Raw genomic sequence first — 91,100 nt, forward strand, 5'->3', positions numbered from 1 at the left:
GCCGGCCCCGGACGGAGACGGCTCCCGAGCGGATCCGGTCGTACCCGGCGATGGCTCGGAGCAGTTCGGTCCGCCCGGTGCCGAGGAGCCCAGCGATGCCGAGCACTTCACCGGCGCGGCCCTCGAACGAGACGCCGTCGAGCTTCGGGGCGAGGACGACGTCGTCGACGCGGAGCAGGACCTCGCCGTCCGTCCGTGCCGTGCGGACGGTAACCGTCGACTCGAGCGCTTCCCCGAGCATCAGGTGGATGATCCGGTTGGTGTCCGCACCGCTGATCGAGACGGTCTCGATGACGCGCCCGTTCCGCATCACCGTCGCCGTGTCGGCGATCTGTCGGATCTCGTCCATCCGGTGGCTCACGTACAGCACGGCCACTCCCTCGGCGGAGAGACGCTGGACGGTGCCGAGGACGACGTCGACCTCGGCCGAGGCGAGTGCGGACGTCGGCTCGTCCAGGATCAGGAGCTTCGGCTCCTCCTGGACGGCGCGGGCGATCTCGACGATCTGCTGCTGGGCGAGGGTGAGCGTCCCGACGACCGCGTCCGGGTCGATGTCCGCTCCGAGGCGCTCGAGCGTCGCTCGGGCCGATGCGGTCATCCGTCGTCGATCGATCCCGAACCCGCCCATCGGCCACTTCCCGAGACTCAGGTTCTCGGCCACCGTGACCTCGCGGATGAGGCTCAGCTCCTGGTAACAGGTGGCGACGCCACGGCGACCGGCCTCGTTCACCCCGCCGTCCAGGGGCTCGCCGTCGATGCGCACCTCGCCGGTGTCCGGGCGTTCGACGCCGGAGAGCAGACGGATGAGCGTGGACTTGCCTGCACCGTTCTGCCCGAGCAGGGCTCGGACCTCGCCGGGCTGGATCGTGAAGTCGACGTCGTCGAGCGCGACGACCCCGGGGTACTGCTTCCTCGCTCCCCCGGACCTCCGCGATCGCGGGACGGGTGCTGCGTTCTGGTGCTGTCGTCATCGACGGACCTCTCTCGGTGTGGGTGGCGGCGGGCCGGAGGATGCCGGACCGCCGCCCTGGTCGGTCTGCGCTCAGGGCAGGCCGTCCTTGTGGGTCTCCAGCCACTTCGCAGCGTCGTCCGGCTGGTAGAGGTCGATCGGAGCGTCGACGACGTCGCCCTTCTTGCCCTTCCCGTCGATGGCCTTGGCGGCGGCGTCGGTACGCGAGCTTCCCCGCCTGGATCCCGGAGATGTCGACGACAGCCTTGAGCGTCGTGCCCTTCTGCAGCTCACTCGCGATGTCACTCGTCATGTCCGACCCGAAGACCGCGACCTTGCCCACCAGCCCGCGGTTCTCGACGGCCTTGTACGCACCGACGGTCGCACCGCCGGCTTCGCCGTACATGCCGTCCAGGTCGGGGTGCGCGCTGAGCATCTGCTCGGCAGTGGGGACGGCTTGGTCGACCTCCGCTCCCTCCTGGTTCGCGACGAACTGCGCGCCGGGGAGCGCCTTGGTGAGCGCGTCCTTGAAGCCGGCGAAGCGTTCCTTGCAGACCTCGTACTGCTCGCAGTTGATCACGCCCATCTTGGGAGCGTCGATGCCCTTGCCCCTGAAGTACTCGGCGGCCTTGTCGCCGAGCATGGACCCGAACTTCGCCGGGTCGCCGAGGACGTACGCGGAGACGTACTTCTGCACGGCGGCGTCGGAGACACAGGTGTTGTAGCAGACGACCGGGATGCCGGCCTTCGACGCCTGCTTCACGGCGGGCAGGCTGCCGTCGGTGGATACCGCCGACATGATGATGGCGTTCACGTTCGACGAGACCAACGTGTTCATGAAGGAGCTCTCCTTCGAGACGTCCCCGGCGGACGTCGACTCGAGGAACTTCACCTTCGTGTCCGACGCGTCCGCCGCGTCCTCGACGCCCTTCTTGACGCCGCCGTAGAAGCCCTGGGAGTCGAGGTACATGGCACCGATGCGGAGGTTGGACCCCTTGCCGGTGCCGGCGGAGGGGACGGAGCACGCGCTGAGGGCGAGTGCCACGGCGGCGACGCCCGCGGCGATGGCTGCGGCTCGTCGGAGGTGGGTTCGGGTCAGTGGTGGATCGTTCCTTTCTGGATCCGGCGACACTGCCGGTTCGGGCGAAGGGCCCGGAGTCAGTCGAGGACGGCGTCCGCGACGTGGAGCGTGCGGGACGCGGAGAGTTCCGCGTGCAGGGCCCGGAGCCGGGCGACGAGCGAGTCGCGCTGCTCCGCGGGGTCGGTGTGGAACAGGAGCATGGTCGGCAGCGAGGTCGCGAAGTAGTCGATGTCCGTCGGCGCCGCGGCGACTCGTCGATGAACGCAGCCAACTCGTCGAGCCGCTGTCGGGCTGCGGGTCGTCGGCCGAGTCGATCGAGCGCGGCGACGGACCAGACGCTCCGCTCGGTGAACGGCGCGGTCGCCATGTCGGAGAAGTCGCCGTGTGCGTCGGCTGCGGTCCGCCAGGGCCTCCTCCGCGCTCGCGGACCGGCCGAGCTCGGAGAGCGCGTCACCGAGCGCCAGGTGCAGGTCGGCGGTCGTGGCCAACGGGTGCCTGGCTTCTCCCAACGACGCCGGCGGGTGCAGTGCCGTCTGGACGGCGTCCGCCGCGGCCACCGCGTCCCCGGCTGCCAGCGCAGCACGACTGCGTGCCAATGCCGCCCGGTCCCGGGCCGCCAACACCCGGCCTTCCCCGCCCTCCCACGGTTGGAACGCCCGACCGGACAGGACGATCGCGGCGTCCTCGGGACGACCGAGCTCGAGCAGGAGGTCCACGCGGCTCAACGTGAGGTCGTCGCGCTCCGCCACCAGATCGGCTCGCTCGTCGAGCACCCGGAGTCGTTCCTCCGCGCTCGTCCCGGTACGGGCGGCGAGTTCGTCCGCCTCGTACAGCAGGCGGGCATCGTCCGGCAGCGCTCGCCGAGCCGCGGCGTGGTGTTCGCGAGGCCGCTGCGGGGGTCACCGTGTACGTTGACGGCCGCGACACCGAGGTTGCGGTGCAGCACGGCGGCGTCGAGGCCCGTCGCCCCGGCCGGCGACCCCGTAGCCAACTTGTCGCCCGCTTCCTCCACACGGCCTCGGTCGTAGAGCCACGAGCCGAGCATGGACCAGAGCACCGGAACCCCGGCATCGAAGGCGACGACCCGGCGCAGGTGCATCGACGTCGGTCGAGTCGTGACGGCAGCGCGTTCGTGTGGTCGGTCGCTGCCCGCGTAGACCACGGCGCGATGGGCGTCGTCGAGTCGACCGGCCTGGAGCGCGAGGTCGGCGACGTGCACGGCGACCAACGGCCGCACGTTCACCTGCCCGAGTGCCTGACGGCCGGCTCGGGCCTCGGCGAGGGCCAGCAGCTGCTGGGGACTCCGTGAACCCGTCGACCGAGCGGTACTCGAGTGCGACGTCGAGCAGGGTGGTGGCATCGTCGCTGACCAGGCGTCCGGCGAGGTGGCGTGCCCACTGGTCGAGCGGGTCGAGACGGAGCGTCTCGGCGAGGAGTGTCTCCGCTTCCCCGGTCCGTCCGAGTCGGCGGAGCACCACCACGGCGATGTCGCGCGCCTGGAGGTGCTCCCGATCGTGTCGCAGGACGGCCTCCACGTGCTCGAGCGCCGCGGACGGGTCTTCGCCGGCGATCGAACGTGCCAGCGCCAGGTGCGCCGGGGCCGCTTGCGCTGCGTTCCACGTCGCCTTCCCAGGGCGCGCCGACCGTCGTCGCGACGGCCGGACCGAGCAACGCCAGGCCGAGCCGGTAGTGCGCCTCGCCGTCGGACGGGTTCGGTGCCCAGGCGGTGAGACGGTCGACGGCGCTCTGCAGGTGCTCGACGGCGCCGGCGTAGTCCGCCGCGGCGTACCGGCGATTGCCCAGCGCGATGTGCGCGCGGACGTCCCCGGGGTCGCGGCGCAGCGCTTCTTCCCAGTACGGCTCCGGCGATCGGGTCGCATGCCGGTACTGCTCGAGGTAGCCGCCGATGGGCACGAGTTCCTCGACGGTGGCCACCGATGCCGGTGCTGGCGGTGCGATCGCTGCCGCCGGTGTGTCGACGGGTCCCTCCGGGATCGGTCGTCGGGAGAACCGCACGAGCTCCGCTCCCGGCGCACACCGCGACCCGCACGTCGAACGGGGCGACGTCGGCCGGAACGGTCCAGTCGACGATCACCGGTTCGCCCGGGGCGAGAGTCCGCTGCCAGCTCGTCGAGCACCCTGCCGGACCGATCTTCGATCCGCAGCACCGCGTCGTCCGCCACCACGCTCGACGAGACACCGATCCGCAGCGTCGCGACGCCGACCACGTCGACCCGGATCGCCGCGTCCGTGTCGCCCTGCATCGCCGGTCCGATTCCGCTGATCGGGTACCAGTACTGGGAGAAGCTCTTGGTCTCTCCGGGCTCCAGGTACGAGAAGTCCGGCTGGTTGTCGGTGTACACGCCGGCCATCAGCTCGACGTAGGGGCCGTCCGTGTCGGTGAGCATCGCGTCCCACGTGTGACCGAAGGGTGCGTTGCCCCACGTCCACTGCTTCTTCCCCGGCGAGATGGTCGGTCCGCCCAGTGCACGAACCCGGCCTCCCGCCCGTGGTCGTAGCCGCCGAAGAACGCGTCCTCGGTGTCGGTGACCATGTAGGACGTCGGTACGGGGATGTTCCGGTACCAGTCGAGTCGGTCGGCGTCGGGGTGGTCGGCATCGACCCGCGCCGGGTAGTCGACGCCGTAGTAGGTCGCGTCCAGGCGCTGGGGAACGTCGCCACCGCTCGTTTGGCGTGGTCGGCGACGTGGTGCACGTCCGTCGGGAAGAAGCTCTGGTAGTCGTCGTTCACCGCGGCTGCCACGTTCGCCCACCACAGGAACGTCTCGGTGCGTTCGCTTCGGTTGTAGAGGCGCACGCGAGCCTCGATCGCGGAGGAGTGCGGACGGAGCCGGATCCCGTGCATGCCCTTCATGCGGGCGAACGGGTCGTGGTCCGGAGCACCAGACGGTCACCGATCCGTCGGCCTCGCGTTCGATCGACACGTCGGTCGGCAGGTACGTCGCCGGCCGGTGGTGCTGCGCAGTTGAACTCGACGCCACCGGAGATCCACGGTCCGGCCAGCCCGACCAGCGCGGGCTTGATGACGTTGTTCCGGTAGAAGAAGTCGTGGTCGGTCGTCTTGTCGTACCCCACGTGGATGCGACCGCCGAGCTCCAGCCGGACGACGACGCGCACCCAGCGGTTCTCGAGATGCACGGCCTGCCACAGGTGCGGCTGCTTGTCCTGTGCGATGCGCTCGTGGAACGGCAGCGGGAACACCCGCCCCGGACGATCCTTGGTACACCCGACGGTCCAGGAACTGCGGGAACCGATCCGGGTCGAGTGGCTCGTACGTGTCGATGACGAGCGGTTCGGACCAGGCCGCGACGGGGAGACCCGCCTGGTCGGCGGGGATCGGAGGGAGATCGAGCCTCGACTCTTCGTTGAGCATGCAGCGATCGTACGGAGGCGTTCGGGTGCCACGGAACGGTCGATCCGACGGAATACCTGGACGATACGACGATCGTCGCGCACGATGGGAGCGTGCTGATCGAAGACGGCTTCCCGGACAACGCCTCCGCGTCCTACCCGCTCGACGAGTCCGCCAGGCGATGACCCAACCCGGGATCGCACACTTGGTGGTCACCGACGCCGGCTACTTCCCCCGGCACAGGCGCACGGCAAGGGCGCCCGGTCGGGACATCGCAGTGCGTCGTCCTGGTCTGCGTGCTCGGCGGCGGCCAGGTGCGCGTCAGCGGGGTCCGGCACGACGTCCGCCGTGGCCAGGTCGTCGTCCTGCCGCCCAACGTCGCGCGCCTCCTACGAGGCGGACGCCGACGACCCGTGGACGCTGTGGTGGGTGCACCTGACCGGCCGCGACCTCGAGGAGTTCCTGCACAGCAGCGGGATGACGGCGGCTCAGCCGGTACGGCACCTGCAGACGTCTACCGACCGGTGTCCCTCATCGAGGAGATCGTCGCCGCCATGGAGCGCGGTGACACCGACGCGAGCCTGCTCGCCGCGTCCGGCGCTGCGTGGCACCTGATGGCACAGCTGTGCGCCGAACAGGTCGCCGGCGCGTCCGCTCTCCCGGTGGTGGACGCTGCCCGCGACTACATCGTCGCCAACCCGGCGGAGCCGATCGGCGTGGCCGGACTCGCCGCCATGGCGCGGATGAGTCCGTCGCGCTCGCTTCGCAGTTCCGACAGCGGGTCGGCACGAGCCCGGTGCGGTTCCAGACGCAGGTGCGCATGGGTCGAGCGCGGGAGCTCCTGGACACGACGACGAGCAGCATCGAGTCCATCGCACGGGCGGTCGGCTACGGGGATCCGTTCTACTTCAGCCGTGTCTTCAAGTCCGTGCACGACGTCGCTCCGGCCGTGTACCGCTCAACGCCCCGAGGGTGAGAATCACTCGCCGGTGGGCTCCGACGATCCCGGCCGGACGGTCAGCCGCATGGCGGTCTTGCTCTTCCCGATGTGGCGCTCGAACGTGAAGCCCGCCCGCTCGAACATCGCTCGTGTGCCGTTGTGCAAGAAGGACGAGGACGTCCGCTTGCCCGGGGTGAAGCTCGTTCGGGAACGAGACGACCTCGCCGCCACCCGCCCGGGCGATGAGGTCGAGCGCCCCGCTGAGCGCCTCGTACGCCACCCCGGAACGCCGGTGGTCCCGGTCGACGAAGAAGCAGGTGATCCGCCACGGTGCCGGGCGGGACTCCCCCGCTTCGTACTGCTTGCGGTGGTAGATGTTCGGCAGTTCGACGGGGCTGCCGTACTGGCACCAGGCGATCGCGTCGTCGCCGTCGAACACGAGGGCGGCGTGCGCGACACCCTCGCCGATCAACCGCTCCTTGAACGTCGGGCCGTCGTGCTCGCGCTTCTCGGTGTCGGCGGTGTCGCCGTGGAAGTACGAACACCAGTAGCCGCCCCAGACGCCGTTGTGCTTCGCGGCGAGGGCCTTCCACGCGGGGAACGTCTCCGCTGTCAGGGGCTTGATCACGTGCGAGGTCACCATGCGCGGTCATCCTGCCACCGTGGCCGACCGGTGTCACCAGCAGGGACGTCGGCGGTCGCCGCGCGCGGCGTGTCTGGCCCGCGCGCACGACCAAAGTCCGTCCGAACCGCACGATCGCGTGGTGCGGACGGGCGTTCGTTGTGCAGTGTGCGGGACGCGGGAGCGCCGCGCAGTCCGGAGCCCCGCGACTCGGCGCCACCCCCGTGAACGACGAAAAGCCCCCGGCCGGACCTGGTGGTCCCGCCGGGGGCTTTCCTGTGGTGGGCGATACTGGGATCGAACCAGTGACCTCTTCCGTGTCAGGGAAGCGCGCTACCGCTGCGCCAATCGCCCAAGTCCCTGTCTGAACCGGAGTTCGTGCAGGGTCTTGGAGGGTGGAACTGGAGGTGGGGACGGGATTCGAACCCGCGTGGACGGCTTTGCAGGCCGCTGCCTAGCCCTCTCGGCCACCCCACCATCGAGGTTCACGTCTCCGTGAGTACCCGAACGGTGGGATACCCTCTGGTGAGTCGTAGGACTCCGAGAAGCCCCACACTCGAGCGGATGACGAGATTCGAACTCGCGACCCTCACCTTGGCAAGGTGATGCGCTACCACTGCGCCACATCCGCAAGACGTGACCAGAGCCACGTCCGTTCGTCGGCCCGCTCTCGCGGCGACGTCGTAAACTCTATACGAACCCGCGCCGTTCCACCAAAATCGTTCCCGTTCACCGGGCGTGTCCCCCGTGTTCATGCGGATCGAGCCACCGTGATGCGCGTCAGTCGGGGCGTCGGGCGGTCTCGCCACACCCGGGAGGCGCGCCGTGTTCGATCCACCTCCCGACATCCGCTACTATCGATCCGCACGCAAGTGCGAGGGGCGATTGGCGCAGTTGGTAGCGCGCTTCGTTCACACCGAAGAGGTCATCCAGTTCGAGTCTGGTATCGCCCACGTGCCCATCCAGGGCCTGAAGAACACCGAAAGAGCCCGGCGCAGTCGCGTCGGGCTCTTTTCATCGCAGAGCAGCCGACCCGACCGGACGAAGGGGCCCATGACCGACGTCGACCTCGAGTTCGCCCGGGTCCGAGCGGTCCTCGACCGTCCGACCCTGCGGCTGATGTCCCGCCCCACGAGCGCCACGGTCCTCGCGGTGTTCCGCACGGTGTTCGACCGCGACGTGCAGTACGTCCCCGCGGACCGGATGCACCTGCAGGTCGAGGAGCACGTCGCACGCCTGCAGGCCACCGGCGCCCGCGTGCCCGCGAGCGAGCAGGCACCGAACGAGCAGCAGGCGCAGCCCGGCGAACCGGACGCCCGCCCGAACGGCCGTGCGCTCTGCCGTGAGTGGGTCGCGGCGCAGTGGCTCGTCCGGTCCAACTCCCCCGACGGCGACGAGCAGTACTCCCTGACGAGCCACGCGCTCGAGGCGCTGTCCCTCGTCGACGCGTTGTCCTCCGACCGTGCGCTCATCAGCGAGAGCCGGCTCGCGATGATCGTCGACGCGGTGCACCGCTGGGCCGCCCGCGCCGAGCCGGACCCCGACGTGCAGATCCGTCGCATCGACGCGCAGATCGCCGAGCTGCAGGCCGAGCGCGAGCGGCTCGAGCGGGGCGACCTGGACACGGTGGACGACGCTCGGATGCGCGACGGCTACACGAACATCTCCGACCTCATCCGACAGCTCCCGAGCGACTTCAAGCGCGTCGAGGAAGCGGTGGCGACGATGCACCGCTCGATCGTCGAGGACTTCCGGCAAGAGGTCCGTCCGATCGGCGAGATCCTCGACGACTACCTCGCCCGCACCGACAACCTGATGGAGGCCACGCCGGAGGGCCGCGCCTTCGAAGGGGCCTTCGAGCTGCTGCGCGACGACGCCCTGCTCCTGCGGCTCCGTGAGGACATCGCCACGATCCTCGCCCACCCGTTCGCCGACTCCCTCGGGGCGGCGGAGCGCCGGGCCTTCCGGAACACGGTGAGCATCCTCCGCCAGGGCATCGAGGACGTCCTCGCGCAGCGCCGGCAGCTCACGGCGACGCTCCGCGACCAGATCGTGGCGCACGACGTCGTCCGCGACCGTGAGCTCGACGCCGTCATCCGGTCGATCAACCGCGGCCTGGCGACGTGGATGGACGAGGGGTCGGCCCGCGATCGGCTCCCGCTCGGGCTGCTCCCGGCGACCGCCGAGGTCGGCACCCTCCGCGAACGCTTCTACGACCCGGACGCCGAGTCGGTACCGCCGCCCATCGAGGAGCCGGACGACGACGTGTTCGAGGACCTCGACGTCGAGACGCTCCGCCGCCACGGCGGCCCGCTCCTCACCGAGCTCCGGGCAGCCCTGCGGTTCGCCGAGGCGGACACGAGCGTCGAGGCCTTCCACGGCCTGCCGCCCGAGCAGCGCCGACCGGTCGAGCTGTTCGGCCTGGCGCACCTGCTGACCGGGCACGAGGACTTCGAGGCCGCCGCGAGCGTCGCCCTGCACCACACGGTGCGGCCGGACGGCAGCGCGGTCGCCTTCCGGATGCCGGCCGCGGCGCTCGACGACGAACACCGAGCGGTCACCCCCGCCACGACCGACGACCAGAACGGACAGGAGGCACGGTGAGCGACACGACGCCGGCACCGGTGGACGAGACCGTCCCCTTCGAGGACCCCACGACCGTCCTGCAGGACGACGACCGTGACGAGACGAGCTTCGCCCTCTTCGAGGGCGCACGAGGGCCGGCTCGACGACCGGCAGCGCCGAGTGCGCTCGTCGCGCTCCTCCGCAACGCGTACGTGGAGCGCGCGAGCGCACGCCGACGAGTGGCGTGCGGTGCTCGACGCGGAGCATCAGCTGCGGTCGCGCCTCAACGACCTGTTCCTCGAACTGCACGTGGACCGTGACCGCGAGGTCGCGTGGCAAGCGCCAGGCGCGCTCGGAGAGCCAACGCCGCGGGTTCCCGACGCTGCTGCGCGACGTGCCGTACACCCGCGAGGAGACGCTCGTCCTCGTCTACCTGCGGATGCGCCTGCGGGCGGACGCACGACCGGGCCCGGACCAGGTCGTCGTCGACCGCTCCGAGATCCTCGGCCACGTCGCCGGCTTCCGTCCGGCGACCGCCACGGACCGCACGCGCGACGAGGGCCGGGTGGCCAAGGCGATCGAGCGCCTCGTCACCGCGCGCATCCTGGTGAAGACGACCGACCCGGACCGCTTCCGGGTGGCGAGCGTCGTCGAGGTGCTGCTCCCCCTCGAGCGGCTGCTCGACCTCGACACCTGGCTGCGGACGAACGCAGCGCGGCCAGATGCGACGACCACCGACGCGGCGTCCGCCGACGCGACCACCCCGGACGGTGAGCCGATCGACGGGGACGACCCGCGCCTCCAGGCCGACGACACCGACACCGACGACGAAGGCGAGACGGACGCATGACCGACACCGTGACCGACGCCTACGGCATGGCCGCGCTCTTCGACACCGTCGCGCAGTGGCGCGCCGAGTCGATGCAGGTCGTGAACTGGGGTGGTTTCCACGGCCACCGCCAGGTCGAGCTCTCCGGCACCGCCACCCTGATCTCGGGGGCGTCCGGTACCGGCAAGTCCACCCTGATGGACGCCTACCTGGCCGTGATGATGCCGTCCGACGTGCCGTTCAACGGCGCCTCGAACGACGCGACGACCGGGCGCGCGCGCAGTGCTGACCAGCGCAACCTGCTGACGTACCTGCGCGGCAAGGTGGACACGCGGCGCGACCCGGAGTCCGGCGCGCTGCGCGACGTGAACCTGCGCGGCGACGACCAGGACGACGTGGGGCGCGGCCGCGGTGACGTTCCGGAACGACGACGAGCGCCGCTTCACGGTGCTGCGGGCGTACATCGTGCCGAAGCGTGCGCGGGGCGTCGGCGACATCCAGATGACGATGGCGACAGTCGACGACACGTTCGACCTGCGGCGGCTCGAGGAGTTCGTGCCGTCCCGCTTCCACCACCTCGAGCTGACCGGTCGCGTGCCAGGGCTCGTCATCCGCGACACCTACCAGGAGCTCGCGTACACGCTGCAGACGCGGCTCGGCATCGGCGACTCCGGCGGCGGGAACCGGGCGATGCGCCTGCTCGCCCGGATCCAAGCCGGGCAGCACCTGCCCACCGTCGACGCGCTCTACAAGTCGCTCGTGCTCGAGACCCCCGGCACGTACGAGGCCGCCGACCGTGCCCTCGCGCACTTCTCCGCGCTCGACGAGGCGTACGAGGCGATGGACACCGAGGAGCGCAAGGTCCGCATCCTCTCCCCCATCGTCGAGCTGCACGAGGAGATCGCCCGCGCCACGGCGGCCGCCGAAGCCCTCGACGGCATCGCGACCGGCGCCGAGGTCTCCCCGTTCGCGCACTGGACCGCCTCGCGGAAGCGGGCCCTGCTCGACGCCGAGGTCGCGCGCAACGGACGCGAGCGCACGGCGTCGCGGGCCGAGGTGGCCGCGGCCGAGGCCCGGCACGCCGCCGTCGAGGTCGAGCTGCGGGACGTCGAGGCACGCCTCCGCGACCAGGGCGGCAACGCGCTCGGCCAGCTCGAGGACCGCATCGATCGGCTCACCCGGGAACGCGACGCGGTCGTCCGCACCCGGACCGTCTTCGAGGAGCGCACCGCGGTCCTCGGGTCGCCCGTGTCGTCGGAGCGGTCGTTCACCGCGATCCAACGCGCCGCGCACGAGTTCCTCGGGACGTACGCCGCCGCGCGTTCGGACCTGGACGACCGCCGCGACGCCCTGACGCGCGAGGAGTACCCGCTCCTCGACCGGGAGCGCTCCCTGCGCCAGGAACGGCAGTCGCTCGAACACCGGCAGGGCGCCATGCCGCTGCCGATGCACGAGGCCCGGCTGCAGATGGCCCGCGCGGCCGGCATCGACCCCTCGGAGCTGCCGTTCGTCGCGGAGCTCCTCGACGTGCTGCCCGGCGAGGAGCGCTGGCGCACCGCGATCGAGTCCGTGCTCGCGCCCGTCGCCCGCACACTGCTCGTCGACCAGGACCGCCTCGCTGCCTTCAGCGAGGCCATCGACGCGCTCCGGCTGCCGGTCCGCATCCAGTTCGAGGGCGTTCCGACCGGGCCGCACATCGACCTCGACGGCGACCCCTCGATGGTGTCCGGCAAGCTCGCGATCAAGTCGTCGCCGTTCAGCACCTGGGTGCGGGAGCGGATCGAGTCTGACCGCACCGACGCCCGCTGCGTCGCCGATGCGTCCGAGCTCGGCGGCGGCGGCCGTCGGGTCACCGAGTCCGGCCAGCTCCGCGACGGCCGACGAGGTGCGCACGGCGACCGTCGGCAGGCCAACGTCATCGGCTTCACGAACGAAGCGCGCGTCGCCTCGGTCGAGCAGGAGCTGGCGTCGATCGCGCAGGACCTCGCCACGCTCGAGGCCCGGCGCACCGACGTCGCGCAGGACCTCGCGGCGCTCGACACGATCCGCGCCGCGCACCAGCACGTCGTGGACGTCACGTGGCAGGCGATCGACGTCGACGGCCTCGAGTCCTCGCTCGCCCGCCTCGACCAGGAGCGGCACGCGCTGCTCGCCGCCGACGACGGCCTCCGCACGCTGCGCGAGTCCGTCGCCCGGCTCCGGAAGGCGCTCGACGAGGCAGCGGACCGCCGCTCGGCTGCGCGGCTCACCGTCGCGCGACTCGACGAACGGCACGCCGTCCTCGTCGACGGACAGGACGCCGCGGCCGAGATCCTGTCGCGCTTCGACGACACCCCGGAGTCGCTGCCGGACGCCGCGCAGTCGCGTCTCCTGGAGGAGACCTTCGAAGAGGTCGGCGCCCCGGACGGCATCGACGGCTTCGACGACGCCACACGGCGGCTCCGGCGACGCCTCGAGGAACGGCTGTCCCAGGCGCTCGACGGTGCCGCGTCGGCATCGACGGCCCTCACCCTGACGTTCCAGCGCTACCAGGATGCCTGGCCGGACCCGAACCTCGGCACCGGGGTGGCCTCGTACCCGGACTACCACGCGATCCTCGACCAGATCGTCGCGACCGGCCTGCACGCCCGACGCAGCGAGTGGCGCCGACGGCTGTCGCAGTGGAGCGGCGAGGACCTCGTCCCGCTCGCCGGCGCGTTCGACCGTGCCGTCGTCGAGATCGAGGAGCGCCTCGAGCCCGTCAACGAGATCCTCCGCGAACTGCCCTTCGGCGCGAACCGCGACCGGCTGAAGATCCAGATCCGCCGCGTCACGCGCGAGGACGTCACCCAGTTCCGCCGGGAGCCTCCGTGCGCTGTCCGCCTCGGTCGAGACCGAACTGACCGACGACGTGCTGGAGACCCGGTTCCGCCGGCTCCGGCGCTTCATGGCCGTGATCCGCCCCCGACACGGACGCACCCCGCGGTCGCACGACCCAGCGCGACGCGGTGCTCGACGTCCGTCGGCACATGGAGATCACCGCCGTCCGGTACGACACCGACGGCAACGACCTCGGCGTGTACTCGTCCCTCGGCGACAAGTCCGGTGGCGAGACGCAGGAGCTCGTGGCGTTCATCGTCGGGGCGGCACTCCGCTACCAGCTCGGTGACGAGACCCGTCCGCGGCCCCGGTTCGCGCCGGTGTTCCTCGACGAGGCGTTCATCAAGGCGGACTCGGAGTTCGCGGGGCGTGCGGTCACCGCGTGGCTCCGCCTCGGGTTCCAGCTCGTGGTGAGTGCGCCGCTCGACAAGGTCACCGCGCTCGAGCCGTCGATGGAACGCCTCCTGTCGATGCGAAAGCACCCGGACACCGGCCACTCGTCGATCACCGAGATCGCGCGGGTCTGACGCGCGCGGCTGGCGCCCGGCCTGCCTGCTGTGCCGAGATCGCACTTCGTGGCGGGGCGGCCGGGGCTGCCGCGCAAACGTGCGATCTCGTCGGCGCGTTGCGCCCGCTCGGTGTGCGCACCTGCGGGCCTGGAGGCGCAGTGCCAGCCCGCCCCGCGCCTCCAGGCCGACGACGTCACCGGCTCGACGCCCGCGCCCGAGCGGGCCGTGTTGCTCACGCTCGGTGCCCGGAGCGGCGCGTGCGCCCGCTCGCCCGCGGGCGCACGCCGCCCTACGGCCGCCGCACGGCTGCTGCACGGCTGCCGAAATCGCACTTGGTGACGGGGCGGCCGGGCAGTGCGCCGCGAAACCGCGATCTCGCGGGACACGAGCGCGGCGCGTTGCGCTCTGCTCGGCGCGGGGCGTCAGGGCGTGCACGCTACGGTGAAGACGTGTTCGGACGCCGCTCCCCCAGCCCCCGCCCCGACGACTCCGCCGGTCTCGGCATCGGCGCCCTCGTGCGCGTGGTCGGCATCGACCGTGGCGGCGAGCAGTGGGCCGACGAACCCATCGGCGTGATCGTCGCGGCCGCGGGCGCCCAGCTCGGCGGTACGCAGCGGGCGTGGAACGTCGCGTTCGACGAGCCCGCCTACACGACGGACGGCCGCGGCCCCTTCGAGCGCGCGACCGTCCTGAGTCGTCAGTTGGTGCCGGTCGAACCGGCAGCGGCCGAGTAGCGGCCTAGTACTCTTCCGAGCCGCTCTTCATCATGGCGGCGACGGCCATGCACGTGCCGACACCACCGAGCACACCGACGCCGATGATGATGCCTGCGATGAGTTCGAGCATTGGTGACTCCTTGGTTGCGGGGCCGGTCTGGCTGACCCCAGGTTAGCGGATGCCGCGCATGAGCTTCAGCACCGGCTTGACGAGGACGAGCAGCACGACGCCGACCGCCACGGCGACGAGACCGAGGATCGCGAAGTACGGTGCCTCGTTGGCGGGGTCGTAGTACCGCGACAGGACGCCGGTCACCGCGGTGCCGAGCGACACCGACAGGAAGAACAGCGCGACCATCTGCGTCTGGAACTTCGGCGGGGCGAGCTTCGTCGCGACGGACTGGCCGACGGGCGAGAGCAGGAGCTCTGCGATCGTGAAGACGAGCAGGATGCCGACGAGGGCGAGGAGCGGCGTGCCGTTCTCGCCGCTGTTCACGAACGGCAGGAACAGCAGGAAGGCGACGCCCATGATGCCGGTACCGAAGGCGAACTTGGTCGGCGTCGACGGCTGGCGCGGCCCGAGCTTGGTCCAGATCGCGGCGAACACCCCGGAGAGCACGATGATGAACACCGGGTTGATCGACTGCACCCACGAGACGGGCATGTCCCAGCCGAACAGCGACCGGTTGAGCCGCTCGTCGGAGTACACGGTGACGACGGTGAACTGCTGCTGGTAGAGCGACCAGAAGACGGCACTGCCGATGAACAGCGGGATGAAGGCGAGGACCCGCGAGCGTTCCTGCGGGGTGATGCCGCTCGTCAGGATCACGACGAAGTAGCCGATGGTCGCCAGGATCACGATCGAGACCACCACGGTCGGCAGGTTCCCGACGTTCAGCAGCCCGGTGAGGACGGCGACCAGGATCACCACGAGGGCCACGACGACGAGCACGCCGACGAGCGGGAGCCGGCGGCGGTCGACGGGGTTCGCGACGTGGCGCACCGACTCCGGGAGCTTCTTGCGGCGGATCGCGTACTGCACGAGGCCCGCCGCCATGCCGACCGCGGCCAGGCCGAAGCCGTAGTGGAAGCCGAGCGAGGTCTGCAGCAGCCCCGTGAGGAGCGGGCCGAAGAACGCGCCGAGGTTGACGCCGAGGTAGTAGAGCGAGAAGCCGGCGTCGCGGCGCGGGTCCTCGCGGCTGTAGAGGCCGCCGACGATCGTCGTCGCCGTGGCCTTGAGGCCGCCGGAGCCGAGCGCGATGAGCACCAGGCCGACGCCGACCCCGGCGACACCGGGGATGAGGGCGAGGGCGATGTGCCCGAGCATCACGACGATGGCGCTGCCGAACAGGGTGCGGTCGGCGCCGATCAGCCGGTCGGCGATCCACGCGCCGATGATCGTGAAGAGGTACACGGCGCCGCCGTAGGCCCCCATGATGCCGCTCGCGATGCCCTTGTCGATCCCCAGGCCGCCCTGCGAGACCGTGTAGTACATGTAGATCAGGACGATGCCCTGCATCCCGTAGAACGAGAACCGCTCCCAGAGCTCGACCGCGAACGGTGTGGACAGTTCGAACGGCTGCCCGAAGAAGGTTCGCGTGCGTTCCGGTGGTGCGGTGGTGCCTGACATGCCCGACAGTCTGCCCCTCGGCGGAGGGCCGTGCCCCCCCCCCCCCCCCCCCCCCCCCCCCAATCGTCGAAGCTGTCTCACGAATGGCGCACGCGCGTCTTTGGAGGGTTCCCACCACCCGGCAGCGTGCGAGACCACGGCGGGGTTGTGCGGGCCGACCGCGTTCGGGCGGCTCGCAGCGCCGTCGGTAGCGTGGCTTCTGCAACACCGGACACCGCAGTTCAGGAAGGCTCCGCCCATGGTCGACACCGCACCCGTCCACAGCACGAACACGCCGAAGGCCGACGCCGCCGGCGACCCCGCCGCCGGCACGCCGACGGGTGGCACGGACACCGACGTCCGGATCGACGTCGACCTGCTCGCCGAGCTGCTGCTCGGCCGCTGGGCCGAGGACCGCCGCACCTCGCGCCGACTCGCGCTCGACCCGGCGCTGCACAAGATCGAGGGCCAGCCGATCCCCGAGCACCGGGCCCGTGCCCTCGACCAGCTGCGGGTCCTCGTCGACGCCGGCGCGATCCAGCGCCCCTACCCGTCGGAGTTCGGCGGTCAGAGCAACCACGGCGGCAACCTCGCCGCCTTCGAGGAGCTCGTCACCGCGGACCCCTCGATGCAGATCAAGGCCGGGGTGCAGTGGGGTTTGTTCGGCCTCGGCCGTGCACCACCTCGGCACCGAGCGGAACCACCGCGAGTTCCTGCCCGGGATCGTCTCGTTCGACGTCCCCGGGTGCTTCGCGATGACGGAGACCGGGCACGGTTCGGACGTCCAGAGCATCGCCACCACCGCCACGTACGACCCGGCGACCGAGGAGTTCGTCGTGCACACGCCGTTCCGCGGTGCGTGGAAGGACTACATCGGCAACGCGGCGCTGCACGGCAAGGCCGCCGTCGTGTTCGCGAAGCTCGTCACCGACGGCGTCGACCACGGCGTGCACGCGTTCTACGTCCCCCTCCGCGACGACGAGGGCGCCTTCCTGCCCGGCGTCGGCGGCGAGGACGACGGCGTCAAGGGCGGCCTCAACGGCATCGACAACGGCCGGCTGTGGTTCGACCACGTCCGGGTCCCCCGCACGAACCTGCTGAACCGCTACGGCGACGTCGCCGCGGACGGCACCTACTCGTCCCCGATCGCCTCCCCCGGCCGCCGGTTCTTCACCATGCTCGGCACGCTCGTGCAGGGTCGTGTGTCCCTCGACGGCGCCGCGGTGGTGGCGCAGAAGATCGGGTTGCAGATCGCCCTCACCTACGCGGCGCAGCGCCGCCAGTTCCCCACCGGCGACGGGACCGAGGGCGTCCTGCTCGACTACGGGCGACACCAGCGCCGGCTGATCCCCCGACTGGCGACCGTGTTCGCGCAGTCGTTCGCCCACGAGAAGCTCCTCCGCACGTTCGACGACGTGTTCAGCGGCCGCGAGGACACCCCGCAGCGCCGCGAGGACCTCGAGACCCAGGCGGCGGCGTTCAAGTCGATGTCGACCTGGTCGGCGCTCGACACCCTGCAGGAAGCGCGCGAGGCCTGCGGCGGCGCGGGCTTCCTCGCCGAGAACCGCTTGACCGGGCTCCGTGCAGACCTCGACGTCTACGTGACCTTCGAGGGCGACAACACCGTGCTGCTGCAGCTGGTCGGCAAGCGGCTGCTCACCGACTTCCGCGCGAAGGCACCGAAGGACCCGGCGTCCACCGCGAAGTTCGTCGCGGCCCAGGCCGCCGCGAAGCTCGCCGACGCCACCGGGCTCCGCCGCATCGGGCAGACCGTCGCCGACCGCGGCTCGCTCGCCGCCTCGGTGACCGACCTGCAGGACGCCCGGACGCAGCGCGACCTGCTCGCCGGCCGCGTCGACACGACGGTGACCGAGATCGGGCTCCGGCTCGCCTCCGCCGGCAAGGACCGTGCGCGCGGAGCACTCCTGCTCAACCGTTCGCAGCACGAGCTCATCGAGGCCGCCAAGGCGCACGCCGAGCTCATGCAGTGGGACGCCTTCACCGAGGCGATCGACGAGGTCCCCGAGGGCGACACCCGACGCGTCCTGGTCTGGCTGCGCGACCTGTTCGCGCTCGGCCTGCTCGAGCAGCACCTCGACTGGTACCTGCTGCACGGCCGCCTCACCGCGCAGCGTGCCCGTGCGGTGTCGGCCTACATCGACCGGCTCGTCGCCCGCGTGCGCCCGGTCGTCCCGCAGCTGCTCGACTCGTTCGGCTACGAGCCCGGGCACGTCCGCGCGCCCATCGCCCTCGGTGCCGAGCAGGCTCGGCAGGACGAAGCGCGGGCGTGGTTCGCCGCCGAAGCCGCTGCCGGGCGGCTCCCCGAGCAGGAGAAGAAGCCCCGCCCCTAGTGGCGCGCGTCGATCGCACCCCCGCACGGACGTTGCACCCCGTCACACGGGGGCGCGACGTCCGTGCGGGGGTGCAACACCGCCCGCGCCCGGCACACGCACGCGCCCAGCAGACGCCCGCCCGGAACGGCAATCAGCCCCGCGGGTCCGCCCCGTCGGCCCCCGGCGAACCGAGGTCCCCGAGCGCCCGGCGCAGCCGCGCCTCGGCGTCGTCGTCGGCAGCCGTCGCGGACGCCGACGCGTTCGCCTCGGTGACGGCCCGCACGACCTCTTCGCGCTGGATCTTCACCCCGCGCGGTGCGTCGATGCCGATGCGGACGCCGTCCCCGCGGCTGTCGAGCACCGTGATGACGATGTCGTCACCGACGAGGATCCGCTCGCCGACCTTCCGCGTGAGTACCAGCACCCGTTCAGCCTAGCGACAGGACGGGCACCCCCAGCAGGTGGACCGACTCCGGCGTGGCGGTCTCGCCCGCGCCGATGGCCACGACCCCGGCCACGACGGCCCGTCCGGCCACCGCGGACAGCATGGCGGCGGAGTCCGACGGCTTCCGCCCGACGTCGACGACGACCCACACCTGGTCCGGTGCGAGACCGTCGACGGTCGCCGCGTCGTCCCACGCCGCGACGGCGAGGAGCGCAGCCCCGTCGCGCACGCCCTCGGCCCGGGCGAGGATGCCGCTCCGTCGGTCCGCGGCGTCCGTGGGGCGGAGCGCGTACCGCGTCGCGAAGATGCCCGCGGCCGCGTCGACGTCGTTGGGGCGGCCGACGAGCAGCACGAGGTCGCCGTCGGCGGACCGCACTGCGGGGCAGGAACAGCGGCCACGCGCGTGGCCGAACGGTCGTCGAGGGCGCGGTCCGCGCCTCCAGGCAGCAACACGTCCTGGAGGCGCGACACGGCATCGGCAGGCCGGCCCGGCTCGGCGACCGGTCCGGTCGGGCGCGGGGCGCTCCCCGTGATCCCGTCCGCCACGAAGCCGTCCAGCACCGACGCGAACGCGTCGGCCCGCGTGATCGCGGTGCCGTCGCCGCCGGCGATGCGCGCCTCGGCCTCCTCGGCGTCGGCGAGGAGCGCCGCGATGCCGACGCGCTTGACGACGCCGTCGGCGATGGCCACCCGCGCGGTCGGGACCTCGTCGGGTGCGGGGACCTCCACGGTCGCCTCGACGTGCGCCTTGCGGAACAGACCGCCGATGCCCGGCGTGGTGACGCGCTCGGCCGCGACGATGCGGGCACCCGCGCCGAACTCGGCCCGGACGGCGTCGCGGACCTCGTCGAGCGTGGCGCCGTTACGCTGCAATCGGGTCGGCGGCACGGACCACTCCCACGGTCTCGATGGTGGAGCCCGCGGCGGTGGCCTCCTGGTAGGAGAGCACCGGCAGGCCGTTCGACTGCGCGGACACCATGCGGTGCACGGCCGGGCGGAGCTGCGGGGCGCAGACCAGGACGGCGGAGATCCCCTGGTCCTCGACGGCACGGACGGCGTCGCGGAGGGAGCCGAGGACCTGCTCGATGCGGTGCGCGTCGAGCACGATCTGGGTGCCCTGCTCGGACGGCCGGAGGCCCTCGAGCATCGACTGCTCGAGCAGCGGGTCGATCATGATGACCCGGAGCGTGCCGCCGTCGAGGTACCGGGCGGGCAGTGCGGGGCCGAGCGAGGCGCGGGCGGCCTCGACGAGGCCCTCGGGGTCGGTCGACACCTTCGCGCGGAGCGTGAGCGCCTCGCAGATCCGACCGAGGTCGTTGATCGGGACGCGCTCGGCGAGGAGGCCCTGCAGCACACGCTGGAGCTCGGCGAGGGACAGCATGCCGGGGACGAGCTCCTCGACGGCGGCGGGGTTGACCTGCTTGACGCCCTCGGTGAGGACCTTGACGTCCTCGCGGGTGAGGAGCCGCGCCGCGTTGTCGCCGATGATCGCCTGCAGGTGCGTGACGAGCACGGAGACGCGGTCGATGACGGTGGCGCCGGTCATCTCGGCGGCGTGACGGAGCTCGGCGGGGACCCACTTGCCGGCGAGGCCGAACACCGGCTCGACGGTCGTCTCCCCCGGCAGGCCCTCGAGGTGGTCGCCGAGCGCGAGGACGCTCCGCGACGGGGCGGTGCCGCGGCCGGCCTCGACGCCGGCGATCCGGATGGCGTAGGTCGACGGCGGCAGCTCGATGCTGTCCCGTGTGCGGACCGGCGGGACGACGATGCCCATGTCGATCGCGATCTTGCGGCGGAGCGCACGCACGCGGCCGAGCAGGTCGTCGGATGAGCCGGACACCATGTCGACGAGGTCGGGTGCGAGGAGGATCTCGAGGGCGTGCACGCGCATCTGCTCGATGAGGTCCTCTGGGGTGTCCGCGGTCGGCGCGGCGGCGGCCAGCGCCTCCTGCTCGGCACTCGCGGCGGCGGCACGGCTGGCGTTCTGGCCGATGCGCCAGCCGGTGAACAGCAGCGTCGCGCCGACGAGCAGGAACGGCAGGATCGGCATGCCCGGGATGAAGCCCATCGCGATCGCGGCGACGCCGGCGATCACCAGCGCGTTCTTGGACTGCCCGAGCTGGTTCGCCGCCGACGAGCCCATCTCGGACTCGGCGCCCGAGCGGGTCACGATCATGCCGGTGGACACCGCCATCAGGAGCGCCGGGATCTGGGTGACCAGGCCGTCGCCGATCGTCAGGATGCCGTACTTCGACAAGGCGTCGGTGACGCTCAGCCCGTTCTGCAGCATGCCGATCGCGATGCCGCCGATCAGGTTGATCACGATGATCAGGATGCCGGCGATCGCGTCGCCCTTGACGAACTTCGACGCGCCGTCCATGGCACCGTAGAAGTCGGCCTCGGCGGACACGGACGCGCGGCGTTCCTTCGCCTGCTCGTCGGTGATGAGCCCGGCGTTCAGGTCGGCGTCGATGGCCATCTGCTTGCCGGGCATCGCGTCGAGGGTGAAGCGGGCCCCGACCTCGGCGACGCGCTCGGCGCCTTTCGTCACGACGACGAACTGGATGACGATGAGGATCAGGAAGATGACCGCGCCGATGATGATCGAGCCGGAGACCGCGACGTGCCCGAACGCCTGGATGACGTCGCCGGCGAAGCCCTCGCCGAGCACGAGGCGGGTCGACGCGACGTTGAGCCCGAGCCGGAACAGGGTCGCGACGAGGAGCAGCGACGGGAACACCGAGAAGTCGAGCGGCTTCTTCACGAACAGCGTCGTGAGGAGGATCACGAGCGCCAGCAGGATGTTGCAGATGATCAGGAAGTCGAGCAGGAACGACGGCACCGGCAGGATCAGCAGCAGGATGATGCCGACGATGAAGACCGGGACGGCGAGCTTCGGCAGGTCCTTGCGGTTCATGCGGGCACCCCTTCAGGAGACGTGGTCGGGCGGAGCTTGCGGGGTCGGAGGTCACCCGTGAGCGAGGCCGGGTCGATGACCGCGGCGACCTCGTCGGGCGTGGTCGGCCGGGGTGCGGCGTGCGTGCCGGCCGCGGCGCCCCGGGCCTTGAGCGCCATCACGAACGACAGCACCCGGGCGACGGGCGTGTAGAGGTCGACGGGGACCTCCTGCCCGAGCTCGCACGCGGCGTGCAGCGCACGGGTCAGGGGCACGTCGCGGACGATCGGCACGCGCTCCTGCTCGGCGTGGTCGCGGATCATGCTCGCCACCGGCCCGGCGCCCTTCGCGACGACCCGCGGCGCGGACTTGCCCGGCTCGTACTTGAGCGCGACGGCGTAGTGCGTCGGGTTCGTCATCACGACGTCGGCCGTGCCGATGGCCTGCACCATGCGGTTCCGGCTCATCGCGAGCTGGCGGGACCGGCGCTGGGACTTCACGAGCGGGTCGCCCTCGCTGTGCTTGTTCTCGTCCTTGACCTCGCGCTTGGTCATCATGGTGCGCTTCCGGTTCCGACGGATCACGACGAACACGTCGAGGGCGGCGAGCACGAGTCCGGCGGCGATCGCGGCACGCATCAGGGTGCCGGTGCCCGCGGCGGCCGCGTCGAGCACGGCGGAGAGCGGCAGCGACCCGCTCGTCATCAGGACGGGGACGAGCGCCTGCACCGCGAACCAGAGGACGAGGCCGACCACCACGGTCTTGAGCAGCGCCTTGACGCCGTTCCAGAGCGCCTGCGTGCCGAAGACGCGCTTCAGGCCGGCGACGGGATCGAAGTGGTCGGGCTGCGGCGCCATCTTCCGGAAGTGCACCCCGCCCTGCGCCACCGCCGCGGCGACGACCGCGACCAGGACGACGACGAGCATCGGGCCGAGCGTGGCACCGATCGAGCCGAGTGCGCCGTGGAAGACCTCGTTCATCGTGCCGATCGTGGGGTCGGCGATGACGCGCTGCACGGCCCGGAGCTGGTCGGACCCGGCCGCGGCGGCGTTGCCCACGGCGGCGGGCATCATCACGGCCGCGGCGGCGATGCCGATCCACGCGCCGAGGTCCTGCGACCGACCGATCTGGCCCTTCTGGTGGACCTCGCGCATCCGCTTCTGGGTGGCCTGTTCGGACCGTTCTCCGCTGTCCGACATCGGGTCACCCCCGTCCCGTGATCGCGGCCACCGCGTCGCCGGTCAGGGACGACACGACGGACGGCAGGGCCATGAAGAGTGCGCCGGCGAAGACGACGGTCAGGCCGATCTTGATCGGGAAGCCCATCTGGAAGGCGTTGAGGGCCGGTGCGACGCGGGTGAGCAGGCTCAGGCCGACGTCGGCGAGGAAGAGCACGACGACGAGGGGTCCGGCGATCTGCAGCGTGGCGAGGAACATCTGCGACAGCGCGGTGACGAGGAGCGACGCCATCCCGCCGAGCTCGAACGTGCCGGTGAGCGGCACGGCGTCGAACGACCGGACGAGTCCGCCGACGATGAGCTGGTAGCCGCCCGAGGCGAACAGGAGCGCGAGCGACGCCATCTGGAACAGCCGGGTGAACTGCGCGCCGTTCACCTGCGACTGCGGGTCGAACGCCTGCGCCAGGGTGAAGCCGCCGAACAGGTCGATGAGGGCGCCGGCGGACTGCACGGCCGCGAAGACCAGGAACACGAGGAACCCGAGGGCGAGCCCGACGACGAGCTGCGTGACGAGGGCGAGCAGGAACGGCCCCGTGTCGAGCGAGTGGTACCCCTCGGCGACCTTGGGGGCGACGCCGATCGCCAGGCCGATGCCGAGGATCACCTTCACGGTGCCGGGGAACGCACGGTACGAGAACGGCGGCGCGATGACGAAGAACGCGACGAGGCGGACGCCGGCGAGCATCGTCGCCTCGAGGCGGTCGCCGTTGATCACGAGGTCCATCAGCCGGACCCGAGGAGCTTGGGAATCATGTCGAAGGCGACGTGGGTGAACGCGACCATCTCCGAGATCATCCAGTTGCCGCAGACGACCAGGGCGATCGCGACGGCGACGGCCTTCGGGACGAACGAGAGCGTGACCTCCTGGATCTGCGTGACCGACTGGAAGAGCGAGATCGCGAAGCCCACGACGAGCGACGTCACGAGGACGGGGGCTGCGAGTTTCGCCGAGACGAGGAGCGCCTGCAGCACGAGGTCGATGACGGCCTGCTGGTTCATGCGAGTCCCCCTGACACGACGGCGCTAGACAACGTGGTAGCTCTCGATGAGCGACTTGATGATGAGGCCCCACCTCGTCCACGAGGACGAACAGCAGGATCTTGAACGGCAGCGAGATCATCACCGGCGGGAGCATCATCATGCCCATCGACATGAGCGCAGCGGAGACGACGAGGTCGATGACGAGGAACGGGATGAAGATGACGAACCCGATGATGAACGCGCTCCGCAGCTCGGAGATCACGAACGCCGGGATCACCGTCGTCATCGGCACGTCGGCCATCGTCTTCGGGTTGCCCTGTCCGGCGGCGCGGGTGATGAGGGCGACGTCCTCCTCGCGCGTCTGGTGCAGCATGAAGGTCCGCAGGGGCTTCAGTGCCGACCTCGACGGCCTTCGCGAAGTCGATGTGGCCGGCGAGGTAGGGTTGCAGGGCGTCGTCGTTGATGTGCCCGAGCACCGGTGCCATCACGAACAGCGACAGGAACAGCGCGAGACCGGCGATGACCTGGTTCGGCGGGATGGACTGCAGCCCGAGCGCGTTCCGGGTCATCGCGAGCACCACGAAGATCTTCGTGAACGACGTCATCATGAGCAGGAGCGCCGGCGCGACGCTGAGGAGCGTGATGCCGATGAGGGTCACGACCGCCGACGACGGCGTGCCGTCCGGGCCGTTCACGCTGACGCTGAAGTCACCGTTCGCGGGCGGCGTCGGCGATGCCGGCGCGGTCGGCCGGGATCGACGCCCGCCGCGTGGGCGCCGGTCGTGGTGAGCATGAGGAAGCCGGCGACGACCGTCACCCCCAGCAGGACGAGCGCGAGGACGCGTCCGGTGCGCGCCGCGGTCACCCGGCCCGCCGGTTCCGGAGCGCCGCTGCGGCCTGCCGCCAGGTCTCGGCCGACAGGATCGAGCCCTGCAGCTGCGCCGAGGTCGGCACGACGGTCCGCTGCGCGCGGCGGTTCCGCGGGCGCATGGGCAGCGGCTCCGCCGCGTCGGCCGGGAGGCGCGGCTCGGCTGCCGTCTGCTGTGCCAGTTCCTGACGGAACTGCTCGGCCGACGGTGTCGGACGCACCGGCAGCTGGACGGGGCCCGTCACGATGGTCAGTTCCGGCGCGGGCGCCTGCCCGCTGGTGAGCAGCGCCACGCCGTGCTCGGAGACGCCGAGCACGAGGCGCTCCCCCTCGACGTCGACCACGACGACGCTCGCCTTGCCGCCGATGCCCTGGCGGGCGACGACCTCGACCGAGGCCGAACGACGACCCCGGGCCTTGCCCGCGCCGAACTGGCCCTTCGCCATGCGTCGGTGCAGCACCCACATGAGGGCGAGCACGACGCCGAGCGAGAGCGCGACGCGGAGGGCGATGACGAGCGTGTCCACGGCCGGGCTCAGAGGGATTCGGCGACGTCGAGGATCTTCGTGATGCGCACCGCGTAGTCCTGGTCGACGACGACGACCTCGCCGTGCGCGATGAGCCGACCGTTGAGCAGCACGTCGGCGGGGGCACCGGCGCTGCGGTCCAGCTCGACGACCGCTCCTGGTTCCATGCCGAGGACGTCGCGGACGGACATACGGGTGCGCCCGATCTCGACCGTCAGGGTCATCTCGACGTTGTTGATGCGGCCGAGGTTGCCGGTCGGGATCGTGGTCGCCGCCGCGCTGGGCGCCGACACGGTGCCGTTCTCGCGGACGCGCAGGGCGAACCAGCCGCCGGGGACGCCGCCGGCCGTGAGCTCGAACACCACCGTGTCCGGGTCGGCCAGGAGCGCTGTCGCCGACTCGCGGCGGGCGTCACCGAGGACCCCGACGCCGAGCACGCCCGCGGCGGCCTCGAGCGACGGACGGAGGACGTCGGTCACGTCGACGATCCCGTGCTCGGTGCCGCCCGCGGCCGCGACGGCCTCGAGGTCGGTGAGCACGAGCACCAGGTCGGCCGACAGGCCGCCGACGAACGACGCGACCACCGCGTCACCGGCCGCTTCGAGGGCGACGGGAGCCGCGCCTCCAGGCTGGAGCACCGCACTCAACGGAGCCGCAGTCGGGAGCTGCGCGACGAGCGACTCGGCCGCCTGCGTGTGGAGGGTGGTGGTGACGGTCATGCGCTGGGCTCCGATGTGGTGGTGACGACGATGCCGGCGAGGCGCGAGCCGTTCGCGCCGACCGCGGCCGTGCCGACGGGTTCGCCGTCGACCGTGATGGTGAGGGGACGGTGCTGCGGGTGCGGCAGCGGCAGGAGGTCACCGACGGCGAGCCGGAGCACCTGCGAGGGCAGCACCGGCGCCGACGCGAAGCGGAGGCTGACGCCGACCGGCACCCCGGCGAGCTGCGCGTCGAGCAGGGCGCGGGCGTCGGCGGGCGACACGTGGGTGGCGGCCTCGCCGAGCTGCGGCAGCACGGCGTCGGCGGGCAGCGCGAGCGTCCCCGGCGAGACCCTGTCACCGACCCGGATCGTGAACGAGGCGACGATCATCAGGTCGCCCTTCTGGGCGGCCTGGGCGAACTGCGAGTTGAACTGGAACCCGCCGGCCGTGACGTCGTGCGCGAGCAGGCCGCCGAACGAGTAGCGGAGGTCGTCGAGGGCGTCCTCGACGATGCGCCGGACGAGCGCCTGCTCGATGGGCGTGAACGTGCGGTCGGGCGTCGGCAGCGGCTTCGAGGCGCCGAGCGCGTGCGACACCCAGGTCAGCGCGGCGTCGAGCGGGACCTTGCAGCACGCCCTTCGGGATCACGTCCGCGATCGGCAGCAGCACCATGCCGGTGAGCGCGGGCAGTGACGCGGCGTACTCGTCGTACGTCGTCATCTGCACCTGCTCGCAGGTGACCTGGCTCACCGCGCGGACCTTCGCGGTCAGCTGGGTGCCCCACTGGCGCGCGAAGGTCTCGAAGGCGAGTTCGAGCACCCGGGCGTGCTCGCGGGCGAGCGTCGACGGGCGCGCGAAGTCGTACACCTCGGGCGCTGGCAGGGTCTCGGTCACGGGTGCGTCTATCGGTCCGCCCTGCGGCACCCGTCAGTGCTGTGCCCCCTTCTGGGGCGGTGGGCCGGACGGCGGCGGGCTGGCGGCCGGCCCGCGGTGTCAGCCCTGGTTCGCTCCGTCCTGCGCCTTCGCCAGCGCCGGCATGAGCGCACTGACGTCCTGGTCCTGGTTCGACAGGACCACGATGTCGACGCGGCGGTTCAGGGTGAGGTCGGCGTCGGTGCCGCCCTTCGCGAGGGGACGACTCGACCCGAAGCCGACGCTCTGGATGTGCTCCGCCGGCATCCCGCCCCGCTCGACGAGGTCGCGCAGGACCCCCGTCGCCCGTGCGGAGCTGAGCTCCCAGTTCGTCGCGTACGGGGCGGTCGAGTTCCGCTGGTCGGCGTGGCCCTCCACGCTGACGTCGTGGCTGCTCGTCCTGAGGACCGGCGCGATCGCGTCCATGATCCGCTTCGCCTGGTCGGACAGGTCCGCGCTGTTCGTCGTGAAGTAGGTCTCGCTGCCGACCAGCCGCACCGTGAGGCCGCGGGCGTCGACCGTGAACTGCACGTTCGAGGTCTGTCCCGCCTTCGCCAGGTTGCCCTTGATGGCCGCCTCGATGGCCTGCAGGTCGTCGAGCTCCTTCTGGGCCGCGGCGACGTCCGCCTTCGTCGCGGTCGTCGGCACGACGGTCGACGCCGGGTCGACGTTCGTGTCCTTCGCGCCGGACGAGGCGGTGGAGTGGTCCGCCTGCGACTTGTCCTCGGAGTAGCCGGAGCCGTCCTTCACCTGGTCCTTCGTGACCACGGTGCCCGAGGCGGTGTCGATCTTCTGCGACTTCACCTCGCCGAAGCCCGTCGCGAGCGAGTTCTTCAGCTGGATGTACTTCTGCTGGTCGACCGTCGACATCGCGAAGAGCACGAGGAACATGCACATCAGCACGGTGATCATGTCCATGTAGGACGCCATCCACCGCTCGTCGGGGTGCTCGGCGTCGTCGTGGCCCTTCTTCGCGCGACCGCGACCGCGGCCCCGGGGGTTGGCGCTCATCGTCAGGCCGCCAGCTGCTGGTCGTCGACGCCGGCGTCGCCCTTGCCGGCCTTGGTCTTGCCGGCCTTGGCGTCACCGCGGGCGGACGGCGGCACCATCGCGGTGAGGCGCTCACCGAGGAGGCGCGGCTGGCTGCCGGCCTGCACGGCGAGGAGCCCCTCCATCAGGAGCGTCTGGCGGTCGGCCTCGAGCTGCGCGAGCTTCCGGAGCTTGCCACCGATCGGCAGCCACATGAAGTTCGCGGTGAGGAGGCCCCAGAGCGTCGCCACGAAGGCGCTGGCGATGAGCGGCCCGAGCTCGTCCGGCTTGCCGAGGTTCGCGAGCACGTGGGTCAGCGACACCACGGTGCCGATGATGCCGACGGTCGGGGCGAACCCGCCGAGGCCCATGAAGAACGCGCTCGCGCTCCGCACCGGTGCCGCGTTCGACTCGATCTCGTCCTCGAGCAGGATCCGCAGCTCGTCACCGTCGGTGCCGTCCGCGATGTTCTGCAGCGCCTTCTTCATGAACGGGTCGTCGTGCTTGTCGGCCTCCTGCTCGAGGGCGAGCAGCCCGTTCGCACGGGCCGTCTCGGCGAGCCCGACCACGTCGTCGATGACCGCCTGCGGCGGGGTGACCTTGCCGGTGAACGCCTTCGGCACGGCCTTGAAGCTGGCGATCGCGTCCTTCAGCGTGGTGCTCGCGATGCCGCAGCCGATGGTGGCACCGAACACGAGCAGCATCGGCGCGGGGAGGAACAGGCCGGCGAGCTCGACGTGCTCCATCTCGACCATGCCGAAGAGCGCACCGAACGCCAGCAGGATCCCGATGATCGTCGCGATGTCCATCTCAGCGACCCCGTCCTGCGTACGGAGCGGTGCGACCGCGGCGAGCGTCGGCTGGGGTCCGGTGGTGTTCCGCGTGTTCGGCAGCTCGGTGCCGTACGCCATGGTGACGATCCGGGCGCGGTACGCGGCGATCCGGTCGATGACCTCGGCCATGGACTCGCGCACGATGTACTTCGCGCCGTCGACCATGATGAGGGTCGTGTCCGGCGTCTCCTGGATGCGCTCCACGAGGTCCGGGTTGACAGCGAATCCGCTGCCGTTGAGTCGTGTGACGACGATCATGGCCCGTCCTGGTTCTCGATCGTCCCGCCGCCGTCCGTGGGGCGGGATGCGGCCCGTCCGTGGGCCTGCACGGAGGACTATCGGCGGCCGGGCGGGTGCCGTTAGCAGCCGCCCGTCGTGCCGCGCCCGGAATCCGTCGCGTCGGGGTGCATCCGATCGGGGTCACCGGCCGGTAGTGGGGGTACGACGTCGACGACGACGTCGTGGGAGAAGGAGACCAACCATGCGCAAGACCCTCGCCACCGGCCTGAGTGCCGGCGTCCTGCTGGCCGCGGCTGCGGCCGTGATGCCCGCGACCGCTGCGACCGCCGCCACCGGCGACGCGACGCTCTCCGTCCTGCACGCCGTGCCCGCCGTCACCGTCGACGTGTACCTCGACGGCAAGCGCGCCCTCGACGACTTCAAGCCCGGCTCGCTCGCCGGCCCGATGATGGTTCCGGCCGGTGCCCACCAGCTCGCGATCACGGCGTCCGACGCCGCGGACGCGTCGAAGCCGATCATCGGACCGGTCGACGTGACGCTCGACGGCGGGGCGAACTACACCGCCGTTGCCCACGACAAGACGGACGGCTCCCCGACCGCCACGCTGTTCACGAACGACACCTCGGCGGTCCCCGCCGGTCAGGGCCGCCTGATCGTCCGGCACGTCGCCGCCGCACCGGCCGTCGACGTCCTCGCCGGGGGCAAGGCCGTGGTCTCGAACCTCGCGAACCCGGACGAGCAGGCGCTCGAGCTGCCGGCGGGCACCGTCTCGGCCTCGGTCGCGGCGACCGGCACCACCGACCCGGTGATCGGCCCGGCGGACGTCGCGGTGACGGCCGGCACCGACACCGTCGTCTACGCGTGGGGCAGCCTCGACGACGGCAACCTCGCCCTCGCCACGCAGACGATCGAGGGACTGGGCGGCACCCCGAACGGCGTCCCGGCGGGCAACGCCGGACTCGTCGCGACGAACACCGCGCCGCTCGCGGGTGGTGCAGCCGGGATCGCCGCGGCCGCGATCGCCGCAGCGGTGGCCGTCGGCGCCGTCGGCTCCGCCGCCGCCACGTGACGGCGTCCGCCGAGCGTGCGGACTCGGGGCGCTGAACACGCCCCGGACGGTGCGGTCCGCCGCGACGACGCTCGTCGTCGCCGCGTTGGCCGTCGCCGTGCTGACCGGGTGCTCGCCGGCCGGGACCCCCACCCCCCGGCGGGCACCCCCTCGCTCACCCCGACGGCGACACCGACCCCGGCACCGTCGGCGTTCTCCACCGCGGTGCCCCGGGCCGCGGCGACGCTCCCGCCCGTCCGGCAGCGCCCTGCCCCGACACGGATCGACGTGGACTGGGCCGGGGTCACCGCCCCCGTCCGGCCCGAGGGTGTCGACGACGCGGGCGCGATGGCGTTGCCGCCGGACCCGGCCGTCGCCGGCTGGTACCGGCTCGGCGCTGCTCCGTCCGCCCCCGAGGGCACCGTCGTGATCGCCGCGCACGTCGACGCGGTCGGCTACGGCACCGGACCGTTCGCCCACCTGCAGGACGTCCCCGACGGCACGACCGTGACCCTCACCGACGCTGCGGGCGCCGCGACGCGGTGGCGGATCACCTCGGTCAGCATGCTCGAGAAGCAGGGGCTGCCCTGGGCCTCGGTCTTCCGCGACCACGGGCCGCGTCAGCTGGTGCTCGTGACCTGCGGCGGCGCGTTCGACACGACCACCCGCCACTACGAGAGCAACCTCGTGATCACCGCCGACCCGGCGTGAGGAGACCGGGACCATGGGCGACACGCCGGACCGAGCCGTACCGATCAGCGTGTGGTCGACGAGGACCACAGCAGCGACAGGACGACGTGACGACCACCCTCCCGGACGACGGCGAACTCTCCGACGCGTTCAGCGCCGGGAGCGAGCACGCGCTCCGCGCGGTGTACGACCGGTGGTCGTCGCTCGTGTACTCGCTCGCACTGCGGGCGCTGGCCGACCCGAGCGCCGCCGAGGACGTCACCCAGCAGGTGTTCGTGAAGGCCCGGCAGCGGAGCGCCAGCTACGACCCGTCGCGCGCCCCACTCGGCGCGTGGCTGGTCGGCATCACCCGGAACTGCATCGCCGATGCCCTGACCGAGCGCCGCCGACACGCCAGCGCGGCCGACCCGGACGTCGTCGAGGAGACGACGGCGGCGCCGGAACCGACGTTCGACCTCGCCGAGCGGGCGCTCGTCGCCGGGGAGCTCGACCGGCTCGGCGAGGTCCCGCGACGCGTCATGCGACTGGCGTTCTACGACGACCTCAGCCATCGTGAGATCGCCGAACGGCTCGACCTGCCACTCGGCACCGTCAAGAGTCACATCCACCGAAGTCTGGCTCGGCTCCGAACACGCTTGGAGGTGATCGAATGAAGCACGTCGACGACGAGACGCTGGCGATGCTCGCGGTCTCCGACGAGGTGGCGGACAACGACGTCGCCGAGCACCTGGCGTCCTGCCAGCTGTGCCGAGACGAGGTCGCGGCGCTGCAACGCGTCGCGGCGGTGACCCGGTCGTCGGCGGACGTCGGACTGACCGCGCCGCCGGAGCGGGTGTGGGACCGGATCGCGGCGGAGATCGCCGACGCCGAGCGCGCACCCGCGGACACCGTCGACACGCAGCGTCCGGCGGCGCGGACCGAGCCGCGCGCGGACACCGCGCCCCACCGCCGCCGCGCGCGCAACCGTCGTCGCGTGCTCGCCGTCGTGCTCTCCGGCGTCGGGGTCCTGGCGGTCCTCATCGGCATCGGCGTCGTCGCCGGCGTCGTGCCCGGACTTCCCCGCGGCGGCTCCGAGACCGTCCTGGCCAGCGCCGAACTCGACGCCCTGCCGTCCTGGAAGGGCTCCAGCGGGACCGCCGAACTCGAACGCGACCGCGACGGCCGGACCACCCTCGTCGTCGACCTGCGCGGTGCGCGCGACGAACAGGACGCCGGGGGTCTCCGCGAGGTCTGGATGATGCGCGCCGACCTCAAGGGCCTGGTGAGCGTCGGCTTCCTCGACGGCGACCGCGGCCGCTTCACGGTGCCCGCGGCGATGGACACCGCGGCCTTCCCGGTCGTCGACGTGTCGGCCGAGGCGGACGACGGCGACCCGACGCACTCCGGTGACTCGATCGTGCGCGGGACCCTGTCGCCGTCTTGACCCTGGCGGACCCATCGCGTCCCCCGAATTCTCAGATACGACGTATTCAACCTGGAAAAACGCGTGAACCGGGCGTTCCGCGCTGCTGCTTTATCTCACCAGCGTGTTAGCGTGACGCCATGTCCGACACCACCACCGTCGTCAGTCCCGCCGTCACCGCCACGACGGCACCCCTCCGCGAGGTCGGGGCCCTCATCCGTGGCGCCCGCAAGGGACGCAGCATGACCCAGGCGCAACTCGCCGAACGGGTCGGCACCAGCCAGAGCGCGATCAACCGCATCGAGCAGGGCGGGCAGAACCTGTCGCTCGAGATGCTCACCCGCATCAGCGACGCCCTCGACCAGCAGATCGTCTCGATCGGCGGCGCACCCCAGCGGGCGCACCTCCGCGTGCAGGGCGGCCGGAAGCTCAGCGGCTCCATCGCCGTGAACTCGAGCAAGAACGCCGCAGTGGCGCTCCTCTGCGCCTCGCTCCTCAACCGCGGCGTCACCCGTCTGCACCGCGTCGCGCGGATCGTCGAGGTCGACCGCATCATCGATGTGCTCCGCAGCCTCGGCGCGACCGTCACCTGGTCGGAGGACGGCGAGACCCTCGAGATCGTCGCCCCCGCCGATCTCCGCCTCGACGCCATCGACGCCGACGCCGCCCGACGCACCCGCAGCGTCCTCATGTTCCTCGGCCCGCTGAGCGGCCGGTACGAGTCCTTCCGCCTGCCCTACGCCGGCGGCTGCGACCTCGGCACGCGCACTGTCGAGCCGCACCTCATCGCCCTGCGCCCGTTCGGCGTCGACGTCGAGGCGACGTCCGGCTGGTACGAGGTCGGCGTGGCGAACACCGCCGTCCCGACGAAGTCCGTCGTCCTCACCGAGCGCGGCGACACCGTGACCGAGAACGCGATCCTCGCCGCGGCCGCCCGCGACGGCGAGACGATCATCCGGAACGCCAGCCCCAACTACATGGTGCAGGACCTCTGCTTCTTCCTCGAGCTGCTCGGGGTGCGCATCGAGGGCATCGGCACGACCACGCTCCGCATCACCGGCAAGAGCCGCATCGACGAGGTCGTGGACTACTGGCCGAGCGAGGACCCGGTCGAGGCGATGAGCCTGCTGACCGCGGGCATCGTCACCGCGTCGACGCTCACGGTCACGCGCGCGCCGATCGAGTTCCTCGAGATCGAGCTCGCGACCCTCGCCGAGATGGGCCTGCGCTTCGACGTGTCCGAGGAGTACCCCGCCGCCAACCGCCGCACCCGCCTGGTCGACATCACGGTGCACCCGTCCGAGCTGCACGCCCCGATCGACAAGATCCACGCAATGCCGTTCCCGGGCCTGAACATCGACAACCTGCCGTTCTTCGTCGTCATCGCCGCGATGGCCGAGGGCACCACGCTCGTGCACGACTGGGTCTACGAGGGCCGGGCGATCCACCTGCTCGACCTCACCCGACTCGGCGCGAGCGTCACGCTCCGCGACCCGCACCGCCTCGACGTGACCGGTCCGACGCACTTCTCCGGCGCCGAGGTCAGCTGCCCGCCGGCCCTCCGGCCCGCGGTCGTCATCCTGCTCGCGATGCTCGCGGCGAAGGGCGAGAGCGTCCTCCGCAACGTGGGCATCATCGCCCGCGGCTACGAGCAGCTGCAGGAGCGCCTCAACTCGCTCGGCGCCTCCATCGAGACCTTCCACGACTGAGGCTCGGCTCGTCCGTTCCGCGAAACGCAACCTCGGCGGTTGCTCGCAGTGCTACAGCGCTGCGAGCAACCGCCGTCGTTGCGTGTTGCGGGGGCGGGTGACCACCTGACGGCCGGGAGGCGCGGTGCCGGCCCGCCCCGCGCCTCCAGGCCGCCGTCGGTACCGTCTCTGGCCCCTGTCCGGTCCGCAGGACGCGGCCGGGTGCGCGCGCACAGCGCACGGCGCGTTGACTGGAGTGTCGGTCGAACGAGGAGTGCGTGTGCTGGGACCTGAACTGGTGGTCGTGCTCGGCCTCGCCATCGCGGTGACGGCGGGGATCGCCGACCGTATCCGGGTCGCGCCGCCCGTGCTGCTCCTGGTGTTCGGAGCCGGACTGGCGCTCGTGCCGCAGTTCACGCACGTGCAGCTGCCCGCCGACGCCGTCCTGCTGCTGTTCCTGCCGGCGCTGCTGTACTGGGAGAGCCTGACGACGTCGCTGCGGGAGATCCGCAAGAACCTGCGCGGCATCGTCCTGATGGGGACCCTGCTCGTCGTGGTCACCGCCGGTGCGGTCGCGGTGCTGCTCCACCTGCTCGGACTGCCGTGGGGGCCGGCCTGGGTGCTCGGTGCCGCGGTGGCCCCGACCGACGCGACCGCGGTCGGCGTGCTCACCAAGATGCTCCCGAGGCGGAACGTCACCGTGCTGCGTGCCGAGAGCCTGGTCAACGACGGCACCACGCTCGTCGTCTACGGGATCGCCGTCGCGGTGACCGTCGGCACGCAGGAACTCACCTTCTGGAACGTGTCCGGCATGCTCGTGCTGTCCTACCTCGGCGGGGTCGCGGCCGGGCTCGCGGCGGCGTGGCTCGGTACGCTCGTCCTCCGTCGGGTCGACACCGTGGTGCTCGAGAACATGGTGACCCTGCTCGTGCCCTTCGCCGCGTTCCTCGCCGCCGAGGCCATCGGCGCGTCCGGGGTGCTCGCGGTCGTCGCGGCCGGGATCGTGGTGAGCCAGGTCGCGCCGAAGCTCGACCGCGCTGAGACCCGGCAGCAGGTCCGGGCGTTCTGGTCCTTCCTGACGTTCCTGCTGAACGGGTCCCTGTTCGTCCTCGTCGGCATCGAGGCGATGGTCGCGGCGCGTGCCCTCGACACGTCCGAACTCGTGCGCGCCACCGGGATCATCGCCGCGGTGGCCGTCGCGCTCGTGCTCGTGCGGTTCGCGTTCCTGAACGCCGCCGGGGGCACGATCTGGGTCGTCACCCGGCGGACCGGTGGTGCCCCGCGAGAGGGCCACCGCGACCGGCTCGTGAGCGGCTTCGCCGGGTTCCGCGGAGCGGTCTCGCTCGCGATGGCGGTCGCCGTGCCGCGCACGCTGGAGTCCGGCGCCGCGTTCCCGGACCGCGACCTGATCGTCTTCGTCACCGCCGGCGTCGTCGTGGTGACGATCGTCGGCCAGGCACTCGTGCTGCCGGCCGTGCTGCGGTACGCCGCGCTGCCCGAGGACGAGTCCGTCGGTGAAGAACGTCGGTACGCCGAACGGACCGCGATCCAGGAGGCGCTCGACGCCCTCCCCCGGCTGGCGCGGTCGACCGGTGCCGACCAGGCCACCGTCGAGCGGGTGCGGAAGGACTACGAGGCACACCTCGACGTCATCCAGGCCCGCGAGGAGGACGACGACGACCACCCGGCGCTGCAGCGGCACGACAACGCGGTCGCCCTCGAACTCGCGCTCGTCCAGCACAAGGCCGCCACGCTGCTGCGGCTGCGGGACGCCGACGAGATCGACGACCTGGTGCTGCGGCAGGTGCGCGCGGGGTACGACGCGGAAGAGGCGCGCTTGGACGGGTCGACGCCGGTCTGAGCCGTGCCCGGCGCGTGACCGCTCCGTCGGCCGCGGGCGTGGCGCCGTTGCGCGTCTTCGGGTTGGCGTCCGCGGGGGCGGCGCCGTTGCGCGTCTTCGGGGTGGCGTCCGCGGGCGTGGCGCCGCTACGCGTCGTCGGGCGTGGCGTCCGCGGGGGCGGCGGCGTCGGAGGCGAGCGCCTTCCGCCGCTGCGACACCTGGACCGCGATCGCGACCGGGACCGCTGCCAGGGCGACGACCCGCAGCCACGGCCGGTCGAACACGTGCCGCGTGGCGTGGTCGAGGGACACCGGACCAGGGCCACCGAGCGCGAACATCGCAGCGGAGAACCCGAGGAAGGCCGGCAGCTCGAGGCCGCCGTCCGCGTTGAAGAACCCGTTCGGGGTGTGCACGCTCGAGGCGACCCCCATGGTCGTCGCCGCACCGGCCCCGGCGATCGGCGTGGCCAGGCCGAGGGCCAGCGCGGCGCCCGAGCCTGCCTCGCCGATACCCGCGAGGACGGCGTTCCGGCGAGCGGGACGGAAGCCCATCGCGTGCATGCCCTGTGCGGTGCCCTCGATGCCGCCGCCACCGAACGCGCCGAAGAGCTTCTGGGAGCCGTGCGAGACGAGCACGGCGCCCAGTGCGACGCGGAGCAGGGTCGTGGCGGTGACGGCTGCGGTGCTGGTGCTGGTGCTGGTGCTGGTGCGTGAGCGCATGTGCGTCCTCTCGATCGTCCGTGGCGCGACCACCCGTCGGTCGCGGTGAGCACGGTGTCGCCGACGCTACGCCGTGGCTCGTCGACGCGCGGCGCTCGTCACGTCACGGCTTCAGCGCTCGACCGGCCTGCAGCACCAGCCACCGTTCCGCGTCGTCCCAGGTCCAGTCCGAGTCGCGGAGGGTCCGCCAGGCGGCGACGCCGAAGAAGAACAGCAGGGTGGTGGTCACCTGGTCGAGCGGCCCGGCACCGGTGCCGTCGAGTTCTCGGACGCGGCGGGCGGCTCCTTCGAGGCGCTGTCGGAGCTCCTGCTGGGCGTCGGCGAGCCGGCGGGCGATGAGGGGATCGACCCCGGCGTTGTCGTCCATCTCGGTCAGCATCCACCGGTGACGCTCGGACACGAGCCGCGTGCCGTGGCCGATCGCCCGGACGACCTCCTCGGTCGTCGTCGCCCGAGCGACCGTCCGCATCGCTTCGTCGACGGCGGGGTCACCGGCCGCGTCGTCGAACAACGCGATGAACAGCTGCACCTTCCCGCCGATCGCCGAGTACACCGTGGCGACCGAGACCCCGGCGTCGGCCGCGATCCGCGGCACGGTGGCGCCGGCGTACCCGTGGGCCGAGAAGAGCGCGCGAGCACTCCGCAGGATGTCCGCCCGTGTCCGTGCTGCGCCCTCGGCGCGGCGCTGCGAGGTGTAGGCCCGGGTCGTCATCGCACCAGGATAGGTGAATCCACGGAGGTGTATTCATTACAGGCCCGTAGACTCGATTACCGGGGCGGACTTCCCGCCCCGCACAGGTCGTCGAGCAGCACCAGGAGCAGGACCGCCATGGAGACCAGATCCCCTTCGTCCGACACCGTCGTCGTGGTGGGTGCGGGCCCGACCGGGCTGTGGCTCGCCGCCGAGCTCACGACCGCCGGCGTCCGGACCGTCGTCCTCGAGAAGCGCTCGGAGCGATCGCCGCACGCACGCGCCCTCGGGATGATGCCCCGGACGCTCGAGGTCCTGGCGCTCCGTGACGCGGTGGCGCCGGTCCTGGCGGCCGGTCGGCCCGTGCCGGCGTGGCACTTCGGGCTGCTCCGCGAGAGCATCCGCTTCGATGGGTTGGACACGCCGTTCCCGTACATGCTGCTCGTGCCGCAGACCACGACCGAGCACCTCCTCGAGGAACGCGCACGGCGCCTCGGTGTCGAGATCGTCACCGGTGCGGCCGTCACGGGGATCGACCAGGACGACGCCGACGCACCGGTGGCCGTGACCTACTCGCGGGGCGGTGTCCAGCACACCGTGTCGGCGGCGCTCGTCGTCGGGTGCGACGGGGCACGCAGCACGGTCCGGCAGCTCGCGGCGATCCCCTTCGAGGGCGAGGCCAGCCGGGCATGGGGATTCGTCGGCGACGTGCTCCTCGACAGCCCGCCGGCACCGGGGACGCGGATCGTCCGTCCCGACGGCGCCCTCATCGTCGCGCCGCTGCCGGACGGGCGCTTCCGGTTGACCGGCTGGGACCCGGAGCACCAGACCACCGACGAGCAGCTCGACCTCGAGACGCTGCGCGACTTCGTCCGGCGCATGACCGGCACCGACCTCGGCGTGCACGATCCCTCGTGGCTGTCGCGGTTCGGCGACGAGAACCGTCTCGCCGCGACGTTCCGCGCCGGCCGCGTGCTCCTCGCCGGTGACGCAGCGCACATCCACTGGCCCACCGGCGGCCTCGGCCTCAACGCCGGCATCCAGGACGCGATGAGCCTCGGTTGGCGAGCGGCCGCCGTCGTCCGGGGCACCCTGGCGGACACCGCACTCGACGACTACGCAGCGGAACGGCACGCCTTCGGTGTGTCCCTCCGCACCTCGACCCTGACTCAGTCCGCCCTCATCACCGCGGCGGAGCCGGCGACCCTCGCGATCCGGGCGACCTTCGAGCGCCTGGTCGGCACAGCGGACGGCAACCGCGAGATCGGCACCTGGCTCGCGGGTCTGCGCCCCGAGAGCACGCTCCCGGACGTCCGGGTGGTGCGGGGCGCCGCGCACGAGCCGCCCGCCGCGCCCACGACACTCGGCTCGATGTTCAGCGACGGGAAGCCGGTGCTCCTGGTCGCCGACCCGTCGCTCCGCGCGGCCGTCGACAACGCGTTGGACGTCCTGTCCGACGAGATCGTCATCGCGTTCGTCGAGCAAACGGCGGACGACCGCGGCCCCGGGCTCCCCCGGCTCACGCTGTTCCGCCCGGACGGCGTCGCATCGTGGACGAGCGACGACGAGCAGCCCCTCGCAGAGCAGTTCGACGCGGCACTCCGGGCCGTCGGGGTCCCCGTCGGCGGACTGCGGCGCTCCGTGCCGGAGACCTCGCCTTCCCGGCGGGGGTCGGACGGGTGATGGACGTGCCGCTCCTCGTGCGAGGATCGACGGGTGCCTGCTCCTCGACGCCCCCTCGCCGTGGTCATCGCTGCCATGAGCGAAGAGGTCGCGGCGTTCGCTGATCGCTTCGGGGGCGTGCCGGTCCTCGACGGACCGGTCGGCGGACACGACCCGCACCACCTCCTCGACGTCGGCGGCGCGACGGTCGCCGTCCGCCGCAGCGGCATCGGCTTCACGAACGCCACCGCCGCCGTCGCGCACTGCTTCCACGACTTCGGCCCAGGGGTACCCGTCATCAACGTCGGGACGGCGGGCGGGCTCATGCACGGCATCGAGATCGGCGACGTCCTGGTCGGTGACCGGTACGTGAACCTCAACGCGGACGCGACGACGTTCGGCTATGCGCTCGGCCAGGTGCCGGGCATGCCGACGGGCTACGCGCCCGACGCGCGCCTGGTCGACCTCGCCCTCGGCTCCGACGCCGGGTACCGCCTGGCGATCCGCCACGATCGGGTCGAGTGAGGTCTTCGTGACCGAGGACCGCGCCCGGCTGCTCCGCACCGCGTTCCCCGCCGTGGCCGCGGTGGACATGGAGTCGGCGGCGATCGCGCAGTTCGCGCACGTGCACGACATGCCGTTCGTCTCGGTGCGTGCCATCAGCGACCTGTGCGCCCCGGACGGCGACGAGTTCCGCGAGCACCTGGACGGCGCCTCGGCCCGCGCGGCGAGGGTTGTCGGGGACGTGGTGCTCGGACTCGCTCGCTGACGGTCAGGCCTCGTCGTCGTCGTCGTCGAGCGGAACCGGACGGTCGTCGTCCGGCAGTAGTTCGTCGTCGCCGTCGTCCACCACCGGCAGGTCGTCCGGGTCGTGCACCACGGGCTCCGGTTCGTGGTCGGTGTCCTGCGCCTCGCGGAAGTCGGCGAGGTCGTCGTCGTCGCGTGGATCGGTCATGGCCGCGACGGTACCCAGCCCCACCGCGTGTCCGCAAGGGGGTTCTGGTGTGCCCCGTTTGCCGCACACCTCGCTCACCGGAGTGCCACGCGGTTCGATGACACCATGACCGTCCCCAAGACCTTCCTCATCACGGGTACCAGCCGCGGGATGGGCGTCGACTTCGCCCGCGCCGCTCTCGAAGCCGGCCACCACGTCGTCGCCACCGCCCGCAATCCCGACCGCGTGGTCGCGGCCGTCGGGTCACACGACTCGCTGCTGCCCGTCGCGCTCGACGTCACCGACGAGGGTGCCGCCCGGGCCGCGGTCGACGCGGCGGTCGAGCGTTTCGGCCGCATCGACGTGCTCGTCAACAACGCTGGCAGCTTCCAGGCCGGGTACTTCGAGGAGGTCTCAGCGGCGCGGTTCCGAACGCAGGTCGAGACGAACTTCTTCGGCGCGCTCGCCGTCACCCGAGCGGTCCTGCCCGTGATGCGGCGGCAGCGTTCCGGGCACGTCGTCACCATCAGCTCGACGGCCGGGATCGTCGCCGGGGCGGGCGGCAGTGCGTACGCGGCGTCGAAGTTCGCGCTCGAGGGATGGATGGAGGCGCTCCACGACGAGATCGCGCCGTTCGGCCTGCACGCCACGGTGGTCGAGCCCGGGTTCTTCCGCACCGACCTGCTGGCCGAGGGCGACTCGACCTTCTGGGGCGACGTCGAGGTACCCGACTACGCAGAGGCCTCGGCGCGGACCCGGGAGTTCTTCCGCGGCATGGAGGGGCGGCAGTCGGGCGACCCCGCGAAGCTCGCCCGGGCCCTCCTCGCCGTGACCGAGTTGGACGCGCCGCCGGTGCGGTTCGTCGCCGGCGCCGACAGCGTCGGGGGCGTGGTCCGCAAGGGTGAGCTGCTCGTGGAGCAGGCGCGGGCGTACCCGGAGCTGTCGGAGCACCTCGATCTCGACGGGCCGCAGGGCTGACGGGCTGACGGGCGTCACCGCAGCTCGGTGAGCTCGTGGGCGATGGCGCGCTCGTCGTCGGGTGTGAGCGTCGTCTGCACGACCGTGCCGCCGAACGCGTCGAGCGCCTGCCGGAAGTCCTCGTCCCGCACGGCCGTGGCGTACGCGACGACCGCCGAGCGCCCCGGTGCCAGGACCGCGGCGACCCGTTCGCGGAACCCGGCGTCGATCGTCGTGCGGTCGAGTCCGGCGAACAGCGCCCCGATCACCCCGCCCACCGCGAGCCCGAGGAACGGCATCAGGAACAGCGCACCGAGCACGGTGCCGAAGACCGCGCTCGACGCGGCGCGGACCCCGAGCTCGGCGGACCGGCCGGGGGTCTCGACGTGCAGGTGCCCGCGCTCGTCGACGCGGACCAGCGCGATCCCCCCGAGTTCCACGAACGTGCGGTCCTGCAGGAGCTGCACCTGCTCGTAGGCGGCGAGGGCAAGCGCTTCGTCGTCGAACGCGATGATGATGAGTTCGGACATGGCGCGATCGTCCCCCGTCGACGCCGAAGCCGGTTCACCCGCTCCGGGCGATGAACACCGGTCCGCGCCCGGCGACAGTGGGGCGATGAGCGACCAGGACCAGGACAGCGGTCGTCGCCGGGCGGGCGGCCGTGAGCTGCTCACGGTGATCCTCCTCTCGGTGACGGCTGTGCTCACCGCATGGTGCGGCTTCGAGTCGTCGAAGTGGGGCGGCGAGATGTCGATCGCGTTCAGTCAGGCGTCGAGCGCGAGAGTGCAGGCGGCGGACGCCTCGTCGGAGGCCCGTGACGCCCGACAGTGGGACCTGACGATCTGGGTGCAGTGGGTCCTCGCCGACGCGAAGGGCGACGATCAGCTCCGCTCCTACGTGCAGGATCGCTTCACCCCGGAACTCCGACAGGCCTTCGGCGCGTGGGAGGCCGACGGGCGCGCCGCCACAGGACCCTTCGCCGTCCCGTCCTACGAACCGGCGGGGACCGAGCGGGCCGAGGCCCTGTCGGAGCGCGCCGACGCACGGTTCGACTCCGCCCTCGAGGCGAACCAGCGCGGCGACGACTACTCGCTGTTGACGGTGCTGTTCGCGCTGGTCCTGTTCCTTGCGGCGCTCTCGCAACGGGAGCTCCGCGGATGGGCTCGGACGACGCTCTTCCTGACCGCGCTCGCCGGCGCCGTCACCGGGATCGTCCTGCTCGCGATGTTCCCGATCAAGATCTGAGGACGCCGGCGCAGTCACGCCTCGGGGAACACCCGGGCCCAGTCGTCCCGCACGCTCACGACGACGACGTCCCGTGCGGCCGCCTCGCCGAGGAGCCGCTCCGCACCCTTGTCGTAGGGCACGTCACCACGTCCGGTGTCGTCGTCGTGGTGGATCGTCAGTCGCAGACCGGACCGGCCGGGCCGTGCGTACTCGAGCATCTCGCGGTCGCCGTCCGAGTTCCCGACCGCGATCGCCGGCCGCTGACCGATGCGCGACCAGATCCGCACCGGCTTCTCGGGGCCGTCGTCGAAGAACGCCAGCGCGTTGCCGTACCGGACCTCGCCGTCCACGTACTCCAGGCCGAACGCGGTGCCGACGACGCGCTCGGGCGGGATGCCGAAGGCGTCGAAGATCGTCGAGCGCATGAAGTCCCGCTCCCCCGCGGACACGACGTAGCAGGCGAAGTCGTTCCGGTGCAGGAGGTCGACCAGTTCGACCATGGGCTGGTACACGGTCTCCGGGTAGGGCACGCCGAGCGACGGGTGGGTGTTCGACGCGTAGAACTCCGCCACCATCTCGGCGTAGCGCTCGACGCTGACGCCGGCGGTCACGCGGGTCACCGCGGCGAAGAGCAGACCGAGGTCGCTGTCGTCGCCGGCGGTGTGGCGGTCGATCGCTCCCCCGATCCAGGCGAGGTCGCCGGCCGCTGCCGCAGCGTAGGGCTGCGTCGTGGCGAGTGACGGATCGGTCCGAGCGGCCTCGGCCCACTGCGCGACGAGCCACTGCAGTTGTGTCGGGACCGGCTTCTCGGTCCACAGGGTGCCGTCGTTGTCGAACACGGCGACCCGCTCGGCCGGAGCGAGCGGGTCGGGGCCGCCGGTGACGTCGGCGACGTCGGCGACGTACTGCAGGATCGCGTCACGGGTCCGCCCGTCGCGCCAGGATGGGAGTTCTGTCATGTGGTGCAGCCTCCGTGCTCCGTCACTGCGCTGCCTCATCCGCATCGGACGAGATCTGCGGCGACGACGGCCGCCGGCCTCACCCGGCTGCGACGCGGAAGCCGATGTGGCTCATCCCGGTGTCGGTCTCCTGCCCACGGCGGGCGGCCGGACGGTAGCGCCGGCAGTAGCTGTCCGCGCAGAGGAACGACCCGCCCTTGACCACGCGCCGCTCCACCGCTGCACCGGAGTCGTCCTCCGGCGCGCAGCAGTCGTGCGCCGTCGCGCCGGCGTCCGTGTGCTCGACGTACCGGTCGGTGGTCCACTCCCAGACGTTCCCCGCGGTGTCGTGCAGGCCGTACCCGTTCGGCGGGAACGACCCGACCGGTGTCGTGCGCCCGTACCCCCGCTCCGCACGCCACGGGAACGCACCGTGCCAGTAGTTGGCGCGCGGTCCGCCTGGCCGTTCCGGATCGTCACCCCAGGTGAACTCCGCCTGGTCGAGTCCGCCGCGCGCCGCGTACTCCCACTCCGCCTCGGTCGGCAGCCGGGCCCCGGCCCACCGTGCGTAGGCGTCCGCGTCCTCGTACGCCACGTGCACCACCGGGTGGTCGGCACGGTCCGCGATGGTCGAACCGGGTCCGAACGGACGGCGCCAGTTCGCGCCCGGTGTCCATGCCCACCACTGGCTGAGATGCCGGAGGTCGACCGGACCGCTCGTCCCGGTGAACACCATCGAGCCGGCGTGCAGGTTCTCCGGCGGGGCGCCCGAGTACAGAACGGGATCGAGGGGTCGCTCCGCCACCGTGCGGTAGCCGGTCTCGCGGACGAACGCCGCGTACTCCCGGTTCGTCACCGGTTCCGGGGCGATCGCGAAGGCGTCGACCGTGACCTGGTGAGCAGGGGCCTCCTCCGGGTAGTGGGCGTCGGACCCCATGGTGAACGTGCCGGCGGCGATCCGCACCGTGGTGGTGCGGATCGCCGTCGAGGACCGTGCCCTGTCCGGCATGCTCAGTCCCCGCCCGCGAGGAAGGACTGCAACTTGTCGACGGCCTGGTCGATGCTGAACGTCGCCGCACGCTGCCGGGGTGGGAACTCCTCGAAGGTGTCGAGGAACTCGGTGACCAGGGTCGTCGCGGCGAGCAGCAGGTAGTCGTTCTCGAACAACCAGTCGAAGTAGGTGTTCGACGTGACGTCGGCGCGTTCGAACGGGTCGGTCCTCAGGTTGTAGAGCTTCGGCACCCGGAGCGTGACGAAGGGGTCGAACCAGACCTGCAGCGTCCCGTTGACGCGCTGCTCCATGAACACCGCCTTCCAGTTGTCGAACCGGAGGGCGAGGACGTCGCCGTCGTCGGAGAAGTAGACCAGGCCGGGTCGCGGCCCCTTCTCGACCTCGCCGGTGAGGTACGGCAGGAAGTCGTACCCGTCGATGTGCACCTTGTACGTGCGGTCGCCGATCGTCTTGCCCTTCTTGAGCTCGTCGACCGTCGTGGAGTCCCCGACCGCGCTGAGGAACGTGGGGAACCAGTCGTGGTGCTGGATGATCGCGTTCGAGATCGATCCCGCCTCGATGTGCCCGGGCCACCGGATCATCTGCGGGACACGGAACGCGCCCTCCCAGTTCGTGTTCTTCTCGCTGCGGAACGGAGTCATCCCGGCGTCCGGCCAGGTGTTCATGTGCGGCCCGTTGTCGGTCGAGTAGATCACGATGGTGTCGTCCGCGATCCCGAGCTCGTCGAGCTGGTCGAGGAGCGATCCGACCACGCGGTCGTGGTCGATCATCGTGTCGTGGTACGGCGACTGCCAGCGGCCCGCCTGCCCGATGCTCTCCGGCTTCGGGTGCGTCCGGAAGTGCATGTGCGTGGTGTTCATCCAGACGAAGAACGGGGTGTCGGACTCCGCCTGCCGTCCGATGAAGTCCATCGCGGCCTCGGCGAACTCCTCGTCGATGGTCTCCATGCGCTTCTTCGTCAGCGGCCCGGTGTCCTCGACGCGCTGCTTGCCCCGGCGACCGTAGCGGCCGTCGACCGTGTCGTCGTCCTCGTCGGTCGCCCACGAGTGGATCACCCCACGTGGACGAGCGCGGTCGTTGAACGCCGGGAACTCCTCGACGGACGGCCAGTTCGCCGACTCCGGCTCCTCCTCCGCGTTGAGGTGGTACAGGTTGCCGTAGAACTCGTCGAACCCGTGGGCCGTCGGCAGGAAGTCGTTCTTGTCGCCGAGGTGGTTCTTGCCGAACTGCCCCGTGGCGTAGCCGTGCGGTTGCAGCACCTCGGCGATCGTCGGGTCCTCGGCACGGAGCCCGAGGTCGGCCCCGGGCATCCCCACCTTGCTCAGCCCGGTGCGGAACACGCTCTGCCCCGTGATGAACGACGATCGGCCGGCGGTGCAGCTCTGCTCGCCGTAGGAGTCCGTGAACCGCATCCCCTCGTCCGCGATCCGGTCGATGTTCGGCGTCCGGTACCCCATCAGCCCGTCGCTGTAGGCGCTCAGGTTCGTGATCCCGATGTCGTCGCCCCAGATCACCAGGATGTTCGGCTTGTCCTTGGGCATCGCTGTCCTCCTCGGTCGCGGAGCCCGCACCCGGTGCGCGTGGCCCTGCGGCGATGCTGGGCGATCCCCCGGCGGCACGGGCCACCCCGAGCGGGTGAGATCGTGCGCAACCCCGGCGCCGGCCCCGACGCCCGCCCCGGCCCGGGGACGAACGAGGGAACAGGATTCGTCGGGTGGGAGTCCCCGACCCGACGATTCCTGTTCCCTCGACGCAGCCCGCGCGCACGACCCAACGCCGCCCCCGCACGATCGCGAGAGCGCCCCGGCCCCGCGCCAGACCTACCGCTTCAGGTTCGTCAGCTCCTGCAGCACCTCGTCCGAGGTCGTGATGATGCGCGCGTTCGCCTGGAACCCGCGCTGCGCCACGATGAGGTTGGTGAACTCCTGCGACAGGTCCACGTTCGACATCTCGAGCGTGCCCGAGGCGAGCTGGCCGACCCCGGGCGAGCCCGGTGCGCCGACGGAGGCGTTGCCCGAGTTCGCGGTCGCCCGGTAGCCGGAGGCGCCGGTCTTCTCGAGGCCCGCCGGGTTGGCGAAGGTGGCGAGGGCGACCCGGCCGATGGCGAGCGAGGCCCCGTTCGAGAAGGTGCCGACGACGGTGCCGTCCTTCGAGATCGAGTAGCCCTGCAGCGAGCCGGCCGAGCTGCCGTTCTGCGACGCGATCGACGCCGTGTTGAGCGTCGCGAACCCGGTGAGCTGGGTCATGTCGACGGCGATGTTCCCGACGGTCACGGTCCCGCCGGCCGTCAGCTTGCCGTCCGCGCCGAAGGTGAGGGACGACGTCGCCTTCGTGCCCTGCCCGTCGCTCGCCTCGACGTCCCAGCCGGCCGCGGTACGCGTGTAGGCGAGGGACATGGTGTGCTTCGCGCCGGACGAGTCGTACACGGTCGCGTCGCGGGTGATGACGGCACCCACGGCGGTCTCGGACGGCAGGTTGCCGGTGACGCCGGCGGTGGTGGTGCGCACGGCGGGTGCGGCGGCGTCGAGCGGGAGCACGATGTCGCCGAGCTGGCCGTTCTCGTTCACGACGCCGTTCGTGGCCGGGTAGCCCTGCACGATCTTGCCGTCGGCGGACACCAGGCGGCCGTCGGCGTCGAAGTCGAAGGCTCCGGCGCGGGAGTACACGGTGTCGTTGCCGAGGCGGGTGACGAAGAACCCGTCGCCGGAGATCATCAGGTCGGTCGCCTTGCCGGTGGCCTGGGCGGACCCCTGCGCGAAGTTCGTCGAGACACCGGCGACCTGCACGCCGAGGCCGATCTGCGCCGGGTTCGTGCCGCCGATGCCGGTCTGCGGTCCGCCGGCACCCTGGGTCATCTGCGACAGGGTGTCCTGGAAGACCGTCGACGACGCCTTGAAGCCGACGGTGTTGACGTTGGCGATGTTGTTGCCGGTGACGTCGAGCATCTGCTGGTGCGAGCGGAGCCCGGAGATCCCGGAGTAGAGCGAGCGGAGCATGGTGCGTCCTTTCGGAGAGGCAGGAAGAGCAGGAAGAAGAAGAAGGGGAAGCGGAAGGGGAAGGAGCGTGGTCAGGAGGCCGGAGCGGTGGTGGTGATGCCGGAGATCACGTCGAGGGCGACCTCCTTCCCGTTCACGGTGACCGTGGGCACGCTGTTCGCGTACGACACGGCCGAGGCGGTGCCGGTGACCGGCTTCCCGCTGACGGCGTCGGTGTAGCTGACCTGCTTGCCGACGAGGTTGGCGGCGGCGATCCGCATCTGCAGCGAGAAGTTCTCGTTCGCCGTCGTGGTCTGGTTCGTGATCTGCTCCATCATCGCGAGCTGCGTCTGCTGGCTGATCATCTGGTTGGTGTCCATCGGAGAGGACGGGTCCTGGTTCCGCAGCTGCGTCACGAGCAGCTTCATGAAGACCTCGGAGTCCATGGTCTGGGACTTCTGCGAGGTGCTGTTGGCGGCGAGGGCCGCGGCCTGTGCGGCCTGGTCCACGGAGCCGGTGATGCCGTCGATCGGCATGGTCGTTCCCTTCGGTTTCGCCAGTGCGAGGTGTCGTCGCTCAGGCGAGGACGTCGAGTCCGACGCTGCGGACGGTGGGCGTGTGGGCGGTGCCGGGCGTGCGCGAGGTGGGTCGCGCCTCCAGGCCGGGGTCGACGCGGGGAGCCGCCGGAACGGGCCGGTCGTCGTGACCGGAGCGGGTGTCCGGCTGGTTCTGCGAGGACAGGTCGAGGGTGGTCGACACGCCGGTGCCGGCTGCGTCGCGGCGCAGGTCGGGCAGTACCTGGCGGACCGCGTCGCGGCCCGCGTCCGAGGCCGCGAACAGCTCGACGTGCATCCCGTGCGCCGTGACGTGTGCCCGCACGGTGACGGGCCCGAGCGCGTCCGGCGTCAGCTGGACGGTGACGACGTGCTCCCCCGGGCCGGCCTGCGCGAGCGTGAACACGGGGCGGCTGAGCTGCTGGGCGAGGGGCGCCGGCGCGTTCGCGGCGACCGCTCCGGAGGCCGCGGGGGCCGCCGTCGCGGAGGTGTTCGGCACCGCGAAGGGCGTCTCGGCACCGCGCGGTGCGGTCACGGCCTGGAGGCCCGGATCGCCCTGCTCCGATCGGCCCCCGTCGTTCCCGTGGCCGGTCTGGGCTCCGCTCCCCGTGGTCGCGTCCGGCTGACCGGGCTCGGCCACGCCGGCTGCGGTCGCCGCGGTCGCGGAGGTGGTCGGGCTGGTGCTCGGAGTGGTGGGGACTGCGTCGGCAGGGTCGGCCGCCGTGGTGAGCACCACGGGGGTGCCGGTCGTGGTGGTGCCGGGCGTGGCGCTGAGGTCGGGCGTCGTCGCCGTCGTCGAGGCGGCCACGGGTGCCGCGATCGGCGTGGCGGCGGGTGCGGTCGTCGGGGGTGCCGTCGTCGTGGGCGCGGTAGCCGTGCTGACGCCTGCGGTCGGTGCCGCGGTGCCCGCACCGTTCGCCACCGGTACCGGGTTCGACGGGGTCGGGGTCGACGGGGTCGGCGCCGGCGTCGGCGTCGGCGTCGGCGTCACGGGCGGCGTGCTCGTCGCCGTGCTCGTCCTCGGGGCCGACGCGGTCGGCAGTGGTGCCGATGCCGTGGCTGCCCGGGTGTCGGCCGACGCGGGCACCGGTCCGACCGGCGTGGCTGCGGACAGGGTGTCCACCACGGAAGCCGTCGCTGCTGCCGCTGCCGTCGTCGCGGCGTCCGACGTGGCGCCGTTCGCCGCACCGATCCCGGTCGTGCCGGATGCCGTCGGGCTCGTCGTCGGGTCGATCGCCACGGGTCCGGACGCTCACGACGCCCGGAGCCGTCGCCGACGCCGCCGCCGACTCGCTCGCCAGGGCCGCGTCGGGCGCGTCGGCGCTCCCGGCCGCGTCCGTCGCCGAACCCCTCGGTGAGATCGCACTTCGGCGGCACGGTCGCGTCCGGAACCGTCCCCGACTGCGATCTCGCGGGCGTCCCGATCCCCGTCCCGACCGGCCTGGCGATCGGCGTCGCGGCGATCGGGTGCGTCGCGGGGGCCGTGCGGTGCGCGTCGGGCGCGGCGGCGGCCAGGGCAGCGCCGAACGAGTCGGCGCTGCCGCGCTGGGCCGGCCCGCCCGAGGGCTTCGACACCGCCGGAGCGACCGGCGTCGGAGTGGCGATCGTCACGCTCATGCGGCGCTCCCGGAGTTCATCAGCGACATCAGCGCGGCGGTCTGCAGGTCGGTGGAGCCGGGGGCGTGCACGGCCGTCGCGGCGGTGGGTGCTGCCTGCGCCGGGACGATGCGCCGGATCGTGGCGATGTCCGAGTCCTTGTACCAGTTGTCGACGATCCGGACGTCCTTGCCCGGTCGCGGCGCGTGCAGCACCTTGCCGTCGCCGACGTAGATGACGACGTGCCCCTCGCCCTTCGGGATGATGAGGTCGCCCGGCTGCGCGTCCTTCAAGGAGCCAACTTCGACGCCCATCTTCGCCTGGTCCGGCACGACCCGGGGCATCGTGACCCCGAGGTCCTTGAACACGGTCTGCACGAGGCCGGAGCAGTCCATGCCCGACGTGGTCGTGCCGCCGAAGACGTACGGCACGCCGAGGTACTTCTTGGCGTCCGCGACGACGTCCGAGCCGGTGGCACCGCTGCCCGTCGCGAGCGTCCCGGTACCGGCGTCGACCGAGGTGGCCGGGGCGGCCTTCGCCGGTGCGGTCCCGGCCGGCGAGCCGGTGGCCGTGGCCAGGGCGTCCGCGAACGCGCTGGACGTCGCGGTGCCGGCAGCGGACGACGCCGCCGACGACGACGACGACGAGGGTGCCGCGGCCGTCCCGGTGCGCAGGGCGTCGATCTGGGTCCGGATCTCGGAGATCCGCGAGAGCACGGCGTCCACGCTCATCGGGCACCACCTTCCGCGCGGCGTCGGGCCGCGATCTCGTCGAGGGCGTTCTGTTCGGTGCGGAGGTCCTCCGCGGTCTGCTGCTCCACGTGCTGCGCCTCGAGCTTCTCGAGCCCGAGGGCCGAGCGGCGGGCGCCGTTGTAGGAGTCCTGCGCCTGGTCGGCGTCGGAGCGGCGGGAGCGGACGACGGCGTCGAGCTCCTCGAGCATGCCGCGGGTGGCCGCACGTGCGGCGGCGACCGCGCTGAGGGTGGCGGCGTCCTGGATCGGTTGCGTCCCCTCGACGTCGGCGAGGCTGCGGCGGGCCGCGATCCGGGCGTCGGCGGCGTCGCGCACCCGCTCGTTCGCGGTGGCGAGGGCGGCGGCGGCACGGTCCTGTTCGGCGTGCCGCAGGCGGAGGAGTCCGGCGAGCGGGAAGCGGCGGGCCATCAGACGACCGCCAACTGCTGCACGAGCATGCCGAGGTGCTGCCAGGACGCAGCCGAGGTCGCACGCTCGTCCATGCCCTGCCGGAGGAACGCGTCGATCGCGTCCTGGTGGTCCACGGCGGCGTCGACGAGCGGGTTCGTGCCCCGCTGGTACGCGCCGACGTCGAGCAGGTCCTGCGCCGCCTTCCGCGCGGCCATCACCTTCCGGAGCGTCGTCGCGGCACCGCGCTGGCCCGGGGTCGTCACCTTCGAGGCGACGCGGGACACCGACCCGAGCGCGTCCACCGAGGGGAAGTGCCCGGTGATCGCGAGCTTCCGGTCGAGCACGACGTGACCGTCGAGGATGCTGCGGGCGGCGTCGGCGATCGGTTCGTTGTGGTCGTCACCGTCGACGAGCACGGTGTACAGGCCGGTGATGCTGCCGATCCGGTCGGTCCCGGCGCGTTCGAGCAGCCCGGCGAGCACCGAGAACGTCGACGGCGGGTAGCCCCGGGCGGCCGGCGGCTCGCCGACCGACAGCCCGATCTCCCGCTGCGCCATCGCGACGCGGGTGAGCGAGTCCATCATGAGCACGACGTCCTGGCCGGCGTCGCGGAACGACTCGGCGATGCGGGTGGCGACGAACGCGGCGCGCAGGCGCATCAGCGCGGGCTCGTCCGAGGTGGACACGACGACGATCGAGCGTGCGAGCCCCTCGGCGCCGAGGTCGTCCTCGAGGAACTCGCGCACCTCGCGGCCGCGCTCCCCCACCAGGGCGATCACGTTCACGGCGGCGTCGCTCCCCCGCGCGATCATCGACAGCAGCGAGGACTTGCCGACGCCGGAACCGGCGAACAGGCCCATGCGCTGCCCGCGGCCCACCGTCGTCAGGGTGTCGAGCACCCGGACCCCGAGCTGCATCGGCGTGTCGATGCGCGTGCGTGCCATGGCGTTCGGCGTCGCGTGGTCGAGCGGCACCCACTCGACGGGCTCGCCGCTGGCACCCACGAGCGGCCCGTGGTCGTCGATCGGCCGTCCGAGTCCGTCGAGCACACGGCCGAACAGCCCTGTGCCGGTCGGTACGAGGACGGGCCGTCCGGTGGGTCGAGCGGGCGTGCCGGCGGTGACCCCGGTAAGGCGTCCGAGCGGCATGCAGCGGACACCGGTGACGTCGGTCGCGACGACCTCGACGGCGGTCAGCGGGCCACCCTCGGCACCGACTGTGACGACCTCGCCGACGCGTGCGTCGAGCCCGGCGATGGTGAGCCCGAGCCCGCCGACGGCGCTCGTGACCACCCCGACGCGCCGCGGCGCCGCCTGGCGGAGCGCATCGTCGAGGCCACGGGGGCGGAGCAGCGTCGCGGTCACGAGGCGACCCCCAGCGCGGTGCGGGCGCGTCCGAGCGCGGTGGCGATGCGGGCGTCGAGCAGGCCGTCCGGCAGGTCGACGACGGCGTCGCCGTCGACGAGGGACGAGTCCGCGACCACCGGGACGGGCAGGTCCAGGTCGGCCACGCGGGCCGCGTCGCCGACGCTCAGCCGGATCGCGACGGCGACCGTCCGGTCGATGGAGGCGAGCGCCCGCATGACGGTCGCCTCCGCGCCGGACGCCCCCCGCGCCTCCAGGCCGTGGGCGTCCGCCGGTCCGGTGGGCGCTGCGTGCGGACGGCCTGGAGGCACGGATCGCGTACCCGACGACGGCTTCGGCCAGGTCGAGCGCGGCGGCCGCGACGGACTGCTCCGCGGCCTCCAGGACCGGCGTCACCTGGGAGAGCATCGCGGTCGTGGCCGCGTCGAGCACGGCGATGCGGCGCGCGGTGTCAGCGTGCATCGAGGCGACGCGGGCGGCGTGCTCGGCCTCGAGCCGGGCGCGGAGGGCGTCCGTCTCGGCCTGTGCAGCGCGGAGGCCCGCGGCGTACCCGGCGGCGTGTCCGCGCACGTCGCGCCGCGGCGCGGTCGCGGTCAGAGGTGCCGGTGATGACGGGGAACGTCATGCGCTGGACGGTGGTGTCAGTCAACGAGCTCGTCCTCCTCGGCGCGGTGGACCGTGATGACGCCCTGCGCCTCGAGCTCGCGGACGGACCGGACGACCTCGGCGCGCGCCTCCTCGACCTGCGAGACGCGGACCGGGCCCATCGCCTGCAGCTCGTCGTCGAGGAGCTCGCGGTTGCGCTCGGAGACGTTCGCGCGGATCGTCTCGACGACGGGAGCGGCGGCGCCCTTCATGGCGGTCGCGAGGAGCTTCGAGTCGATGCCGCGCAGGACCTGCTGGATGTCGCGGGACTCCGAGCTTGACGATGTCCTCGAAGGTGAGCATCCGGGACCGGATGTCCTCGGCGAGTTCCGGGTCGCGCGCCTCGAGGCCGTCGAGCACGGCCTTCTCGGTGGCGACGTCGGAGCGGTTGATGATCTCGACCAGGGGTGCGATCCCGCCGACGACCTCGACGCTCTCGCGCGGGGACACGACGGCCCCGGCGCGCTGTCGGAGCACGCCGGCGACGATCCCGACGGCCTCCGGGGTCGCGCTGCCCATGGTCGCGAACGCCTGGGCGACGTCGGTGCGGTCGCGCTCGTCGACGCCGGCGAGGACGGCGCTGGCCTGGGCCGGCTTGAGGTGTGCGAGCACGAGCGCGACGGTCTGCGGCAGCTCGCCCTCGAGCAGGCTGATGACCTGTCCGGGCTCGGCGTCGTCGAGGAAGTCGAACGACTGCCCGGCGAGGTTCGAGGCGAGACGGTCCATCACGCCCGCGGCCCGCTCGGCACCGAACGAGGCCTCGAGCAGCCCGAGCGCGGTCTCCTTGCCGCCGCGCTTCTGCAGCCGGCCGCTCAGGGTCATCCGGTGGAACTCGGTGAGGGTGCGGTCGACGACGGTGTCCTCGACGCGGCGCATCCGGACGATCTCGGCGGAGATCTCCTCGGCCTCGATCTCGGTGAACTGCTTCATCACCTCGGCGGCGCGCTCGGTCTCCATCTGCATGAGGATGAGCGCGACCTTCTGGGCGCCGCTGAGCGGACGGTCGGCGTTGCCGGCGGCGGAGGCCGGGGTCAGGGCGCTCACCACGCTCGCCCGGTCGTCGAGCAGGCCGCGGAGGAGCTCGGCGGTGCGCTTCGGGTCACGCTCGGCCAGGGCGGAGATGTCCTGGCGGCGGCGCTCGGCCGAGATCTCCTCGGTGGTGAGCACCTCGGTCGGGGCGTCGTCGTGCGGGATGCTCGGCAGCGCCACGGTGGGGGCGTCGCCGGCGCCGAGGGAGGCACGGTCGTCGGCCCCGTCGACTGCCAGGGGCAGCTGGAAGGTCTCGCCGCCGAACGCGTCGAGCTCGCCGAGGTCGACGGCTTCGCGCTCCTGCTTCCGGCTGCGGCGGACCAGGAACACCATGATCGCGATGAGCGCGAGCAGGCTGCCGAGCACGATGCCCGCGGTGCGGATCGCCGACCACAGGGACGCCTGCTCGTCGGCCTTCTGCTGGGCCTCGAGCGCCTTCGTCGCACGGTCGGCGGCGCTGGTGTCGAAGTCCATCATCGCGACGCGGACCTGGTCGCCCCGGGCGGTGTCGACGCCGGCGGCCGCGGCCACGAGGTCGTTGATGCTCTGCAGGTTCGCGTTCTGCACCGCGTCGGCCTTGGAGTTGAGCGCGACCGAGATCGTCTGCCGGTCGAGCCCGCCCGAGGGCAGCTGGGTGGTCTCGGTGGTGTGATCGACGGCGTTGTTCTTCGTCGCGGACTCGTTCGTGTAGCCGTCGTCGCCGGTGCCGGTGCTCGCCGTGCCGTTCGGCACCGCGATGTTGTCCGGGCCGAGGACCCCGGTGGCTCCCTTGCCGGCGCCGGACCCGGAGCCGTACTGCTCCGTCGACGACGACTCGTTGAGCGCCACCGGACCGGTCGTCGGCGTCGTGTAGGACTCGGACGTGCGGGTGCCGGAGTTCTGGTTCATCGTCGCGGAGACCACGACGCTCGCGTTGCCGACGCCGAGCGTGGTGTCGAGCAGGTCCTGCACCTTCTTGCTCGTCGAGGCGTCGTAGTCGGCGGCCTGGTCCGCGCCGCTGCCGGTCGCCCCGGTGCCGACGGCGGAGAGGGTCTGCCCCTTCGAGTCGACGACGGAGACGTCGGTGGGCTGCATCCCCTCGACCGCGGCGCTCGTCAGGTGCACGATCGCCTGGACCTGGTCGGTGCTGAGCTCCGCGCCGTTCTTCGTGGCGATGAACACCGACGCGGTCGGGTCCTTCTCCTCGGCCACGAACACGGTCTTCTCCGGGATCGCGAGCTGCACGGTGGCGGTCTGCACGCCGTCCATCGCACCGATGGTCTTGGCGAGTTCGCCCTCCATCGCACGCTTGTACGTGACGTCCTGCTGGAACTCGGAGCTCGTCACGCCCATCTTGTCGAGGAGCGAGTAGCCGCCCTCGTTCGACGACGGCAGGCCGTTCGACGCGGCCTTGAGGCGCTCCGAGTACACGGAGCCCTGCGGCACCAGGATCGTCGCGCCGCCGTCGGTGAGCTGGAAGGGCACCCCGTCGGTCTGGCAGCTGGTCCGTGACGCTCGCCGCGTCGGTGGCGGCCAGGCCGGTGAACAGCGGCGCGTAGGACGCCTTGCCGAGCCAGCTCGCGAGGGCGAAACCGCCGAGCACGAGCGCGGCGATGACGAGGATCGCGATGGTCCGCTGGGCGGCGCTGAAGCCCTTGACGTAGGCGGCGAGGCGACCGAAGAGGTCCTTGACGGCGACGGGCATCAGGCCTGCATCCTCATGATCTCGTTGAAGGCGTCGACGCCCTTGTTGCGGACGGCGGCGACGAGCTCGAGGGTGACCTGGGCACGCGTCGAGGCGATCGTCGCGTCGTGGATGTCGTCGAGGTTGCCGGTGACGGCCTTGAGCGCGAGCGTCTTCGAGTCGCTTCTGCAGCTGCTGCAACCCGTCGACGGCGTTGCCGAGGGACGCGGCGAAGCCGGCGCCGCTCGTGCCGGTGGCGCTCGTCGCGCTGGTCCCGACGTCGCTGGACGTGCCGGAGACCGAGGTCAGCGCGTTCGTCATCGCGTTGGTGGTCACACCGTTGACGGCGTCGATGGGCATCAGTTCTTCCCGATCTGGAGTGCCGCCTCGTAGGCGGTCTTGGCACGGTCGACCACGGCGGCGTTCGCCTGGTAGCCGCGCTGGGCCATGATGAGGTCCGCCATCTGCGTGCCGAGGTCGATGTCCGGCATGCGGACGTAGCCCTCCTCGTTCGCGAGCGGGTTGTCCGGGTCGTAGGTGACGCGGCCGGCGGCGCTGCCGAACGCGGCGCCCTTGACGTAGGCGCCGGAGACGCCGGCACCCTCCTGCACCTCGACGTAGCGCGCCTGGAAGGCGGTGTCGTCCATCGACTTCACTGTGTTCGCGTTGGCGATGTTGTCCGACACCGCGTCGAGCCACTTGCGGTGCACGGTCATGCCGGTGCTCGCGATGCCGATCGCGTCGAAGGTCGTCACGAGTTGGTCCGCATCGCCGCACGGACGCTCGTCAGCTCGGAGTTCATCGCCTGCGTCGCGAACTGGTAGCGGAGCACGGTGTCGACGTTCGAGAGCGTCTCCTCGTCGAGGTTGACGTTGTTCCCGTTCGTGTTCGTCGGCTCGAGGCTCCGCGCGACGGTCGGCGCGGTGCTGCCGCTGCCGTCGACGATCGACTTCGCGAGGGCGTCCTCGAACTGGACCTTCTCGGCGTGGTAGTTCGGCGTGTTGATGTTCGCGACGTTGTTCGCGATCACGCGCTGGCGCATGGAGAGTCCGTCGAGCGCGCTCTGCAGCGCTGCCGACGTCACGGAATCGAACACGGTGGACTGTCCCCTCGATCTGCGACATCCCCTGTCGATGTCGCCGATTGGCGGTGGCCGATCCGTGGCCGAACTGGTGAGCGATCCGTGCTCGTGGTGCGCTGTCGGCCGGGCCGTGGGGCGCGTTAGGCGTCGCCCCGAACGGGGGGCGGTGTCGCCCGCGGGGCGGGTGGGGCGCGCGGGGCGCGTGCGGGGCGCACGGCGTGGTCGCGTGCGCATGTTCCGACATCCCACGCGTCGATCACCAAGTGGATCGTCGGAACATGCACACGCATCACGTGCGTGCGCATCGAGCGACGAAACACCCGTCGATCACGAGGTGCTGTGTCGCCTCATGCGTGTGCATGTTGCGACCGGCACCCGCGGCAGCGCCCGCGCGTCAGGCCGACGCGTCGAGGTACACGGACCCGCGCGGCTCCGCGCGTCGCGTCCACCGCCCGGAGCGCCCCGAGGTGCTCCCCGCCGAACGCCGTCCCACCTCGAGCGACGTGATGCGGTCCCGCTGCGCGGCGAGCAGCCGGGAGGCATGCCCCACCAGTTCGCGCGGGATCGGTCCCAGCCCGGTCGGCTCCGACCACCCCGAACCGGTCACGGGACCGGCCGTCGGTGCGGCGTCGCGCTCCAGCTGGTCGAGTACGGCCTCCCAGCCGGTCCGGTCCGGGTCGTTCGACGCGGAGGTCTCAGGCGACACCGAGCGCACCGCCCGCCGGACGCTCGGCCGTGGTGACCGCCGGCAGCGACGCCGCAGCCTCGTGCCACGACTGCCGCAGCGGTTCGAGGATCCGGATGCAGTCGCGGGTGGCCTGCACGTCGCGGTGGACGTTCGCGGTGATGAGCGAGGTCGAGGCGTAGTTGTAGATGGCCAGCAGCCCCTCGCCGCCGTCCCACACGTCGATGCGCAGCGTGGGAGGACAGCTCGCCGACGATCGCCTGCGCGTGCAGGAGCTGTTCGCGCGCGGCTTCCCAGTCGGCCGAGGTCTGTGCGGCCTCGGCGCGGTGCAGGTCGAGCAGGAGCCGGTCGTAGAGCATCAGTGACGAGCTGCGCGGGCGTCGCCGAGAGCACGGCCTCGTTCGTGTACTGGGCGCGGCGCTGGTCGGTGACGGTGCGTGGCTGGGCGGCCTGCCGGAAGGCGGCGGCCTGGAGGTCGAAGGTGTTCACGGTGGTTCCGGTCAGCTCGAGGTCGACGCGAGCTGGCTGGCGAGCCAGCTCGACTGGGACTGGAGTTTGCTGAGGCTGGTCTCGAGCGACGCGTACAGCGTCTGCAGGACGCGCGTCGGGCGGTGAGCCGGTCGGTCCAGCTGTCGATCTGGGTGTTGAGGTCCTTCGCGACGGCCTGCTGCCCGGTGATGCTCGTGGTGATCGAGCCGTCGTACTTGTCCGAGGCGGCGGTGGCCGCGGCGCCGACGTTGCCCGCGATGCCGGAGAGCATCGCCTGCGTGCCCTCGGGGTCGGTGGCGAGGGCCTTCTGGAAGGCGTCGGCGTCGAAGGTGAAGTCGCCGTCCTTCGTGATCGAGATGCCGATCGACGACGGGGACTCTCCCACCCACGGGGGCGGACATCGTGCTCGTCAGGCGCTGCACGACGTCGCGGGTCGTGCCGTCACCCGACAGCACGCCGGCGGTGGTGCTCGTCGTCCCGGTGGTCGGGCTCGTGGTGCTCGTGACCGCGGTGTTCGAGCCGTAGTACGCGGTGACGGCGTTCATGGCGTCGACGAGCCCGGACGCGACGGCCTGCGCCTTGGTGGTGTCCTGTGTGACGCCGACCGTGACGGCCTCGGTCGTCGGCTTCGTCACCGTGACGGTGAGTCCGGGGACGAGGTCGGTGAAGGTGTTCGTCGCGCTCGTGACGACCTGCTCGGCGGCGGTGCCGGCCCAGAGCGTGACGCTGGCGTCCTTCGCCTGTGCGACGACGGCCGCGCCGACCTCGGTCAGGACGTTCGTGGCAGTGCCGGCGGCCACCTGGTCGGTGGTCCCCCGGTACACCTGGAACGCACCGGCCGACCCGGTCTTCGCCGACGTGAGCTGCAGGCGGTAGAGCTCGTGCCGTCGGCGTCGGCGCCCGCGGCGACCTTCGTCGCGGTGACGCCCGCCCCCGACTTGTTGATCGCGGAAACGGTGTCGTCGAGTGACCCGGACGCCGGTGTGACGGTGGTCTTCGTGCCGTCGGCTCCGACGAGCGTGAGCGGCTCAGCGGCGGCGGACCACGTGGACATCGCGGCGGTGACGCCCACCTGGGCCGACGCGGTCGCGCCGACCGAGAAGGTGACGGAGCCGGCGGTCGCGTTCGCGCCGGTCGTGGCGGTGACGGCCGTCGAGGAGCTCGTGGCGGCGAAGACGTCGAGCGACGTGGCCTTGGCGGCGTCCTTCGCCTTCGTGGCGAGCGTCTGCACCAGGCTGTTGATCGTCTGCAGTGACGAGATGAACGAGTTGGTGCTGGTGAGCTTGTTCTTGAGGAGCGTCTGCGGGACACCCTCGACGCTCATCAGCGAGTTGATGAGGTCGGTGGTCTTGAGGCCGCTGACGAGGCCGTCGATCGCGAGGCTGCTGGCCGATGACACGGACGACATCGAGGGCTCCCTGCCGTCGGAGGTGGTGGTGGGTGTGGGCGACCCGCCGCCCGGGAAACCTGAACGATCCCGGACGGCGGCGTCATCCGGTGCTAGCGGAGGAGCGAGAGCACACCCTGCGTGCTCTGGTTCGCCTGCGCGAGCATCGAGGTGCCGGCCTGGCTGAGGATGTTGTCGCGCGTGTACTTGACCATCTCCTGCGCCATGTCGACGTCGGTGATGCGCGAACCGGCAGCGGTGAGGTTCTCCTTGGCCACGTTCGTCACGTTGATGGCGTGGTCGAAGCGGTTCTGGATGGCACCGATGTTCGAACGAGCGGTCGAGACGGCCTTGATCTGCTTGTCGATCGCGGTGATCGCGGTCTGCGCGTTCGCAGCCGTGTCGAACGCGATCGTGCCGCCCGTGCCGTCACCAACGGTGAGAGCGGTCGCGACCGCTGCCACGTCGGCACCGGTCAGGTCGACCGTGATCTGGCTCGCCGGGCCTGCGTTGGCACCCACCTGGAAGGTGAGCGAGGCGCCGTTGTTGTTGCCGGCACCCTTCAGCAGGTCGATCCCGTTGAACTGCGTCGAGTCCGAGATGCGGGAGAGCTCCTTCTGGAGCTCCGTGACCTCGGTCGAGATCGCCGTCCGCGAGTCCGCGTTGTTCGAGTCGTTACCGGCCTGGACGGCCAGGTCGCGCATGCGCTGGAGGATCGAGTGGGCCTCGGTGAGGCCACCTTCAGCGGTCTGCACGACGGAGATGCCGTCCTGCGCGTTGCGGGCGGCGACCGTGAGGCCACCGACCTGGGACTTCAGCCCCTCGGAGATCGACAGACCGGCAGCGTCGTCGGCAGCACGGTTGATGCGGAGACCCGACGAGAGCTTCTCGAGGGACTTCGACAGGTCGTTCTGCGTCGCGTTGAGGTTCCGGTACGTGTTGAGTGCCGAGAGGTTGGTGTTGATGGACATACCCATGGTGGTTTCCTCCGTGAAATCTGGGTCTTGCGTCGGCCCGTCCGTGGGCTGACATGGATGACTCTCGACCGGTTGGCCGGAGTCGTTAGGGGTTCGACGAAAAACTCTTCGTCGAGGTCTCAGCTCGCCGCGACCGCGGGGGTGGCGACGTCGTGCACGGCGCGCGCGACGCCGGCCGCGGCGTTCGCGGCGACCCGCGCCAGGTAGGCGCTCCGGCGCGCGGCGGTGGTGCGCGAGGCGGGCTCGACGGCCACGCCCTCGTCGCCGTAGTGCGCCGCGAGGCCGTCTCGGAGCAGGCGCATCGCCTCGGAGCGCTGCTGCGACACGGCCGAGTGGGTGATGCCGAGTTCGGCGGCCACCTCGGTCACGGTCCGGTCACCGAAGTAGACGTTCTCGACGATGAAGCGCATCCGCTCGGGCAGCGCGTGCACGGCGGCGCGCAGGTAGCGGCGCTTCTCGGCCTCGAGCAGGTCCTCGCCGGGGAGTGGCAGGTCGGCCGCGAGCGTGTCGTGCACGGTCTCGTCGAGGGGGCTGACCGTCCGCGCGGCGTCGGTCATCGCGTCGGCGGCGGTCTGCCGGTCCACACCCATCGCGTCGGCGATCTCCTCGACGCGGACGCTGCGGCCGAGCCGGGCGGACAGTGCCTCCTGCGTGGCGAGGGTCTCGCGGATCCGCTTCCGGGTCCCGCGGGAGGCCCAGTCGGCGGAGCGCATGTCGTCGGCGATCGCGCCGGTGATGCGGGTGCGGGCGTAGGCGCCGAAGGGCACGCCGAGGTCGGGGTCGAAGGCGTCGGCCGCTGCGACGAGCGCGAGCGATCCGACGGCAGCGAGGTCGTCGCGGTCGAGGTGCGTGGCACGTGCACGGACGTCGGCGACGATGTAGCCCACGAGCGGCAGGTGCTCCACGATCATCGCGTTGCGTTCGGTGCGGTCCATGTTGTTCCCCTGGTCATCCCGGCATGACTGCCCCGTCCGTGGGCACGGCTGACGCCGGCCTCGGATGGCCGGTGTGTACGCCGAAGAACCACCCGGGTCCCTCCGGGTGGTGCGCTCCGCGCCCCTGAGACGCGGCCCCGGGGTGTCCCCGGGGTGCGCTTCGAATGTATCGGCTGGCAAAGCCCTGTACGCGTGCACATCCGTCCCCAGTGCGGGGGTGTGGGGGTGGTTTCCCGGTCGTCATTTTGGGGGACCCCGCGTCGGGAACGGTCGTTCTTGTCCCCCGTCTTGGGTCATTGCCTGGAGGCGCGGCCCGGCCCCCGCACGCCGTCTTGCGTGATCCCGCACCTTACGCCCGGCTAGCGCACGCCGATAGGTCTCGCTGTCCGCAGGATGACCGACACACACCCCCACGGGAGGAGCTGATGAGCGTGAACGAACTGTCCGCCGTGCTCTGGCGCGAACGCGAACTGCTCGAGCTGCTCACCTTCAAGCTCGAGGAGGAGCAGCTGCTGCTCGCCGCCGGCCGCTCCCGCTGGGTGTCCCACGCCAGCCGCGAGGTCGAGCAGGTCCTCGAGCGCCTCCGCAGCACCGGCCTCGAGCGCGCCGCGTCGAGTGCCGAGGTCGCCGAGGAGTGGGGCGTCCCCGCCGACGCTCCCCTGCGCGAGGTCGTCGCCGCCGCGCCGAACGGCCCCTGGGGCGAGATCCTCGCCGCACACCTCACCGCGATGATCGAGCTCACCACGCAGATCGGGGTGCTCCGCGACGAGAACGACCGCTTCCTCCGGACCGCCGCGCAGGCGACCGAGGAGACCCTCGCGGGGTCGGTCACCGGCGCTGCGACCTACGACGCCACCGGCACCTCGGGCTCCGGCTCGGACGGCGCCCGGCTCTTCGAGGGGACCCTGTAACCGTGGTCAGCACCTTCGGCTCCCTCGCCACCGCCTACTCCGGACTCGCCGCCGCACGCGCCGGCATCGACGTCACCGGCCAGAACATCGCCAACGCCGGCACCGCCGGGTACACGCGGCAGCGGGTCACGCAGTCGTCGATCCCGGCGGCGCAGACCGGCTTCATGCGCGGCACCGCAGCCCTCGCCGGGCAGGGCGTCTCGGTCGACGGCATCGCCCGCCTCGGCTCCCTCACCCTCGATGCCGGCGTCCGCGTCGCCGCCGGGTCCTCGGCGTACGCCGACGCCCGCGCGACCGCGCCTCGGCGCTCGAGGACGGCCTGAACGAACCCGGCAAGGACGGGCTGTCGGCGAAGCTCGACGCCTTCTGGTCCTCGTGGAGCGAACTCTCGACCCACCCCGACGACCCCGGTGCCGCCGGCGCCGTGATCGGAGCTGCGAAGACCGTCGCCAGCGTGCTCGCGACCGGCTCGAAGGCCGTCGACGCCCAGTGGTCCTCCGTGCACGGCACCGTGCAGGGCCAGGTGCAGCAGCTCAACGCGGCCGCCACCCAGGTCGCCGACCTGAACGGCCGGATCCGCACGACGCTCGCCTCGGGCGGCAACGCGAACGAGCTCCTCGACCAGCGCGACCAGCTCACGGAGCAGATCGCGACCCTCGCCGGTGGCACGGTCCGCGCGAACGGCGACGGCACCGTGGACGTCCTCATCGGCGGCAACGCCATCGTGCAGGGCTCCGACGCGCGTTCGGTCGTGCTCGGCGGCGGCGAACGCCTGGCCGACGGCGCTCCCGTCACGCTGACGTGGACCTCGGGCACCGCCGGCGCGGTGTCGATGTCCGGCGGCACGATCGGCGGCAACCTCTCCTCCTCGCACCCGCGACCGCGAACGGCACCGGTGGCGCCCTCGCCGAGGCGTCGGCCTCGTACGACCAGGTGGCGACGAAGCTCGCGACGGCGGTCAACGCCGTGCACGCCACCGGCACGACGCCCGCCGGCACCACCGGCACCGCGTTCTTCGCGGTGACGGCCGGCGTCCCCGCGGCGCAGGGGCTCACGGTCGTGCCGACGGACGGCAGCGGCCTGGGCGACGCGGAACGCGTCGGGGCAGCTGGACGACTCGTTCAGTGACGCACTCTCGCGACTCGGCGCGGCGTCCGACGGCGCGGACCGCACCTGGGCGACGTTCGTGGCGGGGGTGGGCACTGCCTCCCGGTCGGCCGCGTCGGAATCGACGCTGACCGGACTCGCGCTGACCAACGCGCGGTCCCAGCAGCAGTCCGGCGCCGGTGTCGACCTCGACGAGGAGAACGTGAACCTGCTGAGCTACCAGCACGCGTACCAGGGCGCGGCGCGCGTCCTGACCGCCGTCGACGAAATGCTCGACACCATCATCAACCGCGTCGGACTCGTCGGGAGGGGCTGACCGTGATCACCCGTGTGACCACCCAGATGTCGATGGCGGCCGCGTCCGCACGGCTGCAGGCCGGGGCGGCGAAGCTCGCCCAGCTCACCGAGCAGGCCACCACCCTGCAGACCATCCAGCGTCCCTCGGACGACCCGGTCGGCACCGTGTCGTCGATGCAGGTGCGCAAGGAGCAGGCCGCCGCGGCGCAGTACACGCGCAACGCGAACGACGCCGTCGGCTGGCTCGCCACGACCGACAGCACCCTGTCGAGCGTGTACTCGGTGCTCAACAGCGTGCGCGACCTCACCGTGCAGGCGGCGAACAGCGCCACCATGAGCGACACCGACCGCGACGCCTTCATCACGCAGTTCCGGTCGCTGAAGACGGACCTGGAGTCCCGCGCGAACACCACCTACGGCACCCGCTCGGTCTTCGCCGGGTCCTCCACCTCGGGCACCCCGTACGACCCGGCGACCGGCTGGGTCCCTCGGGCACCGACGTCACCCGGCGCATCGGCGACGACACCACCGTGCGGGTCGACACCCCCGGCACGGACGTCTTCGGCTCGGGGTCGTCGTCGGTGTTCAGCATGATCGACTCGATCGTCACCGACCTGCAGAACGGTGTGAACGTGAACGCCAAGATCGGCGAAGTCGACGCGGCGCTTCACCACCGTGCGCGGCGCCCAGGCCGGCGTCGGCGTCCGGCACGCTGCCGCCCTCGCCGCCCAGGACTCGCTGAAGACCGCGACCGTCTCGCTCGAGAACCGTCGCGCCGGCATCGAGGACAAGGACCTCGCGAAGGCCGTCCTCGACCTGCAGGTGCAGCAGACCAACTACCAGGCAGCCCTCGCGGGTCACCGCGAAGGTCCTGCAGCCGACCCTGATGGACTACCTCGATGAGCATCGACCTGACCTTCGCCGTCCCGCCGTTCGGCCTCTCCCCCGCACCCGTCTTCACGCTGACCCCGTCGCCGGCGCCGAGGGCCTGTTCACCCTCGTGGGCGAGGACGAGCGGCTCTTCGTGCTCGACGCCGCCGTGCACCTGCCGTCGTACGCCCCCGAGCTCACCGACGAGCAGGCCAGCGCGCTCGCCCTGACCGACCCGGCGGACGCGATGCTCCTCGTCGTCGCCAACCCGGGCGCGTCCGGCACGACGGTGAACCTGCTCGCGCCGATCGTCGTCAACGCCCGCACCGCCGCCGGCGCCCAGCTCATCCTGGAGGACCAGGACCTGCCGCTGCGCGCGGAGCTCGCCCGGCGCTGAGCGCGGCGCGCCGCGCCCCGGCGCGCCGGGGCGCGGCGCGGCGCGGCGCGCGGCGGCGCGGCCGGCGGCCCGGGCGCGGCGTCGCGTCTGGCCCCCGTCGAAAGTTGCACACGCATACTTCGACGTCCCACGAGTCGATCGACGCGTGCCTCGTCGCAACATGCACACGCACCCGTTTCACGCGCATGAATCGACTTTCCACGAGTCGATCGACGCGTGCTTCGTCGCAAGGTGCACACGCATCAAGCGACACCGCTCCTCCACACCGGCGCTAACGGCCCCGCTTGTCCACGGATCGCCGAACGTGCGGCACCCGCGCGAAGCGCTCCGCGACGCTGAGCACGTGACCAGAGCAGACGACATCCGACTCATCAGGGACGACCGGACTCCCGAGCGCCGAGCGACGCGCAGTCGAGCGAGCGGCCAAGCGCGGCGAACTGGAACGGATCCGACCGGGTGTGCTCGTCGAGCCAGGTTCGCTGGACGGCCTGTACCCGAACGAACGGCACGTCGTCCTCGTCCGGGCCTCGAGCAGCCGGCTCCGGACAACAGGACGTCCTGTCCCACGAATCGGCATGCGCCGTCCTCGGCCTGCCGTACATCGGTCAGTGGCCCGCGAAGGTGCACGTCTCCGACCCGACGACGACCCACACCAGGGTGACCGCCTGGTTCGTCCGTCACGGCGCCCGGAACCGACCGCCAACAGGGACACTGGACCGTCACGGCCTCCGTTCCACGACCGCTGCTCGGACCGTCGTCGACATCGCGGCGACCCGCCCGCTGCTCGGAGCACTCCCGGTGCTCGACCACGCACTGCGAACGGTCGCGTCGCAGCCCAGCGAGCTCCAGCGCGAGACCGAGCGACTCGAGAAGGGGCATGCGAAGGCGGCACTGGCGATCGCGATGGGGTCCGCGCCGTCGGAGTCGCCGGCGGAGTCGGTGTGCCGCGTCCGCTTGCGGCAGGTCGGCGCTCCCGAGCCCGAGCAGCAGCACGTCTTCGCCCTCGGCACGGCGAGCGGACCGCCGTGGTCGACTTCTGGTTCCCGCACAGGGCGTCGTCGTCGAGGTCGACGGCAGATCGAAGTACTCGGACGACCCCGGGCGATCGACCGCCGACGCCCACTGGCAGGAGAAGCGGCGCGAGGACTTCATCCGCTCCTTCCCCGAGGTCCGCTACGTCGTCCGCCTCAGCTGGGCGGACCTGATGGACCCTGATCGCGTGCGGACGGCGCTCGTGCGCGCGGGTGTGCCGTGTCGGTGAATCCGACCCGCCGGGGGACGCCATCCGGACGACGCTCCCATCCGCGCGGCGTACCGTCGTGGCCATGGCCCGAGAGCAGAAGGACCAGGCGATCGTGCCGTTGCCGGTCTCCGACGTCACGTCCCGATCCGACGATCCCAGCGCACGGGTTCCCGTGCCGGAGCAACCCACCGGCTGGGTGAAGATGCTCGACCGCGTGCTCAGCGTGCAGCGTCCGGTCGTGGTCGCGCACGTCCGGAGCCTCCGTCGACGGCACCCCGACGCCACACCGGCGGAGATCATCCAGATCCTCGAACGCCAGTACCTGACCGCCGTCACGGGTGGCGGGGCAGCAGTCGGTGCGAGTGCGGTGATCCTGGGCGTCGGCATGGCCGCGGCACTCGGCCTGAGCGGCGTCGAGACCCTGGGCTTCCTCGAGACCACGGCGCTCTTCGCACAGTCGGTGACCGAGGTGCACGGCATCGCGCTCGACGACCCGGAGCGCGCGCTGCCTGCTCGTCATGGCGATGATCCTCGGCACCCCGGGCACGCAGCTCATCAACCAGCTCGCCGGTCAGATCGCGGGCGGTCAGGTGCGGACGGCGTTCTGGGGCGAGATGGTGACCTCCTCGTTGCCGAAGCAGGTCGTCAACGGGATCGGCGGGCAGGTCCGCGACCAGTTCATCAAGCGGTTCGCAGCGCGTCAGGGCACGACGATCGTCGGCCGGGCGCTGCCGTTCGGCATCGGTGCCGCCGTGGGCGGTCTCGGCAACCACGCGCTCGGACGCAAGGTGATCCAGGCCTCGCGCACGGGCTTCCGGGATGCCGCAGGCAGAATTCCCGATCGTGCTCGAACCGAAGGACGCGAAGAACTCGAAGGACCCGAAGCAGCCGAAGGCCGTCAAGCCGGAGAAGGCGCCCAAGGAGCGCCGTGCGCTCACGCGCCGCAAGGGTCGCGAGGACCTCTGGGCCGACACCCCGGACCGCTCAGGCGAGCACAACTGACGGCCCGCCACCCTGTGACGGACTGGAGGCGCGGTGCCGAGCTGGCACCGCGCCTCCAGTCCGTCAGCGACTCGCGACCACCGCGTCAGCGACGCACCGGCGTCGTCACCACCTGCCCGGCGTGGGCGAACCCCCCGCCGAACCCGAACAGCAGCGCCGGCACGCCCCTCGGGCAGCGAGCCCCGCGACCACGCCTTGGACAACCCGAGGGGGACGCTCGCAGCCGAGGTGTTCCCCGACTCGACCACGTCCCGCACGACGAACTTCGACTCGCCGCCGAGCGCCGTGACGAGCGGCTCGATGATCCGCAGGTTCGCCTGGTGGAACGCGAACACCTCGATGTCGTCGAGCGTGAGCCCGGCGGCCTCCACGACGGCACGCGCGTGACCCTCCGCCTCGGTGATGGCCCAGCGGTAGATCGAGCGACCCTCCTGGTTGAAGTGGCCGGGATCGCCCTCGACCCGCACGGCATCGAGCAGGTGCGGCACGCTCCCCCACGACACCGGTCCGATCTCCGGCGTGTCCGAGACGCCGACGACCGCTGCGCCCGCGCCGTCCCCGACGAGGACGCAGGTCGAGCGGTCGGTCCAGTCGGCGATGCTCGACAGGACCTCCGACCCGATCACGAGGGCCGTGTCGGCGGACCCCATCCGGACGGACTGGTCGGCGAGTCCCAGGGCGTACTCGAAACCGGAGCACGCGGTGTTGATGTCGATCGGCGCTGCCTGGGCGGAGAGGCCGAGCGCCGCCGCGACCCGACCGGCGGTGTACGGCGCTCGGTCCTGGTGGGTGGTCGACGCGACGATGACGAGGCCGACCTCGGACGGGTCGACCCCCGCGTCGGCGAGGGCGTTGCGGCCCGCCTCGATCGCCATCGACGTCACGGTGTCGTCGGGTCCGGCGATGTGCCGGGTCTCGATGCCGGTACGGGTGCGGATCCACTCGTCGTTCGTGTCGACCATGGTCGACAGCTCGTCGTTGGTGAGGACCTTGGCGGGCTGGTGGTGCCCGAACCCGAGGATCCGGCTGCCACGGAGTGCTGGGGTGTTCATCCTCGGCACGCTACTCCGCCTCGTGACCCGGTCATGCGCGGCGCGGCATACGTCACTTCGGGCAGCCGCGGTGGACCGGTCGTTCGCCTTCTTGATCGCGTCGACCAGTTCGTCCTTGTTCATCGTCGACCGGCCGCTGATGTCGAGCCGTTTCGCGATGTCCCTCAGGTGCGCCTTCGAGGCGTTCGCGTCGACGCCACCCTCGGTCTTCCTCCGCAGAACCCGCAGAACCCGAAAAACCCGAAGAACCCGAACCCGAACCCGAACCCCGGGAGCCGGCAGCGCCGGAGTCGGACGGCCCGGAGGACTCCTCCTCCTCCCAGTGGTCGCCGACCTTCTCGTACTCGTGCTTCACGGCGGCGAACGCCGTTCGGTGCGCGCGCTCGCCCGGACCGTAGGACTCGTTCGCCGAGTCGAGCGCCTTCTCGAAGATCTCCTGCGCGTGCTCCGGCGACCGCTGCAGGGTGCTGGGGATCTCGTCCTTGGCTGGCATGGGTGGCTCCTCTCGCTTGACCCATCCTGCCTACTCCCCGAACCCCGACCGGTACTCCCAGGCCCTGGCTCCCCCAGCGCGTCACGAGTAGACCGAGGTGATGGACTACACACATCTCGGACGGACAGGGCTGTCGGTCTCGCGCGCAGTGCTCGGCACCATGAACTTCGGCCCGGAGACCAGCGAGGACGACTCGCACGCGATCATGGACCGGGCGCACGAGCTCGGCGTGAACTTCTTCGACACCGCCAACGGCTACGGCGGCTCGGTGGGCAAGGGCGCCACCGAGGAGATCATCGGCCGCTGGTTCGCCAAGCGCGCGGCGGACGTCGCGAGAAGACGGTCCTCGCCACCAAGGTCTACGGCGAGATGATCGACTGGCCGAACGGCGGGAAGCTCTCGGCGTACAACATCCGCCAGTCGCTCGACGCCTCGCTGCGCCGCCTGCAGACCGACCACATCGACCTGTACCAGATGCACCACGTCGACCGGGACACCCCGTGGGACGAGATCTGGCAGGCCATGGAACTCGCGGTCGCGCAGGGCAAGGTGCTCTACGTCGGCTCGTCGAACTTCGCCGGCTGGCACATCGCCCAGGCGCAGGAAGCCGCGAAGCACCGCAACTTCCTCGGCCTCGTCAGCGAGCAGTCGATCTACAACCTCGTCGTCCGCGACGTCGAACGCGAGGTCCTCCCCGCCGCCCGCCACTACGGCCTCGGCGTGATCCCGTGGTCCCCGTTGCAGGGCGGGCTCCTCGGCGGCGTGATCGAGAAGACCGAGAACGGCTCGCGTCGCCTCTCGGGTCGCAGTGCCGAGTACGTCGACTCGCACCGTGACCAGCTCCAGGCCTACGAGTCCTTCGCGAAGGAGCTCGGCCACACCCCCGGCGAGCTCGCCCTCGCGTGGCTGCTGCACCAGCCCGGCGTCACGGCGCCGATCACCGGCCCGCGCACGATGGAGCAGTGGGAGTCCGCGGTCCGCGCCGTCGACATACGCCTCGACCAGCGTGCGCTGGACCGGCTCGACGAGATCTTCCCGGGGCACAAGACCTCGCCGGAGGACTACGCCTGGTGACGTCCCCGACGGAACCAGCGGGTCGCTGACGCGACCATCTGCCTGGAGGCGCGGTGCGGGTCGGACCCGCACCGCGCCTCCAGTGCGTGGTCACGTCCAGAGCGTGACCAGCGTCGCGATCAGAGGCGCGCGATCTCGTCGTCCTGCAGGCCGATCGCCCGCAGGTACGCGTCGACCGAGCCCCAGCGACGCTCGACGTGATCGATGACCGTGGTCATGATCTCCGGCACGCACCGTTGCGCGATCGCGGTGGCCTCGGGGTCGGCGCTCGCTGCGCGTTCCCGCGCGAAGCGGTCGACGAGCCGCTCCGCACTCATCGCGTAGTCCTTACCGATCGAGTCGATGTCCGCGCCCCAGTGCCGTGCGAGCAGCGCGCTGACGATCCCGGTGCGGTCCTTCCCGGCCGAACAGCACACCAACACGTCACCGTCGGTGGCAGCAACGGCGCGGAGTGCTTCGGCGATCCCGGTGCGGTGCCGGTCGAGCCAGTCGATGTACTGGTCCTCGAGGGCGATCGCCTCGGCGGCCGACTCGAGCCCCGACGACGGATCGAACATCGGGACACCTCGGTAGCCAGGCGACGCCGCGAGCGGATGCGGCACGGCGGCGGTCTCGTCGACCCGGCGGAGGTCGATCACTTCGGCGAGACCGGGCGGGTAGGCGTCCGGCCCCACCGGTTCGGTGTTCGCCCGGTACACGGTGCGGGGGTGGTCGGCCTGGAGGGCGGTACCGCCGACGGGGCGGAGGTTGCTGAGGATGCTCGTCGTCGAGTTCACGCCTTCATCCTGCCGCGCGCGGACGCGGGCAGCCGCTGCGGGTGGTAGCTCACCCACGTCCAGCGACCGCCGAAGTCCGTTCGGAGCGCGCCCAGGAGCTCCCGGACGAGATCCCAACCGTCACCCGACATGACGATCCCGAGCGGACTGACGACGATGCTCCCGACCGCGTCGTGCTCGCCCATCAGGGCAGTCTTCCCGCAGTTCCCGCAGGAGAGCCTCGGTTCGGGACCCTCGAGCCACAGGTTGAAGGCCCCCCAGAACGTGTCCTCCGGGAACGGCGTGCCGCAGGAGCGACAATCGGAGTGGTCCCCGGAGCTCCTCTCAAGAGCTCACGACGTTGGCGATCTCCTGGTCCGCGAGCTGGTCGATGAGCGACAGCAGCACGACGACGTTGCAATGGAACGCTTGGTCGTTGCTGATCGCGTCTCGCGACGGGTTACCCTCGTCCGAATTCTGCTGCGCCGGGTCGTCGACCACACCAGCTGCCGCTGCATCTCGGAGTAGGCGCATCATCTGACTCACCCGTGTCGATGCGAGCAGTTCACTGTAAACCGCTTCCGTGATCACATCACGTTCCAGTATGGCATCTCGATCATCGCCGAGCAGCTGGATCGTGTCACGGACCATTTCCCGGACGATCGACCAGTTCGAGCTGCTCCCGAGCGGCTCGAGTCGGGCGTCCCACCTGTCGGAGAAGTGCAGCGGAGATGCGCCGAGACGTTCGACGAGCCATGGTGGTGTCGTAGACGCAGGCCGCGGATGCATCACCATGTCTTCTCGCAATTCCGAATTCTCCACCGGCAATGAGTCCACGAGCTGTCCATCGATGTCGATCAACAGTGGCCATCGGGGCTCGTCGTCCCAGGAGAACTCGAACTGCTGAGCACCACGTGAATCGAGGCGCAGGAGCCCTGTGAACCAGGCACCCTGTTCTGGTTCGGCCATGACTTCGCGCAGTCGACTCCACGCCTCGAATTCCGCGAGGTCAGCGGGAGGGGTGTGGATGACTGCAACGCCAGTGTCGACGGCCCGCTCGATCCGCGCGGTCACGCCGAGACTGACGAAGACACTCGTCGAACGTTGCCACCCTGATCCCAGCCGGTCGAACGTGAGCATCGCGAGCGCATCCTGTTGGTCGATGACTTCAGCTGCAGAACTCAATCGGCGAGGCCTCCGGCCCTTGTTGCCGCCTCATGCGAGACGTGGCTCTCGACGCGGGCATCATCGAATGCTTCAGACGCATCACGGTAGTCCATCTCCCAGGCGGGGTAGAAGATTGCAGGGAGAAGAGATGGAAGCGCGGGAAATGTTCGACGAAGTTCCACCGTACCCAGATCTTCGATCTCAGGCATGTATCACACCTCCGGAGGCGTTGGGAATGCGGTCTTGATGAAGAAGCCCGAGCAGGTTCAGTCGAAGGCCTTCGGAATCGCGCCGTTGGCGAGCTCGTCGACTCGCTGCCCCACTTCCCGCAACAACGCTCGACCTGACCCCGAACCGATGCGGTAGTTCGCGTTCATACGGCGAAGGAACGACTCCACCTCGCCGTCCTCTGCGCCATCCACACGTAACGAGACGAACTCCTTCCGCGTCTCCGCAAGCTCCTCCCCGCTGAATCCGGCGATGTAGAAGTCGATGTAGGCGGCAACGGACGAGTAGTCGTCCCACCAACGCTGGTAGAGGTTCTCGAGGAAGCCCCCGAGGAGTGGGATTGTAGCTGAATAGTTCTCGTACCCGATCTCGGTCATGCCTGTCACGTCAGCCTCCGAGCTTCGTCGGGTGAGCGGTACGGACCACGAAGCCCCCCGGACTGTTCTAGTCCCACAACAACTGCATCCACATCTGCTTCTCGTCCGTGAAGACACCTTCGCTGAACCGCCGTCCGATCACTTGATCGAATTCGGCCTTTCGATCGTTCCGGTGTGGGAATCAGCCCCGCGGACGACTCGGCGCGGTGGGACCCACCGTCGACCCGGTCCGCCACCGAGTGCAACCAGTGCGACCCCGGATCCGGACGCCCCACCTCGATGTGCGGCCGCCCGACCCCGACGCCGAACCCGTCCGGCGTCGCCTTGGCGTGCTCGACGCTGACCTTCACGGTTGGGATGTTGTCCCCGAGCCGCCGGAGCGCATCCGCGAACACGCCGCGCCCCCGCGCCAGCAGGTCCGAGACCCCGGACAACGCCTTCCCCGGAAGCGCCGACAAGGCCCGACCGCCGACTCTGAAGTCTTCGACTGGATCGATGGTTGCGTTGAACCCCGAGATCAGCGAGAACACGCCCCCATCGCTGCTACCAGAATGGAGGATGTTCCGGATTTCGGATCGGATTGTGATCGCGAAAGCCTCCGAGAAGCCTTCGAGTGCGTCCCGCAGAGGGCAGGCGCATCGTCGTAGTTCATCCCCACGACGGCTAGAACGCTGCTGGGAGCAGACCGCCCAGCGACGAGGATGCGCGACGGAGAGTCGCCGCATTCCAGGCACGCGGGTCCGGGGTGATCATCACCCGCGGCTCGCCGGCCGTTGCACCTCGAAACACGATCTGCCGAATTGTCTGGCCACCGCTACGCACCGTCATGCGAGTCCACGACGGCGATCAAGAAGAGATGATGAGGCCGCCGGCATCCTCGATGACATCGGCGGTCGCCACGATGCTCGCCACTGTTGTCACCAAGTCGTCGGAGTCGTCATCGATCATGAGCCATGTGCCCCCGTCCGCGACCGTCGTCTTCGCTGCCGTCGGCAGGTCGATCGCGGACAAAACGGAACTGTGGTCTCCGCGGAAGAAGTTGGTCAGACCGATGAGGGTTGCACGTCGTTTCTGACTCCGGTTGGCGTCGCGCACGGAGACCTGCGCGAGATCGGCATGCCAAAGTTCGACGAGTCTCCGGACGACTTCGGCCTGATGTTTTCCGAAGGAGTCCCGGAGGTCTACTGACGCTCCTGGTTCGAGCGCCCGAAGTGACACTGCAACTTCGTTCACGATGTGCCGAGTCACCGACGCGCCGACATGCAGTCGCAAGGAGGCCCCGACACCCTCGCTCGGCATGCTCACCAACGTCACACCGTAACCGTCTTGCGGAAATGGCTGACCATCATGATTACGCGCAACTCCTCGTTCGATGAGGAGCTCGACGGCGGAGTCGGCGAGCTCGTCGACACGCGAGCCGTCCGCGTCCTGGGAGGAGGGGTCGAGGAGGGTCCAAGGGCCAGCGAATGGCGGTCCGCAGAGCGCCAACACCTTCAATGACTCTCGCAACGCCGCAATCACCCCAGTTGCGTCGAACGACCGGGTTCCCCACTGGACCCGGATCGAAGGCTGCTGCGTGGTCCAGATCGAGGTCAATTCTTTCCGTCCGTCGTCATGGCATCGACCGAATGATCACATCGACGTCGAGCCGTTGGTCGACGAGCGTGTCATCGAGGAGTTCGCCGAAGCGTCTGTCCGTCACGATGTATTCTAGTCGGCCGCCACCGACGTCCTCAATTGCTTGAAGCTGCCGGCGGATGTTCGAGACCACCTTGTCGATCTCAGCGCCGTCCTTCGCGAACAACTGCTCGGGCGTCCACTTCTTGAACGTGTACCAGAACGAGTGATCGCCCTTCGTGTCCACGAAGACGCGTTCGCCGGCCTCCACTCGGAAGCCGTCCAGGGCTACCTTTCTCCCGTCATCGGTCCGGATCACGAGTTCCGGCACAGTTCCGTCACCTGGTTGGTGAATCCCGGTGAAGTACTGCTGCTCGGCCATTCCGGCCTTGTTGCGCTTCACCAGCTCCCACGTCGCGGTCGCGTGATCAGACTGGAGTTCCACGCGTCCGTATGACCGGCTGGTCCCCGGAGCGATCGCCGTGTGGGGGTCACGAGCAGGCGGTGCGGCTGGTTCGACCACCTGATCACCGTGTCCGCCCCTGTGTGTCCCCGACGGCTCAACGTGATCCGCCACCGAGTGCAACCAGTGCGACCCCGGCTCCGGATGCCCGACCTCGATGTGCGGCCGCCCGACCCCGACGCCGAACCCGTCCGGCGTCGCCATGGCGTGCTCGACGCTGACCTTCACGGTCGGGATCCTGTCCCCGAGTCCGCGGAGTGCATCCGCGAACCCGCCACGCCCCCGCGCCAGCAGGTCCGAGACTCCCGACAACGCCTTGCCCGGCAGGCTCGACAGCGCATCTCCGACGCGCACGATCGTGGTGCCGGCGGCCGCGACCTTCGAACCGATCGCCGCGAGCTTGCTGCCGTCCGCCCCGAGCACCGCGAGCCGCGACCCGAGCGCCGCCACCTTCGCGCCCGCGCCGATCTCGCCCGCGCCGGGGATGAACAGCGTGCCGATGTTGAACGCGGCACCACCGGCAGCGTGAGCGGGGTCGTCCCGCCAGTCCTCCGGCGACCCGACGAAGCCCTCGACGAGGGTCTTCTGCTGGTCCATGATGTTCCGCGCGGTGTCACCGACGACATCCGGCAGGACGCCCTTCGGCAGCGCCGCGGCGATCAGGAGCGGCGGGCTGCCCATCAGGACGATCAGCCCGAGCGACTCCGCGAAGCCCTTCCAGGACTGCGCCGCCCAGTCGCCGTCGCCCCACTCGCCGGTCTGCGAGTTGTAGCCGACGAGGCCGCCGAGTCCCTCGACCGTGCCCTTCGCGGCGTCGTACACCCCGGAGTCGAACGATTCCTGGCACGACTGGTCGCCGCGCCCGGTGCTCCCCCACGGCATCGGCTCGTTCGCCTTGACCGCGGCCGTGTAGTCGACGGCCTGCACCGGAGCCAGGCACATGTCGGTACGCAGCCCGTTGATCGCGTTGACACACTCAGCGGACGCGGCGGAGAGCTTCGTCTCCTGCTCGGCGACCTTGGTGAGCAGCTCGTTGTTCTCGTCGACGTACGGCGTGTACTGGTCCCACGGCAGGTGCACGTCGTCGAGCACCTCGCCGAAGTTCTGGACGAGACCGACGATGCCCTGGTTGGCCGGGTGCTCCGGGTCCCACGGGCCGACGGTCTTGCCCTTCAGCGCCTTCTCGACGAACGTCGCGGCCTCGGCCTTCAGTTCGACGAGCCGCTTCGCGATGGGCGCGACCGCCGTCGCGTAGTCGCCGATGAACGTCGACGCCTTCTGCAGGGTCGCGGCGAGTGCCGCGGTGTCGGTCTCGACGCCGTCCATGACCGCGAGCAGGTCTGCCGAGTCCGGCGTCGTGTAGCTGCTGCCGAGCTTCGCCCACGCGGTCTTCACCTCGCCGCCGCGCGTCTCGACGTCGGTGGCCGACGTCGAGAACGCCGTGCCGGCGGTCTCGACCTTCGCCGCGTCGATGTTCGCGCCGGGTATCGCATCCGGATCGATCAGGCCGTCGGCGCGGCACTGGCTCGTCACTGGTCACCACCCAGGTCGAAGGCCGAGAAATCGCCGGTACTGGAGGCACGGATCGCGTTGGTCTGCGCCGTCGCGGCCATCTCCTCGTCACCGTGGTAGTAGGCGAGGGTTGCGGTGGCAGCGCCGGCCAGACCGGCGGTGATGTGGTTGCCCACGCGCGTCAGGAGGGCCGTGTGGCTCTCGATGAGCGCGGCCACGGCGCCGGCGACCGCCTGGTCGTCCCCGACGGCGGTCGTGAGCGCCGCGTGGGCGTCGGCGAGACCGTCGAAAGCGGTCGAGAGGTTCGTCGCCGCGGTCTCGGTGTCGGTGAGCGTCGTCTGCACGCCCGCGGGCTCGATCTGCCAGCCGTTCCCCATGGCTCCCCCTGGTCGTGGTCCCGCTCGGTCAGAGCGATCGCGTGGTCACTGCACGGCTCGGGACTCCGCCGTTCCCCCGGCGGCGTCCGCGATGCTGCGCACGATCCGCTCGGCCGTCCCCCGGAACGGGGTTGCGCAGCCGCGTGGATCTCGGTCCACCATAGCCGATCACCCGCCACCGACAACGGTCTGGTGAGCAGCCGCTCCGCGTCGATGACGCTGTCGAGCCGGCGGGACTGGAAGAGCGTGAGGAGCACCACCCCGTCGTCCGAAACGAGCTGCAACGCATCGCCCGCCCAGAGCTGGCGGATGCCGATCATCGGGTCGACCGCAGCGGCCCCGGTCAGCACGGCTGCGGCGTCCACGTGCTCGGCGCTGAGGATGGTCCACTCGGCGCTCATCGGTCCGCCCCGAACCCGAGCAGTTCGACGGCACGGGGGCCGAGCGCGGTGCCGAGCTCGGCGAGCCGCCGCCAGCGGGCCTCCACCTCGGCGCCCCCGGTCAGCCCTGCGGTCGGCGGCGAGAAGTCGAGCAGCAGCGACGGCACCCGCGGCGTCCCGACCGGCGCGGCACCCACCGGCAACGAACCGGTGTCGACGCCGAGGTCCCGCACGGCGGCGGCACCCACGACCGCTCCGAGGGGGACGGGCATGCCGCGCTGCCGAGCGGCGAGGGTCGCGTCTGCGTGCCCGCCCGACCGCCACGCCGTTGCGAGCAGCACGCGCTGTCGACGCGCGAGGTCGGCCAGGACGTCGACGACCGGACCGTCCACCGGAGGCGAGTCGTTCCCGGGGACCGGCACCGTGCCTCCCGGCCGGGGCAGTGCCAACCGTGTCTCCTCCGTGACGCCGGTGGCGGACCGTTCGATCCGGAGCTGCACCGCCGCGACGCCGCCGTCGACCGGGGCGACGGCGACGAGCCGGGTCGGACGGGGCGCGCCCGCGGGCGAAGTCGGTGACGGCGCCGACGCTCCAGGCGAGCGTGGCCGGCTCGACGGTGCCCCAGGCGGTGGGCGCGATGCCGGCGAGTCCCTCGAGCAGGAGCTCGACGGTGCGGCCGACGCCGGCCTGCTCCGTGGCGGGGTGGTGGACGGACACGATCAGCTCGACCCAGGGGACCTCGTCGGCGCCGAGCCGGCTGGTGCGCGGCGAGGCCTGCGGGGCGAGCATCGCGGTCGCGACGTCGTCGACGACCTCGGCAGAACCGGCGGCGCGGTAGCGATCACCCTCGCGGACGACCCACGCGCTGCTCGTGCGCCGGAGCATCGCGAGCATCGCCGGGGTGAGGCGGCTCGTGGGCGGGGTGAGCAGCACGAACGCGAGGTCGGCAGCCCGGGTCTCGAGCACCACGCCCATGCGGGAGGAGGAGAGCGACACGATCGCGGCGTCGGTCTCGGAGACGACGAAGCCGGGACCGACGGCGTCGACGAGCGGGTGCGCGAGGGTGACGTCGTCCACGCCGGAACCCTACCGGTCGCTCGCCGTTCGGGATCGAACCCAGCCCGCGCCGCAGCGCACCGCGCGCACCCCGGCACGACGACGGGCCCCGCGCTGCTGTGTGCGCGGGGCCCGTCGGACGGGTGGTGCTGGTGCCTAGCGGACCGAGACCGGGGTCTCGTCGCGGTCCTCGTACAGGACGTAGCCCTCTTCACCGTGGACGGCGGTGTCGATGCCGGCGACCTCGTCCTCGGTCTTGACGCGGAAGCCCATCGTCTTCTCGATGATCATGCCGATGATGAACGCGAGGATGAACGAGGTAGGCGCCGACGGCACCGGCAGCAGCGGCCTGCTTGCCGAGCTGGGCGAACGAACCGGAGTAGATCAGGCCGGTGTCGTTGGCGAAGAAGCCGAGGTACAGCGTGCCGACGATGCCGCCGACCAGGTGCACGCCGACCACGTCGAGCGAGTCGTCGAAGCCGAGGCGGTACTTCCAGTCGATCGCGAAGCAGCAGATGATGCCCGCGATGAAGCCGAGCAGGATGCCCCAGCCCGGGGTCAGGTTGGCACATGCCGGCGTGATCGCGACGAGGCCGGTGACGGCACCCGAGGCGGCACCGATCGAGGTGGCCTTGCCGTCCTTGAGCTTCTCGACGAGCAGCCAACCGAGGATCGCGGCGGCGGGGGCGGCGAGCGTGTTCACCCAGGCGATCGCGGCGATGCCGTCAGCAGCGCCCTCGGACCCGGCGTTGAACCCGAACCAGCCGAACCACAGGATCGCGGCACCGAGCAGGACGAAGGGCGGGTTGTGCGGCTTGTGCGCACCCTTGGCGAAGCCGACGCGCTTGCCGAGGACGATCGCCAGGGCGAGACCCGCTGCACCGGCGTTGATGTGCACCGCGGTGCCACCGGCGAAGTCGATGACGCCCCAGGTCGCGGCCCAGCCCGAGGTGAGGTTGAAGACCCACGAGGCGACCGGGAAGTACACCACGGTGACCCAGACGCCCGCGAAGACCATCCAGGCGCCGAACTTGGCGCGGTCGGCGATGGCGCCGGAGATGAGCGCGACCGTGATGATCGCGAAGGTGGCCTGGAAGCCGACGAACGCCATCGACGGGTACGCGGCGTTGATCGTGGAGGCCTTGGCCTCCTCGAACGCCTGGCCGAGGCCGATCTGGTTCCAGTCGATGCTGAAGAAGCCGACGACGCCGGAGACCGCCGTGCCGTCACCGTGGTTGGCGAAGGCGATCGCGTAGCCGTAGAGCACCCAGAGGACGCTCACCAGGGCGATCGCCCCGAAGGACATCATCATCATGCTGATGACGGACTTGGCCTTCACCAGACCGCCGTAGAAGAAGGCCAGGCCGGGTGTCATGAACAACACCAGCGCCGCCATGACCAACACGAACGTCGTGTTGCCCTGATCAAGCATCTGTTCACCTCTCGATTGCACCAACGGCTCTTGGACCGCTTCGGGTGTGACGAGTCTGGCGACGTGAGGTTTCACGAGGGAGCACGAAGTGTTTCGCGGGTGTAACGCGAGGGCGCTCCGTGTAAACGTCGTGTTTCGTACCCCGGTCAGTCCCCTGAACGAGGGGCGTGCAGACGATCAGGCACGGGACAGCGCGACGACCCGGCTGGCAGCGCGGAGGTACTTCTTCCGGTAGCCGCCGCTCAGCATCGACTCCGGGTAGACCTGGTCGAGCGGGGTGCCGGACGCGACGATCCTGACCTGCGCGTCGTAGAGCCGGTCGACGAGCGCCACCCAGCGGAGCGCGTCGGTCTGGTCGGCGAACGCCTGCACGTCGGTCAGTCCGACGGCGTCGAGCCCCTCCACCATGGCGACGTACTTCGACGGGTGCACCGAGCCGAGGTGCGCGACGACGGTCCGGAAGTCGTCGAGCGTCACCTCGCCCGCGGGCAGCGACCCGGGACGTCGGTGACCACCCGGGCCGACTCGTCGACCGCGCGGCGGCGGTAGTCGAGGCCGTCGATGCGCAGGGTGTCGAACCGGTCGGACATCGCCTGGATCTCACGGAGGAAGTCCTGTGCCGCGAACCGTCCCTCGCCGAGGGCCCCGGCGGGGTGTTCGACGTCGCGGCGAAGCGGGTGCCGGTCTCGGACAGCTCCTTGATGAGCCGGGTCATCACCATCGTGTCGCCCGGGTCGTCGAGCTCGAACTCGTCGATGCAGACGAGCGCCGTCCCGCGCAGCAGGTCGACGGTGCCCTGGAACCCGAGGGCGCCCACGAGCGCGGTGTACTCGATGAAGGTGCCGAAGGTCTTCCGGCCGGAGGCCGCGTGGTACGCCGCGGCGAGCAGGTGGGTCTTGCCCACCCCGAAGCCGCCGTCGAGGTAGACGCCGGACGTGGCGGCAGCCTCCGTCGAGGCCGGCCTTCCGACGCCCGAACAGCCCGCGACGCGGCGAGGGCGGCCTCCGGTCCCGCGACGACGAACGCCTCCACCGCGTCCCGGACCTCCGCCTGCGACGGGTAGTCCGGGTCGGGCCGGTACGACGCGAACGACGCCTCCGTGAACTGGGGCGGCGGGACCAGCGACGCTGCCATCTGCTGCGGGGTGACCTGCGGGTCACGGTCGACGAGACGAGCTGGCTGTGGCAACTGCGAGACCCTCCGGGAAGCATGTCGTGCGGTGTCACGTTGCAGGAGGCGACGGGACGTCCGCGTACCGTTGCCCAGAGGCACCGACGACCGATCCTAGTCCCGGTGCCGTGCCGACGATCCGTCGGAGCACGTCGCCCGCACCCTGGAGGTAGCCCACCATGACCGCACCCGGTCGACCCGTCCGAGAAGTTCACCGCCTACGCGCACCCGGAGCGCCTCGTCTCCACCGAGTGGCTGCAGGAACAGCTCGACGCGGACACCCCCGACCTGGTCGTCGTCGAGTCCGACGAGGACGTCCTGCTCTACGAGACCGGGCACATCCCCGGCTCCGTGAAGATCGACTGGCACACCGACCTCAACGACCCGGTGCTGCGAGACTACGTCGACGGCGAGGCCTTCGCGGAGCTGCTCGGCGGCAAGGGCATCGGCCGCGAGACCACCGTGGTGATCTACGGCGACAAGAACAACTGGTGGGCCGCCTACACGCTGTGGGTCTTCTCCCTCTTCGGCCACGAGGACGTCCGTCTCCTCGACGGCGGCCGCGCGAAGTGGATCGCCGAGGACCGCGCGATCACCACCGACCCCACGACGGTCACACCGGTCGAGTACCCGGTCGTGGACCGCATCGACACCGAGATCCGTGCCTACAAGGACGACGTCCTCGCGCACCTCGGCAAGCCCCTCATCGACGTCCGCAGCGCGCCCGAGTACAGCGGCGAGCGGACGACCGCCCCGGACTACCCGGAGGAGGGCGCCCTCCGCGCCGGCCACGTCCCCACCGCGGTCAACATCCCGTGGGCGACCGCCGCCGCACCCGACGGCACCTTCCGGTCGCGCGAGGAGCTCGACGCGATCTACCGCGAGGGCGCCGGCATCGGCGACGCCGACGAGGTCATCGCCTACTGCCGCATCGGCGAGCGGTCGAGCCACACCTGGTTCGTCCTGCAGCACCTGCTCGGCTACGAGAACGTCCGCAACTACGACGGCTCGTGGACGGAGTGGGGCAGCGCCGTCCGCGTCCCGATCGCCGTCGGCACCGAACCGGGTACGCTGCCGAACCGATGACCGACGTACTCCCCAGCCCCTCGCCGAGATCCGCGACGACTTCCTCGAGCTGTCCCAGCAGGACCGGCTGCAGCTCCTCCTCGAGTTCTCGAACGAGCTCCCGGCACCTGCCCGAACGGTTGCAGGGCCACGAGGACGAACTCGAACGCGTCGAGAGTGCCAGTCCCCCGTCTTCATCACGGTGACGGTGGGCGAGGACGGTGACCCCGACGACGTCGTCCGCATGCACGCGACGGCCCCGCGCGAGGCGCTGACCACCCGTGGCTTCGCCTCGATCCTGGCGCAGGGCCTGTCCGGCCTGACCGTCGCGCAGGTGCTCGCCGTGCCGGCCGACTACCCGCTGACGCTCGGGCTCTCCGAGGCGGTCAGCCCGCTGCGGATCCGCGGGATGGTCGGCATGCTCGGCCGGGTGCAGCGACAGGTCGGGCTGCAGACCGCAGACGCAACCGCCTGACGGCCGGGAGGCGCGGTGCCAGCTGGCACCGCGCCTCCTCGGCCGGTCGCGTCTACCGCGCGCTGGTCGCGTCGTCCCGCTGGACCACCTCGGTGAGCCACGCGAGGATGCGCGCGTCGAACCAGTCGGCGTCGTAGTTCCAGAGCTTCGTGTGCCGCGCGGTCGTCTGCACCTCGAGCCGGACCAGGTCCGGCCGGGCCTCGGCCAACCGGTGCGACGCGGAGGACGGGACGAACCCGTCGTCGTCGCTGTGCAGGAGCAGGATCGGCACGGACAGTTCGTCCGCCCGCGCGACCATGTCGAGTTCCCGCAGGTCGACGGGCCGGTGCAGGCCGGTCGCCCGGTGCAGGACCGGCGTGCGGAGCAGCCGCTGCGCCACCTTGCGCACCGGCCGGGGCAGGCGCAGGAGCTGGCTCTGCGACTTGAGGACGGCGTGCCAGTCGACGACGGGCGACTCGAGCACCACCCCGTCGACCAGGTGGGCGAAGCGGGAGCGGACGAGGTCTGCAGGACCACGGCGCCGCCCATCGACCAGCCCATCAGGACGACGCTCGACGCGCCCCGGCCGGCGAGCCAGCGCAGGACGGCGTCGATGTCCTCCCACTCGGTGCTGCCGAGGCCGTAGCGGCCGTCGACGCTGCGCAGGGCGACGCCGTCGTTCCGCCAGCTCGCCAGCACCACGGAGTACCCCGCCGCCCGGAAGACCGGGACCGCGCGGATCGTCTCGGCGCGGGTCACGCCGCGGCCGTGCACGAGGACGGCCCACGGGGCGTCCGGGTCGTCGGCGCGGATCACCCAGGCGGGCGCCGGGCCGTTCGGGGTGGGGACGTCGACGTCCTCGACGGGGACGTCGAGCTCGCCGGGGGTCAGGTAGAACCAGCCGCCCCAGCGACCGCGACGTGCGGCGGTCGGGTCGCCGGCGTCGATCGTGATGATGCGGCGCGTGACGGTGGTGTCGGTCGTGCCGAGGACCTCGCCGACGCGCATGTGGCCGGTGCCGCCGCCGAACCAGAGCGAGTACCGGCCCTGCAGCTCGGTGTCGGCCGTGCGCTCGATCGTGACGGTCTTCCGGACGGGGTCGACGGCGTGGATCGGGACGCGCTCGTTGCGCTTGCGGTCGGGGGTGACCACGGCGCGGGCGACGGCGGCGACGAAGCCACCGATGACGGCCGTCCCCACCGCGGCAGCTGCCAGACCAGCGCCGAGTGCGATGAACCCGGCCGATCGAGCGGTCTCCTGGACGACGTCCTCGGCGGGTCGCGCGGATCGGGACATGGCCCGGAGCCTAGTCTGCATGTGTGTCCGAAACCCGAGAGCCCGACGCCTTCGCGCGGCTCCGTGCGTTCGTGGCGTCGGGCGGCACCCGCGCCGAGACGACGATCACCGAGATCCCCTCGCCGTCACGGATCGCCCCGTTCTCGATCGCCCTCGCGGCGGACGTGTCCGGCGCGGTGCACGGCATCGACCTGACCTGGGGACGGGGCGCTTCATCGCGCTGCACGACCCCGACGAACCGGAGGGCTGGGGCGGCGCCTACCGCATCGTGACCTTCGCGCAGGCGCCGCTGGAACCGGAGATCGGCGTCGACGAGTTCGTCGCCGACGTGACGTGGAGCTGGCTCGTGGACGCCCTCGCGGCGCACGGCGCGGAGTACGACCGCGCGTCCGGCACGGCGACCAAGATCATCTCCCGCGGCTACGGCGACCTCTCCGCGCAGGGCGACGGCGCACAGCTCGAGCTGCGTGCGTCGTGGACCCCGCGGGGGGACGACCTCACCGCACACGTCGAGGCGTGGGAGGAGATCGTGGCGATGCTCGCCGGTCTGCCGCCCGCGTCGGACGGCGTGACCCTGTTGGCCCCGAGGAGGACCGCACGTGACTGACCCCGCCGCTCCGGCAGCGTCCCCGTTCGAGGCCGGCCACGACGCCGTCCACGTGATCGAGTCGCGTGCGGAGTACCTCGACGCGGTGGCGGCGATCGCCGCCGGGCACGGCCCAGTCGCGGTCGACGCCGAGCAGGCCAGCGGCTACCGCTACTCGCAGCGCGCCTACCTCATCCAGGTGTTCCGCCGCGGCGCCGGTGCGTTCCTGTTCGACCCGATCCCGATCGGCGACTTCTCCGAGCTGCAGGACGCCATCGTCGACGAGGAGTGGCTGTTCCACGCCGCCTCGCAGGACCTGCCGTGCCTGCAGGAGGTCGGCCTGGTGCCGACGCGCATCTTCGACACCGAGCTCGGTGCCCGCATCGCCGGGTTCCCACGCGTCGGACTCGGGCGGTCGTCGAGCAGCTGCTCGGCATCACGCTCGCGAAGGCGCACTCCGCCGCCGACTGGTCGACCCGTCCGCTGCCGCAGTCGTGGCTGGTCTACGCGTCCCTCGACGTCGAGCTGCTCCCGGACCTCCGCGACGCCCTCGCCGAGCAACTCGAGGTCGCCGGCAAGACCCGCATCGCGGCGGAGGAGTTCGCCGCCGTGCTGCACCGTGCGCCGAAGCCCCCGCGCGCCGAGCCCTGGCGACGGCTGTCCGGCATGCACGCGCTCCGCGGGGCCCGTGCGCTCGCGATCGCCCGGTCGCTCTGGCTCGCCCGCGACGCCTTCGCGCGCGAGGCCGACATCGCACCCGGACGGACGATCCCCGACTCCGCGATCGTCGCAGCAGCGGCCGCGAACCCGGAGTCGAAGGGCGAGCTGAGCGGCGTGAAGGCGTTCACCGGGCGTGCCAGCCGCTCCGAGCTCGACCGCTGGTGGGCCGCCGTCGAGGAGGGCCGGACCACCGAGGACCTGCCGAAGCTCCGCGGCACCGGAGAGGCCACGCTGCCGCCGCCCCGCGCCTGGGCCGACCGGAACCCCGCCGCCGACCGCCGCTACAAGGCCGCCCGTGCCGCCGTCGTCGCCCGCGCCGAGGAACTCGACCTGCCCGTCGAGAACCTCCTCACGCCGGACACGCTCCGCACCGTCTCGTGGGAGCCGCCGACGCCGATCGCGACCGAGACCGTCGGCGCCGTGCTCGCCGCGCACGACGCCCGCCCGTGGCAGGTGGAGGAGACCGCGTCGATCATCGCGCACGCCTTTGTCGCTGCTGCACAGGAGCCTGCTGCCGAGAGCAACACGGAGTCGTAGGAACGCCCCAACCGGCATGCGTCCGCCCAGCATCGGGGCATAGCGTCGTCCTGCATGCCGGGGTGTGACCCGGCCGGTCGGGGCGGAACGTGCCCCGGCGTGATCGATGAGGATCTGGAGGCCCAGATTGCCAAAGGCAGCAAGTCGTCTTCGTGGACGGCGTTCGGACACCGTTCGGACGAGCCGGGGAGAAGGGGGTGTTCTGGAAGACCCGTGCCGATGACCTGGCGGTGCACGCCATGCGCGGGCTCCTCGACCGGAACGCCTCGCTGGACGGCGCCGCGGTCGACGACGTCGCCGCCGCGGCGACCACGCAGCAGGGCGACCAGGGGCTCACGCTCGGCCGGACCGTGGGGATGCTCGCGGGCCTCCCGAAGACCGTTCCCGGGTACGCGATCGACCGGATGTGCGCCGGTGCCATGACGAGCGTCACGACGCTCGCCGGAGCCATCGCGTTCGGCGCGGCCGACGTCGCCATCGCCGGCGGGGTCGAGCACATGGGCCGCCACCCGATGGGGTTCGGCGCCGACGTGAACCCGCGGTTCGTCGCGGAGCGCATGGTCGCGAGCGACGCACTCGTGATGGGCCTGACCGCCGAGCGGCTGCACGACCGCTTCCCGGCGATCACGAAGGACCGCACGGACGCCTACGCCGTCCAGTCCCAGCAGCGCTACGCCGCCGGCGTGGGCCGCGGGCAAGTTGCAGCCGGACCTGGTGCCGGTCGAGGTCAACAACGGCGAGGGCTGGGACATCGTGTCCAGCGACGAGCCGCCGCGACCCGGCACCACGCTCGAGGCGCTGGCCGCCCTGAAGACGCCGTTCCGGCCGCACGGTCGGGTCACCGCCGGCAACGCCGCGGGCCTGAACGACGGCGCCACCATGAGCCTGCTCGCGTCGTCCGACGCCGCGAAGGAACACGGCCTGCCGACGAAGATGCGCATGGTCTCGTTCGCGTTCGGCGGGCGTCGACCCCGAGGTGATGGGCATCGGCCCCGTCCCCGCCACCGACAAGGCGCTCGCCAAGGCCGGACTGTCGATCGACGACATCGGCCTCTTCGAGATCAACGAGGCGTTCGCCGTCCAGGTGCTCGCCTTCCTCGACAACTACGGCATCGCGCAGGACTCCCCGAACGTGAACGGCTGGGGCGGCGCCATCGCCGTCGGCCACCTCGCTCGCCTCGAGCGGGGTCCGCCTGATGACCCAGCTCGCCGCGCAGTTCGCCGAGTGTCCCGACGTCCGGTACGGCATCACCACGATGTGCATCGGGCTCGGCCAGGGCGGCACCGTCATCTGGGAGAACCTCGTCGTTCAGCCGTTCCGCCGCACGAAAGGCCTCGTGATCGTGACCACCACCGACAACGACCGGCCCTCGCGCTCAGCGAGGACGAGGTCGTCACCCACTCGTACGTCAAGCACGTCGCGCTCCCCTCGGGTGGCACGCCTCTCGCGCTCATCACGCTCGACAACGGCAAGGACTACAAGGCCGTCGACGCTGGGACCGCGCACGCTGTACGAACTGTCCGGGGTGCTCGACACCCTCCGGACCGAGGCGTCCGCCGGCACGATCCAGGCCGTCGCGATCACCGGCAAGGAGTACTGCTTCGCCGCCGGCGCCGACCTGTCGCAGGCGGCTTCGGTGCCGTCGCGCGAGGTCGCGCACGACCTCGCCGCCCTCGGCCACGCCACCCTCCGGAAGCTCTCCGACCTCGGCGTCCCCTCGTTCGCGCTCATCAACGGCATCGCGCTCGGCGGTGGGCTCGAGATCGGCCTGCACTGCACCTACCGCGTGTTCTCGTCGGCGGCGCAGGGCATCGGCCTGCCCGAGGTGTTCCTCGGCATCATCCCCGGGTGGGGCGGCGCGACGCCGCTCCCCGCCTGATCGGACTCGAGAAGGCGCTCCGCGTCATCGTCGAGAACCCGCTCAAGAACAACCGCCTCATGGACGGGCCGGCCGCGGTCGAGCTCGGCATCGGCGACGCGCTCATCCCGTCGGTGACCTTCCTGCCCTCCGCCGTGACGTGGGTCGACGGCGTGACTCCCGGCCGGACGAAGGTCGTCCGGAAGAACGAGCCCGGCATCATCGAGAAGGCCGCGTGGGGCACGGTCGCCAAGGTCGCTCGGGGCCAGGTCGCGTCGAAGATCGGCACCGTCCCGAAGTCGCCGTTCCGGGCGCTCGACCTCGTCGCCGCCGCTCGCGGTGGATCGTTGGACGAGCGGTTCGCCGACGAGGACGACGCCCTTGCCGACCTCATCTCCGGCGACCAGTTCGCCGCGTCGATGTACGCGTTCGACCTCGTGCAGAAGCGTGCGAAGCGTCCGGTCGGCGCCCCCGAGGGCGTCGAGGCGAAGAAGATCACGAAGGTCGGCGTCCTCGGCGCCGGGCTGATGGCGTCCCAGTTCGCCCTGCTCTTCGCCCGCCGTCTCGGTGTGCCCGTCGTCATCACCGATGTCGACCAGTCCCGGGTCGACGCGGTGTGTCGCGGATCTCCGGTGAGGTCGACAAGCTGCTCGACAAGGGCCGTGTCTCCCCCGATGACGCGAACCGCATCAAGGCGCTCGTGACCGGGTCGGTGTCCTACGACGCCTTCGCCGACGCCGACTGGGTGATCGAGGCAGTCTTCGAGGAGATGTCCGTCAAGCAGGAGGTCTTCCGGAAGATCGAGCAGGTCATCGCGCCGGACGCCATCCTCGCCACGAACACCTCGTCGCTGTCGGTGTCCGAGATGGGCTCCGTGCTGTCCGACCCGTCACGCCTGGTCGGGTTCCACTTCTTCAACCCGGTGGCGGTGATGCCGCTGCTCGAGGTCGTCCGGAGGGCCCAGACCTCGGACGAGACCCTCGTCACGGCGCTGGCGGTGGCGAAGACCCTGAAGAAGACGGCGATCATCACGGCCGACCAGCCCGGCTTCGTCGTGAACCGGGTGCTCGCGCGGGTGCTCGGCGAGGCGATGCGCGGCGTCGAGGAGGGCACTCTGCTCGACGTCGTCGCGGCCGGTGCTGCGCCGCTGGGGCTCCCGATGTCCCCGTTCGAGCTCCTCGAGCTCGTCGGGCTGCCGGTCGGCGCCCACGTGCTCGACTCGCACCACGCGGCCTGGCCGGAGCGCTTCTACCCCGGCGACGGGCTGAAGAAGATCGCCGAGTACGGGCACATCCTGACCCGCGACAAGAAGGGCAACGCGACCGGGTACGACCCAGCCGCCGTGAAGCTCTGTCGCGCCGTCTCGGCGTGATGCGCAGCCGGTGGACGCTGCCGAGATGCAGGGGCGCTTCGAGGACGCCCTCGCAGACGAGCTGCACCGCTCGAGGACGACGTGGTCCAGCACGTGGAGGAGATCGACCTCGGCCTCATCCTCGGCGCGGGCTACCCGTTCCAGGCCGGCGGGATCAGCCCGTACCTCGACCGCTCCGGCGCCTCGGAGCGTGTCTTCGGCGGGGCGTTCCACGACCCGCTGATCGTCGGCCCCGCCTCCCGCTATGCGCCCCACGGAAACCGACGTCGAACCGACCGCTGCGGCCGGTTCGATGTCGGTTTCGTGGTTCGTCGGCGAGCCGCCGATGCCGCCGGCGCCGAGGTCGCCTGCCGTCCCGCCGGCCCGATGACGCGATCGCACCCCTCCGCGAACATCGCGCCCCCGTACACCGGGGCGCGGTGTCCGCACCGGGGTGCAAATCCGGCGCCACGCACGCACGCGCGCGCCCGCACTCGCGCACGCACCTCGCGCCCGAACCCACACGCGCACCCGCGCACATCCGGCCGCCGCGGCGCCCCGCTCAGCCGTCGACGGACGACCGCGACCGCGCCGGCTTCGCCTGCGCGGCAGCTTCGTGCCCACCACCTGGTCGATCACATCGCGCGCGATCGCCTGCGCGGTGAGCCCCGCATCGGCGAGGATCTGCGAGCGGGAGGCGTGGTCGATGAAGGCGTCCGGCAGTCCGAGCTCGTTCACCCCGGTGTCGACCCCGGCGGCCCGCAGGTCCTGCCGCAGCCGCGTGCCGACCCCGCCGATCCGCACGCCGTCCTCGATGGTGATGACGGAGTCGGTGGTGCTGGACAGGTCGATGAGCGACGCCGGGATCGGCACCACCCATCGCGGGCCGACGACGGTGACGCCGATCCCCTGCGCCTCGAGCAGTGTGGCTGCCTCGAGGGTGACGGGCACCATCGGAGCCGACCGCCACCAGGAGGACGTCCTCCTCAGCGCCGGACTCCGGCGCCGTGGAGCACGCCGACGCCGTCGGGCAGCCGCCGCAGCGCCGGGATGTCCGGACCGACCTGGCCCTTCGACCAGCGCAGGACGGTCGGGGCGTCGTCGACGGAGATCGGCCTCGCGGAACCTTCGCGGAGCGTGGGTGAGTCACGGGCGTGGCGATGCGGATGCCCTGGACCACCTGCAGCAGCGCGAGGTCCCACATGCCGTGGTGCGACGGGCCGTCAGGGCCGGTGATGCCCGCGCGGTCGAGGACGAACGTCACGCCGGCCTTGTGCAGGGCGACGTCCATGAGGACCTGGTCGAACGCCCGGTTGAGGAACGTCGCGTAGAGCGCCACCACGATGCAGTCCTCCGAACGCGAGCCCCGCGGCGGTGGTCACGGCATGCTGCTCCGCGATGCCGACGTCGATCACCCGCGACGGGTGGCGCTCCTGGAACAGGTGCAGCCCCGTCGGCCGGAGCATCGCCGCGGTGATGGCCACGATCTTCTCGTCCGACGCGCCGACGTCGGCGAGGGTCGACGCGAACACCGACGTCCACGACGGACCGGACGAGACGTCGAGCGACTCGCCGGTCTCGGGGTCGATGTGTCCGACGGCGTGGAACTGGTCCGCCTGGTCGCGGAGCGCCGGCTTCCTCGAAGCCGTGGCCCTTCTCCGTGATGGCGTGCACGATCGTCGGGGCGCCGTACTCCTTGGCCTGCCGGAGCGCGGCTTCCATCGCCCGCTGGTCGTGGCCGTTCACCGGGCCGATGTACTTGATGTCGAGGTTCGAGTAGAGCGCCTCGTTGTTGGTGAACCGCGACAGGAAGCCGTGCAGTCCGCCGCGCATCCCGCGGTAGATCGCCTGGTCCCGGAGCGCCGAACCGGCTTCCGCCACCGCCCGGGAGGTCTCGCACAGCGCGCGGTACTCCCGTCGCGTCCGCACCGAGCTGAGGAACCGCGCCATGCCACGGATCGTCGGCGCGGTACGAGCGCCTGTTGTCGTTCACCACGATCACGAGCCGGCGGTTGTTGCCGTCGGAGATGTTGTTGAGCGCCTCAGCACGTCATCCCGCCGGTGAGGGCACCGTCGCCCACCACGGCGACGACCGTGCGGTCCGTCTGCTCCGCCTGCACGAACGCACGCGAGATGCCGTCCGCCCACGACAGCGAGGACGACGTGTGCGAGGACTCGACGATGTCGTGCTCGGACTCGGCCTTGGCCGCGGCGGGTAGCCCGCGAGCCCCCCGCGCTCGCGCAGCCGCGAGAAGTCCTGCCGCCCGGTCACCAGCTTGTGCACGTACGACTGGTGCCCCGTGTCGAACACGAACGCGTCGTGCGGCGAGTCGAACACGCGGTGCATCGCGAGGGTCAGTTCGACCACGCCGAGGTTCGGACCCAGGTGCCCACCGGTCTTCGCCACCTCGGCGACGAGCAGGAAGCGCCGGATCTCCGCGGCGAGGTCGGTCATCTGTGCGTCCGACAGACGCTTCCAGGTCGCGCGGCGACGTGATGCTGGGGAGCAGACTCCACGGGCGCTCCTTTCGTGGGGCTGGTCCCCCACCATATCCGCGTGGGGGGACAACGGACTCGGAGGCGCGGTGCCAGCTGGCACCGCGCCTCCAGTCCGTCCGCCGGTCACCCCCGAAACGGCTCGAAGGGGCGGCTGCCCGCAGCGCTGTATCGCTGCGGGCAACCGCCGAGGTTGTGTCTTGCGGGGGTGGGGAGGGCGGAGGCTAGACGTGAGCGAACGCAGCACGTACTGCAGTGATGCCGCCGTTGCGGTGGTCCGCCTCACCGGGGGTGTCGATGCGGACGACCGCGTCGAACTCGATCGGCTGCTTGCCGGCGGGCGAGTGCTCGCTCGGCGTCGCGGTGACGTGCACCGTCTTCGGGGTCCGGCCCTCGTTCAGCTCCGTCAGCTCCTGGAGATCGAGACGACCTCGGTGCCGTCGAGCCCGAGGGACTCGACCGACTCGCCGGCGGGGAACTGCAGCGGGACGACGCCCATGCCGATCAGGTTGCCCGAGCGGTGGATGCGCTCGAAGCTCTCGGTGATGACGGCCTTCACGCCGAGCAGGTTCGTGCCCTTCGCCGCCCAGTCACGCGACGAGCCGGAGCCGTACTCCTTGCCGCCGAAGATGACGAGCGGGATGCCCTGCTCCTGGTAGTGCTGCGAGGCGTCGTAGATGAACGACTGGTGCACCGTCCGGCGTCGTGAAGTCGCGGGTGTAGCCGCCCTCCACACCGTCGAGGAGCTGGTTGCGCAGGCGGATGTTCGCGAACGTGCCGCGGATCATGACCTCGTGGTTGCCGCGACGCGAGGCCGTAGGAGTTGAAGTCCTTGCGGTCGACGCCGTGCTCGGCGAGGTACTGACCCGCCGGGCTGTCCGCCTTGATCGAACCGGCCGGCGAGATGTGGTCGGTGGTGACCGAGTCGCCCAGCTTCGCGAGCACCCGGGCGCCGGAGATGTCCGACACCGCGTCGGGCTGCATCGTCATGCCCTCGAAGTAGGGGGGCTTCCGGACGTAGGTCGACTCGGTGTCCCACTCGAAGGTGTCGCCCGTCGGGGTCGGCAGGTTCTTCCAGCGGTCGTCGCCCTCGAACACGGAGCCGTACTCGTGGGTGAACATCTCGGTGTCGATCGACGCGTCGATGACCTGCTGGACCTCGACCGCGTCGGGCCAGATGTCCTGCAGGCGGAAGACGTCGTTGCCGTCCTGGTCGGTGCCGAGCGAGTCCTTGTCGAAGTCGAAGTGCATCGACCCGGCGAGGGCGTACGCGATGACCAGTGGCGGGGACGCCAGGTAGTTCATCTTCACCAGCGGCGCACGAAAAACGCGAAAGCGTTTCACGATAAATGCGAAAAACGGTTAAACACCCA

At 71.3% G+C, this 91,100-nt stretch carries 80 protein-coding genes, 4 tRNA genes and 25 pseudogenes; 39 read left to right on the top strand and 70 right to left on the bottom strand.

The window, feature by feature from the left end:
- Window positions 1-499: 499 nt before the first annotated feature.
- From ACZ8AI_RS12070 to ACZ8AI_RS12100, 7 genes and pseudogenes are all read right to left on the bottom strand, one after another.
- Window positions 500-865, bottom strand: a pseudogene (locus ACZ8AI_RS12070) (ATP-binding cassette domain-containing protein); the annotation flags it as partial.
- A gap of 325 nt (window positions 866-1,190) precedes the next feature.
- Window positions 1,191-1,919, bottom strand: a pseudogene (locus ACZ8AI_RS12075) (substrate-binding domain-containing protein); the annotation flags it as partial.
- 188 nt (window positions 1,920-2,107) lie between these two features.
- On the bottom strand, window positions 2,108-2,803 hold the full coding sequence (locus tag ACZ8AI_RS12080) for a hypothetical protein (RefSeq protein WP_464858417.1): 696 nt from the start codon (window positions 2,801-2,803) through the stop codon (window positions 2,108-2,110).
- On the bottom strand, window positions 2,752-3,258 hold the full coding sequence (locus ACZ8AI_RS12085) for a hypothetical protein (protein ID WP_464858544.1): 507 nt from the start codon (window positions 3,256-3,258) through the stop codon (window positions 2,752-2,754). Before ACZ8AI_RS12085 ends, ACZ8AI_RS12080 begins: the two co-directional genes overlap by 52 nt.
- Window positions 3,259-3,269: 11 nt before the next feature.
- Window positions 3,270-3,965 carry a tetratricopeptide repeat protein gene (locus tag ACZ8AI_RS12090; protein ID WP_464858545.1) on the bottom strand — a complete coding sequence of 232 codons (696 nt, stop codon included), beginning with the start codon at window positions 3,963-3,965 and terminating at the stop codon, window positions 3,270-3,272.
- Between the two features lie 407 nt (window positions 3,966-4,372).
- Window positions 4,373-4,438 (bottom strand): annotated as a pseudogene (locus ACZ8AI_RS12095) (hypothetical protein); the annotation flags it as partial.
- A 462-nt stretch (window positions 4,439-4,900) separates the two neighbouring features.
- Window positions 4,901-5,251 (bottom strand): DUF5107 domain-containing protein, encoded by a 351-nt coding sequence (locus ACZ8AI_RS12100; protein ID WP_464858418.1) that lies wholly within the window; start codon window positions 5,249-5,251, stop codon window positions 4,901-4,903.
- 499 nt (window positions 5,252-5,750) lie between these two features.
- On the opposite strand from ACZ8AI_RS12100, the gene ACZ8AI_RS12105 reads away from it, so the two are divergent.
- Together ACZ8AI_RS12105 and ACZ8AI_RS12110 are read left to right on the top strand one after the other, a co-directional pair.
- Entirely contained in the window at window positions 5,751-6,017 is a 267-nt protein-coding gene (locus ACZ8AI_RS12105; RefSeq protein WP_464858419.1) for a hypothetical protein, read from the top strand.
- A gap of 199 nt (window positions 6,018-6,216) precedes the next feature.
- On the top strand, window positions 6,217-6,378 hold the full coding sequence (locus tag ACZ8AI_RS12110) for a helix-turn-helix domain-containing protein (RefSeq protein ID WP_464858526.1): 162 nt from the start codon (window positions 6,217-6,219) through the stop codon (window positions 6,376-6,378).
- On the opposite strand, the gene ACZ8AI_RS12115 is transcribed toward ACZ8AI_RS12110, so the two are convergent.
- From ACZ8AI_RS12115 to ACZ8AI_RS12130, 4 genes are all read right to left on the bottom strand, one after another.
- The gene (locus tag ACZ8AI_RS12115; protein WP_464858420.1) at window positions 6,323-6,985 is read right to left on the bottom strand and encodes a GNAT family N-acetyltransferase; all 663 of its coding nucleotides are present in this window, start codon (window positions 6,983-6,985) and stop codon (window positions 6,323-6,325) included. The genes ACZ8AI_RS12110 and ACZ8AI_RS12115 overlap by 56 nt on opposite strands.
- A gap of 258 nt (window positions 6,986-7,243) precedes the next feature.
- Window positions 7,244-7,318: transfer RNA gene (locus ACZ8AI_RS12120), tRNA-Val, on the bottom strand.
- A 48-nt stretch (window positions 7,319-7,366) separates the two neighbouring features.
- A tRNA-Cys gene (locus ACZ8AI_RS12125) sits at window positions 7,367-7,441 on the bottom strand.
- Between the two features lie 82 nt (window positions 7,442-7,523).
- Window positions 7,524-7,595: transfer RNA gene (locus ACZ8AI_RS12130), tRNA-Gly, on the bottom strand.
- 248 nt (window positions 7,596-7,843) lie between these two features.
- On the opposite strand from ACZ8AI_RS12130, the gene ACZ8AI_RS12135 reads away from it, so the two are divergent.
- The 7 genes and pseudogenes from ACZ8AI_RS12135 (at window position 7,844) to ACZ8AI_RS12165 (ending at window position 14,460) form a co-directional block, all read left to right on the top strand.
- A tRNA-Val gene (locus ACZ8AI_RS12135) sits at window positions 7,844-7,917 on the top strand.
- A 100-nt stretch (window positions 7,918-8,017) separates the two neighbouring features.
- Window positions 8,018-9,568 (top strand): DUF3375 domain-containing protein, encoded by a 1,551-nt coding sequence (locus ACZ8AI_RS12140; RefSeq protein ID WP_464858421.1) that lies wholly within the window; start codon window positions 8,018-8,020, stop codon window positions 9,566-9,568.
- Window positions 9,565-9,849, top strand: a complete 285-nt coding sequence (locus ACZ8AI_RS12145; protein WP_464858422.1) for a hypothetical protein — start codon at window positions 9,565-9,567, stop codon at window positions 9,847-9,849. Before ACZ8AI_RS12140 ends, ACZ8AI_RS12145 begins: the two co-directional genes overlap by 4 nt.
- Window positions 9,779-10,379 (top strand): annotated as a pseudogene (locus tag ACZ8AI_RS12150) (DUF4194 domain-containing protein). The gene ACZ8AI_RS12145 and the pseudogene ACZ8AI_RS12150 overlap by 71 nt, the downstream one beginning before the upstream one ends.
- A gap of 71 nt (window positions 10,380-10,450) precedes the next feature.
- Window positions 10,451-12,148, top strand: coding sequence for an ATP-binding protein (locus ACZ8AI_RS12155; protein ID WP_464858527.1), 1,698 nt, complete (start codon window positions 10,451-10,453; stop codon window positions 12,146-12,148).
- Between the two features lie 1,218 nt (window positions 12,149-13,366).
- A pseudogene (locus ACZ8AI_RS12160) lies at window positions 13,367-13,540 on the top strand (SbcC/MukB-like Walker B domain-containing protein); the annotation flags it as partial.
- A 707-nt stretch (window positions 13,541-14,247) separates the two neighbouring features.
- Window positions 14,248-14,460 carry a hypothetical protein gene (locus tag ACZ8AI_RS12165; RefSeq protein ID WP_464858423.1) on the top strand — a complete coding sequence of 71 codons (213 nt, stop codon included), beginning with the start codon at window positions 14,248-14,250 and terminating at the stop codon, window positions 14,458-14,460.
- A 154-nt stretch (window positions 14,461-14,614) separates the two neighbouring features.
- Here ACZ8AI_RS12165 and ACZ8AI_RS12170 read toward each other — a convergent pair whose 3' ends face one another.
- Window positions 14,615-16,072 carry a peptide MFS transporter gene (locus tag ACZ8AI_RS12170; RefSeq protein ID WP_464858528.1) on the bottom strand — a complete coding sequence of 486 codons (1,458 nt, stop codon included), beginning with the start codon at window positions 16,070-16,072 and terminating at the stop codon, window positions 14,615-14,617.
- A 238-nt stretch (window positions 16,073-16,310) separates the two neighbouring features.
- Here ACZ8AI_RS12170 and ACZ8AI_RS12175 point away from each other — a divergent pair.
- A pseudogene (locus tag ACZ8AI_RS12175) lies at window positions 16,311-18,402 on the top strand (acyl-CoA dehydrogenase family protein).
- Between the two features lie 133 nt (window positions 18,403-18,535).
- Here the strand turns inward: ACZ8AI_RS12175 and csrA are convergent.
- The 14 genes and pseudogenes from csrA to ACZ8AI_RS12245 form a co-directional block, all read right to left on the bottom strand.
- Window positions 18,536-18,808 carry a carbon storage regulator CsrA gene (gene csrA, locus ACZ8AI_RS12180; protein ID WP_464858424.1) on the bottom strand — a complete coding sequence of 91 codons (273 nt, stop codon included), beginning with the start codon at window positions 18,806-18,808 and terminating at the stop codon, window positions 18,536-18,538.
- Between the two features lie 4 nt (window positions 18,809-18,812).
- Window positions 18,813-19,205 (bottom strand): hypothetical protein, encoded by a 393-nt coding sequence (locus ACZ8AI_RS12185; protein WP_464858425.1) that lies wholly within the window; start codon window positions 19,203-19,205, stop codon window positions 18,813-18,815.
- Window positions 19,206-19,691: 486 nt separating this feature from the next.
- Window positions 19,692-21,746 carry a flagellar biosynthesis protein FlhA gene (locus ACZ8AI_RS12190; protein WP_464858426.1) on the bottom strand — a complete coding sequence of 685 codons (2,055 nt, stop codon included), beginning with the start codon at window positions 21,744-21,746 and terminating at the stop codon, window positions 19,692-19,694.
- On the bottom strand, window positions 21,743-22,924 hold the full coding sequence (locus ACZ8AI_RS12195) for an EscU/YscU/HrcU family type III secretion system export apparatus switch protein (protein ID WP_464858427.1): 1,182 nt from the start codon (window positions 22,922-22,924) through the stop codon (window positions 21,743-21,745). The genes ACZ8AI_RS12190 and ACZ8AI_RS12195 overlap by 4 nt, the downstream gene beginning before the upstream one ends.
- 4 nt (window positions 22,925-22,928) lie before the next feature.
- Complete coding sequence (locus ACZ8AI_RS12200; RefSeq protein WP_464858428.1) at window positions 22,929-23,687, bottom strand: flagellar biosynthetic protein FliR; 759 nt, start codon at window positions 23,685-23,687, stop codon at window positions 22,929-22,931.
- On the bottom strand, window positions 23,687-23,962 hold the full coding sequence (fliQ, locus tag ACZ8AI_RS12205) for a flagellar biosynthesis protein FliQ (protein WP_464858429.1): 276 nt from the start codon (window positions 23,960-23,962) through the stop codon (window positions 23,687-23,689). The genes ACZ8AI_RS12200 and fliQ overlap by 1 nt, the downstream gene beginning before the upstream one ends.
- 24 nt (window positions 23,963-23,986) lie before the next feature.
- A pseudogene (gene fliP, locus ACZ8AI_RS12210) lies at window positions 23,987-24,737 on the bottom strand (flagellar type III secretion system pore protein FliP).
- A 68-nt stretch (window positions 24,738-24,805) separates the two neighbouring features.
- The gene (locus tag ACZ8AI_RS12215; protein WP_071291451.1) at window positions 24,806-25,339 is read right to left on the bottom strand and encodes a FliO/MopB family protein; all 534 of its coding nucleotides are present in this window, start codon (window positions 25,337-25,339) and stop codon (window positions 24,806-24,808) included.
- A gap of 8 nt (window positions 25,340-25,347) precedes the next feature.
- Entirely contained in the window at window positions 25,348-26,058 is a 711-nt protein-coding gene (gene fliN, locus ACZ8AI_RS12220) for a flagellar motor switch protein FliN (RefSeq protein ID WP_464858430.1), read from the bottom strand.
- The gene (locus ACZ8AI_RS12225; protein WP_464858431.1) at window positions 26,055-26,636 is read right to left on the bottom strand and encodes a FliM/FliN family flagellar motor switch protein; all 582 of its coding nucleotides are present in this window, start codon (window positions 26,634-26,636) and stop codon (window positions 26,055-26,057) included. Before ACZ8AI_RS12225 ends, fliN begins: the two co-directional genes overlap by 4 nt.
- A 91-nt stretch (window positions 26,637-26,727) precedes the next feature.
- Window positions 26,728-26,964 (bottom strand): annotated as a pseudogene (locus ACZ8AI_RS12230) (hypothetical protein); the annotation flags it as partial.
- Between the two features lie 69 nt (window positions 26,965-27,033).
- The gene (locus tag ACZ8AI_RS12235) at window positions 27,034-27,963 is read right to left on the bottom strand and encodes an OmpA/MotB family protein (protein ID WP_071291449.1); all 930 of its coding nucleotides are present in this window, start codon (window positions 27,961-27,963) and stop codon (window positions 27,034-27,036) included.
- Window positions 27,964-27,965: 2 nt separating this feature from the next.
- Window positions 27,966-28,790, bottom strand: coding sequence for a motility protein A (locus ACZ8AI_RS12240; RefSeq protein WP_464858529.1), 825 nt, complete (start codon window positions 28,788-28,790; stop codon window positions 27,966-27,968).
- A 168-nt stretch (window positions 28,791-28,958) separates the two neighbouring features.
- Window positions 28,959-29,072: pseudogene (locus ACZ8AI_RS12245) on the bottom strand (flagellar FlbD family protein); the annotation flags it as partial.
- 223 nt (window positions 29,073-29,295) lie between these two features.
- Here ACZ8AI_RS12245 and ACZ8AI_RS12250 point away from each other — a divergent pair.
- From ACZ8AI_RS12250 to ACZ8AI_RS12275, 6 genes are all read left to right on the top strand, one after another.
- Window positions 29,296-30,123 (top strand): DUF4397 domain-containing protein, encoded by an 828-nt coding sequence (locus tag ACZ8AI_RS12250; RefSeq protein ID WP_464858433.1) that lies wholly within the window; start codon window positions 29,296-29,298, stop codon window positions 30,121-30,123.
- A 15-nt stretch (window positions 30,124-30,138) separates the two neighbouring features.
- Entirely contained in the window at window positions 30,139-30,813 is a 675-nt protein-coding gene (locus ACZ8AI_RS12255) for a class F sortase (protein ID WP_464858434.1), read from the top strand.
- An 86-nt stretch (window positions 30,814-30,899) separates the two neighbouring features.
- Entirely contained in the window at window positions 30,900-31,445 is a 546-nt protein-coding gene (locus tag ACZ8AI_RS12260; protein ID WP_464858435.1) for an RNA polymerase sigma factor, read from the top strand.
- Window positions 31,442-32,215, top strand: a complete 774-nt coding sequence (locus ACZ8AI_RS12265) for an anti-sigma factor domain-containing protein (RefSeq protein WP_464858436.1) — start codon at window positions 31,442-31,444, stop codon at window positions 32,213-32,215. Before ACZ8AI_RS12260 ends, ACZ8AI_RS12265 begins: the two co-directional genes overlap by 4 nt.
- A gap of 119 nt (window positions 32,216-32,334) precedes the next feature.
- Complete coding sequence (locus ACZ8AI_RS12270) at window positions 32,335-33,903, top strand: helix-turn-helix domain-containing protein (RefSeq protein ID WP_175477458.1); 1,569 nt, start codon at window positions 32,335-32,337, stop codon at window positions 33,901-33,903.
- Between the two features lie 283 nt (window positions 33,904-34,186).
- Window positions 34,187-35,743, top strand: a complete 1,557-nt coding sequence (locus ACZ8AI_RS12275) for a Na+/H+ antiporter (RefSeq protein WP_464858438.1) — start codon at window positions 34,187-34,189, stop codon at window positions 35,741-35,743.
- Window positions 35,744-35,868: 125 nt separating this feature from the next.
- Here the strand turns inward: ACZ8AI_RS12275 and ACZ8AI_RS12280 are convergent, their stop codons facing one another.
- Together ACZ8AI_RS12280 and ACZ8AI_RS12285 are read right to left on the bottom strand one after the other, a co-directional pair.
- Window positions 35,869-36,441: a DoxX family protein gene (locus tag ACZ8AI_RS12280; RefSeq protein WP_464858439.1), complete on the bottom strand. Its 573-nt coding sequence runs from the start codon at window positions 36,439-36,441 to the stop codon at window positions 35,869-35,871.
- 103 nt (window positions 36,442-36,544) lie between these two features.
- Entirely contained in the window at window positions 36,545-37,153 is a 609-nt protein-coding gene (locus ACZ8AI_RS12285; protein ID WP_464858440.1) for a TetR/AcrR family transcriptional regulator, read from the bottom strand.
- Window positions 37,154-37,270: 117 nt separating this feature from the next.
- On the opposite strand from ACZ8AI_RS12285, the gene ACZ8AI_RS12290 reads away from it, so the two are divergent.
- The 3 genes from ACZ8AI_RS12290 to ACZ8AI_RS12300 are packed head-to-tail and all read left to right on the top strand — an operon-like array spanning window position 37,271 to window position 39,563.
- Window positions 37,271-38,815, top strand: a complete 1,545-nt coding sequence (locus tag ACZ8AI_RS12290; protein ID WP_464858442.1) for an FAD-dependent oxidoreductase — start codon at window positions 37,271-37,273, stop codon at window positions 38,813-38,815.
- Window positions 38,816-38,875: 60 nt separating this feature from the next.
- The gene (locus ACZ8AI_RS12295) at window positions 38,876-39,319 is read left to right on the top strand and encodes a 5'-methylthioadenosine/S-adenosylhomocysteine nucleosidase family protein (protein WP_464858443.1); all 444 of its coding nucleotides are present in this window, start codon (window positions 38,876-38,878) and stop codon (window positions 39,317-39,319) included.
- 7 nt (window positions 39,320-39,326) lie between these two features.
- Window positions 39,327-39,563, top strand: a complete 237-nt coding sequence (locus tag ACZ8AI_RS12300; protein WP_464858445.1) for a phosphorylase family protein — start codon at window positions 39,327-39,329, stop codon at window positions 39,561-39,563.
- Window positions 39,564-39,566: 3 nt separating this feature from the next.
- On the opposite strand, the gene ACZ8AI_RS12305 is transcribed toward ACZ8AI_RS12300, so the two are convergent.
- On the bottom strand, window positions 39,567-39,749 hold the full coding sequence (locus ACZ8AI_RS12305) for a hypothetical protein (protein WP_464858446.1): 183 nt from the start codon (window positions 39,747-39,749) through the stop codon (window positions 39,567-39,569).
- A gap of 105 nt (window positions 39,750-39,854) precedes the next feature.
- Between ACZ8AI_RS12305 and ACZ8AI_RS12310 the strand changes: the two genes are divergently transcribed.
- Window positions 39,855-40,706 (top strand): SDR family NAD(P)-dependent oxidoreductase, encoded by an 852-nt coding sequence (locus tag ACZ8AI_RS12310; RefSeq protein ID WP_464858447.1) that lies wholly within the window; start codon window positions 39,855-39,857, stop codon window positions 40,704-40,706.
- Window positions 40,707-40,720: 14 nt separating this feature from the next.
- Here the strand turns inward: ACZ8AI_RS12310 and ACZ8AI_RS12315 are convergent, their stop codons facing one another.
- Window positions 40,721-41,215 carry a DUF1269 domain-containing protein gene (locus tag ACZ8AI_RS12315; protein WP_464858448.1) on the bottom strand — a complete coding sequence of 165 codons (495 nt, stop codon included), beginning with the start codon at window positions 41,213-41,215 and terminating at the stop codon, window positions 40,721-40,723.
- A gap of 85 nt (window positions 41,216-41,300) precedes the next feature.
- Between ACZ8AI_RS12315 and ACZ8AI_RS12320 the strand changes: the two genes are divergently transcribed.
- A complete protein-coding gene (locus tag ACZ8AI_RS12320; RefSeq protein ID WP_464858449.1) occupies window positions 41,301-41,930 on the top strand; it encodes a hypothetical protein in 630 nt (209 codons plus the stop codon).
- A 14-nt stretch (window positions 41,931-41,944) separates the two neighbouring features.
- On the opposite strand, the gene ACZ8AI_RS12325 is transcribed toward ACZ8AI_RS12320, so the two are convergent.
- The 6 genes from ACZ8AI_RS12325 to ACZ8AI_RS12350 all read right to left on the bottom strand — a co-directional run bounded on the left by ACZ8AI_RS12325 (window position 41,945) and on the right by ACZ8AI_RS12350 (window position 48,199).
- Window positions 41,945-42,871 carry an HAD family hydrolase gene (locus ACZ8AI_RS12325; RefSeq protein WP_464858450.1) on the bottom strand — a complete coding sequence of 309 codons (927 nt, stop codon included), beginning with the start codon at window positions 42,869-42,871 and terminating at the stop codon, window positions 41,945-41,947.
- A gap of 79 nt (window positions 42,872-42,950) precedes the next feature.
- Complete coding sequence (locus tag ACZ8AI_RS12330; protein WP_464858451.1) at window positions 42,951-43,859, bottom strand: formylglycine-generating enzyme family protein; 909 nt, start codon at window positions 43,857-43,859, stop codon at window positions 42,951-42,953.
- A 2-nt stretch (window positions 43,860-43,861) separates the two neighbouring features.
- Window positions 43,862-45,403: an arylsulfatase gene (locus ACZ8AI_RS12335; protein ID WP_464858452.1), complete on the bottom strand. Its 1,542-nt coding sequence runs from the start codon at window positions 45,401-45,403 to the stop codon at window positions 43,862-43,864.
- Between the two features lie 279 nt (window positions 45,404-45,682).
- Window positions 45,683-46,858: a flagellar hook protein FlgE gene (locus ACZ8AI_RS12340; RefSeq protein ID WP_071291424.1), complete on the bottom strand. Its 1,176-nt coding sequence runs from the start codon at window positions 46,856-46,858 to the stop codon at window positions 45,683-45,685.
- Window positions 46,859-46,929: 71 nt separating this feature from the next.
- Complete coding sequence (locus ACZ8AI_RS12345; RefSeq protein WP_464858453.1) at window positions 46,930-47,373, bottom strand: flagellar hook assembly protein FlgD; 444 nt, start codon at window positions 47,371-47,373, stop codon at window positions 46,930-46,932.
- A gap of 40 nt (window positions 47,374-47,413) precedes the next feature.
- Complete coding sequence (locus ACZ8AI_RS12350) at window positions 47,414-48,199, bottom strand: flagellar hook-length control protein FliK (RefSeq protein ID WP_464858454.1); 786 nt, start codon at window positions 48,197-48,199, stop codon at window positions 47,414-47,416.
- On the opposite strand from ACZ8AI_RS12350, the gene ACZ8AI_RS12355 reads away from it, so the two are divergent.
- Complete coding sequence (locus ACZ8AI_RS12355; RefSeq protein WP_464858455.1) at window positions 48,156-48,749, top strand: hypothetical protein; 594 nt, start codon at window positions 48,156-48,158, stop codon at window positions 48,747-48,749. The two genes, ACZ8AI_RS12350 and ACZ8AI_RS12355, sit on opposite strands and share 44 nt — an antisense overlap.
- 255 nt (window positions 48,750-49,004) lie before the next feature.
- On the opposite strand, the gene ACZ8AI_RS12360 is transcribed toward ACZ8AI_RS12355, so the two are convergent.
- The 4 genes from ACZ8AI_RS12360 to ACZ8AI_RS12375 are packed head-to-tail and all read right to left on the bottom strand — an operon-like array spanning window position 49,005 to window position 51,710.
- A complete protein-coding gene (locus ACZ8AI_RS12360) occupies window positions 49,005-49,718 on the bottom strand; it encodes a C40 family peptidase (protein WP_464858456.1) in 714 nt (237 codons plus the stop codon).
- A complete protein-coding gene (locus ACZ8AI_RS12365) occupies window positions 49,715-50,146 on the bottom strand; it encodes a flagellar FliJ family protein (RefSeq protein WP_071291421.1) in 432 nt (143 codons plus the stop codon). Before ACZ8AI_RS12365 ends, ACZ8AI_RS12360 begins: the two co-directional genes overlap by 4 nt.
- Complete coding sequence (locus ACZ8AI_RS12370) at window positions 50,146-51,492, bottom strand: FliI/YscN family ATPase (RefSeq protein WP_464858457.1); 1,347 nt, start codon at window positions 51,490-51,492, stop codon at window positions 50,146-50,148. Before ACZ8AI_RS12370 ends, ACZ8AI_RS12365 begins: the two co-directional genes overlap by 1 nt.
- Entirely contained in the window at window positions 51,489-51,710 is a 222-nt protein-coding gene (locus tag ACZ8AI_RS12375; protein WP_464858458.1) for a FliH/SctL family protein, read from the bottom strand. The genes ACZ8AI_RS12370 and ACZ8AI_RS12375 overlap by 4 nt, the downstream gene beginning before the upstream one ends.
- Between ACZ8AI_RS12375 and ACZ8AI_RS12380 the strand changes: the two genes are divergently transcribed.
- Complete coding sequence (locus ACZ8AI_RS12380; RefSeq protein WP_464858459.1) at window positions 51,709-52,101, top strand: hypothetical protein; 393 nt, start codon at window positions 51,709-51,711, stop codon at window positions 52,099-52,101. The genes ACZ8AI_RS12375 and ACZ8AI_RS12380 overlap by 2 nt on opposite strands.
- Before the next feature lie 32 nt (window positions 52,102-52,133).
- On the opposite strand, the pseudogene fliG reads toward ACZ8AI_RS12380, so the two are convergent.
- From fliG to ACZ8AI_RS12445, 13 genes and pseudogenes are all read right to left on the bottom strand, one after another.
- Window positions 52,134-53,100: pseudogene (gene fliG / locus ACZ8AI_RS12385) on the bottom strand (flagellar motor switch protein FliG).
- 417 nt (window positions 53,101-53,517) lie between these two features.
- Window positions 53,518-54,630 (bottom strand): annotated as a pseudogene (gene fliF, locus ACZ8AI_RS12390) (flagellar basal-body MS-ring/collar protein FliF); the annotation flags it as partial.
- 219 nt (window positions 54,631-54,849) lie between these two features.
- Window positions 54,850-55,189, bottom strand: a pseudogene (gene fliE, locus ACZ8AI_RS12395) (flagellar hook-basal body complex protein FliE).
- Window positions 55,189-55,584, bottom strand: a complete 396-nt coding sequence (locus ACZ8AI_RS12400; protein WP_254785958.1) for a flagellar basal body rod protein FlgC — start codon at window positions 55,582-55,584, stop codon at window positions 55,189-55,191. Before ACZ8AI_RS12400 ends, fliE begins: the two are co-directional and overlap by 1 nt.
- Window positions 55,581-55,925: a flagellar basal body rod protein FlgB gene (locus ACZ8AI_RS12405; RefSeq protein WP_071291417.1), complete on the bottom strand. Its 345-nt coding sequence runs from the start codon at window positions 55,923-55,925 to the stop codon at window positions 55,581-55,583. Before ACZ8AI_RS12405 ends, ACZ8AI_RS12400 begins: the two co-directional genes overlap by 4 nt.
- 379 nt (window positions 55,926-56,304) lie before the next feature.
- Window positions 56,305-56,616, bottom strand: coding sequence for a hypothetical protein (locus tag ACZ8AI_RS12410; RefSeq protein ID WP_464858460.1), 312 nt, complete (start codon window positions 56,614-56,616; stop codon window positions 56,305-56,307).
- Complete coding sequence (locus ACZ8AI_RS12415; RefSeq protein WP_464858461.1) at window positions 56,606-56,815, bottom strand: flagellar export chaperone FliS; 210 nt, start codon at window positions 56,813-56,815, stop codon at window positions 56,606-56,608. The genes ACZ8AI_RS12410 and ACZ8AI_RS12415 overlap by 11 nt, the downstream gene beginning before the upstream one ends.
- Before the next feature lie 76 nt (window positions 56,816-56,891).
- Window positions 56,892-56,954: pseudogene (locus ACZ8AI_RS12420) on the bottom strand (flagellar export chaperone FliS); the annotation flags it as partial.
- Window positions 56,954-57,469 (bottom strand): flagellar filament capping protein FliD, encoded by a 516-nt coding sequence (fliD, locus tag ACZ8AI_RS12425; RefSeq protein WP_464858530.1) that lies wholly within the window; start codon window positions 57,467-57,469, stop codon window positions 56,954-56,956. The pseudogene ACZ8AI_RS12420 and the gene fliD (ACZ8AI_RS12425), both read right to left, overlap by 1 nt.
- A 61-nt stretch (window positions 57,470-57,530) precedes the next feature.
- Window positions 57,531-57,908 (bottom strand): annotated as a pseudogene (gene fliD / locus ACZ8AI_RS12430) (flagellar filament capping protein FliD); the annotation flags it as partial.
- Window positions 57,854-58,483, bottom strand: a complete 630-nt coding sequence (locus tag ACZ8AI_RS12435) for a flagellar cap protein FliD N-terminal domain-containing protein (RefSeq protein WP_464858462.1) — start codon at window positions 58,481-58,483, stop codon at window positions 57,854-57,856. The gene ACZ8AI_RS12435 and the pseudogene fliD (ACZ8AI_RS12430), both read right to left, overlap by 55 nt.
- A gap of 101 nt (window positions 58,484-58,584) precedes the next feature.
- The gene (locus ACZ8AI_RS12440; protein ID WP_464858463.1) at window positions 58,585-59,448 is read right to left on the bottom strand and encodes a flagellin N-terminal helical domain-containing protein; all 864 of its coding nucleotides are present in this window, start codon (window positions 59,446-59,448) and stop codon (window positions 58,585-58,587) included.
- Between the two features lie 119 nt (window positions 59,449-59,567).
- Entirely contained in the window at window positions 59,568-60,383 is an 816-nt protein-coding gene (locus ACZ8AI_RS12445) for a sigma-70 family RNA polymerase sigma factor (RefSeq protein ID WP_464858464.1), read from the bottom strand.
- Between the two features lie 425 nt (window positions 60,384-60,808).
- On the opposite strand from ACZ8AI_RS12445, the gene ACZ8AI_RS12450 reads away from it, so the two are divergent.
- From ACZ8AI_RS12450 to ACZ8AI_RS12485, 8 genes are all read left to right on the top strand, one after another.
- A complete protein-coding gene (locus ACZ8AI_RS12450; protein WP_464858465.1) occupies window positions 60,809-61,294 on the top strand; it encodes a flagellar protein FlgN in 486 nt (161 codons plus the stop codon).
- A gap of 2 nt (window positions 61,295-61,296) precedes the next feature.
- A complete protein-coding gene (locus ACZ8AI_RS12455) occupies window positions 61,297-61,617 on the top strand; it encodes a flagellar basal body protein (RefSeq protein WP_464858466.1) in 321 nt (106 codons plus the stop codon).
- A 20-nt stretch (window positions 61,618-61,637) separates the two neighbouring features.
- A complete protein-coding gene (locus ACZ8AI_RS12460; protein ID WP_464858532.1) occupies window positions 61,638-62,318 on the top strand; it encodes a FlgK family flagellar hook-associated protein in 681 nt (226 codons plus the stop codon).
- Window positions 62,319-62,489: 171 nt separating this feature from the next.
- Window positions 62,490-62,717: a flagellar basal body rod C-terminal domain-containing protein gene (locus ACZ8AI_RS12465; protein WP_464858467.1), complete on the top strand. Its 228-nt coding sequence runs from the start codon at window positions 62,490-62,492 to the stop codon at window positions 62,715-62,717.
- Between the two features lie 14 nt (window positions 62,718-62,731).
- Window positions 62,732-63,292 carry a flagellin N-terminal helical domain-containing protein gene (locus ACZ8AI_RS12470; protein WP_464858468.1) on the top strand — a complete coding sequence of 187 codons (561 nt, stop codon included), beginning with the start codon at window positions 62,732-62,734 and terminating at the stop codon, window positions 63,290-63,292.
- A gap of 81 nt (window positions 63,293-63,373) precedes the next feature.
- Window positions 63,374-63,601, top strand: a complete 228-nt coding sequence (locus ACZ8AI_RS12475) for a hypothetical protein (protein WP_464858469.1) — start codon at window positions 63,374-63,376, stop codon at window positions 63,599-63,601.
- Entirely contained in the window at window positions 63,585-63,965 is a 381-nt protein-coding gene (locus ACZ8AI_RS12480; protein ID WP_464858470.1) for a flagellar assembly protein FliW, read from the top strand. The genes ACZ8AI_RS12475 and ACZ8AI_RS12480 overlap by 17 nt, the downstream gene beginning before the upstream one ends.
- Window positions 63,966-64,622: 657 nt before the next feature.
- A complete protein-coding gene (locus tag ACZ8AI_RS12485; protein ID WP_464858471.1) occupies window positions 64,623-65,180 on the top strand; it encodes a hypothetical protein in 558 nt (185 codons plus the stop codon).
- Between the two features lie 360 nt (window positions 65,181-65,540).
- Here the strand turns inward: ACZ8AI_RS12485 and ACZ8AI_RS12490 are convergent, their stop codons facing one another.
- Both ACZ8AI_RS12490 and ACZ8AI_RS12495 read right to left on the bottom strand, forming a co-directional pair.
- Window positions 65,541-67,262, bottom strand: coding sequence for a beta-ketoacyl-ACP synthase III (locus ACZ8AI_RS12490; RefSeq protein ID WP_464858533.1), 1,722 nt, complete (start codon window positions 67,260-67,262; stop codon window positions 65,541-65,543).
- Window positions 67,263-67,319: 57 nt separating this feature from the next.
- Window positions 67,320-67,755: pseudogene (locus ACZ8AI_RS12495) on the bottom strand (ChaB family protein); the annotation flags it as partial.
- A 100-nt stretch (window positions 67,756-67,855) separates the two neighbouring features.
- Between ACZ8AI_RS12495 and ACZ8AI_RS12500 the strand changes: the two are divergent.
- Window positions 67,856-68,829 (top strand): annotated as a pseudogene (locus ACZ8AI_RS12500) (aldo/keto reductase).
- Window positions 68,830-68,948: 119 nt separating this feature from the next.
- Here ACZ8AI_RS12500 and ACZ8AI_RS12505 read toward each other — a convergent pair.
- The 12 genes and pseudogenes from ACZ8AI_RS12505 to zapE (ACZ8AI_RS12560) form a co-directional block, all read right to left on the bottom strand.
- Complete coding sequence (locus ACZ8AI_RS12505) at window positions 68,949-69,605, bottom strand: tyrosine-protein phosphatase (protein ID WP_464858472.1); 657 nt, start codon at window positions 69,603-69,605, stop codon at window positions 68,949-68,951.
- Between the two features lie 324 nt (window positions 69,606-69,929).
- A complete protein-coding gene (locus tag ACZ8AI_RS12510) occupies window positions 69,930-70,724 on the bottom strand; it encodes a hypothetical protein (RefSeq protein ID WP_464858473.1) in 795 nt (264 codons plus the stop codon).
- Window positions 70,725-70,765: 41 nt separating this feature from the next.
- Window positions 70,766-70,960 carry a hypothetical protein gene (locus ACZ8AI_RS12515; RefSeq protein ID WP_464858474.1) on the bottom strand — a complete coding sequence of 65 codons (195 nt, stop codon included), beginning with the start codon at window positions 70,958-70,960 and terminating at the stop codon, window positions 70,766-70,768.
- A 57-nt stretch (window positions 70,961-71,017) separates the two neighbouring features.
- The gene (locus tag ACZ8AI_RS12520; RefSeq protein WP_464858475.1) at window positions 71,018-71,356 is read right to left on the bottom strand and encodes a hypothetical protein; all 339 of its coding nucleotides are present in this window, start codon (window positions 71,354-71,356) and stop codon (window positions 71,018-71,020) included.
- Between the two features lie 5 nt (window positions 71,357-71,361).
- Window positions 71,362-71,886 carry a hypothetical protein gene (locus ACZ8AI_RS12525; RefSeq protein ID WP_464858476.1) on the bottom strand — a complete coding sequence of 175 codons (525 nt, stop codon included), beginning with the start codon at window positions 71,884-71,886 and terminating at the stop codon, window positions 71,362-71,364.
- A 316-nt stretch (window positions 71,887-72,202) separates the two neighbouring features.
- The gene (locus ACZ8AI_RS12530) at window positions 72,203-72,952 is read right to left on the bottom strand and encodes a hypothetical protein (protein ID WP_464858478.1); all 750 of its coding nucleotides are present in this window, start codon (window positions 72,950-72,952) and stop codon (window positions 72,203-72,205) included.
- A gap of 16 nt (window positions 72,953-72,968) precedes the next feature.
- Complete coding sequence (locus tag ACZ8AI_RS12535) at window positions 72,969-74,969, bottom strand: hypothetical protein (protein WP_464858479.1); 2,001 nt, start codon at window positions 74,967-74,969, stop codon at window positions 72,969-72,971.
- Window positions 74,966-75,325, bottom strand: a complete 360-nt coding sequence (locus tag ACZ8AI_RS12540; protein ID WP_301603603.1) for a DUF6507 family protein — start codon at window positions 75,323-75,325, stop codon at window positions 74,966-74,968. The genes ACZ8AI_RS12535 and ACZ8AI_RS12540 overlap by 4 nt, the downstream gene beginning before the upstream one ends.
- 397 nt (window positions 75,326-75,722) lie before the next feature.
- A pseudogene (locus ACZ8AI_RS12545) lies at window positions 75,723-76,782 on the bottom strand (DUF6177 family protein).
- A gap of 135 nt (window positions 76,783-76,917) precedes the next feature.
- Window positions 76,918-78,193, bottom strand: a pseudogene (locus ACZ8AI_RS12550) (ammonium transporter).
- A gap of 177 nt (window positions 78,194-78,370) precedes the next feature.
- The gene (gene zapE, locus ACZ8AI_RS12555; protein WP_464858480.1) at window positions 78,371-78,670 is read right to left on the bottom strand and encodes an AFG1/ZapE family ATPase; all 300 of its coding nucleotides are present in this window, start codon (window positions 78,668-78,670) and stop codon (window positions 78,371-78,373) included.
- Window positions 78,671-78,878: 208 nt separating this feature from the next.
- A pseudogene (gene zapE, locus ACZ8AI_RS12560) lies at window positions 78,879-79,097 on the bottom strand (AFG1/ZapE family ATPase); the annotation flags it as partial.
- A 467-nt stretch (window positions 79,098-79,564) separates the two neighbouring features.
- On the opposite strand from zapE (ACZ8AI_RS12560), the pseudogene ACZ8AI_RS12565 reads away from it, so the two are divergent.
- Window positions 79,565-80,449 (top strand): annotated as a pseudogene (locus ACZ8AI_RS12565) (sulfurtransferase); the annotation flags it as partial.
- 67 nt (window positions 80,450-80,516) lie between these two features.
- The gene (locus ACZ8AI_RS12570; protein ID WP_464858534.1) at window positions 80,517-80,903 is read left to right on the top strand and encodes a SufE family protein; all 387 of its coding nucleotides are present in this window, start codon (window positions 80,517-80,519) and stop codon (window positions 80,901-80,903) included.
- A 52-nt stretch (window positions 80,904-80,955) separates the two neighbouring features.
- Here the strand turns inward: ACZ8AI_RS12570 and ACZ8AI_RS12575 are convergent, their stop codons facing one another.
- The gene (locus ACZ8AI_RS12575; RefSeq protein ID WP_464858482.1) at window positions 80,956-81,669 is read right to left on the bottom strand and encodes an alpha/beta hydrolase family protein; all 714 of its coding nucleotides are present in this window, start codon (window positions 81,667-81,669) and stop codon (window positions 80,956-80,958) included.
- Window positions 81,670-82,201: 532 nt separating this feature from the next.
- Between ACZ8AI_RS12575 and ACZ8AI_RS12580 the strand changes: the two genes are divergently transcribed.
- From ACZ8AI_RS12580 to ACZ8AI_RS12600, 5 genes and pseudogenes are all read left to right on the top strand, one after another.
- Window positions 82,202-82,450 carry a DUF3000 family protein gene (locus tag ACZ8AI_RS12580; protein WP_464858535.1) on the top strand — a complete coding sequence of 83 codons (249 nt, stop codon included), beginning with the start codon at window positions 82,202-82,204 and terminating at the stop codon, window positions 82,448-82,450.
- Window positions 82,399-82,785 carry a DUF3000 family protein gene (locus ACZ8AI_RS12585; protein WP_464858536.1) on the top strand — a complete coding sequence of 129 codons (387 nt, stop codon included), beginning with the start codon at window positions 82,399-82,401 and terminating at the stop codon, window positions 82,783-82,785. The genes ACZ8AI_RS12580 and ACZ8AI_RS12585 overlap by 52 nt, the downstream gene beginning before the upstream one ends.
- Window positions 82,778-84,021 (top strand): annotated as a pseudogene (locus ACZ8AI_RS12590) (HRDC domain-containing protein). Before ACZ8AI_RS12585 ends, ACZ8AI_RS12590 begins: the two are co-directional and overlap by 8 nt.
- 152 nt (window positions 84,022-84,173) lie before the next feature.
- A pseudogene (locus ACZ8AI_RS12595) lies at window positions 84,174-85,322 on the top strand (thiolase family protein); the annotation flags it as partial.
- Window positions 85,313-87,483, top strand: a pseudogene (locus ACZ8AI_RS12600) (3-hydroxyacyl-CoA dehydrogenase NAD-binding domain-containing protein); the annotation flags it as partial. The pseudogenes ACZ8AI_RS12595 and ACZ8AI_RS12600, both read left to right, overlap by 10 nt.
- 345 nt (window positions 87,484-87,828) lie before the next feature.
- On the opposite strand, the pseudogene dxs reads toward ACZ8AI_RS12600, so the two are convergent.
- Window positions 87,829-89,741, bottom strand: a pseudogene (dxs, locus tag ACZ8AI_RS12605) (1-deoxy-D-xylulose-5-phosphate synthase); the annotation flags it as partial.
- A 215-nt stretch (window positions 89,742-89,956) separates the two neighbouring features.
- Window positions 89,957-91,044 (bottom strand): annotated as a pseudogene (acnA, locus tag ACZ8AI_RS12610) (aconitate hydratase); the annotation flags it as partial.
- Between the last annotated feature and the right edge of the window lie 56 nt (window positions 91,045-91,100).

The organism is Curtobacterium sp. AC273 (assembly GCF_979253735.1).

Excerpts from the sequence above, each read along its gene's own strand:
- ACZ8AI_RS12115 (WP_464858420.1), bottom strand. The coding sequence starts at position 6,985 with ATGGTGACCTCGCACGTGATCAAGCCCCTGACAGCGGAGACGTTCCCC.
- ACZ8AI_RS12140 (WP_464858421.1), top strand. The coding sequence starts at position 8,018 with ATGACCGACGTCGACCTCGAGTTCGCCCGGGTCCGAGCGGTCCTCGAC.
- ACZ8AI_RS12155 (WP_464858527.1), top strand. The coding sequence starts at position 10,451 with ATGCAGGTCGTGAACTGGGGTGGTTTCCACGGCCACCGCCAGGTCGAG.
- ACZ8AI_RS12170 (WP_464858528.1), bottom strand. The coding sequence starts at position 16,072 with ATGTCAGGCACCACCGCACCACCGGAACGCACGCGAACCTTCTTCGGG.
- ACZ8AI_RS12190 (WP_464858426.1), bottom strand. The coding sequence starts at position 21,746 with ATGAACCGCAAGGACCTGCCGAAGCTCGCCGTCCCGGTCTTCATCGTC.
- ACZ8AI_RS12195 (WP_464858427.1), bottom strand. The coding sequence starts at position 22,924 with ATGTCGGACAGCGGAGAACGGTCCGAACAGGCCACCCAGAAGCGGATG.
- ACZ8AI_RS12200 (WP_464858428.1), bottom strand. The coding sequence starts at position 23,687 with ATGGACCTCGTGATCAACGGCGACCGCCTCGAGGCGACGATGCTCGCC.
- fliQ (WP_464858429.1), bottom strand. The coding sequence starts at position 23,962 with ATGAACCAGCAGGCCGTCATCGACCTCGTGCTGCAGGCGCTCCTCGTC.
- fliN (WP_464858430.1), bottom strand. The coding sequence starts at position 26,058 with ATGACCGTCACCACCACCCTCCACACGCAGGCGGCCGAGTCGCTCGTC.
- ACZ8AI_RS12235 (WP_071291449.1), bottom strand. The coding sequence starts at position 27,963 with ATGAGCGCCAACCCCCGGGGCCGCGGTCGCGGTCGCGCGAAGAAGGGC.
- ACZ8AI_RS12240 (WP_464858529.1), bottom strand. The coding sequence starts at position 28,790 with ATGGACATCGCGACGATCATCGGGATCCTGCTGGCGTTCGGTGCGCTC.
- ACZ8AI_RS12250 (WP_464858433.1), top strand. The coding sequence starts at position 29,296 with ATGCGCAAGACCCTCGCCACCGGCCTGAGTGCCGGCGTCCTGCTGGCC.
- ACZ8AI_RS12265 (WP_464858436.1), top strand. The coding sequence starts at position 31,442 with ATGAAGCACGTCGACGACGAGACGCTGGCGATGCTCGCGGTCTCCGAC.
- ACZ8AI_RS12270 (WP_175477458.1), top strand. The coding sequence starts at position 32,335 with ATGTCCGACACCACCACCGTCGTCAGTCCCGCCGTCACCGCCACGACG.
- ACZ8AI_RS12280 (WP_464858439.1), bottom strand. The coding sequence starts at position 36,441 with ATGCGCTCACGCACCAGCACCAGCACCAGCACCAGCACCGCAGCCGTC.
- ACZ8AI_RS12285 (WP_464858440.1), bottom strand. The coding sequence starts at position 37,153 with ATGACGACCCGGGCCTACACCTCGCAGCGCCGCGCCGAGGGCGCAGCA.
- ACZ8AI_RS12290 (WP_464858442.1), top strand. The coding sequence starts at position 37,271 with ATGGAGACCAGATCCCCTTCGTCCGACACCGTCGTCGTGGTGGGTGCG.
- ACZ8AI_RS12305 (WP_464858446.1), bottom strand. The coding sequence starts at position 39,749 with ATGACCGATCCACGCGACGACGACGACCTCGCCGACTTCCGCGAGGCG.
- ACZ8AI_RS12310 (WP_464858447.1), top strand. The coding sequence starts at position 39,855 with ATGACCGTCCCCAAGACCTTCCTCATCACGGGTACCAGCCGCGGGATG.
- ACZ8AI_RS12315 (WP_464858448.1), bottom strand. The coding sequence starts at position 41,215 with ATGTCCGAACTCATCATCATCGCGTTCGACGACGAAGCGCTTGCCCTC.
- ACZ8AI_RS12320 (WP_464858449.1), top strand. The coding sequence starts at position 41,301 with ATGAGCGACCAGGACCAGGACAGCGGTCGTCGCCGGGCGGGCGGCCGT.
- ACZ8AI_RS12325 (WP_464858450.1), bottom strand. The coding sequence starts at position 42,871 with ATGACAGAACTCCCATCCTGGCGCGACGGGCGGACCCGTGACGCGATC.
- ACZ8AI_RS12330 (WP_464858451.1), bottom strand. The coding sequence starts at position 43,859 with ATGCCGGACAGGGCACGGTCCTCGACGGCGATCCGCACCACCACGGTG.
- ACZ8AI_RS12335 (WP_464858452.1), bottom strand. The coding sequence starts at position 45,403 with ATGCCCAAGGACAAGCCGAACATCCTGGTGATCTGGGGCGACGACATC.
- ACZ8AI_RS12340 (WP_071291424.1), bottom strand. The coding sequence starts at position 46,858 with ATGCTCCGCTCGCTCTACTCCGGGATCTCCGGGCTCCGCTCGCACCAG.
- ACZ8AI_RS12345 (WP_464858453.1), bottom strand. The coding sequence starts at position 47,373 with ATGCCGATCGACGGCATCACCGGCTCCGTGGACCAGGCCGCACAGGCC.
- ACZ8AI_RS12360 (WP_464858456.1), bottom strand. The coding sequence starts at position 49,718 with ATGAGCGTGGACGCCGTGCTCTCGCGGATCTCCGAGATCCGGACCCAG.
- ACZ8AI_RS12365 (WP_071291421.1), bottom strand. The coding sequence starts at position 50,146 with ATGGCCCGCCGCTTCCCGCTCGCCGGACTCCTCCGCCTGCGGCACGCC.
- ACZ8AI_RS12380 (WP_464858459.1), top strand. The coding sequence starts at position 51,709 with ATGACGGTCGCCTCCGCGCCGGACGCCCCCCGCGCCTCCAGGCCGTGG.
- ACZ8AI_RS12375 (WP_464858458.1), bottom strand. The coding sequence starts at position 51,710 with ATGCGGGCGCTCGCCTCCATCGACCGGACGGTCGCCGTCGCGATCCGG.
- ACZ8AI_RS12440 (WP_464858463.1), bottom strand. The coding sequence starts at position 59,448 with ATGGGTATGTCCATCAACACCAACCTCTCGGCACTCAACACGTACCGG.
- ACZ8AI_RS12445 (WP_464858464.1), bottom strand. The coding sequence starts at position 60,383 with ATGGACCGCACCGAACGCAACGCGATGATCGTGGAGCACCTGCCGCTC.
- ACZ8AI_RS12450 (WP_464858465.1), top strand. The coding sequence starts at position 60,809 with ATGAGCGTGAACGAACTGTCCGCCGTGCTCTGGCGCGAACGCGAACTG.
- ACZ8AI_RS12480 (WP_464858470.1), top strand. The coding sequence starts at position 63,585 with ATGGACTACCTCGATGAGCATCGACCTGACCTTCGCCGTCCCGCCGTT.
- ACZ8AI_RS12490 (WP_464858533.1), bottom strand. The coding sequence starts at position 67,262 with ATGAACACCCCAGCACTCCGTGGCAGCCGGATCCTCGGGTTCGGGCAC.
- ACZ8AI_RS12510 (WP_464858473.1), bottom strand. The coding sequence starts at position 70,724 with ATGCTCACGTTCGACCGGCTGGGATCAGGGTGGCAACGTTCGACGAGT.
- ACZ8AI_RS12515 (WP_464858474.1), bottom strand. The coding sequence starts at position 70,960 with ATGCCTGAGATCGAAGATCTGGGTACGGTGGAACTTCGTCGAACATTT.
- ACZ8AI_RS12520 (WP_464858475.1), bottom strand. The coding sequence starts at position 71,356 with ATGACCGAGATCGGGTACGAGAACTATTCAGCTACAATCCCACTCCTC.
- ACZ8AI_RS12540 (WP_301603603.1), bottom strand. The coding sequence starts at position 75,325 with ATGGGGAACGGCTGGCAGATCGAGCCCGCGGGCGTGCAGACGACGCTC.